The following is a 115,343-nucleotide window of genomic DNA, read 5'->3' on the forward strand; positions in this document are numbered from 1 at the left end:
GATCATGATTCCTATCTTGAAGGTCGTAAATGTACTTGGAGTAAATAATTCCTTCCTGGGTTTGATTATTACGAATCTAGGGATCAGCGTTCCAATGGCAATCTTCCTTTTCCACGGCTTTATAAAATCCGTTCCTCTTGAAATTGAAGAGGCGGCAACAGTTGATGGATGTAATCCAATTACCGTATTCTTCCGCATAGTACTTCCTTTGCTGAAGCCAATGGTAATGACAACGATCGTGCTTAATGCACTTGGGATATGGAATGACTATCTGCTGCCATCTTTGATTCTTCAGGCACCAGAACTTCGTACCATTCCGCTGGCGACCTTCTCCTTCTTTGGTCAATACACCAAACAATGGGATATGGCGCTTCCGGCTCTCGTAATCGGGATTGCTCCAATTATCATCTTCTATCTGTTCATGCAGCGTTACATTGTTGAGGGAATAGCGGCTGGCTCGGTGAAAGGTTAACACCGAGCCCTCCGTTCCAAATATTTTAATAGTAGTCCACTATCTTAAGGGGGAAAATATAATGAATAAGAAACGTTCAGCAATTGCTCTTTCGGCAGTCATGGCGATGAGTTTAGCATTAACAGCATGTGGTGGAGGCAATAACGCTTCTAGTAACTCACAAAATGGAAGCGCTGGCACAGATAAGGGTGAAGTAAAGACCGTTAAGATCTTTCAATTCAAAACTGAAATCGTTGAAGGTCTTAATGAGCTTAAGGTTGAATTTGAAAAAGAATACCCTAACATCAAGCTGGATATTCAAACCGTTGGTGGTGGTGCCGATTATGCTGCAGCACTGAAGACTAAGTTTGCTTCCGGCGACGCACCTGACATTTTCTCAAATGGTGGATATGCTGAAATGGAGCTTTGGGGAGATAAGATGGAAGATCTGTCCGATCAACCTTGGGTGAAAGATCTGATTCCTATGGCAGCAGAGCCAATGACTAAAGATGGTAAAGTATACGGTATGCCAATGAACCTTGAAGGAATTGGTTTTGTATATAACAAAGACTTGTTTGAAAAAGCAGGCATCACTGAAACGCCAAAAACATTGTCACAACTAGAAGAAGCAGCTAAAAAATTGCAAGCGATCGGTGTAACTCCTTTTGGTAATGCATATCAAGAATGGTGGCTCCTTGGTAACCAAGGGATCAGCGTAGCCTTTGCACAACAAGATGATGTAAATGGCTTCATTAAGAGCTTGAATGATGGTACGGGTACAATCGTAGGTAATAAAGTGTTTGAAGATTGGAGCAACCTGCTCAACTTGACTTTGAAATACGGACAAAAAAATCCTTTGACTACAGATGCTAACACCCACTTGGCTATGTTTGCTAAAGGTGAAACTGCAATGATGCAAGAAGGTAACTGGGCACAAACCCTTGTTGACAACATCACACCTGACATGAACATCGGTATGTTCCCAATGCCAATCAATGAAGATGCTGAGAAAAACGACAAAATGACAGTAGGTATTCCTGCTAACCTTGTTATCAACAAAGATTCCGGATCTAAAGAAGAAGCTAAAACATTCTTGAACTGGTTGGTAACTTCTGATATGGGTAAAGAGTACATCGTTAAAAAATGGAAATTCATCCCTGCTTTGTCCACCATCGAGGCAACTCCTGAAGATATCGGTAAGCTTGGATCTGACGTATGGAACTATGTAAAAGAAGACAAAGTATATGGTTTGCAATCCTCTAAATTCCCTGATGGTGTAACTCAAGAATTTGCTAGTGTTATTCAACAGATGATTGCTGGCAAAGTGGATGTGAATGGCTGGATGACTGGCATGCAAGCAGCTTGGGACAAGCTTAAGAAATAAGTAAAGCTCGTTCATAAAGATAAAATGGACTAGTGGTTAACAAAGGCGTTCTCCGTATACCTCATCATTATGAGACGGGGAGCGCCTTTTATTTGGATGATAACAAGATAGGGGAGAGGGCGCCGATGAAACAATATGATCTTGTTCAGATGGGTGTGGACTATTACCCGGAGCATTGGGATGAATCCATGTGGGAATCGGATATCAGATTAATGAAGGAAACAGGTGTCAAGGTAGTTCGAGTTGCCGAGTTTGCATGGAGCCGGTTAGAGATAGCGGAGGGCAATTACCAATTCGGGTGGCTGGACCGCGCGCTGGATCTTTTTCATAAGTATGAACTGCAGGTCGTGATTGGTACACCGACGGCTACACCTCCTAGATGGTTAACCACGAAATTTACGGACGTACTGCCGGTATTTGCGAAGAGAACTTTCACCCGGGGGTTCGCGGACACCGCTGCTATAATAGTTCGTCTTTGCGCGAATACGGAAACCGTATTACTCAGCGTCTTGCGGAGCATTATAGTGAACATCCAGCTGTTATTGGCTGGCAGACGGATAATGAATTCGGCATGTTAGATTGTCATTGTGATGCCTGTAATATAGCGTTTCGTACTTGGGTAAAAGCCAAATATGTCACACTCGATCGGGTGAATGCAGAATGGGGAACGGTTGTGTGGAGTGGGGAATACAGCGATTGGAATGAGCTTACGGTTCCACTGGGCGGATCGCCCCATCAGAATCCATCGTTTCTACTGGATTATCAACGGTTTCAGTGGGATTCAGTGGTAGCTTTTCAGAAGATGCAAATTAATATTTTGCGTACGGTTTGTCCGCAGCATTTTATTACTCATAACTTTCATAGTTATCCGCAGCGTTTGGATATGTATGCAGTTGGTGCTGATCTGGATGTCGCTGCATTTGACTATTATCCGAATACTTCGCCAACCAAGCAAGGGACAACGCCGTATAGCGGGGCGCTTTCACTAGACGTAACCCGTGGCATTAAACGTCAAAATTTCTGGATCATGGAGCAGCTGAGCGGCTCACCGGGTTGTTGGATGCCGATGTGGAGAACGCCGTATCCTGGGATGATTCGTGCTTATGCCTGGCAGACGATTGCAAGAGGCGCGGATACCGTCGTTCATTTCCGCTGGCGTAGTGCAGTTGCAGGGGCAGAACAATTCTGGCACGGACTTATTGATCACAGCAATGTCCCTGGACGCAGATTTGCGGAGTTCACTCAGTTATGCCGGGAAGTTAATACGCTTGGGGAGAAGCTGAATGGAACGATGTTAAAGAATGAAGTGGCGATTCTTCATTCTCATGAAGAGAAAGCAGCACTGGATATTCAACCTCAGGCCGAGGGATTTGATTATTATGAGAACATTAAACAGATTCATCGTGCCGTGACGAAGCTCGGCATGGGCTGCGATGTGATAGACCTTAGGCAGCCACTGGACGGATATAAAGTAGTGATTGCTCCGAATTTATATTTGCTGGATGAGGAGATCGTACGTAGTTTGGAGGATTTTGCACTGACTGGCGGAACCTTGCTTGTTACCAACCGAAGTGGCGTCAAAAATACTAATAACATCGCAGTCATGCAGCCATTGCCGGGACTGCTTAGCTATTGCACAGGGGTTGAGGTGCTGGAGTATGATCCGATTGGTGCTGAGGCCCATAAGGTCGTTGATGCTGAGGGTAACCAATATGAATGCACACAGTGGTGCGATATCCTAAGACCTGTTGTGGCATGGCCGATTGCTTGGTATGGCGATGATTTCTATAGTGGAACGCCGGCTGTAACCGTGAACGCCTTCGGAAAAGGTCAGGTTTATTATTTTGGGACTCATATGGAAGAGAGATTCTGGTCCGTATTATTGGACCGCCTATCTAAGCAGCAGGGGCTGTTTAGATTTGAGGGATTACCGGATGGAGTACAGGCCTCTGTGCGATCAGGTGATCATGGCAGCTTCTTATTCTTGCTTAATTTGAGCCGGGAGCCGGTGACGGTCCCGTTGCCACGGGAGTATAGCAGTCTGCTGCATCACTCACTTCGTTCAGGAGAGCTGCAGCTTGAGCCGTATGGTGTAGAAATTCTGGAGATGTAGGGATTCTAAGTAACCGTTGATGGGAAGGGCATTCTTATCTCCTTCGGTGTATGATCGAATCCTTGTGCTTGTGCTTGCACTCTGTGCAATAGAATTCCTTTTTGGGTGGGGGGGATTTGAGATCTGTTGCAGATTGTGCAATCAGATTGGTGGGAAACGTCCGTTTTGATGGGTTTCACCAGATTCTAATGCACGAAGTGCAATAGAATGCTCGAAATGAGATGGAAAAGGGCATTCTAATGTATGAAGTGCAATAGAATACACTTTTTGACGGGGACTGCAGCTGTCGAGACAAGCCAGTTGGTACGATACGGAATAGCTGAACTGGAAGGAATGGAGAGTTGGTACGATACAGAATAGCTGTACTTTCTACACTTATTTTGTGCTCTCGGGCTATGAAATGGATTTAGTTGTATTTAGTGCAGCTATAATGCGAAGTATCGCGGTTCACAGCCAAATGCTGAGAATATAACTGCACAGAATACACTGATATGGATATTTTCTGCTGAACAGGCTGATTTAAGTGTACAAAATGCAGTTACTCTGACGTACATGCCCATACTAATGAGATTCACACAGCGATAAGCTCTGTCATACGCAACCTTATGCAGCATTTCACTACGCAGAAGGCGATTAAGCTGTATACCTTAGAGTATTAGTGAAGTCGTCTAAACTGCTCCGGTGTAGTCCCAGACTGCTTTCGAAAGGTGGCTACATAATGGCTGACATCACGAAAACCGACTCTCTGCGAGATGACTTTTACTGTGAGATCAGGCTGGCTGACGAGCATTTCTTTGCTTTTGCGGATACGTAACCGTACGAAATAGGCATAAGGAGATAGCCCAAAGGTTTGTATGAATAGATTGTTGAGATAACGCCCAGATACTCCGAGCTGATCGGCCAAATCGTCAAGTCCGAGATCAGGATCACCAAAATGGCTGTCCATCCATTTCAGCAGCGGCTGCAGCTTATCCACATTGCGGGAAATCGTCGTGTTGTTATGTAATTGCCCATATTTGCTTAAAGTAAGTAGAAAGCGATAAGCATCAGTGGAGGCGTTCAGACCAAACATGTCCTGTGAGGCATCATATTGATCCAGTATTTCTCTTAGCAATTTAGAGAGAGGTGCCTCTTTTTCCCAGCGGTAAAAAGAATTCATATTCATCCCCAGCGTCTCCAAAATAGACCCTGCGGAGCTGCCGCCAAACGTTAAATAAGAGGTACTCCAGTTAGCAGCCGATGCTTCATAGCGATGTGGGGTATAAGGAAGAAGTAATACACCGCTGCCTGCGGGAAGGGAAAAGGTTTTATTGTCAAAATGAATCACCCCTTCACCGGACGCCGTTTGGAGCCAATGATAGGTTTCATAGCCATCTAAACGTGATACTTTTTCCTGTTGATGATTGTGACCGATGCTGTCTAATGTGATAGGTAGATGTTGTCCGCCCTCATGGGGGAACACAATTCTACGATGCACGATTCCCTTCAATGACTTCATCTCCTCCTAGTTCTATATTCTTATATGATGGAAAGATTATTTTATATTTATAGGGTGAGGTTAACCGATTACAATATATATATAATTATACTATAAAGGATGTGCGAAGTGTGATTAACGATAAATTACCTAAGATTTGGTACGGTGGAGATTACAATCCAGAGCAATGGGATGCGCCTGTATGGGCAGAGGATGAGCGTATGTTTAAGCTGGCAGGAATTGATGTTGCCACAATTAATGTATTTTCCTGGGCGCTGATTCAGCCTTCCGAAGACACTTATGATTTCTCATCACTAGATGAATTAATGGATAGACTATATAAAAATGGTACTTACGTATGTCTGGCAACAGGTACAGGAGCGCACCCAGCTTGGATGGCTCATCGTTATTCTGAAGTGACTCGTGTTGATGTGAAGGGCAGAAAACGCAAGTTCGGCGGGCGTCACAACTCGAATCCAAACAGTCCGGTTTACCGCAAGTTTGCAGCGAAGCTGGCAGGAAAGCTGGCTGAACGTTATAAAGATCATCCGGCACTGGTAGCTTGGCATGTTTCGAATGAGTTCAGTAACTATGATTACTCTGATTTATCTGAAGCGGCGTTCCGTGTCTGGTTGAAGGATCGTTATGGTTCTCTGGATGCATTAAACAAAGCGTGGAATACACGTTTTTGGGGCCACACCTTCTATGATTGGGAAGAAATTGTCCTGCCTAGTGAGCTGAGTGAAGAATGGGACGGCAACCGTACCAACTTCCAAGGCATTTCATTAGACTTCCGGAGATTTATGTCACATAGCTTGCTGGAATGCTACAAAATTGAGAGCGATGCAATTAAGGAGTACAGTCCTAACGTACCTGTTACCACTAACTTGATGGGCTTTTATGATGAACTGGACTATTTTGAGTGGGCTAAACATATGGACGTCATTTCTTGGGACAACTATCCTTCACTGGATACACCGGTCAGCTTCACAGCCATGACGCATGATCTCATGCGTGGACTTAAGAATGGACAACCGTTCATGCTGATGGAGCAAACACCTAGCCAGCAGAACTGGCAGCCATACAACTCGTTGAAACGTCCAGGCGTTATGCGCTTGTGGAGCTATCAGGCTGTAGCGCGTGGTGCAGACACTGTTCTGTTCTTCCAACTGCGTCGTTCGATTGGTGCATGTGAGAAGTATCATGGAGCTGTTATTGAGCATGTGGGACATGAGCATACGCGTGTATTCCGTGAATGCGCTGAGCTAGGGAAAGAGCTGGGACAGCTTGGGGATCAACTATTGGATGCGCGTAGTGCAGCAAAAATAGGGATTATGTATGACTGGGAAAATCGCTGGGCGATCAACCTTTCCAGCGGACCATCCGTTGCTTTGGATTATGTAAATGAGATTCATAAATATTATGATGCACTCTATCAGCAAAATATCGAAGCCGATATGATCGGTGTCGAAGAGAATCTGTTCAAATATGAAATTGTAATCGCACCTGTGATGTATATGGTTAAGCCAGGTTTTGCTGAGAAGGTTGAGGCCTTTGTAAAAGCAGGCGGCACATTCATTACAACTTATTTCAGCGGTATTGTTAATGAGAACGATCTCGTAACCGTAGGCGGCTACCCTGGGGAACTGCGTAAGGTACTTGGTATCTGGGCAGAGGAAATTGATGCACTGCTGCCAGGGATGAGTAACGAGATTGTGATGGACAAAGCATGGGGCAATTTGAGTGGTTCTTACAAATGTGATCTGCTCTGCGATCTGATTCATGCCGAGGGTGCTGAGGTTTTGGCAGAGTACGGATCTGATTTCTATAAAGGAATGCCTGCTTTGACTGTGAATACCTTTGGTGAAGGTAAAGCTTACTACGTGGCTACCAGCCCAGAAGCTGAATTCCTGAAGGGATTCTTAGCCAACCTGTGTGCCGAAAAGAACATTCAGCCGCTAGTAACTGCACCGGAAGGTATCGAATCTGTGCAACGTGTGAAGGAAGGTGTATCCTACCTATTCTTGCTGAACCACACCACTGGTGATTTGAGTGCGGATATTGGTGCTGCTGAGCGTACGGATCTTCTGACTGGCAATAAGGTTAGCGGTTCTGCAGTTGTGCCAGCCCGTGGAGTATTAATTTTGTCGGATAAGAAATAATTTGATGTATATAAAAGATCTCCGGGGAACCAGCTTGTCCCCGGAGATCTTTTTTGTGTGTACAGCATTTCATTAGCTGCTGCTCGTGCTGCCATCTGGAGCGGCTCCTCCGGGATTACCATTACTTAAAGTAATGCTCTCCGCCACGGTGGAATCTGATTTAAGCGTATATTGGATGATATCATCGGCTTTCAGCTCTGATAAGGTGATCGCATTTTCTTGACGCGTGCCATTATCGAAGGTAACCGCTACGATTTTCGTGTCCGCATCAATCGTAATGTCTGTAGTTTCATCGGAGAAGCTTTGCTGCATTCTGCCTCCCTGGCCACGACCTTGTCCACCACCTTCCGGCATTTCCCCCTGTGGCATCCCACCCTCCGGCGCAGCGCCATTTCCTGTACTTTGCTCGCCATCAGGTCTTTCCGGTGGCGTGCCGCCTTGGCCGTTTTGCTCGCCACCTTCCCCAGCACCTTGTGGTGTTGTAGGCATATCAGATGTATAAATGGTAAGCGTAGTATCGCTGACACTCTTAATCTTGCCGAAATTCATGGACATATTAGGCCCGCCATTCTGCTGATTCCCGTTAGCTTGTGTCTGCTGAGCTGATGAACCCGTGTCTGCTTGGTCATTTGCAGCAGTTGTTTCTTCAGTATCGGAATTCGCGCTGCAGCCAGCCAATAATAGTGAAGCGAGTAGGCTTCCGGATATTAGAATAGGGACTAACTTTCTCATTTTTTATTCCTCCTTAGTAGGTTAAAGATAGATTAGAAGAAATATAACAAATGGTTCTGAAAGATTGCTTAATATTAGCTGAAAGTTTGCCTAAAGAAATGAAGGATGCAAATGTTATATAATGAACCAATATATAGAGTTAAAGGATAAGCCAACATTCAGGAAAGAGGCAGCACATGAAGACTTTACTAGTAACGGGGTATCGTGCGCACGAGCTCGGTATTTTTGACAATAAGCATCAAGGGATTCCTTATATCAAAAAGGCACTCGCTAATCGTTTAAAACCATTGATCGAAGAAGGCGTGGAATGGGTGATAACACCCGGACAATATGGTGTGGATCTTTGGGCTTGTGAGGTGGTAAGTGAACTCAAGACTCAATATCCTGAATTAAAATTAGGAATCATTACAGCGCATACCGGACAGGAAGAGAAGTGGAAGGAAGAGAAGCAGAACGAGTATCGACGTATTATTGCGGGTGCGGATTTTTTTGGCGCAGTCAGTAATGCTCCTTATGACGGCAGCTGGCAGTTTCGGGCCAGAGATGATTTGTTGTTCCGCAAAAGTGACGGAATATTGCTCTTTTATGATGAGGATGCGGCGGAGGGGAGTCCGAAGTTTTTTAAAGAGCGGGCGCTAAAGCTGCTTGCTGAAGGGGAGTATGAGTTGTTTCTAATTCACTCCGATGAAATTCAAAATATTGCCGATGAAGAGAATCAGCGTGACTATGAGTAAGCATTCGTAGAGTATAGAAAATGAAAAAGCCCGTAAATAGTGGATGAGACAATCACTGTTTACGGGCTTTTAGAGATAAGCGGTGTTCAGATAAAGCTTTTTAGCGAAGGAGCTTTTCGTACCTTGTAATGCTGCTCATAAGCATACGCGAGCTTGATGAGGGTAGGCTCCTGATAAGCTTTCGCTGAGAAAGTTACTCCGAAGGGAGCGCCGGCTGAAGTATATCCGGAAGGCACAACGATGGACGGATAACCTGCTCTGGAGGTAATTCTGGCCCCGAAATCGGCGGGGAACAGCAGGGCATCCAGATTATATTCCTTCATGGTGGCGTCGATGCCTTCTTCCTTACATAGCTTCAGGTCAGTTGCGCGGTGTCGCAAATAGTTGGGTTCGGTTTGTGTGCCGGAAGTGGTATATTCCGCATCTATTAACGTAGCTTGACCATATCTCAAGGTCTCCACAGGATGTGCATGATTAAAATCAATAATATCCTTTAAGGTTCGCATCGGTGCCTCAGGTCCCAAACGAGATAAATAAGCGTTTAGTGCTGTTTTGAATTCATTCAATACCACTGAAGAATAACTTATTTCGCGGGCGGTCTTAATATCCGCAGGATCAATGATGGTTGCTCCAAGCTCTCTCATCCTGTCTACGGAAGCGTTGAACAGTGCAAGTTGTTCATCTGTTAGCTCCTCGAAATAATAATCACGCGGGATACCTATACGGGCACCTTGCAAGCCGTTCTCGTCTAGGAATATAGTGTAATCTTCGTGGATTTTACCTACATTTGTTCCCATGGCTGCATCGTGATTATCGTTGCCCAGCATTGCATTTAGCAGCAGGACGGCATCGCGAACCGTTCTGGCCATTGGGCCAGCAGTGTCTTGCGTGTTGGAGAGCGGAAGGATTCCCGACCGACTGAGCAGTCCAACGGTTGGCTTAATGCCAATAATGGAGCCCAAGTTACCAGGGTTAAGGATTGATCCTGAGGTTTCTGTGCCCACAGAGACTGTACAGAAGTTGCAGGCTACAGCTACTGCTGAGCCAGCACTGGAGCCGCCTGTGGGTGTAGATATATTGTAGGGGTTAAGGACTTGCCCGCCGCGGGAGCTATAACCGGAGGGCATACCGTTCGTCATAAAATTGGCGAACTCAGTCATATTGGCCTTCCCCATAATGATTGCTCCGGCTTCACGCAGTTTGGTAACTACAAACGCATCTTCTCCGGCAAAAGAATTTGCCAAAGCCAGCGAACCCGCGCTAGTATGCATTTTATCCCCAGTGTTGATGTTATCCTTCAATAACACAGGTATGCCGTGCAAGGGGCCGCGGGAGCCTTTAATCGCACGTTCCACATCCAGAGATTCTGCGATAAATAATGCATCCGGGTTAATCTCTAGCACAGAGTTAATCGTCAGGCCGTTTTTGTCATGATCAGCTATGCGTTCATAATACATGAGAACTAGTTGTTTTGACGTGATATCTCCGGATTCTAATGCAGCTTGGATCTCCGGTATAGTGGCTTCTACGATTTCAAAACTCATGTGCGTTCACGCTTCTTTCCATATAGGATATAGCTTCCTCTTCATCTAACCATAATTTGGGTTTGGTGGGTAGTTTTCTTTTTAGATTTACATTTTGAATTGTCTTTTGGTATATTCAGGTTTGAAATGTAGATTTTAATCTTATAAATTGGGAGCTAACAGAACATGAATAAGAACGGCTATTTTTCAAAAATCATCATCCTTATCTTTGTGATGCTAACGTTTACTTTTTGTGCTTCCATTCCAACATATGCTGAAGACAAGGATATTCAATGTTTTTTGGATGGTAAGCTATTGCATTTTGAGGTACGCCCTATAGTGAAAGAGGGAGTTACATATGTACCGATGCGGGCGATTTTTGAAGCTCAAGGTGCAGTTATTGAATGGAATAATACCGCAAAGACGATTTCAGCCGTAAGAGGGGATATTCACGTTTTTTATATGATTAAGGAAGGAAAAGTATTTGTTAACGGCAAGGAGAATGCACAAGTAATGAAGGCGGTCAGCCTTCAAAATAATACACTCGTTCCCCTGAGATTTATTAGCGAAGTTTTGGGTAGCCAGGTCTCATGGGATGAAGGAGCGCATTCTGTTTACATTACGTCACCAGTTGTTGAAGAAAAAGTCGTTCCGCCAGTGAATAGAACAATTACATTGGGAGCCCAAGAAGTTTCAAAAACACTGACGGATGAAAGAAATCGATTTGATATCATAGTAAAACATTATGGAATCAAAAATAATCAGCTGTATAGCTTGATCGAGTTCTCTAATATGGACAATAAAGAGATTTCTATAAATTTAATGTCCGGCGATAAAAAGTTAATAAGAACGATCACAAAAGAAAAAGACCCCATGCCCATTCAAAAGCTAGAAAATTGTTCGGAAGCCACCAACAAAGTAATAATCGATAATATTGGTGGGAAAATATATAATATCCCGGAGATTTCATTGAACCAGGCTTGTGTCAGCTCAAACCAAGCTCAACAAGATGCTTTTGAAGAATGGCGGAAAAATAATTCAGGCTTCTCTGTAGTAGGCAGTAACCTCGTGTCCGTCCGTAGATATGTTCAAGATTCATCGGGTGGTCTGCAAAATTTTGTAATACCGGCAAATCGTACCGAGCAACTGATATTAGTAGCACCGGTTGGAGGAGAAGCTAGATTAGCTGTGGAGGGAAGTTATTCCGTTAGCGGCATTATAAATAAAACTATAGCGTTTAAATTAGATTATGAAGTGGTTTCTGAGCTTGATTTAGGAATTTATAGCTTTTTTTATACTCAACCTGTTTATTAAGGACGCCTTACCATTGAAAAAGAGGTGCCCGAATCGCCACGCAAAATGGCTGTTAGGGCACCTCCTTTTATTTTTTGTCAGATCGAAGTTATTATTACCCCTGCGCTGTAAATCCCTCTTCGGCTAAATATTCTTTAGCTTCTTCAAGCGTTTCAAAGGCCATTTCCAGATTGAGGTCGGCATAGACATACCATAAATCATCCTCAAGCTTAAGTGTCAGCGTGTGCCCCTCATCATTAGACCAGATTGAATCGGCAGCAGCTGCAGGCTTTTTCTTTCTTTTACTGACTACAGGGGCTTCTGGAATGTAAATAGACAGTGAGGTGATAGAGGCATCCAGCAGACTCCGCAGCTCGGATTCCGAGTAATCGCGAATGTTCACAAAGCCCTTATCATCTGTTTCATAGCCGCGCAGTAATCCTGCGAACACATAACCATTCCCATTTGGATGCAGGTGGTAAACAACGGTTTTCTTATCATGCTGGCTTTCCTCGTAGTGATAGTTCACGCGCCCAAGGGATACATTTTTACGCTCCAGTTGGGGGTAAGAGTCGAGAATCGCTAATTTTTGTTCAAAAGTAAGCATATACAGCCTCCGGTTTTCGGTGTGATTGTGCACATGATTATACCATGACGATGGCCCGCAGACTATTTTTTAGTGATCAAGCGGCAGAGACAGCACGAAGATACAGCCTTCCTCGGAGTACTTCTCAAGCACAAGGCTCCCATTCATAGATTCCGCCAGCAGACGGCTGAAGGTGAGACCGAGTCCCAGACCACGTAATGTGCTCTGTTTGTCGCTACCTCGGAAAAAAGCCTCGAAGATATGCTCACTATGATTCGATGAGATGCCAAGGCCATTATCTTGGACACGGATTTCGGCCAACCCATGGCTATGCTGTTCAAGCAATTCTACCGTAAGCTGTACTTTTCGATCTGGAGCTTTTGCTTGTACACTATTATTAAGCAAATTAACGATAATTTGTTGAATCCGAAGCGAGTCTCCACGCAAAAACAAGGGATTTCTCGGCATATGGAGCACAGGCTCAGCAACTGTTTCCTCTTGTGTCAGCTTCCATTGATACACGATTTCTGATAACAGTGGCACGGCATCCAGTCGGTCGTGACGGACAGAAACCATTCCTGCAGTCAGTGCGTTGTAATCCAGAAGATCCGCCACCATCCGCTGTAATCGTCCAGCTTCCTGCAAGGCAATATCTAGAAATTCCACAGCCTCATCGTCTTCGACAACCCCTTCACGAACGGCATGGATTAGACCCTTTATAGAGGTTACTGGTGTCTTTAATTCATGGGATACTCCGGCTAACATAATAGCACGGGAATGCTCAAATTGTTGTAACTTGCCCGCCATCTCTTCAAAAGACAACATCAACTCATGAATTTCTCGTTCCTTCGCATTCTTATCAAGTACGATATCATATCGACCATGGCTGATTTGTGCCGCCGCGGCCGCAACCTTCTGAATCGGTTTTGCCAGTTTACGCGACAGGAGGTAAATGGTTAGCCAACTTAATATGATTAGAAATAGCAGCAAAACGGAGAAGAAAATGATTTCCTCCTGCGGAATATGCCGCAGCGATTTCTTGGATTGAAGGACAATCACCTGTCCCAGTGTTTCGTTATCTGAACTAATTGGGGCAACTGCGGCTTTGAATTCCGGACTACGTGAATCGTTCAAGCTATCATTAAGTTTATGCCTCATTTCATCGTCAGTTAGAGGCGGCATAGAGAACAACATCTGGCCTTGTTGGTCCGTAATAATTACACACATCTCTACAGTTAGCTTGAAGAAACGTTTTCGATCTTCAATGAGCTTTCCAAGATTTTGGCTGATCTCGATTGAACCCTCATGATTTACGCTCCTGTCGGCAATCTCCTGTGCTAATAATCCGGTGGTCTGCATCCGGTTGCTCATAGCTTCTTGTTGGATCCACCAGAACGTCGTTAGCGCAGTTAGCAGGAGACCGACACTGATGATGAGCAAGTAACGAACCGTCCAGTAGGAGAGGATGGAGGTACGTTTGGGGCTGCTTTTCTTTAAGTTGTCCATAATTGATATCCAGTGCCTCTCAAGGTACGGATCTCCCCTTCATCTACTGGCCAGTGCGACAGCGCTTGGCGAAGTCTTTTAATAGACAAATCCACTGCTCGGTCACTTCCTTCGTAATCCATCTCCCAGACATGCTCTATTAATTGTTCGCGAGTACATATTTGATTTGGCCTTTCAGCTAAAAATAACATGACCGACATATCGCGTGGACTAAGGTTCAGCTCAGCCCCGTTCAAAAAGACAGCACGCGCTGTAAAGTCGATAAACAAACTGCCATAATGCCGTTTTTGGTTGCCATCAGACCACTGCGAAGGACGGCGTAATACAGCCTTCACGCGTGCCACCACTTCCTCTGGAATAAAGGGCTTAGACATGTAATCATCCGCACCGCCGTCGAGACCGGCTAGTCGGTCATTGATCCCGTCTCTTGCTGTGAGCATGATCACGGGGCAGCTGCTTTTTTCACGGATGAGCTTGAGGAGTTCAAAGCCGTTCATGTTTGGCAGCATGATGTCGAGTAATACTAATGATGGAGGTGATATAGCAAAAGACTCCAGTGCAGCGCGTCCATCGGCTACACGGGTGACATGAAAGCCTGCTTTTTTCAGATAAGCACTGAGGACCCTGGAGATAGCTTCCTCATCTTCAACAATTAGAATGGATTTCATCAGGTGGTTGGGCCTCCAGTCTATAAAATTACGACAATTTTAACACATCATAGCTCGTTCTGCTCTGACTTCTTCCCGACATATTGCTTTGTTAGAATGAGGGACGAGCTTAAAAATATACAGAATATTTGAATATTGGAGGGAACAGGATGAAGAGAAAAAGAATAGCCTTGATCGCGGCCGGAGTTATTATCGTAGGAGTAGTCACGGGTTATACATTGCTGGATAAATCACTGGGCAATAATGTTGAGATCGAGTCCGTGATTCCAGGGCAAGCCACCACAGCAGGTAATGGAGAGAGCACAAATAACACTGGAGCATCAGCAGGTGCGACGGTTACAGCCGAACAATTAAACGGTGACTGGACAGTTGCAGACGCTTCTAAAGTATATTGGTCAGTAACAACCTCTAAAGAAACAGTCAACTTCGTGGATAACAAAGTTCAAGGTACCTGGAAAGTTAATATAGAAGATTCTACTTCGATGGCTGGGGAAGGAAGCGTGGATATGAGTGCTCTGGACTCTGGCAATGGTCAAAGAGATGAGCATGTAAAAGGAGAAGACTTCCTTTCCGTCACGGAATTTCCACAATCTACGTTTGTAGTGAAATCATTCTCGGAGCTGCCGGCGGAATGGACCGAAGGAGCAACTGTGCCGGTTGAAATGCAAGGTACGCTTACAGTGAAGGGTGTGGAAAAGGATGTCACCTTCCAGTCTCAAGCCGCGTATAGCGGGGGACAGCTGATGCTGTCGGGAACGACAACAGTAGCTTTTTCTGATTTTGGTTTAAGCAATCCACACACCGTTGTACTGGATACGGAGAACAATCTTGAGGTTCGCTTGGAGCTTGTGTTAACAAAATAGCAGTCTTCCCGTAAGAAAGACTTTACTGTGAAATTTATAGAGAGACTGTACGAAAGAGACTTTCCCGGGCCTAATGGCTTTTGGGAGAGTCTCTTTGGTTTGGAATGAAATGTATGTTTTAATAGAAGTATCTGTCTACTAATTGCAATAAAGGAGGTGTTCCTTGTGATCCGGGTGGCGGCAGCGATTATACATAATGAAGCAGGACAGATTCTTATTGCTCGGCGCAGGCAAGGTAAATCACAGGCAGGTCTGTGGGAATTTCCTGGCGGCAAAATAGAGCAGGATGAAAGCATCGCAGATTGTCTGCAAAGAGAGCTTCAGGAGGAGATGGGGATAACAATCCTTCCCTATGAAAGCTTTGGCGTGAACGAGCACAACTATGGAAGCGTCGAGATCAGACTGTTTGCTTGGAAAGCCCGATATCAGAGAGGTGTAATTGATCTTGTCGATCATGACGAATATCAGTGGGTGCTTCCGGCTGAACTGGATCAGTTTACATTTGCTCCTGCAGATCTTCCTTTTGTAGAACGTCTAGTGATGGAATCGAAGTCAGGTTGAAGGAGATAGAATACATAGCAGAAGAAAGGAGGAACTCAAATACCTGTATATCAAAAGCTAGTGCGTGACGGAATCCCCAACTTAATCACTGCTCAAGGTGAAAAATATAGAGTAAGGACACTAGAGCCTAAAGAATACATAACTGAACTACGTAAAAAATTGAAAGAAGAGTCCGAGGAGTATTTTCAGGCAGCTAGTGATGAAGAAGCTCTTGAGGAGCTTGCCGATATGCTGGAAGTGATCCAAGCTCTGACGGAAATCCATGGGAGCAATAGCGTGGAGCTGGAGAAGCTACGTGCGGAGAAGGCTGAACGTCGTGGTGGATTTAAGGATCGGATATTTTTAATTGAAGTGGAAGGAGAATAGAGGGTTAGATCCTATCTTCATGCTCAAGGAGGTTATAGCGTTGTTCAAAACCAAACTGACGATGATCTTAAGCAGTGTGGTAGCCTTGATTCCTGTAGCTATTTATCTATTTTTATATTCCAAAATGCCGGATATGGTCCCGATCCATTACGACGGGAACATGGCTGATAGATTTGTAAGTAAGTCTAGTCTGGAGGTTATTTTACAAAGCGGGCTTGGATGTTTGGGATTTATAATCATGAAACTGTTGCAGTTCCTTGTGCAAAAAGCGTTTGCTCAGAGCTCTAACGAGCATTCAGAGGCTTTGAACAGGATATGGAATATCGCTATTTTGGTGGTGACAGTTGTGTTCGCAGGCATTAGTTCCTATACATTCATTAGAATGGTCTGATAGAATCAAACAGTAGAACCAGTAGGATGAGGAGGACAATATAATGGATAAAGACAACGCTTACAAGGTAAGATGGGGAATTCTCAGTACAGGCTGGATTGCCCATCAGTTTGTTACTGATTTAGTTCATGCCAGCAATGGTGTGGCATATGCCGTGGGTTCACGATCTCAGGAAAGTGCGAATAAATTTGCACAAGATCATGGAGTGCCGAATGCTTACGCAACCTATGAGGAATTAGTAAATGACCCGAATGTAGATGCGGTTTATATCGGAACGCCACATCCTTTTCATAAAGAAAATGCATTATTGGCACTGCGTGCAGGCAAAGCTGTCCTGTGTGAGAAGCCTTTTACTGTGAATAGCGAAGAATTGGAAGAAGTAATGGCCTATGCGCGAGAACATAAGCTGTTCCTGATGGAGGCGATGTGGAGTCGCTATATTCCGGCGATTGTTAAGGTTAGAGAATGGATCGCAGAGGGTAGAATCGGTGAAGTTCGCTTGGTGAAGGCGGATTTAGGATTTCGCACCGACTGGAATCCGGAAAGCAGATTGCTGAATCCAAAGCTCGGCGGAGGCGCACTGCTGGATGTAGGGATTTATCCGGTTTCTTTTGCCTCGATGGTGTTTGGGCCTCATCCTGAATCTATAACCAGTACTGTGCATATTGGTGAGACTGGAGTGGACGAGCATTTCTCTATGCTGCTGTCTTACGGTAATGGAAAAACTGCTTCATTGAACGGCGGTATTCGTCTTAATATGCTGGAGGAAGCACATGTATTTGGGACAGAAGGCCGCATTATTGTAGAAGGAACGTTAGTGAACCCGAAATCTGCTTCGCTCTATATTGGAGATGAGAAGGTAGAGAGCTTTGTGGATGATCGAGCTTCTATCGGGTATTGCTTTGAAGCAGAGGAAGTAGGACGTTGTCTCCAGGCGGGACTTACAGAGAGTTCGGTGATGTCACTCGATGAGTCTTTAGCAATTCTGAAACTGCTGGATCAAATACGTGCGCAGTGGGGCCTTAAGTATCCTGGAGAATAATTTTCAAAATAAAACAACACCCCTCGGTTTACATGCTACTAAGGTAGCTCCGAGGGGTGTTTGCTATATCGAACGATAGGTGGAAGCCTAGTTCTGACTATTGGCGTTTTTGCCTGCTAGGACCCAGCCTGCAACTTCAACGGTACGCTTCGCTTGATGAAAAACAGCGTCACGGATCCGATCCTGATCTTCAATCATTTTACCGTCTCCATCTACACTGACGCTTGTTCCGTAGGGGTTGCCTCCCGCACCGAATGTGACTGGATCGGTATAACCTGGTGCTGCGACAATCGCTCCCCAGTGATACATCGATGTGTAGAGTGCTAAAATCGTAGCTTCCTGTCCACCATGTGGATTCTGTGCTGAGCTCATGGCACTGACGACTTTGTTTACCGTTAGTCCTTTGCCCCAAATGCCTCCGGTTGTATCAAGGAACTGTTTCATTTGAGAAGCAATGTTGCCGAACCGGGTAGGAGAACTGAAAATAATCGCATCTGCCTCCACAATATCGTCGGGTGTTGCTACGGGGATATCTTTGGTTTTCTCCGCTAGGGCTTTCATAGCCGGATTGGCGGCAATTTTGTCCTCGGGAACCAGCTCCTGTACCTTCAGAAGTTTTACCTCAGCCCCCGCCTTCTCGGCGCTTTCTGCGGCCCACTGTGCCAGCTGGTAGTTAGTTCCTGTGGCACTGTAGTAGATGACGGCTAATTTGATTTTAGACATGGTGTTGTCATTCCCTTCGAGTGTAGTTCCATACTATTAATTACCCCATTGAAGCATTTATAACCCAAATTACTAATTGTAAGATGAACTGGACAGACAGCTGTCCACTTTCCTTGTGTATACTAAGCTCAATCACAGGAAATGAGGGAGAATTATGGATACTTATTTTGTACAAAAACCGAAAATGACCGTGGCTGGAGTTAGCATACGCACGACTAATGAAGTGGAAATGGGACCTGATGGGCGCTTGTCGCAGCTGTGGGAAACGTATTTTCAGAGTAATATTGCGGGGCAGATAGATACGGCTCAGCCTGAGTATATCTATGCTTTGTATACAGATTATGAGAGTGATGCGTCGGGTGCGTATACCGTTGTAATTGGGCATGAAGTCGCTGTGGAGAGTCATGTAGAGGGTAGCGGCCTCATGTATGCGGCTGTTCCGGAGAGCAAATACATGGTGTTTACGACGAAAAAAGGGCCGGTATTCGAAGTAGTCGCGCAAGCGTGGGGGGAGATTTGGGCGTATTTTGAGGCGTCTACGGAGGTAAGAACCTATACGGGCGATTTTGAAATTTACGATTCTCGGAATTTTGATCCTGCTAACACGCAGGTTGAGATTTATATTGCGATTAAGTAGATCCGGTGAGGGATTTTTCAGCTAAATGAAATGTTTCGTGGGAATTTAGGGGCTGCCGAGAGGGAGCTCCCTTTTTCGCGCCGATGAGCTGAATACCTCGGGAGAAGGGTTACTCAACGATTGAAACGAATATATAAGGAATGAGCAAGGACTCTTCGTTCTATGGCAGATGTGCTGTTAACCAGTGAACGGTAGAAAATTTTGTATCCTGCGCTGTGTTTGGCCGAGATGGTGCAAGAGAAGGGTAAAAAGAAGTTGAACAACCCGCCAAACAGCCAACACACAAACCACAAAGAAATGGAGAACACCAAATGGGAAAACAGTTCGCGGCTATGCTACCTGCACATGAGGAGTTTATTCTTAGCCAGCATCTTTTTTTTGTAGGGTCAGCGCCCCTTTCTGAAGAAGGGCATGTTAACCTTTCGCCTAAGGGCCATGATTGCTTTCGGATTTTGTCTCCTAATCAGGTGGCTTATCTTGATATGACCGGTAGTGGCAATGAGACCAGCGCACACCTGATGGAAAATGGAAGAGTGACGGTTATGTTTTGTGCGTTTCAAGGACCGCCTAACATTCTGAGACTGTATGGAACAGGGGCGGTAATTTTGCCTGGATCATTGGAATGGGAAACGCTGTACCCTATGTTTACACCTCTGCCGGGTGCTAGACAGATCATTTTAATTGATGTTCATAAAGTACAGACTTCCTGTGGATTTTCGGTCCCATTCATGAGTTATGATGGTGAGCGAGATACGTTACAACGTTGGTCTATCCAAAAAGGGGAAGCAGGTCTAAAAGAATATAGACAAGAGAAGAACAGCACTAGTATAGACGGACTACCAACACCCCTTGGACATAAAAAATGAGCGGACATGGCCGCTCCAAGGTTTATGCATCTTTTAAAATAACCTTACTAATCTTAGGTTACTCCTTTAATTCACTATAGCCGATTACTGTTCCATGGGCTTGCTCTCCCAGGCAATACATCTACGTCACAAGTTGTAGGGACTCTTATTCGTCACGACGAGCGATCCCACAATTTGACTAAGCAGTTATCTCATATGTTCTACTGTCCAAAACTCATACTACCCACGGATTCCACCACAAATACAGGCACATATTGCTCTCCCATGTCCGTTCCAACAAGCTGATAACCGTTCTGATATTGACCACTAACTAACGCGTTACCTGTAACGGAACCCAATTCTCCTTGAAGCAAAATATAAACTCCATTTGAGTAAGCAAGCATATTACCGAAGTTATCTACGACGATTTCACAGTGAAAAGATACCTTTTCAAAAGGATGAAGCGCTACATCGGAAGCTGAAATTACAGCATACTCCTGAACAATCTCAGCAAATTGATAGCTGCTGTCTACTTTACGGTAACGTGCCGTCTGTCCGTCCACACCGTCTCCAAGATCCGCGTTAGGTACGAGTATGGAATCATCAGACTGTAGTTCGTAGCTATCGCCAGACATTGAGAACAACTGGGAAATACCATCCGATTTCATTTCATATGCTGTAAAAAGGGTACGTCCACCTTTGACCTCGGATTCAGCCAGAACTACGGGGGCACCAGAACCTGAAGAGGCAGCAAGCTGATCATTAAAAGTAAGACTGCGAAGGCTCTCGAAATTTGGTAAAATATTTCCAGTTAAAGTAATGACACTTTCGTCGTTATTCATTGCTGCATAATAGAGTACACCATTGCTATCTGTTCCAGCCACAATGACCTTTGTACCATGTAGTCCCTTGCCGGAGATGACGTTCCCATATTTGTCTTGCTCTTCACCGCCCGGAAGGAGGCGCACAGGTTCGGCGATATTCCAAGCCAACCTTGTAGCGGCAATGATGGAAGAAGTATCCTCTAGCGGAGCAAGATCGCCGTATAGCTGGATAGCTTCAGCATATTGACCTTTACTGGTCATGCGTTTGGCATTTTTCAGTAGTTTAGCTTTACTAGTATCGACTAAGGTTAGTACTTTAGATGAGGTGATATTCGCAGATCCCGCAAAATTACGATAGGCTACAGCATGCCCAGCAAAAGCGGTTATGTTATTGGCCTCTAGGTCTTTGTTCAGGATGATCTTTCCGCTGCTTTCTGTCTGTAGAAGTACCCATGGAGCATCGTAACTATGCTGGCTGTAAGCATTCATCATAGAGAGGGCGCTCTCCAGCATGCCTGAAAAGTTTCCTGTGCCTGCTAAGTTTTTTAATTTAGCTGTATCATGGCTTTTGAACTTGGAGGCTAGCAACTCATTCTTGGAAGCGGCGCTTCCGTAATAAGCATCGGGAATCAGCAATAGATTCCATTTAAAAGTGTCCTCTTCACTCGTATTTCCACTCTGACTCTGAGTAAGCTCGGCAAGAAATTGCTCCTTAAACTCACGAAAGTAGGTTGTGAACTGGTCAGAAATGCCTGAAGCGGTTGATAACTGGCGATAATAGGATTCATAAGGTCCACTGGGCTTCATATATGTAGCTTTTAAGCTGAGGAGAGTATCATAACTTTTCATGAATCCGGTAAAATCCTTAGTCGCTGCTTGTGCTTTAGCGGATGATACCAAGGCATTCAAACCTTGGCGGATGGCCGTAATGGGTGACAGCTCATCAAGCCGCTTCGCAACCTTCTCTTCCATATAAAGAATGGAATGGTTTGCTGCCGCTAAGCGATACTGATTCTCGGCACTAATCAGATCGCCAGCAGCATAGAGACGGTCGGCTTCCTTGGTTATTTGTATTTTATCAGCGATGAGAAAAGCCTTCTGTCCAAGCAATACAAACATGCTTATACACAAAATGATCATAAAGTTTCGCAGGGTTATTAATTGTTTGAACGTCATATAGAGTAGCCTCTTTTTTCGAAATATAAGAAAGCATAGTTTCACATCATTCTTTATCCTTATATTTCTACGAGAAACGATTGTCATCCATAACAGATGCCAATACCGTTTCTTCTTGAAATATAAGAATGTCTATTGAACTTCCGGGTCCCAGCGGTATTTGGCTTCACGAATGTCCGCTACTCTTTGGTCCAAGCCGTTCCATGGTTCATGGGGATTCGCAGCAATGAGTTTGGACAACCGCATAAAGCGGTCTTTAGGTAGATCTTGCACGTATCGGCCGATCATACTGGAGTAGAGCAGGGCATAACGCTTCATTCTTACTGCGGCTCCGGCAACTCCCGTAAGGATGGTCATACCATTATCCATATGACGGATTTCTTCTTCATAGTTCTTTACGTATCGCAGTGTACGATCTTTGATCAGATCAGGGCGGACTTTAGCGATCTCGCCGATATATTCGGCCAGCAGCGGCTCGAAATCCTTCAGAAGAAGCTGTTCCAGTTCTAAATCCATGTCCTTGCGAAGCAAAAAACCATGCAGCAAGGCGATCCGTTGCCGTGCGATCCGGTCACCACGGAGCAGGATGGAGAGTTCACGCAGCTTCTCGTAGGCAAGGACATCATCCTCACGGAGTACGGAGACAGCCTCCTGGCGGTTGATCTCTAGCCCCTCTTTGATGATGCCGATTCCTCGGCCAAGCAGCTCGTTAAGAGAACGAAGATTCTCGTTCTGCCGTACTTTTCGCTGCGTATAGTACAATAGTCCAGCGAAGAGAACCCCTCCGGCACCACACAGGATCATCTGCTCTATGCTATTTCCAAAATAGACGGATGCTAATGTGAGCAGTAAGATGAATAGGAGGCGTGTATGCATTTTTCTTCCTGCAATGGATGCGGCTTGCTGCTCTACCGTAATAAGTGAGGCTCTGCCGCATTTGGTGCATCGATCTTCACCGAGAGCAGTGTATTGCCCGCAGTGGCGACAAATACGCAGCTTGTCATAAGCGTAACGAGGGGCCTTGAAAGGCCGAAAGGTAACTGGTCTTTTCTTATTCACGGCCTTTATCGCCTCCGTTCAAAGCGGCCAGTAGGCGGTCATTAATATCATCACGTGTTAGTGGTTTACGCTGGCGTGAAGCATAGATGGAAATCTGAATTACGGCAATTAGGAACGTAATCCCAAGAATGACGTATGAAATCATGGAACAGTCCTTTCTCATGGACGCCTCGCAGTCTGGATGGCGCATAGAATGATCATTCTATACATCATTGCTACTTTGGTCCGGCGGTCCTAAAGTTGAAGTTTACAAGGTTTAATTATATCATAATGGCATACTATTTACAGATTTTAGCGACAGTGCTGAACCTGTCATATGTGCCTAATATAACACAAGAGGAGCCCTATTTATGCTTCGTAAATATCAAAGTAACAGAATAACTAAGACGCTTTTACAACGTATCTTCCCGGCATTACTGCTGGCTCTATGTCTTGCTGCTTCACCTTTTGCAGCTGTTCAGGCCTATGCGGCAACGTCGGCGCAATCTCACATTGATGCTGTGCTTCTTATCGATGTCAGCAACTCCATGAAGACTAGTGACAAGAACAAGGTCGCGAATGAAGCGATGAAAATGTTCATAGATATGCTATCTACCCAAGGTGATAAAGTAGGTATTGTTGCCTATACCGACAAAGTGCAGCGGGAGAAAGCTCTGCTGCAAATTAGTTCAGAGACAGATAAGCAGGATTTGAAGGATTTTATTGACGGACTGGACCGCGGAGCGTATACCGACATTGCTGTCGGTGTAGAAGAGGCTGTGAAGGTGCTCCAGAATGGCAGCGATCCGAATCATGAGCCAATCATCGTAATGCTAGCGGATGGCAATAACGATTTCAACAAATCAACAGGCCGGACGCAGAGCGAATCGGATAAAGAACTGAATGCCGCTGTGGAGGTTGCCAAGAAGAATGGCTATCCCATTTATACGATTGGGCTTAATGCAGACGGTAAACTGAATAAACAGAAACTCGCCGATCTGTCCAATGAGACAGGTGGTAAAGCATTTTCGACAGACTCCGCGGATGATCTTCCGCAAATACTCAGTGAGATTTTTGCTAGTCATCTGAAGCTGAAGGTAGTTCCTGTGCAGTCGATCACTGCAAATGGGGATTATCAGGATGTGACCGTCAACGTGCCTAACGGCAGTGTTTTGGAAGCTAATATCTCAATTATGTCGTCTCAGCCTGTGACCGCTAAGCTAACGGATCCATCAGGAAATGCTGTCGCCATCCCGTCCAAGGACGTTGTACTGTCCAAGTCTTCCACTTATAGCTTGATCAAGCTATTGTCACCGCAGGAAGGAGATTGGAAGCTTCAGGTCAAAGGTGTGCCAAAGGATAAAATTGATATTAATCTAGTTTTTAACTATGATTTGGAGCTTAAGATCGATGCGTTGCCATCAGCCACCTATAAAAAAGGTGATAAAATTGATATTACCTCCCACCTGTTCAGCAATGGTACTCAGGTAACACTCAGTAATTTGTATCAAGATATGAAGGCGGTACTGCTTGCTACAGATATCGATACAGGTGATGTACAGGAAATCGAACTGGATAACTCCGGGGATGTTTTTAAGGGCACCTTCGAGGTAAAAGAAAGCCATGACTATGAGCTGAAGGTTCGTGCAGAGGAAAGCAGTTTCTATCGTGAAAGTGCTCCTGTAAAGATCAGCGCGAAGACAGGTGGCACTGCTACTACAAGTCCTTCGACAGGGACTGGCACAGAAGAACCTTTGAAAGAAGCTTCGTCCAAAACCTTGTATTACATTATAGGCGGAATTCTTCTGGTGTTGGCTGCCGCTGCTGCATGGTATGTGCTGAATAAAAAATCGGCACGCGGTTTTGTTGGACAGCTGGTAGTCGAGGTTAAAGACGGCAATACGGGTGAGAAGACCTACCCACAATATAAGAAGCTTGCTGGATTCAGAGGCAAATTTACCCTTCATCAGCTGCTGCAATTAGCGCCTGAGCTGAAGGAAAGCGAGAGTATTATTTTCACACCAGCTAAGAACGACCGATTGCTGCTACGCAGCGGAGAAGGTGTTACTGTAGAGAGATCCGGACGTGCTGCGGATGCCTCACGTGGTTTGGAGCTGAAGAGTGGTGACCGCGTTTCAGTATCCCTACACACGGTAGATAAGACGATTTATCTCGAATATTTAGTATAGCAGGCATCAAATGCCAAAGAAGTGGTTTTGCAAGAGATCTGAAGTACAGCTTCCGCAAAACTTTTAGGAGGATAAGCATATGAAACCAGTAGTAAGAGAGCATATACAGCAATTGGATGTATCACTAGGCGGCGGGATTGTCAGTGATAAGATCAGGGTGGATACGATTGATAATCCGATCCTGATTATTGGACTAGGCGGCACGGGCATTGATGCCCTGCTGCGTCTTAAATATCAGATTAACCGCCGCTTTAAGCTGCCGGAAGATCCGATATCCAAGAAGAAACGGGACAAGCCGGATAATGTAGAGTTCCTAGCTTTTGAGACGAATGAACAGGACCGCGGAAAAAAATACAAAGGGATCGGGCTCGATCCTCAGAATGAATTTGTATTACTAGCGAATGCTGAGATCGGCGGATTGCTGCAGAACCGCAGTATTCTTGACTCGTATATTACGGACTGGCTGTCGCCTGAGCTGAGCATTACGGATGGTATGAACGGTGCCGCTGGTGTGCGCCAGGCCGGACGTCTGCTCTTGTTCACCAAGATTAATCAGGTGGTAGGCGCGATTGATAAGAAAATTAAGACGTTATCCGTAGGCACTAACAAAAAGCTGATGGTCTTCCTTTTGACAGGACTGTCAGGGGGTACCGGTAGTGGAGCTTTCCTTGATATTGCGTATATCGTACGCGGTATTATTGAACGTGATTATGGATCAGCCGGTATTGACCGTGTGAACACGCTGGGTTATCTCTTTACACCGGACGTGAACCTGTCTAATAAAAGTCTAAGTGAGCATACGCGTGAATATATTCGCAAGAACGGTTATGCAGCGCTAAAAGAGCTGGATTACTGGATGAATGTAGACAGTCGTGGCGAGCGATTCCAGCAGCAATACGGTAATATTTTGACGGTAAATTCACCGCTGCCTCCGTTTAATCTATGCCATTTGATCTCTGCAACGAATACCGAAGGTAAACTGCTAGAGAATGCGTACGACTACTGTATGAACGTAACGGCGGAGAACATCACGAACTTTATGGCAAGTGAAGAAAAACAGTCTGGTGAAGAATTCGCCATTCATGACTATATCAGTAATATCCGCACCAACATTGCGCAGATGAATAAGACTTATCCAGCTAACTATGAGTACAACATTATCGGTGCCTCGTCTGCGGTGCTTCCGATTGAGGAAATGACGACTTATCTGGCCTTCCGCTTGTTTGATAAAATGGAAAAAATGTTCCAGCAGGCGCCTGGTCAAGAGGATGTAGAAAAATTCGCGCGCAAGCTTGGGATAGATCTAGACAGTATGATTAAGACGTTTGAATCGCGTGTGCCTGAGCCATTGCCAGGTTACGAGAACAGTGAACGCTTGAGCCATGCCAACGTAGTTAAGAATCAGGTTGTGAGCATGGATACAGAGCTGGAGCAGAACTTCTTGGCTCGTGCCCGTGAAGAATATATCAAATCGAAAAAACAATTGCCTGGCGAAATAGTAGGACGTTTCAGTGAAGAGCTGGAGCGCATCTTCCTGCACCCAGAGCAAGGGCCTTTCTACGTTTCCCGTTTGCTGTACACCGAGAAGGGCTTCTGTATTTTGAAGCTGATTCAGTCTTATATTGAGGCGTTACGTGAGAGCTTGCTGCGTTTGCCACGCGATATTGAAACGGCACAGGACAGTGCGGATGAGAAGCTGAGCGATGCTCGCAGCGCTTTTGTATCCAAAGAGAAGAAGAAAAATGCCTATATTGACGCTAAAATCAATGAGTATTGGTTGCATGCCGATGTAGAACGCACAGAGCAAATGATTCAATTCTATGAGGACTTATATGAGCTCTTAAATGATGAAAATAATCGGATTTATGGTGTGTTTACAGAGATTCTTAGTGCGCTTAGCTCGATTTTTGCCAAGAATGGAGACATCCTTATCAATGGTGAAGAGCAGGCAGATTATAAAGGAAACAAAACTTATTATTGGAACATTGTTAACGTGCCGGATATTTCGGCGACGATCTCCAAAATCATGGATCAGAAGGACGGCGACGATCTGATTCGTGACTTCACCCGTGAAATGCTGAAGCATTCCGGACGTTGGGTCAAGGAACAGGAGATAGATATCGTTCGTTCGATTTCGGAGTTCCTAAGCGATAAGTTCGGGGATTTGATCACCCGTTCGATGGAAGACTTCCTTGTGATGAAATTCGGTCATGAAGAGCCGCTAGATAAATTCGTAGAGCGAATTATCGCAGGTAAGTTGGACGAAGAGGCTGTGCCTACCTTCCACCTTAGCAATAGCTCAGGCAGCTTGCATTTCCCATCATGGGGCTTCGTTTCCGTGCCTGTTAAAGCACCTGGCATTCTGAAGGGGATTCGTAATTATCAGAATAATGCGCTGGGTAAATCGCAATTTACGATCAAAGAAAGCCAAGTGAAAAACCGTATTTTCTGGCTTAACACCCGTAATGGTGTGCCACTCTTCGTATACACGCCGCTGCGGGTGTTTGAAGAGAACTATGAGCGGACCATTCTCGATAAGGAAGGGATCGGCCGCCATCTGGTGATGACCGATAAGAACAACTGGACGTACCTGCCTTCTCCGATTCCGGAAAAATCATGGGGTGACACCTATGTTAATGCCCGTGTCCGTGATTATAACGCCCGTGTGCGTGCAGACTTTGCAAAAGCGTTGGCAAGCGGCGTGATTATCGAAAAAGGTGTAGACGAGAATACAAGCAACAGATATTCTGTTGTGTTCACGAAACCATTTGATATGGATGCTCTTTTGAGCGGATTTGATTTGCAGTTGAATTCTTCACGTCCGAATCTCGGCGAAGTGAAGAAGGCGGCTGATGAACTTAAGAATCTGCGTGAGAAGGGCTTGGAGCGGGAAAGCATTAAAGATATCTTTGGCAGCATTAACAAAGAAATGGCGCAGGAGAATCTTATACGTTCACCACAGCTGATTTCTCGTGTTCGCGCGGAGCTAGCCAAATACGCTGAACTGACTGCCAAAGCTGCTGAGCTTGAAGGTCTGCTGCATCAATATCTGGATGAAGATAAGTGGATGGACCAATTCATCGAGGCGCTCTATACGGACAGCATTATCAAGAAGGGCGCTCTCTATGTTTATGATCGTGATGAAGAAGAGGATGCTTGGGAGCCGTTTGCCAACTTGATGAAAGAGCGCAGCTACGTGGAATATGCCGTGTATCGCCATTTCCGGGAGCTGGATGAGAAGAGCCGCAGCGTTCTGCTGCGTAAGGCAGCTCGTCGTGCAAGTGAAATGACTGCTGCGGAGGATGTTACTCCATTGCTCTATAAGCTGGAAGGATTGTATGTATCGTTCCTGGAAGCACGCGACAGCTTGGAGTACGAACGGGTAGAGTATGAGAGCGGCGATGAAATGTACAGCTTCTACAAGAGCATGACAAGTAAGCTGGGCAGTATCCGCAGAAAGTTGAAATAATCCTATGATCAAAACACAGGTATTATCTTATGGTGAACAATATGCGGCACAGGAAGAGGCAAGGCGCAGCATGGGGGATGGACGCAGCAGCATCCATTACCCTGCCCTGTTTCTGTTCGTAGGCGACAAGGTTGCTCCGGCTATCGGTCCGGTGCTGGATAGCTGCGAACGGAAATGGGATAACGCCGGCGGTGTTATGGCATTACATGCTGTCTCAGGTGCGAAGAGCGAGGGAACAGACAGAAGCAAAAGTGGATCTGATGCGGGAGGAAGAGACCGGGTGCTGGCCATGGCCTTGCCGGATATGGCAGGGTCAGATCCACGGACTGTGCGTCATGAGCTTTACCGCAAGTTTCATGAGGATACACGTTATCTTGCTGAAATGAATAAAGTTGTCCGGCGGCTGAGCAACAGTATAGCGGATTATGGACGGCTATATTCATCTTTTGACGTGATTCATCTTTCAATCATTACGCGGGTCGATGACCCGCTTAATGTATTGTTGCCGGAAATTACACTGCTGGCTCGTGCAATACTCAGCCAGTCCTTTAAGTCGGTTCAGACGGATCTCTACGCTCTAATCAATGAGCGGGAGCAAGGGGATAATTTTGGATATTCCAGCTCGGTAGGGCTGGCTTTTCTGCGTGAATTGGACAGAATGCAAGCAACGGACTATACGTTTAATGCACCGCTGCTTGTAACCGAAGATGGTCTGTCGATTCCGGTTGGCCATGGTCCTTCTGCATTATTTGACCTTGTGTATTTGCTCTCTGATAAGAATGAGCGCGGCATGATGTCTGCTCACGGCATGGATGATAACTATGAGATCATCTCCCATATCAGTCTACTTAAGAATCGTGTCCGTCCGACTTCTGATCAGGCAACCGGACACGGTGGCTATAACAATATGACTTTCAAAAGCGGTATCAGAGGCAGTACAGGAAGACAAGGGTATGCTTCTGCGGGCTTTTCTGGAGTAAGAAGACCTAATGTTCAGATTGCATTGGCAGTGCTGTATCACGCTTTCCGGCGCCTTGCAGCGGATATGCGTGAGGGGAGTCCGTGGACTATGCGTGAGCGTCAATCCCTATTAGGACTGGATCCTGACAGTTTGCGGGAGCATGCGACGCAGCTAGTTCCGGAGAAAGACGGCCTTAGTGAAATGACGGGGCTAATGAGCCACGGACGTCCGTCCTACAATGAGCTGAAGCAGTTATCACTACGTGAAGCTGAACAGCAGCTGTTCGGTGACGGGGGAGAAGCTTATTTCCGCAATAATTTTGTCGCAGAGTCTAACCGGAGAGTAGAAGGTATTCATCCGCTTCGTGGATGGCGTACTATATTGGCGGCACAGGAAACAGCTACGCCAGCAATAACATTCTATCAGCTTGCGGAGTGGACAGCTGATCGCGATGAGGGTGGCAGTGTGCTGCATGCTTTACGTCAGCATATGACTGGACTGCGTTCAGCAATGGTCTCCGCACAGGATGAGCTTGAAGATCTTTATGCGGAAAGTGTGGAGCGCCAGCCGTTCCAGCGAGTGCCGCTTTTTGACAAACGAACGGTCCGTAACTTCATTCATTATTTATTCTCAGCGGTTTATGGTAAAAGATATGAGCTGTTATGTATGGAAAGTGAGCTTGCGCTATGCAGTCGTTTGGAATCTGCGCTTGAGCAGCTTCATGTGGAAAGTGTGGCTCGTGTGAAAGCTATGGAGACGCTCGAAGAAGAGCTGCGTATTACTGTGATGGACAGCATTGGGCGAACGAACGAAACCACTGGCCAGAACGTGATGGAATACTACCGAGTCGTCACAGAAGAAGTGATGAAAGAGATCGAAACTCGGCGTGGCCCAGGGATTTTCTTCAGTGAGAAGTATATGGGCAGCATTTCTAAGCTCTTAGAGCAAGGCAAAGAAGCGGTAGCGGAGCGCTTGATTAGCATTTGCCAACGGGAAATATTAGCGGCAGATCCGTTTGCCCTATCTTTCGAGGAAGAGCTTTTGCGGCGTGCGAATGTTGCGGCTGCTTATGAGAACCGTCAGGTTCTATCGAAGGAAGAGTTGTTCAAGCGTCTGTATCATAATCTGGAGGATGGCGCGACGATCAATGTTCGTCTGTTCGAATACACGCAAGAGCATCGTCATGAGGAAAAATATTTCTTCGGAGACAGCGCATCTGAATTTCTGCGTTACGCATTTGGTGTGGATGAGACGACTCGCATTTACCGCTTAGGCTTCGTGCATGAGCAGCGTAGAAGTGGTGTTGAGAAGCTAAATCTGATGGGCGGTTTCCATTTAGAGGATCTGCTCTATTACCGTAATGGTAAGGTTTATTATGAAACATACGCTCAGAATGGCTATCAGCTTCATGGATTGAGTGAGGATCAGCTTCCCGAAATGCGCTGATGGCGTAATAGATAGTAGTCTCATTTTGAGTTTCTTATTGTACTTTGTGCAATAGAATCATCGGATATAGCCTTTAATTAGAATTCTATTGTATTTAGTACATTAGATTTAAGAAGAATTCTGGAATAGGGACATTTCTCCTTATTTCCAATGCACATTATGCAATAGAATTGAAATAGATGTGATTTCTGTTCCATTCTATTGCACAAAGTGCAATCTGGGGGATGATAACACATCCGGGTAGCCCGTTTATCAGGCGGCATAACCCCCGAACAATGTTAAAACCATAGGAGTACAATTCAGGTTTCTCCCGGAAAGGAAGTATAAAGATGCAGCGAAAAATCAATCTGCTCCTGCTCTTCTTCAGTCTGATCGGCGGCGGGGTCGCCTTTCTTTTTGGAGAGTGGCTGCTAAGCTGGTACAATGATATGCCTTCCATCTTGCTCGTAGGCATTTATTTTGCCATAGTTGCGCTCGGTATCGGTATCGGTTGCCTGCTAGCGGAGATGATCTCGCCTCGGTTAAACGGAGCCTCATGGAAGCAGCGCTACCTAGGTCTATCCTGGAAGCTGCTGCCTATAATGCTTGTACTTGCACTTGGGATAGGTGCATTAACGGAGTTTGTTTATGAGCTGAATTTTGGCGGTGTGAAGCCGATTAAGAATGTAGTTATGGCTATCGATGACTCTGGCAGTATGGCGCAGAGTGATCCTGATAACAGCCGTTATTCAGCCGCTAAGGCGTTAATTGCGAGAATGGACAATGACAATCAGGTAGCGGTGGTGACATTTAACCACGAAGCAGTAGTCGTCCAGCCGTTAACACCACTCTCAGATTCGCAGAATCGTGAGAAGGTGCTGACTGCAATTGATAATTTGAAGCCAACTGAGGGTGGCACGAACATTAGCGGTGCGATTTCGGAAGCACTTAAAGAGATAGACAGTGACGGCAAAAAAAATCAGGGCGCTATGGTCATTTTGCTGTCGGATGGTGTGAGCAATTTCGATACTTCACGAGAATTGCAGACCTATATAGATCGTGGAATTGCTGTAAATACCATTGGTCTGGGGATGCAGGATCCTGCGGGTACCCAGTTGCTGCAGGATATTGCGAAAATAACAGGCGGTCACTATTATGATGTGACAGATACGGCCCTTTTGGGTGATGTATTCCAGCAAATCTATGATCGTTTGGGAGATCGTACATTGCTTACGGTGCGCAGTGATGCTACAGCAGATAGTCCATACTATGCTGCAGTTCGTATTTTGTCGCTGATGCTAATCGGTGCTGGACTTGGACTCGGACTTGGCATTATGTTTGATAATCGTCATTTAGCAAAAAGCTTCGGGATTGGCGGCGTAATCTCAGGGTTGTTCGCAGGACTTGTTCTGGAATTCGGACTTAGCGGTCATAATTTCACTGATGGACTTATTCGCCTCCTAGCTGTTCTTATATTGGCTGCAATCATCTCATTATTTACAGGCGTCATTCCGGTAGGAGAAGGACGTATTTACCGTAATAAAAGAAATAATGCAGCGTCAACTCCAACGTCAGAAAGCTTTCCTGGCCGACGGAGAGATCGGAACAGCAAAGGATTCTAGTAGTTGAAAGGGGCTTACAGTAATGAGGTACGCCGAGGATAATGTTTCCGCTCTGGTAATAACGGATGTGACATCTCAAGTGGATGACCGGTTCTGTACGCTGAGATGGCGCTGGCCGGACGGCGTGCAGGCAGTGTACATCCACAAGACCTCCGCAGAAGAGGCTTCCATGGGAACAGGAGATATTCCGCCGGTCGGAATGAAGCTCTATACTCGTGAGGAATACAAGTCTAACAATGGATACCGTGACCGATTGGATGAGATCGGCCTAGTCTCCTATACCATATTTGCTCGCCTTGCTGAGAACGGAGAGACACTGCTGGTGAGGCAAAGTGACGGTGCGAACCGTGTGGTGGTCAGTGCAGGCAAAGCCAGAATTTATTATTCCATTCAACAAAAAAAAGGATTATTCGGAAAACAAAAGACCGTACATATGGCAATTACGGCAGAAGTTCCAGTAGCCCGGGATGTCCTCTGTTATGTCAAGAAACGGGGAGGACATCCCGCAGGGAAAGAGGATGGTATTCTCTTTCCCTTTGTACAGGATTTCGCCCCTGGACGAAACGTACTCCCGCCAATCGAGATCGGCAAGGATGATTTTGTACGCATCTTTTTTACCGATGGTCCTAAGTATGGGCTTTATTACGAGTTGGTGCCGGAGTAAGATATCAGTCTACGCGTACAAGCGAATGTTGGACATTGCCTGTCCGTAGCAAGATACGCAGATACAACTTTTGGGAGGATGAGTAGATGTCTTTTTTTAGCCGTTTTATGAAAAAGAATCAGCCGGAGCCAAGGCCGCTTTTTTACGATATAGTGTGTCCTTATTGCTTCACCAAGTTCTCTCCGGAGGATGTGGTCTTTCGGGCTATGCATAGCCGAGAGGACGATGAGAATTACGCGCTGGGCGAGGATGACGCCTTAAATAAATACCGTGAGCGCTTTGGGCTCGATACGGTGGATGACATAGAAGCGATCATTAATCCGGCGGATATTCCGGAAGAATACCATCATTATACCGATCATGTGTTAACAGGGCTTACGGATCGCTATGGAGTGCTCACACGCAGACGGCTTTGTCCTTCCTGTCATAACGAGCTGCCTGTGACTGCAGGCAAAGTTCCTAGTAACATTATCTCGATTATCGGTGCTTCCCAAGTCGGGAAGTCGGTGTATATGACCGCTCTGATTCATACCTTGCAGCATACGACAGCAGGTCATTTTGATGCCGCTTGTATGCCGCTTAATGCAGAGATTAGCCGCAAGTTCCGCACGCTATATGAAGAACCGCTTTTTGAGCGTGGGGATCTGCTTGCTTCTACACAAAAGGAAAAAATGCAAGAGCCGTTTATTTTTCAATTCGTCTTTAAGGATGAAGAGAAGCCGCCGCTGACACTCGTGTTCTTCGATGTAGCAGGTGAGGGCATGGTGGATCAGGATTATCTGGGACTACATGGTCAGCATATCAAGAACTCTGCCGGTATTCTGTTTATGGTCGATCCGCTGCAAATCCGTTCGATCCGTGAGAAGATTCATATTAATATCGGCGATCGTCCGGGAGAATGGGTCTCGCAATATGACGAGCCGCGTGACGTTGTGTTGACAATGTTTGGTGATTTTATCGCCTATCAGGAAAAGAGCAAAACAGACATTCCAACAGCAGTCGTTCTTGCAAAAAGTGATATGCTGCATTCGCTGAAGGATGAGGATGGCGATTACATCAAGTCTAACAGTAATGTATTCAATAACTATGTTCATCGCAAAACATTGAATATGGATGAGTTCCATAATATCGACGGAGAGATTCGCAGATTTATCGGTAAAGTGGACAGACCTTTTAAAGATACGATGGATGTTTACTTCTCAAATACGGGTTATTTTGCGGTATCTGCTCTGGGCAGTAATCCTGTAAATCAGAAGATTGAGGGTGTGGTAAGCCCGATTCGCGTAGACGAGCCATTTATTTGGCTGCTGCATAATCTGAAGTATATTGAAGGGAGCGACGGCCCGTGAATGCATTCTCAGGGTCTAAGATCGCCCAACAGATGTACACCCGCGAACGCCGCGGATTGTTTCGTTCCACAGAAGGCTTTGATACGGTAGCGAAGTCGGACAGTCTAGATAATAATTTTATCAAAAAAACACTGCATCCCTTCTGCCTCTATGATGCTCCGGCTGAGCTGGCCGCGCGCGGAGAGAAGGATGAGTCTGTATATCCTAGTGCGCTGCACCTGTTCCATGCAGAGAATGGCGACACAGTCATTGGGATGAGTCGTTATCAAGCAACGGATTTTACGGGCCAACGCAGCGCTTTTTTCGCACATAACTTTGTAGTTCCTGCCTCACGATCAGAAGAGATTGTTCAGAACTACGGAGATTGGCTACATGCTGATTTCGCAAGAAGCTATGACGGAGAGCTGGGCGGAACCTTGCCGGAGCTGTCTGATATTCCAGTTATACGTACGGATCGTCGCCCTGATCCTATAGCGGGCTTACGCTTGTTAGGAATTAATGAAGGGATATTTAAGGCATTGCTGCAAGCGGTGATGCTCTCTGTGGCAGGTAAGAAAAAAATCTATATCGGCCTTAATGTATCTATCACGGAGTTGTCCGCACGTGCGGTGGAGCTTACAGAGATTTTATATAGCGTGCTGCCGTATGAATTCCGCCGTAGATTAGGCGTGATTACGTATGCCAATGAACCGCAAAGCCGTAAATATATTCATCTTAGCTTTGTGGAAAAAGGTTCGCTTCGTCCCGGTGATCGCAATATCGAGAAGGATTTTACATTTGATTTGGTTTCAGGTCGGATGGGGAATGTGGATTTTGGTGAGTCTCGTCAGCCGTATGCTGATTTGGTTTGGAAGCTGTTACTTCTAAATCCAGGGGATCTTGACGATTTCGTAAGTTTTGCTGATCAGATCCTGCGTGGAGAAAGTCCTGAGCATAAGCTATCGCTCGCTTTTTATAATGAGTTAGCTGTATTTTATGAGATTGAGCAGGGGAATGAGCATTTATATACAGAGAATAAGAGCACGGTGCTAAGCGGATTGCTCTCTTACCTTAAGGCGGAGGGTGCTATTCATTCCAGAATCAGACTGAACGATATTTTCTTGGAGCGGTTCGACCGAGAATTTGATTTAGTCCGGCAAAGGAATGTTCCAGAGCCTGCTATTATGGAGTGCTTTAAAGATTATTTTATGCTCAAGGATCATAATTACAAAGTCAGAATCGTTGATTATTTCATTAATGGAATGCTTCATAGCGTGGAAGCGGGACGCAAAGATGTTCTTAATGCAGCTTACGGGATCATTGAAAGTAATGAAGAGCTAAGTGCTGCGTTTTTTCAACGGGTAATGTCTGAATCGTATTTCCGCAAGCAGTTATTAGAGCCTTATATGGAGTCAAGACTAATTGCTGCATCTAAATCTGTGGACATTCTGAATTTTGTACTCCATTGGGGCCGTTTTCTGCCAGCTGCGTTAGAGCAACCTTTTGCTCAGGATGCAGTAAGGGATTACTTGCTGGAAAAGCTACAACTGGAGACGGATCCGGTTGCTGCGGTGGCGGAAATTCATAGCACTGTAGATAAAGCGGAGAAAGATCGACGTAGAGGGACAGGCGTATCTCCTAAAGTACTCTCGCTCATGCAGGATCTTGCAGCATCTGCAGACAGATTCTTGCTGAATCGGCTATCTCTTACTGAAATGACGCAGGAGGACTTATTAGAGGTTGTTTTCTTACGTTATGGCAATGTTGTGGATTGGCAGCCGCCACTAGATAGAATTAGCAAGCAGAAAGAAAATGCACTCCGCGCTGCTTATCGCTGGTTTGGTGAAGAGAAGCCGAATGAAGAGATATTTGCAGGCTTGTCTCCGAAGGAGCTGGATGATGTACAGCTGCTCGGTCGCCGTTTACTAAAGGAAGCTCGGGTGTTAGAACCGTTTGAACGTCTTCCACTAGCTTTCTACTACACGAGTCAACGCGAGGGTGGTCCGCTGGATTATGACGCATTGCTGGAGTTAGTTAAGCATAAAGCTGGTAACGACAAGGATGTGATCTATCGATTCTTTGCATGGTCTCAAGGAAATTCTTTATTTACGATATCGAATAAAAAGCTTCACCCGGGATACCGCCGGGCGATTCTAAAGTATTTCCAGAGCAGTGACCGCGAGGCATTCAAGAATCGTGAATTTCGTAAAAGCTATGTCGCTACAGCTCGGCCTGCTCTACAAAATGTCTACAATGAGGCTCGCTCCCAGCTGGCTTCCCCGCTGGCGCGCTGGATCAGCCGCAGCCGATTTCGACTCCTGATCTCCGGTTCCATCACTGGCATTCTGGTGATTATCGCAATTATCGTATTCAGTATGCTGCGTCCGGAAGATCCAAAGACGGCCCTGCCTGGGACAACCCCTGCACCGACACCTGTTCAGAGTGCAGGCAGTATGCTTCCTCCGGCTTCCGTATACCTGAAGGATCTAGGTACCGAAGGAGATAAAGGAAGCAGTGTATTGGTGTTCACGTTTGCCAACGCGGATGATTGTGTGCAATTTAATCCGACGGAGATTAGTTTAATGACTTCATCCGATGTAGTGGATAAGAGCTTTAAGGTTGCTGCTAGCAATGGGACTTGTTCAGTGCCGTCAACGGATGGAGACTTATCTGGCGATACGAACGCCGCTGATAAGACTGCGGGGACGGCGGAAGGCGTAGATGCTACTAATACTGCAGACGAGGCCTCTCCATCTCCTACACCTTCCTCTGATGCAGAGGGCAGCACAGTTGTGCCGTCCGCGACAGCTATTACAGAAGGTGAGCAACCTTCCTATCAGGTGGAGGTTACTATGGAGCCGGGTGCGACAATCGTCGAGCATAGTATGATCAAGGCTGGTAGATTTACGTTGATCGTAGATCCCGCTCCAAAGGATACAACGGGTGTTAACTCAAGTGCTGAACCTTCGGCAACTGCAAGTCCGGAAGGAACAGCCGAATAAAGTAATTTCTGATCAGCAGGACGATACCGAAAGGTTTGGTTCTGCTGTTCTTTTTTTGTTGCTCATACAAAGCTTTTCTATAGACATGCTGAGTATTAATAGATATGATTATGAAAATAAGATAATACATATTGGAAAAGGTGCAGACTCCCCTAAATCAGAGTCTGCTTAAAAGGGAAGTCCGGTGTAAAATTCCGGCGCGGTCCCGCCACTGTAAATGCGGAGCGTCTCTTCTATGAACCACTGTCAGCAGTTAGGACGGGAAGGTGAAGAGCGGCAATGAAGCATTAGCCAGGAGACCTGCCTTTTTCGTGAGCGTTTCTATTCTTCGTGGGGTAAGAATGTGGAACATATACAGATAGACTGTGTGGTCGTAGAGGTTCATGCGCCCCAGCCTCGATTTGTTATCTTCCCGGGCCGCCCTTCATAGGGGCGGTCTTTATGTTGTGCGCTCTTATTTTGTGTAGTATCCATTCCTTTAAAGAAAGAGGCTGAACAATGAAGAAAATATTCTCCTCCAGGTTTTTTGTACTTGGACTGGCCGTATTCATGGTCATATCGATTCTTGGAACATCTCTTGCTCCGGCAGGAACCATCTTTGCGGAGGCGGGCGTTAGCTCCGGGCAGGAAGCATCTGGCGATTCTGCTGCTAATGTAGAACGGATTAATGTTGCGGATGCGACCTATACGGCTGCGGAATTTATTTTAAAGGGTGGCGTGCAGTCGGATTGGCAAGCGATTGGACTGGCTCAAGCGGGATACAAGTTGCCAGTAAGTTATCGAGCAGCTCTTGAGAAAAAGGTGAATGATGCAGAGGGGAATTTCGCGAGCGTAACGGATTACGCGAGAATCGTACTCGCAGTAAGAGCAATAGGAGCCGATCCTACCAGCTTTGCTGGAAGCGGAACAAGTCCTGGTTATAACTTAATAGAGAAGATCTATAATCATGACAAAATCAGTGGACAGACGCTTAATAATCCGGTTTATGCTTTGCTCGCACTGGACTCAGGGAAATATAATATTCCTAAAGATGCGAAATGGACAACGGATAAGCTTCTTGCTGAGATTCTTTCCAAGCAAAATCAAGACGGTGGATTTGCCTTAACTACAGGCGCCAGTGAGCCCGATATGACAGCAATAGCTTTGACCGCTCTAGCGGCACATAAGATTAATCCGGAAGCTTACACAGCGGGACTACAAGCCGTATCTTGGTTATCCAAAGCTCAGGATAGCCATGGAGGTTACGGAGATAGTGCTGAAAGTGCAGCACAAGCTATTCTAGGTCTCACATCCTTTGGTGTAGATCCAAGTGGGTTAGAATATACCAAGAATAAAGTGAGTTTGATCGGTAATCTACTGAGCTACCGTCTCGCTGACGGCAGCTTCGCTCATAGCCGTGGCGGAAGCAGCAATATTCTAGCTACAGAACAGGGCCTTCAGGCGCTTGTAGCCTACAATCTACTCCATAAAGGCAGCAACAGTAAACTGTACGATTTTTCTAAGTCATCCGTTCAGAATGTACTAATCTATGCACCGATTACTGTAGAGGGTCCTGAGAGTACTTTAGCACAGGGATATGGATATGCCGGCAACGTATTAGGTGCACTAGAAAAGCTGGCTCTTCAGACGAAATTGCCAATCACGAATCCTTCCGGCGCTTATGTCACTGGAATTGGAAGTATTCTGGCTGGAACCTATGGCGGTTACGATGGATGGATGTATGTTGTATCCCGTAATGGTCAATGGATTAATCCAGATGTTGGAATGAACGATTTTGTGCTTAAAGATTCAGATCAGGTTCTGGTTTATTATGCCGGAGATGATACTAAACTTGTTGATTCGGTAACGGTGTCCAAGCCAAGCCTCAAAGAGGGCGATTCTTTTACTGTAGTAGTGACTAGTAAGACATGGAAATGGGACGCTGTAACGAATACGTCCTCTCCGGTAATCGCCAAAGCTTCTGGCGTTCAGGTCCAAATTGGAAATCGCATCGTAACAACAAACGCAAAAGGTGAAGCGTTATTCTCAGGGAATGTTCCAGCAGGTGACTACAAGCTGAATGTAACAGGCTATCGTGAAGGAAAAGCACCATCGATTGCTAAATATACTCAAGATCTAAAGGTGATTCCAAAGAATGTAACGGCTTCACTTACCGTTGAAGGTCCGCAAGGGCTGATCGGTGAGGGGACTTTAAAGGCTTCCAATGCGCTTGAAGCACTGCAGCAATTGGGGGCGTCTAAGGATTTTAAAGTAGATATCACGAAATCGTCGTATGGTAATTTTGTATCTGGCATTCATGGCATTACGCAAGGTCTTTATGACGGTTGGTGGAGCTTCGTTGTATGGCGCAGCGGAGAATGGATCTATCCTAGTGTGGGCATGGACAGCTTTGAATTACAGGAATCCGACCGTGTTCTTGTCTATTATGCCGGAGAAACCACACAGGTTGTTGATACTGCTGTTGTATCTCCCGCACAGCCGAAGCCGGGTGAAGCTTTCACAGTAACAGTTTCTCAGAAAAAGTGGGTGTGGAATAAGGATACCTTTACTTCCGATCCAGTGACTTCTCCAGCCGCTGGCGTGCAGGTCTTGATCAGTGATCAGAAGGCGATCACAAATGCTAAGGGTGTAGCTGCATTTGACCAAGGTCTACCAGCGAATGCCTATACGATCGTTGTAACCGGGTATGCTAAAGATAGTGTGCCTAGTGTGGCGCGTTATACTCAGTCACTAAACATTGCTTCAGATGTTATTGCTCCCGCTAAAGCTACGGCCACCCTGTCAGTCATTGGGGGTAGCAAGAAGGGAACGATCCTTAACAATACTACAGTAGCTCTAAAAGAAGGTGAGACAGCTTATAGCTTACTGATTAGTCAATTAGGGGATAAGGTAGTATCATCCGGAAACGCTGGTAGTAAATATGTGAAATCTATAGATGGTTTGGCCGAATTTGATGGCGGACCTAGCAGTGGATGGAAGTACAAGACGAATAGAGATGCTGATCCAAGTATAAGTGCAGACAGCTACATTTTAGAGAACGGTGATACGGTATATTGGTACTATTCATCGGGTGAATAAGTACGTCTGATTATTCGTAAGACGGGCACTGCGATTCGGAGTATTAGCGGATCGAGTGTCCGTTTTTATTTTCGTTCGTTGCAATATTTGACAACAGACACTTTTTTTCGACAATTTCATTCATAATTTTATTTAAAATCATCAAACAATTCACTTCTTTAACCGATAAAAATAGATAGTGAGTTAGATTATGTGAAGGCGGAATGTAGATGAAGAATATGAAAGTGAAGTTTAAGATTGGGATTCTTTTAGTATTTTCTGTAGTCATGTTGAACATCGTGGGGATAACTGGCTTTACCACCATGGACAAAATGACCCAAAAAACAAAAGAGACGTACAATGAAAACTTGTTGCCAATTTCTTACGTGGGGCAAATGCGTACAAATAATCGGGCCATTGAAGCCTTTCTTTTGGAGCGTTTGATTAGCGTTGATGCAAACAAGAACAAAGACTTGTTAGAGAGCATTAAGGGAAAAGTTCAGGAAAATAATGATCTATTGAACAAGCTGAAGACCGTCCAGTACAATGATAGTGCCATTTTGAGCAAAATAAAGGAATATGAGTCCTCCCTAACAGACTATCGTGCACAAAGGGACAGTATTATTCAGATTGCCGATAGCAAAGGTAGAGAAGAGGCCTTTCAAGTATTCACGGGGGATTTTAGTATTTCTCGTGAGAAAATGATCAATATGCTTAAAGGAATAAGCGATTCGTTGCTAAAGGGAGCTGGAGAATATAACTTAGAGTCCACTGCTACCGCTGAAAGAATGAAGACTAAAAGTATAGTATTGATATCGTTCTCTTGGATTATTTGTATCGTGCTTAGTGTTGCAATCATTCGACTGATTACGAAACCGCTTAAGGAACTGCAAGGTTTAATGAAGCGGGCGGAAAATGGAGATTTAACTGTCATAGCAACGTATACCGCTAAGGATGAAATCGGCCAAATTAATAGCTCATTTAACAATATGCTGGAGAGCTTACGAAAGATGATGCAAGGTATCGCGGAGAGTGCAGAGCTGTTATCAGCCTCATCGCAAGAGATGAGCGCTAGTGCTGAGCAGACCTCGCTGGCTTCGCAAATGATCGCCGAATCTTCAGGTGAGATTGCAGCGGGCTTTGATGAACAGACGGAAAGCATTAATCGTACCTCTCAGTCTATACAAGCTATGACCAATAATATTTCGGCCGTAGAAAGTAGCAGTTTTGAAATGTCCGACCTTATGGGAGTTGCTTCTGGTTCAACAGATCGAGGGGTAATCGCCGTAGATAACATCATTGAACAGATGAAGGAAATCGACTCCAGCGTAACTCAAAGCCAAGAGATTATTAGCAACCTTGGGGAGCTGTCTCAGGATATAAATACAATTATTACAACGATTAACGGAATTGCAACACAGACAAACTTGCTGGCGCTTAATGCTTCTATCGAGGCAGCGAGAGCTGGAGAACATGGACGTGGCTTTGCTGTAGTTGCTGGAGAAATTCGGGGACTTGCAGAAGCGACGCGAAACAGTTCACTGAAAGTAACAGATATTATTACGCATATTCAAAAGCAAACTGAAAAAGCAGTAGAATCCATGGCTTCAGGCTCTGATCTAGTCTCTAACGGCGTAGTTCAAAGTCAGTTCGTATCTCAAGCGTTTCATGAGATTCAAAGTTCCATTAAAGAGGCTACGCTGCAGACGGAAGAGATTAGAGAGGCGGTTGCGCATGTCTCCTTAGAGTCACAAGGTGTAGCGGCAGCAATGGAACAGGTCAATGCTATATCCAATAGAGGGGCAGTGGGTGTTCAGGACACCAGTGCAGCTAGTCAGCAGCAACTGTCTGCTATGGAGGAAATGTCCGCATCAGCTCAGTATTTAGCGGTGCTGGCGGAAGATCTGCAGAAGACTTTAGCGCGATTTAGATTATAACGCGAAATGAAAAAAAGGACGTCCCAGAGCCATTTAGGCTTTGGAGACGTCCTTTTGTGTGTTATTGAATGGAATTAAGCATACCAGCCCCATACGAAGATGAAGAGCGTACCAAAGATCGTAACTAAGCCAACGAATAAGGCATAGGCGATATTGATATAAAGTTCTTTCTTGGTATCCGCTGATTCTCCAATATGCATGAACAGGAAGAGCTGCAGGGAAGCCTGAATGAGGGCTGTAACAAGCAGGATAGCCATGTTTGCAGTATTGGATAGATCCAGATAGATTACGGCAAGTGCAGCCACAGAAAGGACAAGAGAGGCTAAGAAACCCATCACATGGCGAATTGGAAACAGTTGCTTCATCATGCTACATCAGTCCTTTCAGATAGACGAAGCTGAAAATAAAGATCCAGACAACGTCCAAGAAATGCCAGTACAGCGAGAAGATAAAGGATTTATTGGCCGTAGCCGGATTAATACCTTGACGCTTCAACTGGATTAGAATAGCCGCACCCCACAGGAACCCGAACGATACGTGAGCTCCGTGTGTTCCCAGCAGTACAAAGAGACTGGATAGGAAACCACTGGTTTGAAGTGTAGCCCCTTCGTGAACATAAGTGACAAACTCCGTGATTTCAATACCAAGGAAGCCGAGACCCATTAACAGGGTTAGTCCGAAGAAGACCATCATGGCTTTTTGGTAGCCATGCCGCATGGCATGTACTGCAAGACCGATTGTAAACGAGCTTGTCAAGAGCAGCAATGTTTCGATCATCACTGGACCAATTTCAAAGAGGTCCGGCCCGCTAGGGCCGCTAGCGAAGCGGTCTACCATTACAAAGTAAACAGTGAACAACGTAGCGAACAGTGCAATCTCTGCTCCTAGAAAGACCCAGAAGCCAAAGATTTTATTACTATTCTCCTCTGTTGAGTACTCAAGCGGCTTAGACGCATCTATTTTCATACTGTCTCACCCCGCAATTTCTTTTCAGTAGCAATAACTTCTTCTGCTGGGATGTAGAATCCGTGATCCCGATCAAAGGACATAGCAGCTAGAACGATGAGGATACCAACTCCGGAGATAATGGCTGGAATCCAGAGACTGAATACCAGAGAGAATCCTGCAACGAAGAAGATAACACCCAGAATAAATGGTTTTCCTGTATTGCTTGGCATATGGATCTTAGTAATCTTGTCTTCGTATAGAGGTACTTTATCTTGTTTAGAGAACCAGTAGGCATCGCGTGTTTTTACGGTTGGAACCACTGCGAAGTTGTAAGCTGGAATCGGACTTTTCGTTGCCCACTCCAGTGTACGTGCATCCCATGGATCTCCATTTGTATCTCTTGGTTCATAACGTGTACTCCAGTAGATGTTATACACCAGAATTACAAATCCGACTGTAAGACCTATCGCCCCTATGAACGAGACCATACTGAGCGGACCAAATCCGGTATCCGCAGAATAAGTGTATTGTCGACGTGTCATTCCCTTAAGTCCGAGAAGGAACAGTGGGAAGAACGATACGTTAAAGGAAATAATAATCCACCAGAAGGCATGTTTACCAAGACGTTCGTTTAGACGGAAGCCGAATACTTTAGGGAACCAGTAGTGGAAACCTGCGATTACGGCGAATACAGCACCTGGAATGAGAACGTAGTGGAAATGCGCTACCAGGAACATTGTATTATGGTACTGATAATCGGCGCTGGCCATAGCCAGCATGACACCTGTTACCCCACCGATCGTAAAGATCGGGATAAAGGCGAGCGAATACAGCATCGGCGTCGTAAATGATATTCGCCCTTTTCGTAAGGTGAATAGCCAGTTAAATATTTTCACACCTGTTGGAACAGCAATGGCCATGGTAGTAATCGAGAAGAAACTGTTAACCATAGCGCCTTGACCCATTGTATAGAAATGGTGAGCCCATACTAAGAAGGACAAGAGGGAGATGATCAACATACTAAAGACCATGGATGTATATCCATACAGGTTCTTTTTGGAGAAGGTGGCGATAATTTCACTATAAATACCGAAGGCAGGTAGTACAACGATATATACTTCTGGATGCCCCCATACCCAGAAAAGGTTGGCCCATAACATATCCATACCGCCGTTGGCCATCGTGAAGAATTGAGAGCCGAATAACCGGTCGAACATCATCAAAGCGAGCGCTACCGTAAGCACTGGGAATGCGAATACGATAATTACGTTCGTGATTAGTACAGACCATGTAAACATTGGCATTTTCATCAGCTTCATGCCAGGAGCACGCATCTTCAGAATCGTTACAATAAAGTTAACGCCTGTGATGAGTGTACCGATACCTGATATTTGCAGCGCGAGTGAGTAGTAGTTGTTACCCACCGTTGGACTGAACTCTATACTTGCCAGCGGGAAGTACGCAGACCAACCAGCATCTGGTGATCCCCCGATAACAAAAGAGATGTTAAGCAGCATTGCTCCGAAGAAGAAGAGCCAGAAGCTGACGGCGTTAAGACGTGGGAAGGCAACGTCTCTGGCACCGATTTGTAGCGGTACGATAACGTTCATCAGACCGATAATAAACGGCATGGCCATAAAGAGGATCATGATCAAGCCGTGTGTTGTAAATACCTCGTTGTAATGCTGTGCGTCAAGAAATTTCATGTCTGGGGCTGCGGTTTGTAGCTTCATCATAATAGCGTCAACGCCGCCGCGGAAAAGCATTAGTAGCGCAGCGAGGATATACATAACCCCGATACGTTTGTGGTCAACGGTAGTTAACCATTCGCGCCATAAATATCCCCATTTTTTAAAATAGGTTAGGCCGACGATAATCCCGATTGTAGCCAGAACAATACTTGCCATTGCCCCGTAAATCAGGGGTTCGCCGTGGACCTTAAATTTATCCCAATCCATTAGGAATCGCTCCTTTCAAGTTGCTCAATTAACATTGACTAATGTCCGTCATGTGTAGTGCTTTGTTCATCCAGTTCTGGATTAGGTTCACTGTTGAATTCCGTCTCGCTAGATGGTGCAGGAGTCGGGTGAATTTCTTTATTATCCTGGTGTTCCGTCGTTCCATTATCCATATCCATTTCGGTGCCATTATTACTCATATGGTCGCCATGATCTCCCGGAGGAGGGCTAAAGGATAAGTGAGTATTGGTGTACGTTTTACGTCCGACATATTCCATTTTCAAAAGATTTTTGAATTCATCTTCGGTCAATGGACCTGCTGTTTCTTTAACGTCTTTTACCCATTCCTGATAGTCCTTATCAGTCATCGCAAGGGCTTCAAACTCCATGTGGGCAAAACCCTTACCATTAAAGTTCGCATTTCTTCCGGTATAAGAACCTACAGTATCTGCTGAAAGATGCAGTGTTGTAAGCATGTCACTCATCGCATATTTCTGTCCTCCCAATTGTGGGATCCAGAGACTTGAGATCGTACCGAAAGAGTACAATCTGAACTCGACAGCACGGTGAACTGGAATGTTCACGTAGTTTACAGTTTCAATACCTTCCTCTGGATAGCTGAAGTGCCATTTCCAGTTGGAGGAGGAAGCATAGATTACAAGCGGTTTCTGATCTTTATAATCCGCTGCAACGTTTTCTACATCTACTGTGGTTTTGACAGTGACCACGGAGAGGAATGCCACGATAATAATCGGAATCGTAATCCAGATGGCCTCCAGCCATTTGTTTCCTTCCTCGTGAGGAGGAATATAATCTTCGTTACTTTTCTTAGCGCGGTATTTCAATAGTACGAAGACATATAAAATGTAGACAACTGCTAGAACACCGAGCATCACAACAATGGAGAGGATGATCGTGTCAGACAGAGTTCTCGCAGCCGGCCCCTTCGGATTCAGAACAGCGATTGAACTGCATCCTGGCAAGAGTAAAATTAGGCTGAGAAATAAAGCGTATAACGGTCCCTTTTTCTTCATGCTTAAGCTCCTTCCTTCAATACTTCTATTAATTAACCCTCATCATTACCTTCATATATAGTAAGAATTAATGAGAAAGAAAGCAAAAGACTTATTTTGCCATTTTAGCCACAATAGTCCTTAAAAATGGCGATCAAGTTAAATATGTGTGATCAATTTGTTACAAGTTCCTAATGATATGATAAAGATCACTGTAGCCACGGCGTTTGCTGGTTATTTAAATCCGTTCAAACTTTGTTCAATAATTTACTAAAGTTGCTAATTTGGACACATCTATTTTGCGCAAAAGGACTGGAATTTAACCATTTTTGTTGGTGTGTTAGGAATTAGTTAGAATACGTCATTTGCGAAAAATGTCGAAATATCTGTGAGTGTCAAAAAGGGTAACAAATTATTATGTATTAAGTTACAATCTCTCAAATTTCTCTCTATTAATCTATGGTAATGTTATAGATAAATATACGAGATGGGAGATTTTTTGAGATGTTTAAAAAGAAAGTGTGGCTATTATTTATAGTATTGTTCGTATGTACTGGTTTGGTACGAGAAATAGATTCAGTAGATGCTGCTGGTGCAGGGTCCCTGAAATTAGGTGTAAATGATAAATTAACTGACATTGATGCAGTGTCGATAAAAGATACATATTTTGTTCCGTTACGTGATTTGTCTGTGGAACTGAATCTTCATCTAATCGCTCAGGGCGATGGAATTAATGTTAAGGGAAATAATGGATCTATCAAACTGCTGAATGATCACGCAACAGCTCTTCTTCCTAATGGAAAGACAATCGCCCTGAATACATTTATTAAAAATGGAAGAACTATGGTTCCGGTGAAGATGACAACTTATCTTGGATTCTCAATTTCGTTTAAACCAGCTCAATCTTTATTAAGAGTTCATAATTCCGGGGCTAAATTAGACGACGCTGCATTTGTGAATCAACATAAAAAAGCTTTGCAACAAAATGTAACTACAGGCACGAACGGTAAAGTTGTTTATCTTAGCTTTGATGATGGCCCATCCGCCACAACCTCTCAACTACTGGATATCTTAGCTAAGTATGATGCGAAAGCTACGTTCTTCATGCTAGGAAATAACATGAACGCACATACGTCTCAAGTGAAACGCTTAGTGAAGGAAGGACATGCACCTGGTTTACACGGTATGACACATGTGAAAGATAAATTTTATGCTTCTCCTGCTTCTGCGTTGAAAGAGATGAATGACGATAATGCCATTCTGAAGAAGATTACGGGTCAAAGTACAACATTGATTCGCACACCTTATGGTAGTAAACCTTATTTAACCAAATCTTATAGAGATAAGATACTAACACAAGGGTATCATCTGTGGGATTGGAACGTTGACTCTGAGGATTGGAGATTTAAGAATGATAGTAACTCCATCTATAATACGGTTATGAGAGAGGTTCATAATCTGAAGAAGAGCAGCCCAGTGGTTCTAATGCATGATCAAAAGGCTACACTTAAAGTTCTTCCACGCATCCTAGAGACGCTGAAGAAAGAAGGCTATGCGTTTCATATTATTACTTCGGATATGGAACCTAACAACTTCTGGAATGATAAACGTTAATTCTGGATACTAAGATCAAATGATTCCTACCGTTGAGGCGACAGATCTAATCTGTCGTCTCTTTTTGTTGTCTGAATCTTTGTAGATTTGACACATGTAGGCTTCTCTAATCTATCGACGTAGTTAATCTGTCGTGTTATCATGATACTCTGATAACGTATTAGCGAACTAAAGCGCACGCAGTTGTGTCAACGATGGGGGATAAAAGAGATGAAGAAAAATGCATTGCTAATCTTATTTATGATCATGGTAATTGGAGCTTTATCAGGCTGCTCATCTTCTGGGAGTAAGGATGGAAAGCTGGTGATCGGGATTGATGATAAGTTCGCTCCGATGGGCTTTAGAGATGAGAACAATGAAATTGTTGGGTTTGATATCGACTACGCCAGAGCTGCAGCTGAAAAAATGGGTAAAGAAATTACTTTTCAGCCTATTGACTGGTCCGCTAAGGAGTCAGAACTGAATAGTGGTCGTATTGATATGATTTGGAATGGCTATACCATCACAGATGAACGCAAGGAAAAGGTATTATTCACGAAGCCTTATCTTGAGAATAGTCAGGTAGTAGTCGTATTAGCGGATTCCTCTATTTCAAAGCTTGAGGATTTGGCTGGTAAAGAGGTAGGGCTTCAAAGTCTATCCTCCGCTTCCGATGCTTTAAATGCTAATCCGATTAAAGACCAAATTGCTAATCTATCGGAATTTCCGGATAACGTGCTAGCGCTCACTGACTTGAAGACTAAGCGTCTAGACGGTGTTGTGATTGATGAAGTTGTAGCTAGATATTATATGTCAAAAGAGCCGAATACCTTTAAGCTGTTAGATGAATCGCTTGCTCCTGAGCAGTACGGTATTGGAATAAAGAAAGGCAATGAAGCCCTGCTAGAAGAACTTCAAAAGGCTTTGGATGAAATGAACAACGATGGAACGGCTGAGAAGATCTCTACAAAGTGGTTTGGTGAAAATAAGGTATTGAAATAGAAGGTCAATATACAGAGTTTATTGGAGAAATGAAAATGGATTATATTATACAAATTTCCGGGCCAATGTTAGAAGGCGCACGTACAACTGTTTTATTGTTCCTTATTGTTATTTTAGTGTCGATTCCGCTCGGGTTCCTAGTCACTTTGATGGCGAAGAGTGTGATCAAACCCTTGGCATGGATTGCACATACTTATATTTATGTCATGCGGGGAACCCCTCTTTTACTGCAATTGTTATTTTTTTGCTTTGGCTTACCACAGATTCCGGTGATTGGTCAGTATCTGGTCATGGACCGCTTCGTTGCGGCGAGTCTTGGATTTATTCTTAACTATGGAGCATATTTTGCAGAGATCTTCCGTGGGGGCATGCTCTCCATTGATAAAGGGCAGCATGAAGCAGCTAAGGTGCTCGGGCTGAGTAAATGGCAAACGCTGCGTAAGGTAATTCTGGCACAAATGTTCAGAGTAGCTTTGCCAGCTGTGGCCAACGAATCAATTTCATTAGTAAAAGATACGGCACTACTGTATGCCGTTGCTGTACCTGAGCTACTGAACTATGCCAAAACAGCAGTTAATCGAGACTTTACAGTAACTCCCTTTGTAGTAGCGGGAGTGATTTACTTACTGATGACGCTGGTGCTTACTTTATTCTTCAAAGCACTGGAGAAACGTTTTAAATTCGAGTAGAAGGACTGTCCGAATATGAGTAGCATGATAGAAGTAAGGGATTTACAGAAATCCTTCGGCAATTTGGATGTATTGAAGAAGGTTAATTTCAATATCGAGGCGGGTGAAGCTATTGCTGTTATCGGGCCTTCGGGTTCAGGTAAGAGTACGATGCTACGGAGTTTAGTACATCTAGAGGAAGTTACAGGCGGAAGCATCTCGATCCAAGGCAAGCCGCTCGTTGAGAATGGGAAATACGCTAGTGGAGCAAATATTCGTGAAATCACGGCGTCCATGGGAATGGTGTTTCAGCACTTTAACTTATTTCCACACCTAACGGTGCGGGGCAACCTAGAGCTAGCTCCAAGGATGCTGAAGCGGGAGAGCGTGAAGGAGATTACGGCTAGAAGCAAGGACTTGCTCTCTAAGGTAGGTCTTGTTGAAAAAGCGGATGTGTATCCTGCTAATCTCTCCGGTGGACAGAAGCAGAGGGTTGCCATTGCGAGAGCGTTAATGCTGAATCCGGATATTTTATTATTTGATGAACCCACCTCCGCGCTTGATCCCGAGCTTACAGGTGAGGTGCTACGTGTTATCCGTCAGCTTGCTGAGGAGAAGATGACGATGATTGTTGTCACTCATGAGATGAACTTTGCTCGTGACGTAGCGGATCGTGTGATATTCATGGATAACGGTGAGATAACGGAGTCTGGAACACCGGAGCATATTTTTGACAATCCGCAGCAGGAGCGAACCCGGGTTTTTCTGAGCCAAGAATCGAGGGTGTGAATACCTCAGCTGATAAATTGTCTATTTATGAGAAAAAATCCCCGCAGTGGTTATATAACTGCGGGGATTTTTTGCGTTGACATAAAGAACAAACTGTACTAATAATAGTAGTACAGTTAATACACGTCATAATGGGTTTATTGTAAGATAGTGGGAGGAGGAAGATTATGTTCGAATTGGATGTTCGCAGTCGCAAGCCGATTTATGAGCAGCTGACCGACAAGGTCAAGGAGATGATTTTACATGGTATTTTGCAGACTGATGAACAACTGCCCTCGGTAAGGACATTATCCCAACAGCTAACCGTGAATCCCAATACGATTCAGAAGGCTTATCGTGAATTGGAGCGTGAAGGGTATATCTATTCATTGCAGGGGAAAGGCAGTTTTGTAGCCCCGATGAAAAAGGAACAAAATGAGGCCAAAAAAGCTGAAGTCCGAGATGCGCTCCTCAGACTGATGGCGGAAGCGGTATACCTTGGATTCACCGCAGCTGAGATTAGTTCATTGTACGAACAAGTGGGGAAGCAGAGAGAAGGAGGGAAGAGCGATGATTGAGATTCGAGGAGTCAGCAAGTTATTTCAAGGCGAGAAGGCAGTCGACGATATCTCTTTAACAGTACATAAAGGAACCATATATGGGCTGCTCGGGTCTAATGGCGCGGGTAAAACTACGCTGCTGAAGACTTTGGCGGGTATTTACTCTCCAGATAAAGGGACTGTGAAGGTGGATGGTGAAGTGGTGTTCGAACACCCGAAGTCTAAGCAACGGATTATTTTTATGCCGGATTCTCCGTACTTTTTCCCACAATCTACAATGCTACAAATGGCAGCCTTTTATCGCTCGATCTATCCGAGTTGGAATCAGAAGCGTTTTGAAGATTTGGGAACTGTATTTCAGCTCGATAAGAAGCGTAAGCTTAGTCGTTTCTCCAAAGGAATGCAGCGGCAAGCGTCATTCTGGTTATGTTTAAGCTGTATGCCGGATGTGCTTATTATGGATGAACCGATTGACGGGTTAGATCCGGTCATGCGGCGTCAGATCAAAAATCTGCTGTTTCAGGAGGTAGCTGAACGCGAGCTGACAGTAATCATATCTTCGCATAACCTTCGTGAGATTGAGGACCTGTGCGATCATGTCGGAATTATGCACGGCGGGAAAATGCTGATTGAGAAGGATCTCGATGATCTTAAGGCGGATACACATAAGATTCAAGTGGCATTCCGAGATGAACGGCATGAAATTCCGTTAGCAGCGAAGCTGCAAATTCTGCATCAAGAGCGCCGGGGAAGTGTGAACCTATTCATTGTAAAAGGGGACCGTGAACGGATCAAAGCGGCTTTTCAGGTATACGAGCCATACGTATTCGATTTGCTTCCATTGACGTTAGAAGAGATCTTTATTTATGAAATGGGGGATGTCGGATATGACGCGCAGCCGTTACTACTTTAATAGCAGTGTTTTTCGTCAAAACTTCCGTCAGCACGGCTGGATAGGGATTATATATGCACTTGGCTTATTGTTCGCACTTCCATTGCAGCTCTTCATGAGCAACAATCCAAATGCAAAGCCGCAGGAAATTGAGCATTTATTTCGAATCGCTGGTAGTGTGCAAGCATTGTTCATTATTACGATTCCTGTTGCGGCTGGACTATTCTTATTTAGATACCTTCAGGCGAAATCACCCTCAGATCTTTGGCATAGCTTGCCTTTACGCAGAGAGCATTTATTTACAGCTCATCTGACAAGTGGACTTACCTTACTGTTGCTACCGGTTTGGTTAACTGCTGGGGTGGTTGCGGTTGTTAAGTCATGGAGTGGGAATTTTTATATTTTTCAAGGCGCAGATATTTGGCAATGGTGTATCACAGTTAGTATTCTGACTTTGTTTCTCTTCTGCTTTAGTGTTTTTGTGGGAATATGCACAGGTCAATCTATTCTTCAGGGAATTATCATTTATATTTTGCTTATTCTGCCTGCTGTACTGATCTCATTAATCAATAGTCATTTAGCCATGTATCTTTATGGTTATGCGAATGCAAATGTAAACTTACGTGATTCTAGTTTGCAGATGTGGTCTCCCTTTGTTCATATTGTATATTATTATACCGGCAAACCATTCACCAATACAGAATTATGGGTTTATGGTGTATTGTCACTTTTGTTTATTGGATTATCCTATCTTTTATACCGTAAACGTAATACGGAAAAAGCTGGTCAGGCTATCGCTTTTGGATATTTCAACCCGCTGTTTAAAGCAGGGGTTATGTTATGTGCCATGCTTATTTCCGGTAATTATTTTGCACAAATGAAGCAACAGCAAATGGGCTGGGTGATTAGTGGATATGCCATTGGAGCCATTATTGGTTATATTGCTGCAGAAATGATTATTCGGAAAACTTGGCAGATTATGACGCGTAAAGTGGTAGCCGAGTTTGCAGTTTATGCAGTAATGTTAGGGCTGCTTGTGTATATCCCAGTATCAAGTGTTACCGGGTATGAAGCTAGAGTGCCTTCTAGTGATAAGATTAGCGGTGTTTATATGGGATCTAACTATCGGATGTATACCCCAACGGATGATTTATACACTACACCCTATATGGGGCAGGACCCATTTTCCAATAATAAAGATTATATAGAAGCTGTCCGTAAACTTCATCAAGCGGTAGTTGCAGTACGCCCAGAGCTTAATTCACAACAATACGTTTATGAATATTTTACTCTGGCCTATCAATTGGAGAACGGTGACAAGCTAGTGAGGGAATACTGGATTCCTGACAAGGGATTCGAAGCAGAACTTAAGACGATTAAGGAGACCGAGGACTTCAAGGAAGAAAAGTATAATTTAACTCTGTTAGATAGAGATCTGGATTATATGTGGATTACCAACAGGAATAAGAAGGTGGCGGTCTCTGATCCTTCACAAATTTCAGAGCTAAAGACGATTATTAAACGTGAAATTTTGAATATGTCCTACGAAGTACAGATAGACAAGGACAGAAAACCTGATGTGGCTAATATCCAAACAGAGGTAAAGGTAAAAGAGGAAAGTAATCAGCCAACTTCAAGTTATGGTTATTATTATCCGTGGAAGTCATCTTTTCATGAGTTAGAGAAATGGATGATTGATAAAGGATATGCGGATAAAATCCGGACAACCGCTGAAGATATACAATCGGCAGAGATAATAAAAGATGACTTTATGGATAAGCAAACACCTAAGAATCCTACCAGTCCTGAACAAAGAGTAGTGCTTGCACGTGAAAAGAATCGTACAGTTGTTACGAAGGATAAGACGCTATTAACGGATATTTTAGATCATCGTTTCAATTATGGAGTTGAGAATGGCAACTACATTGTGAAGCTGCTGTATAAAGAGGGTTATAGTGATTTCGTTATGTTAAAAGCGTCCGATATGACGCCTGAATTGAAGGCATTACTGAAATAAGGTAAGGGATAGTGGTAAGTAGAAGACTACAGAGAAAAGACTACTGGTTGACAGAAACTGGATAGTTAGATTATGCTTTTGGAGATATGTTAGGTAATAAATGGAACTGAGTGTATACAAAATGATCAGGGGGTAAGGACAGATGAATGAGAATAAGAATAATCAGCTTTCGTTTTCGTATAATTTTTTTTCATATGTTCGTCCATCTCTCACCTTGGCTTACAGGTCAACCTCAGAACCAGTGTATTCATTTCCGGATAAATAACATTTCATTATTACTCGGTAAATATAACTGTAATCAGGTTGAAGCCCGACCATGGACGATGGAGTCCGTGGTCTTTTTTGCATATTCAGAAGTTAAAAGGGAGGAATTAAGATGAAGGGGATTCATCAATCGGTCATTCAGCAGCTTCGGACTATCGAATCTGAAGAAAATGTTCGCATTCTGTATGCGTGTGAATCGGGTAGCCGGGCCTGGGGGTTTCCATCCAAGGATAGTGATTATGATGTTAGATTCCTATACATACGGAGACCTGAGGCGTATTTATCCATTTTTGAGCACAGAGATGTAATAGAGCGGCCGATCAGTGAGATGCTTGATATTAACGGTTGGGACTTGAAGAAGGGGCTTAATCTATTTCGTAAATCTAATCCGCCTCTGTTGGAATGGTTAGAGTCTCCTATCCGCTATGAAGAGAAATACGCTGTAGCCGAAAAGATCCGTGCGCTCTCACCACAAAGCTTTTCGCCAAAATCATGTATTTACCACTATTTGAACATGGCGCGGGGAAATTACCGGGATTATCTGCAAGGCAGTGAGGTTAAGATTAAGAAATATTTTTACGTATTAAGACCACTCTTAGCATGCGCTTGGATTGAAAAATATAACGAAGTGCCACCACTCGATTTTAACATTCTTGTACAGGATCTGATTCCACATGGTTCTGAATTACAGGAAACCGTTCAGAACCTGTTATCTCGCAAAATGTCAGGTGAGGAACTAAATCTGGAGCTGCGCTTGGATGTAATCAATACTTATTTGGAGGAGAGAATTGCTCATTACGAGGCGGTTGCTTCTGCTTTTGAACAGAGCGTAGGTGTTATGGATGAAGCGTTAGATGTCTTGTTCCGATCAGCACTGATAGAGGTCTGGGGGGAAACGGGGCAGTGGAGCTGGTAAATCAGAATTTCAATAATTGTTAATTAAGGAGAGGTGAAGTTTATGCATTTAATCATCAAGGCGGCAGGTGCAGGTTGTTAAGGCAATGATTGCGGAGAAAAAACATATGGGCAGACCGACGCTAGGCACGATTTATACACGTACAGGCCGAGCTTTTTTTGATAGGGATACTGAATCGGAAGTGTTACGCAGGCTGAACGAAGATCTTGTACAGGCGAATTATTTTGCGAACAATAACACCGATTTGGTGCTCCTAGACGCGGAGATCGTACCGTGGAACTTGAAAGCACGTGAGCTGATTTCCTCCCAATATGCCCATGTCGCTGAAGCTGCTTTGCTGGATCGGGAATATCTATTGGAAAAGCTGCGTGAGGCTGAAAGATCAGGGCGAGATGTTACCTCGTGGATAATGGAAATGGAGGAGAAGCTCCGGAATGCGGCTGTAGAAGAATAGAAATGAGTTGTGAATAGAGGTGGTAATATAATGTTGAGCAACGCTACAGAAGTGTCGTTAAGCAAATTTATGACTAAATTGCTCCGGCATACTCCAGAGCAGTATGGCCTTATTTTGGACCCTGAGGATGGTTCCTGTACGTTAGACGAATTGCTGTCCGTGCTTGTGAAGTCTCCTAGATGGTCTGAGGTAACTGCGGGAGATATTCGGCAAGTGGTTGCAGGCTGTGAGAAGCAACGGTTTGAAATTGAAGGTGAACGAATCAAAGCGCGGTATGGGCATAGCCATACGAAAATCATTTATGAGCCGGGGACTCCTCCACCTACGCTATATCACGGTACCCACTCTGGTGCGCTTCCTGTCATTATGGAGGAAGGACTCCGACCAATGGGACGGCAGTATGTTCATTTGTCCGAGGGGACACATTTTGCCAGTCTGGCTGGAAGTCGTAGAGGGAAATTGATTTTGCTGACTGTTGATACGATTAGCGCTGGTCAAATGGGTGTAACCTTTTATTATGCAGGTAATGAGGTCTGGCTGGCGGCACCAGTTCCGCCTTCCTGTCTTAGTATTTACACCCAATAGGGAAATAAGAGCGTTGTTTTGGTAGGAGGTAAAATCACATGGATCAAATTCCAGATCATTTAGATCACGGACTACAGATCGTATTTATAGGTTTTAACCCGAGTATCCGCTCAGGTGAAGTGGGGCATCACTACGCAAATCCGCGTAATAATTTCTGGAGAATCTTGCATCAGTCGGGACTTACGCCTGGGTTGTACGACGCTTCTGAGGACGGGGAGCTGCTTAAGCTGGGTTATGGTTTTACGAACATTGTTGCTAGGCCTACACGCGGAATCGATGATATTACTCGTGAGGAATATAATGAGGGTCGCGAATTGCTTCGCTCCAAGCTGGAGTTATATCGCCCACAGGTGGCTTGCTTCGTTGGAAAAGGTGTATATACAGAGTTTAGCCGGAGAAAAAAAGTCGATTGGGGATTCCAGGGAGATGTGTCTCCTACGGTAGATGGTGTACGTGAATTCGTCGCCCCCTCTTCCAGTGGATTGGTTAGAATGCCGATGGATGAGATCATTCGCATTTACAGTAGATTGGCTGAGTTTACGCAAGAAAGTGACATCTGAGATGATGTGATGTGTTTGGATGCGTAGGCAGGGAGTTAAATTTGGGATATGAGTAGATACACTGAGTAGAACATTGATTAGTGAACTAAGTGGAGGTTCGATTAGTGGAATCATTGAATTGAGAATTTGCGAGTGTAGCTAACGGACTCAGGTGTCGTTATTGGAAGGGAATCGTCGACGAATAACGCTTCCTGGGTCAGACAGCCCCAAGGTTAGTTAGATCGGCGTACGCACCACAGCCCAACTTAGATCCCGAGGACCATAATAATCCGGATTCTTCAAGTAGCTTCAAACAAGAAACGAGCAAGTCTCCATACTGGAAACTTGCTTGTTTTTATTACTTCAATGGCCTTCTTGATGATACTTTGTTTATAACGATATTCCTTCGCCAACAATACATCAAGTCTCGATCAACAACAGAATGATAGAGGATAAAGATAGACAAACGCTGATCAAGCATAACACGGCAACGACTTGCTTCTGGCTTAGACCTGCACGGAGCAGGCGGTAATGAGCCTGGGTAGCATCAGCCTGATAAATAGACTTGCCTTGGATAAAGCGCTTGACGACGACGAAAATATTGTCGAAGATCGGAACGCCCAGCGCCAGAATCGGGATGAATAGCGACAGGGCTGTGGCTTGCTTAAACGCGCCGTCGAGTGCTATTACCGCAAGAATAAAACCGAGGAAGGTTGCCCCGGCGTCGCCCATAAAGATTTTGGCAGGCGGTTTATTATAGCGTAGATAAGCAATGGTAACGCCGACGAGTGCAATCGCCATAATCGCAGAAGAGGATTGCCCCTTAGTTAATGCGACAATAAATAGTGTTATAGCTGAAATAGCCGTCAAAGCACCAGCCAAACCATCCATGCCGTCCGAGAAATTAATGACAGTGGTTACGCCAAAGATCCAGATAATCGTCAGCAGAAACTGTAATACTACGGGTAGAACGATATAATCCTCTGAGAAGGGGTTGTAGAAGCCTGTAAATGCGTTGCCAGAAAGATATACAAGGACAGCAGCACTAACCTGAACAATCATTTTTGGCAGTGCCGGGAAATCTTTACCCTTTGTTTTGTACCAGTCATCTATGGTACCTATGGTTAGCAGCAGCACGCCTCCTGCAAACAGTGCGACAGTCTCCATGGAGAATTCACGGGCAAATACCAGATAAGTGATAAAGAATCCGATGAATATGGCGTAACTGGCCGTTAGCGGTATAGGTTCTCTATGGATTTTACGCTCAACGTCTTGACGAGGCTTGTCCACAAAATCAAGCCGGAAAGCCAGTCTGCCGAGCGGCGGAATTAGAAAGTATACGATAGAAAAAGACATTAGAAACGATAAAACGTATAATATGACGCTCACCACCGTTTTCTTTTTAAAATAACACAGTTCGCTTAAAACTACCTTAAAAAAGTAAATTTTTGTCGTCTGACTGATAAGTTGACTTGATTGTATCACTGTAGTACCTTTTTGAGAAAAGAGTTTTGGGGGATATTGTATGAAATACGACGTTATTTTATTCGATGCTGATGATACACTGTTTGATTACGGAATGGCAGAAAGCCACGCACTATCTAACGCATTCTTACACTTCGGTTTGCCAACAGGTGCTGAGGACTATGCTGCAAGTTATCAGGAGATCAACCATGCGCTGTGGCGGGATTTGGAGCAAGGGAAGATTAGTTCGGCGGCATTACGTGTGGAACGGTTCAATCGGTTATTTGCTGCAAATGCGCTGGAGCTGAATCCTGAGGCTTTTAGTGAAGCCTATCTACGTTTCTTAGGCGAGGGAACTTTTCTGATTCAGGGAGCGATTGAGCTGTGCGGGGAACTTGCGGACTGCCGATTAGCAATCATCACGAACGGAATTAAAGAAGTGCAAACCTCCAGAATTCAAGGTTCGCCGCTTAGTGAAACATTTGAGCAGATCATTATTTCTGAGGAGGCTGGCTGTCAGAAGCCGGAGACAGGGATTTTTGATTATGCTTTTGCTAAATTGGGGATTTCGGATAAGGAAAAAGTGCTGATTGTTGGTGACTCCTTAACCTCTGATATCCAAGGCGGAATCAATTATGGGATCGATACTTGCTGGTTTAACCCGTTGGGTAAAGAGAACACGTCGGCTGTTCAACCGAAATATGAAATTCGAGATCTGTCGGAGCTATTAGACATTGTAGGGAAGACAGCTATTCTTTAATGAAAAATAAGGTGTGAGCGCATATGCGACTCACACCTTTTGTTAAATGAACTGAAGAATCTTACTGCCGAGTATTCAGCGGTTTAAGATAAGCTTCGATTTGCTCGCGTTTGGATTCAAGAAAAGGTGGCAAAGCAAGGGATTCGCCAAGACTTTCCATCGGTTCATCAGTAGCAAAACCAGGTCCGTCAGTAGCCAGTTCAAAAAGAATACCGTTAGGCTCACGGAAATAAAGGGAGCGGAAGTAGAAACGATCCACGAATCCGGAGTTAGGAAGCTGAGCTGTGCGTATATGTTCGACCCATTGCTTCAATTCCTCCTCATTATCCACGCGGAATGCGACATGGTGCACACCACCTCGTCCTAAATGCTCCTGATCTAGATCATTACGTTCCTCCAGGTGAACTTCTGCGCCCGAACCGCCTTCTCCAGTCTCGAATACGAGCACATCTGGCTGGCCCGCTACGCTTGAAGGATAAGTGCCTTTGCGGCGGAAGCCAAGCAATTGCTCCAGTACAACCGCTGTATGCTCTGCACTTTCAACAGTAAGATGTGCGGGACCTAGACCGATAATCCCGTACTCAGCAGGTACTGGGCTTTTGCCCCAAGGCGTTCCGCCGGCTACACCGTAATCAGTTTCGTCAGATACGAGAATGAAACGTTGCCCTTCGTGATCGCGGAAGGATAAAGTCTGGCGACCGCCGAGTGTTTGAATCGTTCCGTGCTCTACGTTAAGCTCAGTGAAGCGTTGCTCCCAATAGGTAAGTGCGGCATCGCTCGGTACTCGAAGAGAGAGAGCGGAGATGCTGTTATTACCTTCACGGTTGCGGCCCGCCATCGGGAGTTCAAAGAAAGTTAATTCGGTTCCGGGATTACCCTTCTCATCACCATAGAATAAATGGTACACTGAAATATCATCCTGATTTACTGTCTTTTTAATGAGACGCAGTCCAAGGACTTCGGTGTAGAACTTGAAGTTTTCCTGCGCTTTGCCTGTAATTGCGGATACGTGGTGCAGTCCTTTTAATGTTAAAGTCATGTGAAATTACCTCCGTGTAAATGCTGAATGTGAGCAAGTTATATTGTGATCGTTCTATAATTAGTGAATATTATTAAGTTACTATAATTTTAATAGTAAATCAAAACAATTGCAAGTTTATATTTATGAATCGCAAAATCTATTCCATACATAAGGAGAGCGTACAATGCACACAACAACTAGCTTGATGAAACAATTGCAGGAGCTGAATCTTGATCCACACGGAACCATTCTGGTCCACTCTTCATTAAAAAGCGTTGGCGAAGTAGATGGAGGTGCGAACACAGTACTGGATGTACTCAGTGAATATATGAAGGACGGACTGCTCGTATTGCCAACACATACATGGGCTTATATTAATGCGGATAATCCGCGGTTCTCAGTTCTAGATTCCCCATCTTGTGTAGGTATATTACCGGAACTGTTTCGTAAACGTCCTGATGTCATTCGCTCTTGGCATCCGACACATTCTGTAGCGGCTTTAGGTGCAGATGCTGAGCAGTTCACTAGGGGGGATGAACGCTGGGATACGCCGTGTGCCCGTGGCTCAGCATGGGGCAAGCTGCTTGATCGGAAGGCGGAAATTGTACTGCTGGGCGTTGATCTGCGGCGGAATACGTTCATTCATGGCATTGAAGAGTGGGTCGATATTCCAGGCAGAATGACGGATAGCCATGAGGAGCTATACACGGTGACACCGGATGGAGATGAAATCATGGTGCCTTCCCGCAGACATTGTGGTCTCTCGTGGTCGGAGCATTTTTGGAAAGTGGAACGCGAGCTTGAGGAAGGTGGTGCCATGCGAAAGGGGAAATTTGGGGATGCGCTGGTTAGGGTATGCGGGACGGTAGAAACTACGAATATTCTGAGTCAGATGTTGAAGGGAAATCCGGATCTTTTCTCGGATAATGAACCGCTGCATGGTGAAACCAAACCAGATCCGCTTCCAAAGACTAGACGTGAACAGCCTTAGAATGGCCATAAAGCATTTTTTCAAACTGGACAATCTGGAAGCCGCTATCAATGTATGGTATATTAATCTCACTAAAACATAGTAAGGAGATTGGAAATGGAAAAAACTTTGGTTTTTGGACACAAAAATCCGGATACGGATACCATTTGTTCTGCAATTGCTTATGCTGCACTCAAAAAGGAATTGGGTTGGGATGCTGAGGCCGTTCGTCTGGGTGACGTTAGTGGTGAAACGCAATTTGCGCTTGATCATTTCGGAGCCGCTGCTCCTCGTCTGGTAGAGAACGTAGCTGGTGAAGCCAATCAGGTTATTCTTGTTGACCATAACGAACGCCAACAAAGTGCGAATGACATTGATCAAGTACGTGTGGTTGAAGTTATCGACCATCACCGGATCGCAAACTTTGAAACTGCACATCCGTTGTACTATCGTGCTGAGCCAGTAGGCTGTACAGCTACTATTCTTAACAAGTTGTATAAAGAAAACGGAGTTGCTATCCCTAAAGAAATCGCTGGATTGATGCTGTCTGCCATCATTTCCGATTCCTTGTTGTTTAAATCACCGACATGCACAGCGGAAGATGTAGCAGCAGCACGCGAGCTTGCTGAAATCGCTGGTGTAGATGCAGAAAGCTACGGTCTTGATATGTTGAAGGCTGGCGCAGACCTTAGCGACAAGAGTATCGCTCAACTGATTTCCTTGGATGCAAAGGAATTTAAAATGGGCGAATACAAAGTAGAAATCGCACAAGTAAACGCGGTGGATGTTAATGATGTTCTCTCCAAGCAAGCCGAACTGGAAACTGCACTTACTTCCATTATTGCTGAAAAAGAATTGGATCTGTTCCTGTTCGTAGTTACAGATATCCTCAATAACGATTCCGTAGGTCTGGCTCTGGGCCGTGTTGCAGGAGCAGTAGAACAGGCGTACAACGTGAAGCTTGATGACAATAAGGCACTTCTCAAAGGTGTAGTATCCCGCAAATCACAAATCGTACCTGTTCTTACAGAAACCATTGCTAAGCTGTAACGCATGCTGACCCTTGCACTCTATTCTGTGCAGTAGCATTCATATAAGAGCCGTGTCACCCATTAGAAATTATGAGGGTGACGCGGTTCTTTTTGTTTTACGACGCATTCTGCTACAATACTTTGAGAGGTAAGAGTAATCACCAACATGTGGAATATAACAAAAAGACAGGGGATATTAAGAATGGAATTGTTTGCAGCATTGGAGCGGGACGATTACGAAGAACTGTTGTTTTGTCAGGATAAAGCATCAGGGTTAAAGGCTATCATTGCCATTCATGACACAACACTAGGGCCCGCACTGGGTGGTACACGGATGTGGACCTACGCTACAGAAGAGGATGCAATTGTTGACGCACTTCGATTAGCAAAAGGAATGACATACAAAAATGCAGTATCGGGTCTGAACTTAGGCGGTGGGAAGACAGTAATCATAGGAGACCCCAAGAAGGATAAGAACGAAGCGATGTTCCGTGCTTTCGGAAGATACATACAGGGCTTGAATGGACGCTATATAACTGCCGAAGATGTTGGCACAACAGAAGAAGATATGAACATAATCTATCAGGAGACAGATTATGTTACAGGTACATCACCTACATACGGCTCCTCGGGCAATCCGTCACCAGCTACGGCTTATGGCGTATACCAAGGGATGAAGGCAGCGGCCAAAGCGGCATTTGGCAATGATTCACTCGAAGGGAAGACTGTCGCTGTTCAAGGCGTTGGAAATGTAGCTTTTTCACTCTGTAAGCATCTTCATGAAGAGGGCGCTCAGCTTATTGTAACCGATATTCATAAAGAAGCTGTGGGGCGCGCAGTAGAGGCTTATGGTGCTAAAGCCGTCGATCCCGCAGATATTATCAGTACAGATTGTGATATTTATGCTCCATGCGCACTCGGTGCAACGATCAATGATGAGTCTCTTCGGGTAATTAAGGCGAAGGTGATCGCAGGTGCGGCCAACAATCAGTTAAAAGAGGCCTATCACGGCGATACTCTTCACGAAATGGGCATTGTGTATGCTCCTGACTATGTGATTAATGCCGGTGGCGTTATTAATATCGCGGATGAGTTGAACGGTTATAATAAGGAGCGTGCGTTTAAGCAGGTTTCGAAAATTTACGATAACATCACCCGCGTACTGGAAATCTCACGTCTAAATGGAATTCCAACTTCTGTCGCGGCTAATCAGCTTGCAGAGGAACGGATATCCTTATTAAGAAATACTCGTAGTACCTTCCTGCGTAACGGCCAACATGCTCTTAGCAGAAGATCACTACGGGGATAGGTCGCATAGGTACTTAAATTAGTCTTTCACATAAACGCGCCATCGTCGTCCCTAAAGGACGATAAGCTTATATTTTCAAAAAAACTCGGTAGTCCCTCCGAATCACATTCCGGATGGGAGCATACCGAGTTTTTTTAAATATAAGAATTTATAAGTTTCACGCTATATATTATCCTTATATTTTTTCTCGTTATTGTACCTTTTGTGGTTCCGGGTAAGTGACGCCCAGTGTGTCGACAGTTACTTTCTTCATCACCGGTGGCTCTTCCGGACGATCTGAACTGTCTGTTTTTAAACCAACAATAGCTTTAACCACGTCCATGCCTTCGGTAACTTTACCAAAAGCAGCATAGCTTCCATCTAAACTAGGATATGCTGCATCCATAATAAAGAACTGGGAACCGGCAGAATCTGGAGCCTGCGATCTTGCCATGGACAGAACCCCCTCCGTATGCAACAGGTTATTAGTAAACCCGTTTCCGGAGAATTCTCCAGCTATACTATACCCTGGGCCACCCATACCTGTACCATCAGGGTCACCGCCCTGAATCATGAAGTCAGGAATCACTCTATGGAATATGGTGCCGTCATAAAATCCTTTTTGAATCAGTGAGATGAAATTGTTCACAGTGTTAGGGGCAACTTCAGGATAAAGCTCGGCTTTGATGATGCCACCGTTATCCATCTCAATGGTCACTATGGGGTGGCTTGCTGTAGCTGAAGGAAGTCCTTCGTTAGCCCCGGAATTTGTCTCAGTGCTTGTGTTATTTCCTGCTGCTCCGCTGCTGCTTCCATTATTACTGCTGGCATTGTTATGGGTAGGCTTATTCCCGCAACCCGCTGCAATAACCATCACCAGGCATAACATGACCATTAGGATAGCAGATCTTGCTCTTGTAGACTTCACTAATCAATCTCTCCTTTTTCTTGAATAATCTCGTAGGTACTTCTCATAATAACCTCTTTGTCCCTTTACATGCAAAGGTCAGTTGTGACTTGTGGGATTGGCACATTCTTAAAAGAGGTTTACAATAATAGGAATGTTTCCGCGAGAACATCAAGAAAGGAAGTGTAGATCATGCGCTTTTCATGGAAACGGAACTTAATCGTGCTTTGGGTGGGTGTCTTTTTTTGTAGTACGGCGTATTCGATCTCTATTCCGTTCCTCTCTATTTTTTTGAGTGACGAGCTTGGGGTTACGAATCATTTGGAAATTTGGTCTGGGGTTAGTTTTGGCATAACCTTTCTAGCCAGCGCTTTAATTTCTCCCTACTGGGGTTCCCTCGCCGACAAATACGGTCGGAAGCCGATGCTTATTCGCTCGGGCTTTAGTTTGGCAGCCTTATATCTGATTAATTACTTCGTGCATGATCCTTATGTCTTTCTAATCGTGCGCGTACTGCAAGGGCTGCTCGCTGGATTTGTTCCCGCTGCGATTGCCATGGTGGCCACGAACACTCCTGAAGATAAGACAGGTTACGCGCTGAGTATTATGTCTACGGCCGGAGCAACGGGGAGTATCATTGGTCCGTTGATCGGCGGTTTAGTGAGTTTTTACACTAGCAATCGGGTTGCTTTTTTATTCTCAGCAGGTATTGTGCTTGTTTCGGCACTGATCGCTACTTTTTTTGCTAAAGAGGAGAACTTTGATCGATCTGCTCCGAGATCCCATGTAAGTGATGATATCAAGGAAGCGAGAAGTAATCGAGCATTTATGACTTTGCTATTGCTGGCGGGGATTAGCACCTTTTCAGTTATGATTCTGGAGCCGCTTATTCCGATACATTTGCTAGACATGGGAATCGCCAAAAGCAGAGCCTCGCTTAGCTCAGGAATTGTATTCTCTGCTGTGGGTATTGCTACTGTACTAATGGCTCCGCAGTGGGGTAGAATCGGAAGCCGTAAGGGCTTTGGTTTGATCTTGTTCATTGGTTTAATTGGTGGAGGTATCGGTAATATTCTGCAGTTCTTTGTTACAGGATATGTGGAATTCGCGGTTCTTCGTTTTGCCTATGGCTTGTTTTATGCCGGTGTACTTCCATCTGTAAATGCAATGATTGTACAAGTGATTGAACCCGGATTTCGTGGACGTGCTTTTGGTCTCAATCAAGCAGCATCTCAACTCGCGACAATGGCCGGGCCTATTATAGGCGGTTTACTTGGGGCATTTATCCAGATTCGTTGGGTGTTTGTAATCAATGGGGTGATGCTGCTTGTAGCAGCGGTATTGGTGAAGACCCGCAAGCTGGATGCTCAAATCGCAGCGGCACGTTCAGCAGAATAACCATAGTGCTACAATAGTAACCCTTACTGAGGTTAGCACTTGTATTGAAAAACAAATAAAACCGCCGGATTCTAGCCCGGCGGTTTTGTTTATTCTAATCTCCATGTGATCCGTTTAAGACATCGGTTCCGGGCATGCCGTCCACTGGTGGTGAAGCAGGATCGATGATGGATCCAGGATACACCTCATCTGCATCAGGAATATCCTCCAGTGGCGGATCCTCCTCTTCCATCTCTAGTAGCTCCTCGTCCTCAGCATCATCCATATCCCTGCTTGTTAGTCCTGCCGTTTCAGCAGCCAGGAATGCATCGGATTCCAGTAAGTCATTTCTTTCGAGTGTTTCCTCAGGTTGGTTTAAACCAATATCCGCCGCCAAATATTTATCGCCAACCAACACGGGGTCGGCATCTTCATTGACAACATCATCTACATCAATATCTGCTTGTATATAACGCTCATATACAAAATCGGCTTCAGTTTTATTAGGTGTATCTTCCATAGCCGTTCACTCCCTCAGTAGGATAAGATTTGGACTTCTCTTATGTATCTTTACCCGAATGCCTATGATCGAATCGTTTTACAAATAATCAGGGAATTAACGCTGATAAATAACGTCTTTTTTCGAGAAAATTTACAAGAATAGGCAGGAATAGTGCGAACGTTGTCGAAATTAAGAATCATATATGATCATTTAAACAACTAATGAATTACTGAGGTGCTACGATGAAGTTGCCAAAACCAAAGATAGCGGCTACTTTGCTATTATTTCTATTGCTAACAGCAATAGTGCCTTACGGTGCGGCGATAGTGAGTGCTGGATCATCAGACTCTGCGCTGCCGGGTTGGGAAATTAGATTTGGAAATACTGAAGTAGAGACTGTCGAAGAAGCTGTAGCAGCTTCAGATGATGAATGGATTCGCGTAACGCCTCAAGATAATAAACCAGAGACACCAAGAGGTGTATCCTCAGCGTGGCTCCGGTTTTCTTTGCCGCAATTAAGTGACAAATCCGCATTGTTCATTAATAAGATATATGGAAATAGCGTTAAGGCTTATCTGAATAACGCTTTAGTATACGATTCTGAGGATAAGTATAATTTTAATGGCAGTAAAATTCTAATTCCTCTATCCAAAGAAGATGGAGGACAAAAACTATACATATGGACCCAGGGAGGAAGCAAGGATTTAGGGATTGAAGGTGAAATAAGAGTAGATCGTTACAGTACGTTGTTGTCCATTTATGTGAAGCAGGGCTTACTGGATATCATCATTGGGACGACGTTTATCTTTGTAGCTATTGTGCTCTTGATTTGCTTCCTATTCATGAGAAAAGGATTTTTTACAGACGGATTTTTGCTGGTGCTAATTCTTTTATCCATTGGAGTAATAGTGGTTACGTATTCTTCGTTCTTGCCGATCGTCCTCGATGATTATGGGAAAATCGTGCTTGTTTTTTTTGATTTAGCTTTGTATACCTTATTGCCATCCTTAACATTTTATTTTGAGAAAATTTTCGGTTCAGGGAAAAAACAAATCGTCACCCGATTCCGTAAATTTCAAATGGTTTATTCTATATTCTGTTTTTCTCTAATGGTCGTTAATATCCTTCTGTCGTATCAGCTGGAAGACTTTTATAGATTTATGACAACAAACGTTCTAGGCATCTTTATGATTTTGCAATTTATTTTATTGGTAAGCTTGGCGTTTATTCATACTTATCGGGGCAATGCAGAGGCCATTGTTTTCACTACAGGGTTTACTATATTTTCCTTTATATCTCTTACTGAATTGGTCGTGTACTACATATCCGGAGAATCCTATCAATTATATTGGTGGAAGTGGGGGTTGATGTTTTTCGTATTATCTTTAATCGTCATTCTAGGGAGAAGGTTTACGAGAAACCATGAACAACTCGTTGAATATTCTCGTAGGCTTGAGAAGTTCAATAATGATTTGCAGCGCTCCGAGAAGATGGAGATTATTAGTGAATTAGCGGCTTCTGTAGCGCATGAGGTACGAAATCCCTTACAGGTGACCCGTGGTTTCCTTCAGATCCTAGGGGAACGGTCAGATCATAAGGAGAGGGAATATATGCAGATGGCCATCGCAGAACTGGATAGAGCCACGGTTATTATTTCAGACTTCCTTACCTTTGCTAAGCCGGGCTTGGAGACTATTGAAAGGCTTGATGTATCCGAAGAGTTACGCCATGTTTCTGGTATTCTCTCTCCGCTTGCCAATTTGCAAGGGGGAGTGATTGAACTCAACCTACAGTCAGATCTCTGCGTAATTGGGTCATCTGCCAAATTCAAACAAGCCTTTATTAATATTATAAAAAATAGCATCGAAGCTTTGCAGGATAATGGACTGATTAGAGTTACAGCCTGGGAATTCGGAGCTCATGTAATGATCAGTGTACGTGATAACGGGGAAGGGATGAATGGCAGTGAACTAGCCCGATTGGGTGAGCCTTATTACTCTAATAAAACAAAAGGAACAGGGCTTGGACTTATGGTCACCTTCCGAATTATTGAAGCGATGGAAGGGACAACGGAGTTTCAAAGTGAGAAGGGAGAAGGAACGGAGATTATCATTAAGTTACCAAAGTATAGAAAAATTTAGGAGAAATTTATGATTATTCCGTTTTTTAGGAGGAAAGGGTAGTGTAGTGAGCGAAGTAGTACACACAGAATATTGTTTCTGAAACTTCCTTCTGAGGTGCCTATATGCGCTTGATGGTTAGAATACTCCACATTGTTATCACCCTTTCATTCCTCTTGATAGGTTTTGATTCTATTATTGTATCGGCGGCAAACCCATATTCATCTCAAGAAATTACAAAGTGGCAAATGAAATGGGGGCCTGAAACAGGAAATACAGAAAAAGAGGTTCCGTGGAGTGAAGGCCAGCAAAGCTGGATGAACGTAGATTCTAAGAAGGGAATCCCGGATTTACCTTCAGGGGTATCCTCATCTTGGACCCGTATTGCCTTACCTGATCTTACATATGTATCTCCTTCGGTGTATATCGATACTATATATGCTCTTGATGTGAAGGTTTATGTGGAGGACCGTTTGATCTTCGAGGAAGATCGTAATTATATCAAGGATAATTATTCTTTGCTGTTGCCTTTAAGTAAAGAAGATAACGGGAAAACACTATATATCTGGACAGCAACGATGCAAGACAGAATCGGAATTAAAGACAGTGTTGTGATTGGTGAACACAGTCAATTAATAAATAAATATATTGAGAATGGACTAAGCGATGTGATTCTGGGCTGCGCTTTTTTTCTGGTGGCCATCGTTCTATTTATAAGTGCCTTTTACATAAACAAAGAATATTTCTCCAGTGTTGCCTCATTAGCAGTGGTTATAGCGTCTACAGGCATCCTTTCATTAACCTACTCCCCCTTCATTTATACCTTTTACAGTAAATTGGGACCAATCAGCAATGTATGCTTGGACTTAGCCCTTTTTTCACTTTTACCGGCCCTCACCTTTTTATTTGAAAAGTTATTCGGTAGCGGTAAGTTCAGTATCATTCAAAAATTTCGTAAATTTCAAGTCCTTTACTCCTCTTTTTGTTTTATATGTCTTTTTATCAATCTCCTATCGAATAATCGTTATATTGAGTTCTATTATTTTGTTTCTACCACTATTATAGGGTTCATCTTCATTCTCCAATTCATCCTATTAATCGTATGTGTGGTGATGTTCTCACTTAAAGGAAATAAAGATGCTGATGTTTTTGCTATTGGATTTGGGATCGCTGCGTTTACAGTAGTTGCAGAGCTACTATGGTATTACATCCAAAAAGGGAACTATGATTTGTTCTTGTGGAAGTGGGGGCTTGTTGTTTTCATTATTTCCTTGATCGTAATTCTGGAGCGAAGATTGGCCTATAGTCATCAACAGGTTGTTAATTATTCTAGAGAATTAGAGCGTTTCAACAATGAATTGGAGCGTTCAGAAAAAATGGAGATCATTAGCGAGCTTGCTGCATCCGTAGCCCATGAAGTGCGAAACCCACTACAAGTAACTCGAGGCTTCCTTCAGCTGATTAGCGAGAAGTCCGTTAACGAAGAACAAATTTATATGTCAATGGCCTTAAGCGAACTTGATCGCGCATCTAATATAATTACCGATTTCTTGACCTTTGCTAAACCGGAATTTGAGACGATCTCTAGCCTGAATTTATATGATGAATTTAAGCATATTGAGAGCATTATGCAGCCTCTTTGTCACATCAATGGAGGAAAGATGATTCTGGATGTATCCGGTCCATTATGGGTAAAAGGTAATTCCTCGAAGTTTAAACAGGCGTTCATCAACATTATCAAGAACAGCATTGAATCTTTCAGGGAGGAAGGGTTCATTTATATGTCGGTGTACGGCGAAGATGATAAAGTGATCATTCATATCAAAGACAATGGGGAGGGAATGGACGCTGATGTTCTGCACCGACTTGGAGAACCGTATTTCACTAAGAAAAATAAAGGGACAGGATTAGGCTTGATGGTTACCTTTCGTATCATAGAAGCTATGCATGGCGAAGTAAGATTTACAAGCAAAAAAGGAGTAGGAACCGAATCCATCACCATACTGCCATTGGCAGAAGCTCCGGATGATTCCTACTCCCTATGAGGTTAATCTTGCTGTCTTACCAAGAACCGCGTGGTGCTGCGGTTGCTTTCAATACATCTGATGATGGACTTGGTGGGATTACAAGATAGAATTCATTTGAACCTTCTTCAACGGCTTTCAAGGTAACGCTGTCGGGAATGATTACGCCTAGCGCTTCTTGGAGAGCTGCTTTTGGATCTGCGAGTAGTCTTTGCTTGAAACTTGGATCTTCCCATGCCTTTTGAATGACTTGATTTCTAAGAACTGCTTCTGACATAATAATCACCCTTTCCAAAATGTATATATTTACCTTAAATAATATAACATAGCAATTGTGCTAATACTATTCTTTTTTCTACAAAATAATAGAATTATTGTATATTTTTTGAAAGATAATAAAATAAGCCTCCACCTTGTAATAGTTGCTTTTCTGCTTCAATTGAATCAGAGATCTGTTGTAAGTTCGTCACTAGCATAGAATGAAATGCAAGAAGATGAGGTACATCTAAGCTGGAAGCTATCACTTTATGATGTGTATCCTGCGCTAATTCGGTATAGGTATGTAATCCGCATGCAGTGAATAGGAAAAATTCGACCTCATTCGATGTGAGTGAGGTTTCTTTATCAGTGGATAGATTACTCCGTGTAAGTGAGAGTATACAATTATAGCTGCCTTCTGCTAAATCTTCTTTCCAGTCTTCATAGTCGTCAAGCATTTGTAGGGTAAGTAGAACGGAGTCGATCATTTCCTCAGTCTGCGGTACAAGAGAATCCTTACCAGATAGAAGAAGGGCACCAGTGCTGGATAATTTGAGCGGACTGGCTTTATAAGAGATTTTGATTCGATCGCTAAGAAAATAATCGCTGGCGGATTCATTAGTAACACTGTCTGCCCATTGAGCAATATAACGATTAAATGAAGTCCAGAAAGAGGAGTCATTCGGAAATAAACCTCTGTAGATATTCAAAAATTCAACATAGAGCATGTTCGCCAAAGGTAGTCCTTCGTATGTAGAGGATTCTTTGCTATCCATCAGGTCATCTTGTATGAAAAAATATAGCATAAAGAAGACATTGCCCATCGACATTTGACGGGTAATTTCTGCTGAGAGTCCGCAGCCTTTCTGGAGCCAAAAGGGTAATAAATAACATATGTAATTTTTGTGGCTTTCCGCATTAAATACGTTAAAATGTTCAAGATAGGACATGCCTTGTGAATTTAGAGGCGCTGGAAATTCGGAGATGATCTTTTTGCTCTCTTGAAATACTAAGCGGAGTTCTTCTTCGTAATCATTTAGCCAATCCATTGCATCCCTCCTCTAATGAAATTACAAAAATCTGGTTCTTTCGCCCTGATTATATCCTTCTCTTTATTCCATTACAACTAAAATTTAGGAGGTTTTAGGACAAATGGAGTGCTATACTTTGGGTCAAATGCTTATGACGATTCGAATGGGGCAAAAGGCTGAAACGCCAGACGGCCGCATTGTGATGCGTACCTCTGCGGGTCTTATTTGGAGAAACGGGATCTTGAATGGTAAAACAGTAGAAATCAAGGATTATTTGTTCTCTGATTTGTGGCAAATCTATGAGGATGAGGAGAGCATGAAAGAGGGAATTGGCAGAGAAAAACATGAGGAGCGGGAGCGGGAGATGCTTGAGAATCAATATGAAGAGCTGCGCTTAGCGAGTAGAAAACGCTAGATTTAACGTTAAACTCGCCAAGCGCAGCTAGGATGAAGAAATTACTTCGATTTCAATGCTTCGTATTGACCTCTTAGACGTAGAAGTCTCCAAATACTTTGATCCAAGCCACCGAGTCGGTTGCGCTCGGTCCACAATAGACGATATTGATGAAGAAGAACATTCAAATCATTGATTTGCTCCGTAATCAGGTTAGGGTCAATCGAATCTGGTGAGGATGCCAGCTGCAGTTTGATTCTGCCAAGCTGCACAGCGTGTTTCACAAAATGGATTCCGTTACTCAGTTCCTTTAGGACAAGATCAGCATCATCACATTGTAGATCAAGTCCCGAGAGACGTGCCTCGATAGAGAGCATGTATTCTTCGAGATTGTTGAAATGTTCTTCGGTAAGTTTCTCTACAATTAACAAATTGTCGAGATTAGTGCGAAGAAGCAGGGACATTTCCGTATCATTTGAACGAATAATCTCGGATTCAAGCTGATAGTAATTGCCGAGATCAAGGAGTAGTTGACCAATACCCTCGGAGCGATCGGCAAAGATGAATGTATTTAGGTACTTTGCAGTGTTCACTTTTAGATTGTTATCTACATTCCAGGCAAGTGCAGCACCGTAAACATATCCAGTATAGCTGATTGGGAGATGCTGCCAGTGTCCGTGATCCCCCCAATCGGTAATGAGATAGCCGATGGCACCGTTATTCTTGCCATGAATAGCAGCGCTACGCAGATTGGCAAACATATTGTCGCTACGCCCTGTAATGGAGTTCCATGAGCTGGTGCCTGGGCAGACATAGAAAGGAATACCTGCTTCACGGAATTTGAGGGTATCCGACTCGAAAGGATGTTCCGCACTATATCCCCATTCCATTGCAATAATGTCTTTAGGAAGATGAGGAATCAGCTCGGGATGCTGGATAATAATATCACCCCAGAATTGCATCGTTTTGCCGCGTTTCGTAACGAGTTCATAAATCTTCTGAAGAAAAGATAAATAGATCTGACCTTTGCCTTGTGATTCAGCTAGCGCTTTGCTTTTGCCAAGACCTAGCTCATACGTCTCATCGCAGCCTACATTAAACTGATTAGAGGTAAAGTAAGGAAGCAGATCATTGAACATTTTTTCTAGCAGAGGGAGTACGGCAGGGTCTTCGGTGTCAAACGTACCGGGATGCATAAATAACCCTTCTGGATATACATCTGCCATGTACAATTCCTTAGGAAGCATGAATCCCTCTGGAATTTCCGCCAAAGCATTGAATTCAGGACGGGAAAGCCAGCCTTCCATATGTCCAAAGCTGTTCTGGTTTGGAACAAGCTCAATATATCGCGCCTTACAATAGGCATCTAGAAGCAAGATTTCCTCGCCAGTAATCGGAGTTTCAAGCTCCCACACTTGAGGGAAAGATTCATACGCGAACGGAGCACCTTCTATATATAGCTGAACTTGGTTCATCTTCAGATCGGCCATAAGGTCAATGATTCGGTACAAGGTTTCTTGCTTCGGAATTTTATTGCGGCTGATATCAATGGTAATCCCGCGAGCTCCAAAATCAGGTTCATCGTGAATATGCAGATGAGGAATAGATCTTCCGCTTTGCTCAATAATTTGTTTCAGGGTTGCTACGGCGTAGAAAGCCCCGACAGGTGAGCTATAGGAGACAACGATACCGCTTTGATCAATAACAATCTCATATGCCTGCTCTGATAAGGATGGCACATAGCTAAAGATACAAGCGGATACTACCGTTGGGCGTATGCCAATGGTTAAAGTTAAATGAAGATTTAAGGCTTGTTTAATCACAGCTTGCAGCTTTTGTGCAGCCGGCATTGCACCTTGTTCTCCCGTACTAGGAAGCACGATGCTTCCGCTTATTGGGAAACGGAATGAACCTTCGGACAATGTGATTTCACGCGGATTAGGTACAAGCAGTAGTGTAGAATGATTAAGCATAGCGTGGACACCTCTTATTCATGTAGAATATGATCAACTTCACAATAACCTTATCACTACTAAACAAGGGGAGGAATGTCTATAATGTCCAAGCACATGGATTATATGATCAGTCCATATCCAATACGAATTATTGATCCGAAGGTTGAGTCCTCCAAGCTGAAGCTTAAAAATATAAGAGTAGGACAAGCCGGTCATTTGCCGGGAAGAACGTTATTCCGGTCGGGCGTAATCTTTGAACACTGGGCAATTGTTTACATAGTATCAGGTGGCGGCACCTATATGGAAACTTCGGGGAAAGAACAGCAGGTGCGTGAAGGCAGCTTATTCTTTTTTCGCCCAGGATACAGTTACAATTTCGGTCCACCATCTGGAGGGAGCTGGGATGAGTATTATATTAACTTTAATGGGACACGTGTATCGGAATGGCTGGAGTCGGGTCTAATTGCTGGCGGGAATGTGTTCCAAGCAAATTCGATCATGGGTCTTTCGACCTTATTTGAAGAAGTGCTAGAGCGTATGGAGAGTGGAGAACCTGCAGATGCGGATCGGGCCGCATTACTCGTTGAAAGAATGCTATTGGAGTGTTCATTTATAATAGAAGAAAAAAGTTGGAATGCCCAGGCAGATTATATGCGTCAAATCCGTGAGGACCTGAATTTATGCATTTATGGTGAAATGGACCTAGAACAAATCGCGGCTAAACATCATATTTCGATGTCTACACTTCGTCGTCTTGTTCGTCGTAGTAGCGGTTATCCGCTTCATGAATATATTCACCGTCTTAAAATGGCAGAGGCTAAAAAGCTGCTTCTCAACACCTCATTACAAGTGAAAGAAATCTCTGATATGCTTCATTATAATGATCCGTTCTATTTTTCACGTTTATTTAAAAAATATATGGGGATCGCGCCGCAGCTTTGCCGAAGCAACATATAAAACGACATGACTCTACTAGAGTCCCATTGACAATTATTTTAATTTGTATAATGGTGTCGTTTTATAAGTTATGTTGAAAATAATGGATGTATTTTACATATATATGTTAGTTCTTATTAACTATAACGGAATAAATACCAGAATTTAGGAATAAATCCTTCTAAAAAATAATAAATTTTTTGTAACTATTTTTCAAATGGAAGCGCAAACATGGAGAATGTCAACTTGTTATTGTGATTTTTCTCATGTATGATGCTTTTATCGAACACAGTACAATCTCGCATTTTCCAAAAAACTGGAGAATAGGGTGGTGGGATGAGAATCAAGCCAACTGCAGAAGACAAACTGATTGCGTATTACAGGTACTTCTCTTTGTCCCTCACATCGCTCATGTATCTTCTAGATCAAACGGGACCTTCCGTAATTTATAAATGCCTTGTTATTGCCATACTCTTTCTGTTTGCACAAACGTTCTCATTTTGTTATCGGAGGTTACGAAGCAGGCCAAAGACTCTCGTCCTGGCTGTTAGTGTAGAGATGGTGGGAATTATTGCATTGACCTTGTTTACCGGTGGATACGAGAGTTCGTTTAGGCTCTATGTGCTAAACCCTGTATTGATTGCTGCGGGCTCATTGTCCATTTATTTTGGATGGTCGCTGCTCTTAAGTTACATCAGTATTTTCGCGGTGCTTTGTTATTTTGTTATCAATTCTGCGAACAAAACTTTTCTGGAAATTGTATTTGTAAATGGGAATCTGTTTCTAACACTGGTACTTACGGTTATAATAATGCAGATCGTTAATCGGATGAAGCGGCAACGTGAAGAATCGAATGCTCGCACGAAAGAGACGATGGAGCATATCAAATCGCTGTACCATATCGTGGAAACCTCAAGCCAACATGATTTCATGAATATCGGTCAAGTGATCACCGATTATGTTGTTAAGCTAACGAAGCTAGACAAGGCTTTGTTTTGGTTCGCCAAGAAAAGCGGAGAACCAGCTCCGCAGAGCAGGCAGACCGGCTGGCAGCAGGAAGAGGAACAGTTCCTATTCTCAGAGCTGGGAAAACATGAGCATGAATGGAGATTGCAGCGAGAGCCTATTTTTAGAAATCTTCCGGGATTAGGAGATTTCCTGCTGATGCCTGTACGGATGAGCACCCGTTTTGTAGGGATGATTGGACTCAGGCTGGAGTCTGCAGAGGGGCTGGAAGGCCGCAGATGGTATATTCAACAATTGATATTCTTATCTGAGCTAAGTGCGAATATTCTTGAAAGGCATGAGCTTGGTGTGATCGAGAACCGGTTGATCATCACGAACGAACAGAACCGGATTGCGGATGAAATGCATGACAGTGTATCGCAGAGCCTTTTTGGCATTGTGTATGCGACGCATTCGCTAAAGGAATCGTGGAAGAGAATGTCAGATCATGAGCTAGAAGAACAAATTGAGCTTATTCATGACTCTGCTACCAAGGTTGCTAAAGAACTGCGGATCACGATCTACAGTCTTAGCTCCAAGAAGAGCGGCGGGCCTACATGGTTGGGCATGGTAAGATCACATTTGAAGAGCTTATCCAGATTAAATGATGTTGATATTGATTTAAAAATAACGGGAGATGATTTTAGTCTCCCTTATCCTTACCACAAGGCGCTTTTTCGGATTATCTCCGAAGCCACTGGAAATGCCATCAGGCATGGCGCTGCCAGTCGAGTGGATGTAGAGCTATCTCTGAAGCCGACTTGGATCCGATTATTGATTTGTGACAATGGTGTTGGTTTTGATACTGATTTGTTATGGATTGAATCCGAAGATAGTGTAAGCGGGCTAGGCATGAAGAATATGCAATATTTGACCCAGTCGCTCGGTGGCGACTTTCAGTTGTCCAGTAATGAAAGTTCAGGAACAAGAATTATAATTTCAATTCCTGTCGGTATAGCTGAATTAAAGAATGCATAAACTTTAGGCGGGAGGTCGTTTCTGTGAAAATCGTCATTGTTGATGATCATCCTTTAGTTAGAAGAGGACTGGCATCTGTCATTTCCATGCAACCGAATGTGCAGTTTGCGGGTGAGGCAACGAATGGTCAAGAAGCGCTTCTTGTGATTGAGGAGACGCAGCCTGATCTCGTACTGATTGATCTAAAGCTAGCAGATGAATCGGGGTTGGATGTCATCAAGACAGCACGTGCTCGTGGTATCGTTAGTAAGTTCATTCTGTTGACGTCATCTGCGAGCAGAGAAGATTTCCTGAAGGCTGAAGAGGTGCTGGTAGATGGATATGTACTGAAAGAGGCGCTGCCGGAGGAGTTACTATTTGCTATTCAATTAGTGCACAAAGGCAGGAAGTATTACGATCCTGGTCTGATGGAAGATAAAATGCGCATGAGCGGAAGCAGCCCAACGGATGAATTGACACCCAAAGAAAAGGAAGTTCTGATCGAGTTGGGACAGGGCGCTTGCAACAGAGAAATTGCCTCACGCCTTTTCATTAGCGAATTTACGGTGAAGAAGCATGTCAGTCAGATTTTAGCAAAATTACAGGTGGCTGATCGTACACAGGCAGCGCTTTATGCAAATGCTGTCGGTTTAACCAAATATGAAATGTCTTATGAGTGAAAATTGAAATAATTCATAAGTATTGTACATGAACACGGACAGGATGTCCGTGTTTTTTTGTGCGTCAAAATTTAAATTAGCCCTAAACATGGTACTAAAGTATACCATCACCCCCTCTTACGGTGTAAAACAACTTACTCCAAAGTGAACAGGAAAGTAATGATATGACCCATGTGGCGAATGATGTGGATTGATAGAATTAAAGCAACAACTGAAACTTTCATGAATTATTTCAGAATGTAATTTATGCGGAAGGAGGGTTACTGTGGAAAAGACGATTCTGGATTACATTAACCTGATTAAAAAAAGGTTTTGGCTCATCATGGTGTTCGTTTTGATCTCCTGTGCTACGACTTACTATGTTAGTAAAAACTTCGTTGAACCCGTCTATTCCGCTTCCGGACAGTTGCTTGTCAACAACATTGCCAAGGCTCCCGAGAGCAACAATCTTAACGATTTGAGCTTTAGCCTGAATTTAATTGAGAGTTACAAGGAAATTATGAAATCACCGACCATCATGAAAAGCGTAATAGAAAATCACCCGGAGTTTGGTCTGACGGCTGATGAACTAAGCCAGAAGCTTGAGATTAAAACTTCAGAGAAGAGTCAGGTGATCAACCTAAATGTACAGGATGAAAACTACACGAAAGCTGCCGGGATTGTAAATGCGGTTTCGCAGACATTCATTCGTGTATTGCCATCGCTGATGAGGGTAGACAATGTTACCTTGCTGACACCGGCCGATCCGACTGATGTTCCAGGGCCCTCGAACGGCGGGTTTGCGATGAATCTGATTATAAGCTTTGTTGTATCGCTTATGGCTGCTCTAGGAATTATTTTGCTGATGGAAACACTTAACGGCACATTAAGGTCTGAAAAGGAAGCGGAATATGACCTTGGTCTTCCGGTAATTGCTTCGATCGCAACCATTCGTAAACGCGATTTGGGTAAGGCGGCAGGCGGCAACACAAGAGTGAAGGAGGGTGCTTATGTTGCGGCTAAATAAGGGTCTGGTTACAGACGTTAATCCATCCTCGCATATCTCGGAATCGTTCCGATCGCTACGCACATATATACGCCACCTTGGACTAGCACAGGATAGCGGAGGAAAAGTGCTGCTCTTTACGTCAGCAGAAGCTGGAGCAGGCAAGACAACGATTTTGTCGAATCTGGCGGTGTCTTTCGTCCAGGATGGGAAGAAGGTAGCGGTGGTGGACTGCAATTTGCGACATCCCGGTCTTCATACAGTGTTTGAAGTAGAGGGTAGTGACGGGCTTGCGGCTTATTTAAGTGGGCAAGAGGAAGCGGATAACATCGCTGTCCTCGGAAATCTGGCCAATCTTTCGGTCATCCCGGCGGGTAAGACTCAGGTTAGTCCGCCGGATTTGCTAGGTAACCCTAAAATGACCGCTTTGCTCGAGGAACTAAAAGAAAACTACGATCTGATCCTACTGGATTCACCTTCGGCTGTCGATTTCAGTGATGCTCGTATATTGGCACCACAAGCGGACGGCGTAATCCTAGTGGCCAGATACGGAAAGTCCAAACGGGAATCGATTCGCAAAGCGAAGACGCTGCTTGAACAGACCGGCTCTAATCTAATCGGAATTGCCATGAACCAGGCGAAGTAAATGTTTATGCTTTCGAAGTGAGTTTTGCTCGAAGTGAAATCATTGAAGCTAATGCTTACAAAACTTAAGTTTATGCTTTCGAAGTGAGTTTTGTACGAAGTGAAATCATTGAAGCTAATGCTTACAAAACTTTTAGGAGGTAAAGTGCGATGAAAAAAGTGAAAAAAGTAATCATACCCGCGGCAGGACTAGGTACGCGCTTTCTTCCTGCAACGAAAGCCATGCCTAAAGAAATGCTTCCGATTATCAATAAACCAACGATTCAATACATTGTGGAGGAAGCTATTGCTTCCGGTATCGAAGATATCATCATTGTTACTGGTAAAGGTAAAAGAGCCATTGAGGATCATTTTGACAATGCGTTTGAGCTGGAGTCTAGGCTTCTGGAAGATGGAAAGCTGGATCTGCTTAAAGAGGTTCAGCGTTCAGCCAAAGTAGAAATTCACTATATCCGCCAGAAAGAACCAAAGGGTCTGGGTCATGCCGTATGGTGTGCAAGACGATTTATCGGAGATGAGCCATTCGGTGTCATGTTAGGCGATGATATCGTCACAGGAGCCGTACCTTGCCTTAAGCAGCTGATCGATCAATATGAAGAAACACAAAACTCGGTTATCGGAGTTCAAGAGATTCCTGATGAATTCACGAATCGTTACGGTATTATTGAACCGGATTTGCAGGACGGTAAATTGTATCGGGTTAACAATTTTGTAGAGAAGCCGCCACTTGGTACGGCACCTTCCAATCTGGCGATCATGGGCCGGTATGTGTTTACTCCGAAGATCTTTAAGTATCTCGATTTGATGGAAGAAGGCGCTGGCGGAGAGATCCAGTTGACAGATGCTATTCAGAAGCTGAATCAGAGCGAACGGGTATATGCCTATAATTTTGACGGAACAAGATATGATGTCGGCGAGCGGCTTGGATATATTTTGACCACACTTGAATTTGCACTGCAGAGCGAAGATTTGCGCTATCCGGTAATGGACGCAATGTCGGAATGGCTGAATAAAATGGGACAAACCAGCTTGAGTAGTTAAGTTGAGTTCGCAAAATTTTAGATGAGGAGGATGAGCATGCAAAAACTGCCGGAAGACTACGAGGCGGTCCTGCCGAAACTTTACATGCTGCATACCGATGAGAGAAGGAAAGAAGCGGAATCCTATCTGATAATGAAACGGATGATCGATATCTTTTTTTCCGCTCTTGGTCTTCTCGTGTTAATGCCATTATTTGTTGTCGTGGCGATTCTGATCAAGCTGGAAGATCCGAAGGGTAAAGTGTTCTTTCGGCAAAACCGGGTTGGCAAGAATGAAAAGCAGTTCCCTATGTATAAGTTCAGATCCATGGTTAGCAACGCTGAGGAGTTAAAGGAAAACCTGATGGCCTATAACGAAGTGAGCGGTGCAATGTTCAAGATTAAGAACGATCCTCGGATCACACAGATCGGGAGATTTTTGCGCAAGACGAGCATCGATGAGCTACCTCAGCTGTGGAATGTGCTGATAGGGCAAATGAGCCTGGTTGGTCCTCGTCCTCCACTGCCAGAAGAAGTGGCTCAATATACGGATTATGACAAACAGCGTTTGACGGTTACACCAGGCTGTACCGGGTATTGGCAAGTAAATGCCCGAAACAGTGTGGGCTTCGACGAAATGGTTCAGCTGGACTTAACCTACATTCATATTCGGAGCACCATGCTGGATCTAAAAATCATTGTTAAAACTGGGCTGATGTTACTCGGTTCAAAAGATGCTTATTAATAATGTGGAAATTAGGTGAATGCCGATGCGTGAATACGGAGACGTTCCTAAGCTTTCCATTATCATCTGTACCTACAACAGAGCACCTTTATTGATCAAGACGCTTCAGTCACTTTTAAAGTTGGATTACTTAGAGCAGGCGGAGATCATTGTTGTGGATAACTGTTCCAAGGATGATACTGAAGCGTGCGTCAAAAAGTTCATAAGAACCCATGGAGCTGATGTGGATATCCGCTACATGATGGAACCTATACAGGGGCTTTCAGCGGCTAGGAATACAGGGATTCTGGCTTCCAAATCCCAGTTGATCGCCTTCCTAGATGATGATGCGATACCTTGCCGGAGTTGGATTACAACGATTGTCAGTACTTTTGAGAGTAAACCGGAGGTTATGGCTATGGGAGGCAAAATCTCTCCTATCTTCGAAAGTAAACGTCCGGATTGGTTGATTAAGCCCTTCGAACTTCCATATACCATTGTTGACTTAGGCAGCCGGATTAAGGAATATCCCAAGCAGCTTCACCCTTGTGGAGCCAATATGGCAATGCGGAAGCTTGTTTTCGACATCAGTCTTTTTCCTTTAGACCTAGGAAGGAAGGGAGATTCTCTCCTCTCTGGGGAAGAGACCTGGTTATTCGGACAGATTCAAAAAGAAGGGCATTCCATTCTTTATCATCCGGAAATGGCCGTTGATCATTTTGTTCCAGCGGCTCGTTTGACGGAAGATTGGATCATGAGGCGGTATTATAGCCAAGGAATCTCAAATGCTATGAAAAGCGAAGGAATAAAAGGCAAGCTGCTTCTAATGGGAAAAACAGCTGCTAAGCTCGTGTATATCCTGGCTGATTCTATTCTTTCACGAAGCAAAGGGAGAAGACTTTTGAACAAATGCAGGCTGGAGAGTATTCGTGGAACGCTTCATATGATTCTGGGTCGGGAGAGGCATTCCGCAGCGGGGTGAGGGATTAACATGACTAATTTTGAGTGGGGCTCCAAATTAAATGTTTTGCCATACGGGATGCTCTATCTCATGTCGGCCCTGTTCTTTGGAACGGCGGTCATCTACCAGCCGATGATTGCGATAGCTGCCGTGCTTCTGATTATTTTGCTGGGAATCTCGATTTCACGGCCGGAGTGGATCAGTTATTTCGTTTTAATAACGACGGCAATATCGATTAACTTTTTATATGATGGCAGCATGTTCGGAATGGAAATACTGTCACTTTATAAATTGGTTATCGTGATGCTGCTTGTTCCTTGTATTCTGGTCAATGGTTTGCGGTTTCGTCTGAGTCACCCCTTGTGGGCAATGGTGGCGCTTCTAGTGATTACCTTTGGATCTTCGATTTGGCTGCCAGAAATGACCTCATCCATTGCTGTTAAAGCTTTTATCGGTCTATCTATTCCATTCGTATTTTTATTAATTAACTGGAAAAAGAATGTAGCCGAGCTGCAAATCAAAATTATCTGTATGCTTCCCCTTGTTAGCGTAGTGGTTGGTTTGTTGCTGCAGCTTGCGCATGTTCATAATTTTCTCAACATCGAGTATACAGGCGCTGTACGGATTCAGGGAGCTAATATTCCTGCGCATCTAGCGATGCTGGCCTTTATGGGAGTAGCGATTCCATTTATAGAGGTGAAGAGGAATCCGCAGCAAGCACGCTTTTTCTATATCATGTTAGTTCTAAATTTCTTTATCTTGATTGGAACAGGAACAAGAGGGCCTATATTGGCACTTGGACTTACCGTTCTCTATTACTTCTATGATATTCTTCGTCAATATTTGAAGGGCAGAACCTATCTGCTAATTCCGTTGTTGGGTGCATTTTTCCTGATTATGGTCGCCGTCTTCTGGCAGCTCGATAATTTTGAGAAACGTTCCTTTGAGAGACAGACAGATACGGCTGTTGATTTATCAGGAAGGTCGGAGGCATGGGAGTATTTCTTAAATAAGGCTGCGGATTCTCCTTGGTCTGGCAGAGGGCTTGGAGCAGTTACGGTAGCAAATGATGGAACGTTGTACAAGGGTTTTGTAGTTCCGCACAACGAGTATATCCGCTTTTACTTCGATGGGGGATATATTGGCGCTATTCTGTTGATGTTCTCTTTATTGGCTGTATTTATTCTGGTGTACAGAGCATTGGCTCCGCCGATCAAACCTTATTATCTGTTATTTATTGCAGCGTTTTTAATCTACTCATTCTCCGATAACACGCTGTCGACGGTCCAATTTATTATTCCGTTCTGTTGGTACCTGAACTGCCTGTATCGATCTTCACAGCCAACCGATTCCCCACAAAAAGAAGTGATACGATGAATCAAGTGAATATGTTCGATGTCAATTTTGATAATTATGATTTTATGGATCTGCTTGATTACATTGATAAAACCATTCAGGAGAGGAATCAGTCTTATATCCTCACTTGCAATGTAGACCATGTGATCAAGCTTCGTAAGGATAAAGAATTTCAAACGGTGTATTCGAAGGCAGGCGCAGTTGTTGCTGACGGAATGCCACTGATCTGGGCATCCAAAATGCTAGGCAAGCCGCTTAAGCAAAAGGTATCCGGAGCGGATCTATTTAATCGATTGGGCAACGCCTTTGAGCAAAGGAAGTATCGGCTGTTCTTCTTAGGCTCAGCTGAAGGCGTGGCGGAACGGGCAGCGATGAATTTGAAAACAGCGCATCCCGGAATAAATGTGGTTGGCTGTTATTCTCCATCCTATGGATTCGAGCACAATGAGGAGGAGAATGAACGCATTATAGAGATGCTGACTGAGTGCCAGCCAGATATCGTGTTTGTTGGTGTAGGAGCGCCTAAGCAGGAAAAGTGGATTTATCGCCACTATACCTCTTATCAAGCTCCGATATCGATCGGAGTGGGAGCGACCTTTGATTTTCTATCAGGCTCAGTGAAACGAGCGCCTAGCTTCATGCAAAAAACAGGGTTCGAATGGTTCTGGCGGCTTAGCCAGGAGCCGGGTCGGCTCTGGAAAAGATATCTTGTAGATGATGCACAATTTCTACTTTTATTACTTAAGGAACTGCGCAAGCGGGATAAGGTGAAGGAAGGAGGCTTGGAATGAGTGTATTTACGCCCCCATCTGTTAGGTTTATCAAGGCAGCTGGTATAACAGGGGGAACTGTTGCTGTAGGTGTCTCTCTTCCGCTGATCATCGGCTTCTCCAGTGCGCTGCTGAGTTCATCGAACAGTCTGCAGGGAGCCATTCTCTCAGCCATCCTATTCCCAGCCTTCTTGTTAGCCATACTTAGACCCAAAATGCTGGTTGCGTATACCTTGCTAATCTGGGCAGTTGCTCCAGAGCTACGCCGCATTGCTGACTGGTCAGAAGGAGTGTATCACTCTGTATCCTTGCTAAGTTTAGCCCCCTTGTTAACCGGTGTAACCTTGATTATTCCGCTGCTGAAGGAGATTCACAATATTCAAAAAGCCTCCACGCGGATCATGTTACTGTTCGCAGTTGCGCTGGGTTATGGAGCTTTAATCGGCTTGGCCAAGAATGGTATGGGTTCAGTTTATGACTTAGCGAATTATATTGTGCCACTGCTGCTATTGCCGTACTTTGCCGTCACAAAGTTCAAGCCGAGGGATATCGATCGATTGCTTAAGGCTTTTTCCAATATTGCCGTCCTAGTTGCCATTTACGGGATCGTTCAGTATTTGACGGTGCCACCCTGGGATGTGTTCTGGATGAAACATGCGGACATGATGTCCATCGGAAATCCATATCCATTGGAAATTCGAGTGTTCTCCACACTCAACTCACCGGGTCCGGCTGCAACATTCTTAGCATTTGCTTTAGTTCCAATGATACTGGAGAAAAAATGGCGGGGAACATTGCGCTGGATTGGTGTTCTGCTGGTTGTAATTTGCCTTCTGACTACCTTAGTACGCGCGGCATGGCTGATACTTCTGGTGATGTTGCTCATGTACATTGGAACCTCTCCTTCTAAGGGAAAATGGAAAACCTTGATCCAATTAGTTTTTGTGGCTGCTGCGTTGTTCTGGGTGGTACCGAAATTGCCTGGTGCCGAAGGACTGGTTGCTCGGGTAGAGACACTTTCTTCTGTTCAGGAAGATCACTCTTATAATGAACGACTAAGTTTATGGCAAAACATGCTGCCGATGGTCGCCGCCAATCCAGTAGGTCAGGGAATTGGTAGTGTAGGTCAAGGGACTAAGCTTGGTAACGACGGTGAGCTTGGAGAGTATGGAATTATGGATAACGGAGTTATCGCCTTACTGCTAACCTTTGGTGTTCTGGGTGCTATTTTCTTCTTCGGAGCTTTAGGCGCAGTTGTCAAACAGATATTCGCTAGAGTAATCAGAAGGGACCAATTGCAGCCATACGCCCGACTTGCGTTAGCTACTTGGACCGGTGCGATAGTCAGTCTGGTGTCAGATAATGGGTTTCCCGGACTCAAGGGATACTTAATCTGGATGCTAATCGGTCTTGGCCTCAGCGCAAGGGAGATTACTCAGAGTAGAAGGAAGGGAACGCCGTATGCAGCAGTTGAATGCAAAGTCTCTCCCCACTAGAACAATCTGGTCATCCTTTAGAATGTTCACAAAGAGTAAGGACAACAGCTCGGCAGCCGTAAAAACTATGTTTGTCAGTGTCATGATCCTACTGATTAACATGTTAACGGGTGTACTGACCGCCCGTTATCTTGGGCCGACAGGGCGTGGGGAACAGACGGCAATGATTAACTGGTCACAGTTTCTGGCGTTTAGCATGAGCTTTGGGATTCCGTCAGCTCTGATCTATAACGCTAAGAAAAACCCGGATGATGCCGGAGTGCTTTATCGTATGGCATTGCTGCTTGGTATCATTTTTGGGGTCATAGCGATGATTATTGGTATCGTGGTCTTGCCTTACTGGCTGAAATCCTTCAGTCCGGAGGTCGTGACCTTTGCTCAGTGTTCTATGATTCTGTGTCCGATTATAGTGATCTCTCAAATTAACAATGCAGCTTTTCAATTCAGAGGAGAATACAAGAGGTTTAATTGGATTCGCTATCTAGTCCCATTGCTTACACTGATAATGATTGGGATATTGATCGCGCTGGATCAGATGAATCCTTTTACAACTGCAGTTGCCTATCTCCTTCCGGGAGCGCCGCTGTTTATCGGAATGACGATTTCCTTGCTTCGCACCTATAAGGTGAAGATGAGAGGGGCCTTTCAGAATTTAAAAAGATTATTCACTTACGGGCTGGGTTCTTACGGCAATGACTTGCTTGGCAATTTCTCCACCTATATCGATCAGATCGTAATTGCCGGTTTGTTACGACCTGCTGATCTGGGGCTGTATGTAGTGGCTGTGAGTCTATCGCGAATGGTTAATTTTTTCTCAAGCTCGATTACGGTCGTGTTGTTTCCTAAGGCTTCTGAGCTGTCAAAAGAACAGGCAGTTGAGTTAACATTCAAAGCCTTCCGAATAAGTACGACCTTCACCATGTTTGGCGGAGTAGTCCTGATGCTCTTAGCCCCTTTAGTGATTCCGCTGATGTACGGCAAAGACTTCAATGCGGCATTAACGGTGTTTCGCTTGTTGCTCCTTGAAGTGACCATTAGCGGAGGGACGATCATTCTGGCGCAGGCCTTTATGGCGCTAGGCAAGCCGAAAATTGTTTCGATGCTTCAAGGTTTCGGCTTACTCTTGGTTATCCCAATGTTGTTCCTGCTCATCCCTAAATTTGGCTTACTCGGAGCAGGGATAGCGATGTTGTCATCATCAATCCTGCGATTCTTCTTCATTGTTCTCAATATAAAGTACACCTTAAAAGTTAAACTTCCACGGTTACTCATTACCAGGGAGGATATCCAGTGGATGAAGACGACGATGAATTCTTACATTCGCAAGAAACCGATGGATATGAATGGATAATGCGAAAGACAAAGGAGGAAACCTTCATGGATTCAGTAAAAAGCGTGGTAGGCGGCCAAGGCGATTATCCAATATCGGCTGTCATTATCGCTCAGGATGACGAAGTTCGAATATCTAAGGCCATACAATCCTGCAGGTTATTCGCCGACGAAGTGGTTGTGATTGACGGAGGCAGCAAGGACGGGACAGTACAGCTTTCTGAAAGCTTAAATTGTCGAGTATATGTCAACCCATGGCCCGGATATGCGAAACAGAGGGAGTTCGGAGTAGAACGCGCGGTTCATGATTGGGTCTTCCTTATTGATACTGACGAAGTGGTGAGCGACGAGTTGGCCGCAAGTATTCTTGAACTGAAACCGGGGCTTATCGATCAATCGGTTGCCTATTCTATCTATCGGATCGGCGACTTTATGGGCAGATGGCTGGATCGTGGCGAATATCTAGTGCGCCTTTACAACCGTAAAGCTTATGGCATTCGAAACAGCTTGGTGCACGAAATGCCCGAGGTCTCTGAAGAGCGAACTATGCGTTTGACAGGAACGCTCTGGCATTATGGGTACCGCAGTATTAACGATCATGTGGCACGTTTCAATAAGTACACTGACTTGGAAGCTGAAAGTGCGTATGCCAAGGGCAAACGATTTCGGGTCAGTCATCTGCTGGTAAGACCGCCAGCCCGTTTCCTGCAAAAGTATTTCTTACACGGGTTGTTCAAGAAGGGAATGTCAGGTTTCGGTGTATCCGTATTCTGGGTCATGTATGAATTCATGGTCGGCTTCAAGCATTACGAATTAATTAGATCGGGAAAGCTGACTCAGCACAATGCGAAGAAGAGTCAGACTGAGAAGGAGAATAAAGGAGAGAGAAGCTATGCCGTACAGTGACGGATTGAACATTATGACGACTGGTCTTAGCTGGCCGTCGCTACAGCCGGGTGGGCTTAACACGTATTTCAAATCCGTTTGCGAGCAACTCTCCTCACGTAATCGGGTGCATGCGTTGATTTGCAGTCAAGAAACGCCTGCTACACCCGAGGAATTGATTATTCACAATGCCGGAGATCCAAAGGATGGGATCTGGAAACGTAAGGATGCTTTCCAGCGTAAAGCGGCCGATCTGATGGGAGAGGGCAGTGGCCGTATAGATATTTTATACACTCACTTCGCTCCTTACGGTATTGGTCCAGCACTGGAAGCAAAAAAACGTGGGATTCCTGTAGTGATGACTTTTCATGGTCCATGGAATGAAGAAATGAAAATCGAAGGCCAAGGCATTAAGCACCGGGTCAAGACAACTATCGCCAAATCCATTGAACATAGAGCTTATAAGCTAGCGGATAAGTTCATCGTGCTTAGTGAGACGTTCCGCGATATTCTCCATAAGCTGCACGGAGTGCCTCTACACAAAATTATAGTGATACCAGGAGCAGCTAATGTGGAACGTTTTATTCCCGCTACGAATCGATTGGCGATTCGCCGAAGCTTAAATTTACCTGAGGGAGCAACAACCGTGCTGACTGTCCGGCGGTTGGTCAATCGGATGGGACTACTCCAGCTGCTTGAAGCTTGGAAGCAAGTTGCGGAGCGTTTCCCGAATGCGATGTTGCTGATTGGTGGCAAAGGGCCGCTGCGGGGGGAACTTGAAGAAAAGATCGCCGACTATGGCTTAAGCAACAAGGTAAGACTGCTAGGCTACATTCCCGATCATGAATTAGCCTCTTATTATCAGGCAGCGGACATGTTCGTGGTTCCCTCTCAGGCATTGGAGGGCTTTGGTTTGATTACCGTTGAAGCCTTATCTTCAGGATTGCCAGTGATGGCTACGCCGATTGGCGGCAATAAGGAAATCCTGCAAGGCTTCCGGCCGGAATTGCTATTTAAGAGTTCAAGTAGTGACCACATGGCCGAAGGCATGATCCATATGCTCAGCAATCGAAAGCTGCTTCCGAGCCGGGATGAATGTAGAGAGCATGTACTGGAGAGATATACCTGGGAGCATGTTACGGATCAAGTAGAATCCGTGTTCCTGCAAGCCTTAGGAGAGGAGGTGACCACGTAATGCTTAGAGTGGCCTATATAGATCACACTGCTAAATGGAGTGGTGGAGAAGTTGCCCTATTTAACATCCTTACCCATATTGGAGAACAGATTGATCCACTTGTAATCCTGGCCGAGGATGGTGCGCTGGCTGAACGGCTACGTGAAAAGGGAATGGATGTCCGTATTATTCCGCTAGATGAGAGCATCAGAAGTCGTGGTAGAAATGCAGTCAACTTGGGAGCACCTGCTGCAGCCTTCAAGCTATTGGCTTACGGTCGTAAGCTTGCTCCGCTCTTAAAAGCGGAGAAGGTAGATTGCGTGCACACCAATTCTCTGAAATCTGCATTATACGGAGCCATCGCTGCAAAAATAGCAGGTGTTCCATTGATTTGGCACATCCGGGACCATATTGGAGCTCCTTATTTAAAGCCTGTTGTTGCTAAAGGAATTCGTTTACTGTCGCGTCTGCTCCCAAATGGAGTCATCGCGAATTCACATTCTACGCTGAATGCTTTGGAGCTGCCGCGTTCGAAGAAAACGCTGGTCGTATACTCCGCATTCGCTAAAGCGATTGGTAATGGGATCGGCATGCGGGATCAGAAGGAATTTAACGTATTGCTAGTTGGTCGATTGGCGCATTGGAAGGGCCAGCATATTGTGCTGGAAGCCGCAAAAAGCTTTAAGAACGAACCTCGCGTGAAGTTCTGGCTGGCCGGAGACGCTCTGTTTGGAGAAGAGGCTTATAAGCAGGAATTGCTTCAAAAGATAAAAAACGACGAGCTTACTAATGTAAGCATGCTAGGGCATGTGGATGATATTCAAGGCCTTATGAATACCGCTGATTTACTGATTCATACTTCGGTAACTCCTGAGCCTTTTGGCCAAGTGATCGTTGAAGGAATGGCAGCAGGATTACCGGTGATTGCCTCCAATGAAGGCGGGCCGGTAGAAATTGTAGTTCCAGGTGAGACAGGATTACTGATAGAGCCTGGAGACGCGGCGATACTGGCAGACTCCATTAAATGGATGCTGGATCACCCAGAAGAAAGACGGCGGATGGCGGACAATGGGATGAAACGAGTGAAAGAGCAGTTTGTTATCGAGAATACGGTCAAGGACATCGTTGACTACTATAAAGGTTTGTTGGCGAGCACCTGACAGATGAGATGACACGGTAATTCTGAAGATGATGCTCCATAAAACTTTGAGGATGATTCACATGAAAATTGCGATAGCGCACGATTACTTAATCCAAATGGGCGGCGCGGAAAGAGTGGTGGAAGTCTTTCATCACATGTATCCCGAGGCTCCAATCTACACAACGGTTTTTAACGGAAGCCGCCTTACTGACAATCTCAAAGATGCGGATATACGTGCCTCCTGGCTGCAAAAGATACCGGGGGTAAAGACCAATTTTAAAGGGGTGCTGCCACTTTACCCAATGGCCATCCGTGATTTGGACTTTCGCGGTTTCGATATCGTCCTGAGTTCGAGCAGTGCTTTTATGAAAAGTATTCAAGTTCCTAAACATACGTTTCATCTTTGTTACTGCCATACGCCTATGCGCTTTGCATGGGATTATGACACCTACATGGAACGTCAGTCGAATTCCGGGTTGTTCAAGAAAATGCTTAAGGTATACATGCAGCAGCTCAAATCGTGGGACCAGCGGACTTCTAAAAATGTGAATCAGTTCGTAGCCAATTCTTCAGTAGTGAAGACTAGGATTCAGAACTATTATCACCGGGATGCAGATGTCATATTTCCACCGATTAATACAGCTCGTTTCACAAGCTCTTCTAGCATTGGTGACTATTATTTAATAGTATCTCGACTTGTTTCTTACAAGCGGATTGATTTAGCTGTAGAGGCTTTTAACCGTAACGGTCTTAAGCTGTACATCGTAGGGGATGGACCAGATCGTAAACGTCTCGAAGGCATGGCTAAGGACAATGTATCGTTTTTAGGCCGGCTAGAAGATGAGCAAGTAACCGGAATGATGGCACAGTGTAGAGCATTTATTTTTCCGGGAGAAGAGGACTTTGGAATCACACCGCTGGAAGCGAACGCTGCGGGAAGACCGGTCATTGCTTATCAAGCAGGTGGTGCACTAGATACTATTATTCCTTATGTAAATGGTGTGTTCTTTCAGCATCAAGAAGTGGAGGATCTACTAAAGGCTATTTACGAGGTAGAGTCCTACGCTTGGGATATCGATCAAATTATGGAGCATGCACGTAAATTCGATGAGCAGGCGTTTATGGTTAAGTTCAAGCAGTATGTTGAGCAGGCCTACGTCAATTTTCTAAAAGGAGGATGATTGTATGAAGCTGACAGTAATCGGTACTGGGTATGTGGGTCTTGTATCTGGCGTGTGCTTTGCACTGAGCGGACATCATGTCATCTGTGTGGATAAGGACGAGGAAAAGATTAAGAAGCTGAAACGGATGGAATCACCCATCTATGAGCCGGGAATTGAGGAACTGATTGAACTGAATCTTCGTGAGGAACGATTATCCTTTTCTGCGGATCTGCAGGATTCGGTGCGTCGTTCAAATATTATCATCCTTGCAGTAGGTACGCCATCGTTGCCTAATGGTGAAGCAGACTTAACCTACATTGAGAATGCAGCTGTTGAAATCGCTAAAGCGATGGAAGGGCACAAAATTATAATGACAAAATCTACAGTTCCCGTAGGAACAAATGAGAAAATCTCCAACATGCTTTCTAAGTCTACCCATCATACTTTTGATATCGTGTCTGCTCCCGAGTTTTTACGTGAAGGGTCAGCGATTCGCGATACCCTCCATCCCGATAGAATTGTCATTGGTCTCGATAATCCAGAGCTGGAACCAACTATGCGCGAGCTTCATAAGGGTTTCACAGAAAATGTATTTGTAACAGATATACGCAGTGCTGAAATGATCAAATATGCTTCGAATGCATTTTTGGCCACGAAGATTTCCTTTATTAACGAGATCGCCAATATTTGCGAAAAAGTGGGAGCTGATGTAACCGAAGTAGCACAAGGAATGGGTATGGACCAAAGAATCGGGTCATCCTTCCTGCAGGCTGGCATCGGTTATGGAGGCTCCTGTTTCCCGAAAGACACTAATGCGCTCATTCAAATTGCGGGCAACGTCGATTACGAATTCAAATTATTGAAATCTGTAGTCGAAGTGAACAAAGGACAACGGTTTATGATCATCTCCAAGCTGCATGAATCACTTGGCAGTCTGCGCGGTTCGACGATTGGGATCTGGGGGCTTGCTTTCAAGCCTAACACTGATGATGTCCGCGAAGCTCCCGCCAGAGAGATTGTAGAGGCGCTGGTGGCTGAAGGGGCTACGGTTAAACTGTATGATCCAATCGCAGCTACAAATTTCAGGCAGCAATATGATCATCCGCAGCTTCGTTGGTGCAATCTGCCAGAGGAAGCGGCTGAGGGCAGCGATGCCGTATGCCTGCTTACCGATTGGAGCCTACTCAAGGACATTGATCTGCATCAGCTGGCGAAAAGCATGCGTAATGGGGTGCTGATCGATGGACGCAATGTGTATTCCAAGGAGCAAATCGAGGGTACCGGCCTCGTTTATCATTCTGTCGGCCGCCCGCAGATGGGTGGATTGAGCGGTTATTCTGCTAGTGTGGCTGGAGCGGTTTAATCTGAGTTATATTGATTGAACTTGTGATTTTTCTATTTAAGGATGAGGCGTGACTCCAGAGAATGTTTGGACTTCCAGCCGCTGTTGTCTGCAGATTTCCTGATTTTAACCGCTAATAGCGGTAGAAATCCGCAGACAAAGGCGGACGCTATCGCTCCTCCAGTTCCAAAATTCTCCTCCGCCACTTCGTTCCCTTATCTTAAGTTTCTAAGTAATTTATAAAGTTAGAGTACTCTGATTATATACCGCAGTAGCAGTAGCAGTAGCATTTGTAGTTGTCATTGTCTCTGTCTCTGTCTTTGTCCCGTGGTGGCAACTAGTCTTGCTCTTGCCGTTGTTCTTGCAGTTGCTGCTGCTGCCTCCCCCGGAGCAGAAGCCAATCTTTAGAAAAACGTGCTTGCTTCCGGCTGGCACAGCCCGGTGCAGCACGGATTGGAATTAAGAAGCAGTTGGTTAGGTAAAGAACGGAAAGGGAATTTGGAACTGTAGAAGCGTTAGCGTTCGCCCGAAAGATTTCCGTAGGAAAGCTAGCTTCGAAAGCATATGCTATCCTCGGATTTCTACCGCGAGAAGCGGTTCAATCAGGAAATCTGAGGATAACAGCGATCGGAAGTCCAAAATCCCTTGGAGTGGTTTCTACCTAACAAAGACATAGCTTTTAATACAATCCATTCTAGCCACCACCAAACGGAAGCCAAACGTTTTGATAACAATTCAAATATGCTCGATTTCCATAATTCAAGGAGGGTTCATCTATGAAAATGGTACTTCTATCAGGCGGTTCAGGTAAACGGTTATGGCCGTTGTCCAACGACTCACGTTCAAAGCAATTTCTAAAGGTACTTGAAAGCCCTCAAGGTGAACCGGAGTCGATGGTACAACGTGTCTGGAGACAGCTGGAGGAAGCGGGGATGGCAGAATCATCTTATCTGGCCACCGGCCGCGGCCAAGTAGAAATGATACAAAGCCAACTGGGAAGTCATGTGCCGATTATCGTTGAACCGGAGCGTCGGGATACTTTTCCGGCTATCGCCTTAACAGCTACCTATCTTTATTCGGTTGCAGGTGTTTCTCCAGCGGAGACGGTAGCGATTTTGCCTGTTGACCCTTATGTAGAAGCATCCTTTTTCGATACCATAGCTATGCTTGAAGGGACTATGTTAGAAAGTGGAGCAAATCTGGCTCTAATGGGTGTTGTTCCTGAACACGCCTCAGAGAAATACGGATATATCATTCCTACCACAGAAGAGGCGGGGGAGAACGGTTTTATGAAGGTGAGTCACTTTCAAGAGAAACCAGACCGCATACAAGCAGAACAGCTTATCGAGCAAAATGCATTGTGGAATTGCGGAGTATTTGCCTTCCGTCTAGGGTACTTGTTAGATATTTTGCAGCGTAAAGGGTTGCCTTTAGGATACGAAGAATTGCAGAAGCAATATAAGCTATTGTCTTCCATCAGCTTTGATTATGAAGTGGTGGAGAAAGAAGAACATATTGTGGTACAGCCGTATGATGGATTCTGGAAGGATCTTGGAACGTGGAATACGCTAACAGAGGAAATGAGCAGCAAGCATGTAGGCAAGGGTTTTGTGACAGCGGATTCTGAGGGGACTTGCTTGATAAATGAGCTGGATATTCCGATTACGGTAATTGGTGCGAAGGATCTGATCATCGCGGCTAGCCCGGATGGGATTCTAGTTACCCATAAAGCCGAGAGTCCACGGATTAAAGAAGTGCTGAAGACCTTTGAACAGAGACCTATGTACGAGGAACGCCGCTGGGGCCATTACAAAGTTATTGATTATGTGAAATATGACGAGGGCAATGAAGTGCTGACTAAACGGATTTTTATATCCGAGGGGAATAATATCAGCTATCAGTTACATCGCAAGCGTAGTGAAATTTGGACAATCGTCAGCGGCGAAGCAAGTATTGTGCTGAATGAGAAAAAACATAATGTGAAGGCTGGAGACGTGGTACGTATACCGGAAGGAACGAAGCACGCAATCCTTGCTTTGACGGATGTTGAGTTTATAGAGGTACAGACGGGTTCTGAATTAGTAGAAGAAGATAATATTCGTATTACTTTAGACTGGAATGATATAGAACTACAACAATTCATTTCATAGGTCTAACCTATCTATTTAACCAATTCGGAATTTCTTAAAACAGGTAAATTGACTCAATTATCAAAAAAAGTCATAAAAACACTAAATATATCATTAATTGTCGTCGATACTTACGGTAAGAGAGATTATTTCTCTTAAATTGAAAAGGCAAACCTATCGAAAGGTAGGGACGCAAAGCTATAGGGCCTTCGAAAGAGTGGCAGCCTGGCTACCGAAAGGGAGATTATTTTGAAAGCTTACCGTACGTATCGATTGTTTGGTGCATTTCTGTCACTCGTCCTGTTTCTGACTGCACTTCCGCTTACTGTTGGAATTTCGCCGTCTGTTGTCATAGCTGCTTCAAATTCTGGAACGCCAGTTACCCCGGGAGCCTCACCTGAAGCCGTAAAGCTGCTTAACTATTTTTACTCAATTTCAGGAAAAGGAATCCTTGCTGGCCAACATGACTATTTAGAAAGTCCAGATGAAATTAACAATATGCTGAAGGGAACCAGCGGACAGTATGCAGCTCTTCACGGTTATGAAATGGGTGCGATCAGTGGTCAGTCTGAAGGAACAATGTCCTGGCAGCGTCAAAATGTGGTAAACAGCGCCATCAACTGGAACAAAGCGGGCGGGATCGTAGCTATGACTTTTCATGCTAACCTGCCGGGCACCTCTTATGACTGGGATAATGTAAAAAAAACGCTTAGCCAAAGTGAGTTCGATAGTTACGTTACACCGGGTACCAAGCAATATAACAGTCTGATTGCTGAACTTGATAAGGTGGCAGTATCTCTAAAAAGCTTGCGAGATGCGAACGTCCCGGTACTTTGGAGACCCTATCATGAAATGAACGGGAACTGGTTCTGGTGGGGGAAGAAAAATAACTTTTCTAAACTTTGGAATATTATGTATGACCGTTTTGTTAACGTTCATAAATTAAATAATTTGTTATGGGTATGGAGTCCGAATGCTCCCAATGTTTGGTCAGATCCGTATGCGTTGACTTATCCAGGAGCTGATAAAGTAGATATCCTGGCAGCAGACATATACGAAAATGATTACCAGCAAAAATACTATGATAGCTTGTTGAGTCTAGCCGCGGGCAAACCGATTGCGATCGGGGAAAATGGTGAAATGCCTAATCTGGAGAAGCTTCAACAATCACAAAGTAAATGGACTTATATGATGAGCTGGGGAAAAATGCTTTATGAGAATAACAGTGCAGATACAATCAAAACTTTTATGAATAGCAGCTATACCCTGACTAGAGATAAATTAAATAATAGCTTGGTACCCACACCTAGCGCCGCACCGGCACCTCCCGAAGAAGAGGGAGAGGCAGCAATTCCTCTCGCGAAGGGGCTTGCAGGAGAGTATTACAACAACATGCAGCTATCGGGAGCAGCAGCTCTTATTAGAACCGATGCAATAATCGATTTCAATTGGCGGCAAGGATCGCCGGATGCCGCCCTCGGGATTGATCGTTTTTCCATACGTTGGAGCGGTAAAGTTAAGCCCTTATATGATGAACAATATACATTTTACACTACATCAGATGATGGCATCCGTGTCTGGGTGAATGGGGAATCTGTGATTGATAGTTGGACGAAGCAAAGTGGCACTGAGCGTAAGGGCAATATTACGCTGAAGGCTGGTCAGCTATATGATATCAAGGTGGAGTATTACGAAAATGAAGGCGATGCGAGAGTCCGCTTGATGTGGGAAAGTGCTAGTCAAGTTAAAGAGACAGTTCCAGCAAGTGCGCTTTTTCTTCCGGATGTCTCCTGATTGATGAAAATTAAAGGTCGATCCTTAGTAGCTCTGCGTTATTGCAGAGCTACTAAGCTATAGTCCTCATTAGGTCAGAAGACGATTGTCCGATAACAGGTATGTTTATTTATTACCTGTGGAGGCAGTACAGCTACCGAAAGGAGGATTTATTTGCGTAAATATTATAAGCAAAACAGATTGTTGTTTACTATATTACCGGTGTTTATTATTTTTTCCTTGCTGCCTTGGGGAGAGGTTAAGAGTCTTCCGAAGGCTATGAGTGTTTCTTCCTCTCTTCCCCCGGCTATACCAAGCAATCCATCAGCTTCTGAAGAAGCCAAGCAACTGTTGAGTAATTTGGTGAATCTACGTGGCAAAGGTATCCTGTCTGGTCAGCATGATTATCTAGAAAGTCCAGATGAACTGGTTCATAAGCTGAAGAATACTTCGGGACAAAATGCCGTTCTACATGGTTATGAATTGGGAGCGATTAATAATCAATCCAAAAGGACAATCGCCGAACAGCGGCAAGCAGTAATTGACAGTGCAATGGAGTGGAATCAAACGGGTGGCATTGTAGCCATGACATTCCATCAGAGTTTGCCAGGAACTTCTCCAGAATGGTCCAATGTAAACAGAAGTCTCAGTCAAGAAAAGTTTAATGCTTATGTTACGCCTGGGACGGCTCAGTATAAGAGTCTAATCTCTGATCTAGATGAGATCGCTGGATATTTAGAACAACTGCGTGATGCTGGAGTTCCAGTCTTATGGCGACCTTATCATGAAATGAATGGCGGTTGGTTTTGGTGGGGGAAAAAGGACAATTTTTCAGCGCTTTGGAATATTGTCTATGATCGTTTTGTAAACACACACAAACTGAATAATCTACTTTGGGTGTGGAATCCAAACGCGCCGAATGAATGGGCAGATTCTTATGCCGCCTATTATCCCGGTGCAGATAAAGTCGATGTTCTGGCTGCGGATATCTACAATAATGATTATAAGCAGTCCTACTATGAGGACCTGCTCACACTTGCTGAAGATAAACCTATCGGAATCGGGGAGAGTGGACAGCTGCCGAACCCGGATGTATTAACCAACAAACAAAATAAATGGGTTTATATGATGACCTGGGGCAAATTGCTGACAGAAAATAATACGCCACAATCCATCAAAAGCTTCATGAATAACTCGTTTACAGTATCGAGAGAGGATTATGTTCTCACAACAGAAGTCCCTTCGATAGCACCGGTAACCCCAACGGGTTTAACTGGAGAATACTATAACAATACTGATTTAGAGGGAGAACCGGTGCTTATCCGCGATGACCGTAAGATTGATTTTAATTGGCATGGTGGGTCACCTGCATCAGAGATAAATGAAGATCACTTTTCTGTACGCTGGAAAGGGAAACTCAAACCCAAATTCAGTGAAAAATATATGATTTCGGCATCCTCTGATGATGGAGTCCGTGTCTGGATTGACGGAAAGCTGATTATCGACAATTGGAAAAATCAAAGTGCAACCCTTCATAAAGGAAGTATCCCGCTCACAGCCGGAACGCTTTATGATATCCAAATTGAATATTATGAGAATGAAGGGGATGCCAATCTTCGCTTGCTATGGGAGAGTTCCAGCCAGAAGCAGCAGGTGATTCCACAAGGGGCATTGTACCTTCCTTAATCTAATGAAATGATAGGGCAAGACATTCCGAAAGAAAGAGAGGACCTATGGATGGGAATAACGAGGAGAATATCTAATAGAAAAAATAAGATATCGGCAAACAAACCATTACTGTTATTATTAAAATTCGCCGCATTAACCGTCTTGTTTCTGTTGTCTGTCTCAGTTTTCGGAACGAATAGAACGAACGATTATAAGGTAGGTGCCAATATACCGAGACTGTCTACAGGAAGTGATCTTGCAGCAGAAATACCGGATGGTACTGTGATCTGGAATCTGGGACAACATGATGGCTCAGCAGCTGAATTCGCTGCGAGTGGCACTTCCGGCAGCAAGAAGGAATTTAATGTTACTTCTTCAGTGCTCAAATCATCGGCTCTTCAGAGCTTGCCTGCAGGTTTGAATGGAAAGACCCAGCCGGAATTAACGATCACATATCAGCTAAATAAGATCCCGGAGAACGGGGTCTTATTTAGCGTAGGTATTCTAGACGCTTATAAATCTGTGCCGCAAATGAGTGTGTTTTCCAATCATCAATTGTCGGGCATCATTCAAATTGCGGGCGTTGCTGGCACAGAAAGTAAATATAGCTTTCAAAAGACCTATGAATTATATATCCCCAAGGAGCAATTAAAGATAGGATCGAACGAATTGAAGCTGCAAACGGTTCGCTGTTTATATTGCAGTGACAAAGAAGACGAATATTCCTGGTGGACATGGGATAATCTCCGTTTAGAGTCTCTTAACGCTCCAATTTCCGAGCCTATTCATGGCAGCTATACTCTGACCGGAACAGTAGTGAATAATAAGCAGTTTTATTTTGATGAAGGTGCAGTTACGCACTTGCCTTATGTTATCAAATGGCTAGGTATGGCTTATAGCGGTAATGTGATGCGTACTAGCTGTGCTAGTGATGTGGGGAGATCCTGCTCAAATATGATGGAATATTACAAGGTATTGCAGGATTACAACATGCAGGCGGTTGCTCTGTATTTGCATACTGGTGATATCAAGCTTAAGACAGATGGATCGTTGCCTGCTGATGCGGAGAAAAAGCTGACAGATTATTTTGAACAATATAGTCCCTATTTTCAATACTATGAGGTAGATAATGAGCCAGGGCTATTCAATCGTTCTAAGGCAGTAAATTTGGCGATTGCGGACTGGCTAAATAAAAAGGGCAAGCAAATCGCGCCCCATTTACAAACTGTTGCTCCGGGCTGGGCGTATTGGCCGGGCTACAGTGAGGACTCCTGCGGAAATCAGAAGGGAACTGAGAAGGCATGTGGAGATCCGGATGGATGGGAACGTGATCCAGAGCAGCGTATGGAGTTGGAGAAGGTTACGGATTTGACCAATGGACACTCGTACGGCGACTCTTATATTTTTAGTAACGGGGGAAGCTTTACTGAGAATTTGAAGACTTTCGCTGGCGCAGACAATGGACTCGGCAAAAAAATGCTGACCACTGAATTTGGTACCTCGGACAGTCATGTGGACGCCTATCAATACGGGGCAACGGAGCCGACAGCGGCGGTATTCGATCGGATCATGCGTGCACATATCGGTTATGCGGATATGTTTGTGCAGCATGCTGCTTTTTTTAAGGATTTCAGTTTATTCAAATACGGGTTTAATTTAGAAGAACATGATCCGGCGACCACAGAGATTTATTATACAAAAGAAAATGAGGATTCACGTGTCAGCATCATGAGAAGGCTTAGTCTTGCTTATGCTACGCATGGAGCTCCATTAACTTATCAAGTTGCAAATAAAGATGTGTTAGCCGACAAGCTGGTTTATGTTCGGGCCGTGGATACTTCCACGTTGAAGCCTCTTGCGGGAAGCGGAGCGACCTCGAATAAGGTACTGGTTAATTTCGTTAACTTTGAGTCTACTCCGCAGACCGTGAGTGTAAATGTGACTATGCCTAAAAACGTTATATATGAAGGGGAACGCTTTGGAAACGGGGATACGTATGAAAAAGCAAGAAGTTATGTGACAGGGAAAAAGGCTACTCCCACGTTAACCTTTACGGAGAAACTTGCTCCGGGAGAGGCTGTACAGTATATTTTGCAGCCTTCCTCTGAAGTAAAACCGTCGGCGCCTAAGGGATTCAAAGCCGCGGCAACAAAAGGTTTATCTGTGAAATTAAATTGGCTGGAGGCACCGGGAGCAAGCTACGAGCTGCTTCGTGCTGAAGGTAGCGGTGGGGAAATGAAGGTAGCAGCCACTGATGTGAAGCTTACAGAATATACGGATCATAATTTACGTGAAGGGACGTTATATACCTACGCGGTAAGGGTATCTGGCTCCAATTTACTGTCCGATAAAGTTCAGATTACAGCCACCGGACTGATTCCTCTGGATCGTACGAAATGGAAGGTAACCTCAAATGTGAATACGGCAGCCTCAGCTCCGAGTCTTGCCATCGATGGGGATCGGCGCACGCGCTGGGATACGGGGAAACATCAGGTTTCCGGAGAGTATTTTCAGATTGATCTGGGTGAAGCACATGAAATTGAAAGAATAGATTTGGATAGCACGCTTTCACCTTTTGATTATCCAAGAGACTATGTGGTCTATATTTCTGACGATGCTCAGAACTGGAACAAACTTACCTCTGGAAAAGGCACGAAAGAGCTTACTAAGATATCCTTCTCTAAAGTGAAGACGAGGTATATCAAGATTGTACAGAACGGAGCTGGCGGGAATTATTGGTCCATTCAAGAGCTTCAGGTGTATTCCAGAGAATAAGGGTACCATTTGAATTTATGTAATCATTTATAGCGCATACTAAATAACCTCTGCGAGACAATTCTCTCACAGAGGTTATTTTTATGCTTTAAATTGCTTCTAAATAAAATGGAGACCTGACATATAAGGTAAGGGAATTGCCTCTGACTCCCCTGAGGAATCAGAGGTGTGAAGCGGACTTGCTGGATCAAAGAGCAGCGATATCAGCTCCTTGTCGTCCTGCACGGACGACAAGTCGTGACCCTTGCGGCAGCCTTCGATCTGCCGCAAAAGCGCTGCCCGGTCTGCGATGCAGACCGTCCCGCTGTTCGCGCCGGCGCTTGAGGAGGCGCCGGCCTCACGCAGGAGCGCGAGCAAGCCGCGCTCCTGCCACGGCACTGGCACCTGCAGCGCGCCTACGCCGCCGCACAGTGCCGCCTTAGCCAGCAGCGCCGCTACCGCGCTCGGCTGGCCGGCCCATTCCACCGCCGTCGCCGTGCTCGGCGCGGGCACATCTGCCGCCGCTGGCACAGCCACCGCGGCGAACCCCTCGATGCTGCCGTCCCGAACGGCTACGAGTGTACGCTGGGCTAAGCCCAGCACACCCGCGTAAGCCTCGGTCCCCAGCAGCAGCGCCAGTTCACCCGGACTATACACATGTCCGGTTTCGCGTTCATTCAGCAGCCGGTTGACGGCGAAGAAGTCGCCCGGCTGCATCGGCCGCAGCGTCCATTCTTCCCCTGCTGCGGCTGCAAGTGCCTTAGCCGAGCCTTCGTTCAGCTCGGCAAATTGCGTACCTCCGAACGGTACGCATCCTGCTCGGGTGTACAGTGAGCGATCACCCGAGACAAAAATCAGCGATGCGTCCGCTTCCGCAGCATGGGCCTGGCATTTCTCCAGTAGCTGACCGGCTAGTCCTTGTCCTCGAAATGCAGGGGCGGTGCAGACCGCACCTATGGAGAATACATTCAAAATAGCATCACCAGTTTTGATCGTAGAGGGTACGAGTCCCATGAAAGCTGCAACCGTTCCGTCCTCGGTAATAGCCGCATACGAATGACTGAGCCCCGGGCGGAAAATAAGTGGAAACAGTTCTTTCATTGAAATGGCACCCGGTTCACGAAAGATGGAATCTGCAAGCAGAGCTGCTTGATCCAGCTCCGCAGGTTTAATTAATCTCAATTGCATAACATTCAGCCTCCTATATGTACACACGATGGGGAGAAAGCATTTACATAAAGTATAAGGCCAGGGGAATGAAATCTCCAATCTTGTTTATATTATTCAATGTCTCAAAAGGATATGGATAAGGGTAATAAAGTACATAAATAAGGAAGCTTCTAATATTTTAAGCTAGAAGTGAAAGGGAAGTGAATAATCGGTGTCCCAACTTGCAGATAATATTATATTATTACTGGCTGCGCTCCTGCTTGTAGGCGTATTTTCCACTAAGTTCTCCACTAAATTTGGAATGCCGGCTTTAGTGCTGTTCCTTGCTGCGGGGATGGTGCTGAGCCAATTTATTTTTTTTAACAATGCTTCCTTAACACAAATGGCCGGGATCTTCGCATTGGTTGTCATTCTATTCGAGGGGGGGATGCAGACGAATATTAAGGATATTAAGCCTGTTATTCGTCCAGCATTATCCTTATCAACGGTAGGCGTAATAATGACGACAGTCATCGTAGGAGTATTCGCCAAGCTAATTCTCGATGTGTCATGGGCAGAAAGCTTTCTGTTTGGAGCGATCGTTGGATCGACAGATGCGGCTGCAGTCTTCTCGGTTCTTGGCGGTAAGAACATTGATAAACGTTTGACCTCTACGCTAGAAGCGGAATCAGGAAGTAACGATCCAATGGCGGTTTTCTTAACCGTATCGCTGATCGAATGGATACAGCATCCGGATATCGCGATATGGGGGCTTGTGTTGTCTTTTATATGGGAGATGGGAATTGGCTTAGTACTGGGTTTTGTGCTGGGTAAGATCGCAGTTTACTGCATCAATCGAATTAATCTGGATTCAACAGGTCTTTATCCGGTAATGGCTATTGGTTTTGCTGTTCTGACCTATGGTTTATCTGCATGGGTACACAGCAGCGGATTGCTGGCTGTTTATGTTATGGGCCTTACTCTTGGCAATTCCGAGCTCATGTATCACCGTACCATTATGAATTTTAGTCACGGCTTTGCTTGGATGATGCAAATATTCATGTTCATCCTGCTGGGCTTGTTAGTATTTCCTCAGGAACTGGCGGAAGTGGCTTGGCAAGGCATCTTGTTATCCGTCATTCTGATGGTTGTAGCAAGGCCAATCGGTGTATTTATAAGCCTGCATTTTTCCAAATTCTCAATTCGTGAAAAGACATTGATTTCTTGGGCCGGACTGCGTGGAGCCGTTCCGATTGTGTTAGCGACTTATCCGCTGCTGGCTGATCTGCCACACGGACGACTATTCTTTAATGTTGTATTCTTTGTCGTGCTGACCTCGGCGGTGATTCAGGGAACTAGTATTTCACCGCTAGCTTCCCGATTGAAGCTTGTGGGGCAAGAAGATTCAGATCAGCCTTCACTCATGGAGCTGGTTGCTCTTGGCAAGACAGACTCGGAGTTCAATCATATTGGAATTAATCCTAATATGCCGATTGCTGGACAGAAAATTTCAGAAATAGGTCTGCCAGACGATATCTTATTTACGGCAATTATCCGCAACAAAAAGATTGTCACCCCTCATGGCAGTACTGTTATTGAGCCTGGGGATACTGTGTATGTACTAAGTCCAAAGAGCAAACGCGATGAGATGAGGGCTTTCTTCCGCAGTAGAAAAGGAAAGACCGCGGAGGAGGATGTTTCTTTAATCTAAAGAAGAGGGCCTTTTTTCCAAAGTGTGACACACATAATAGGCCTAATAACATAAGTTGTGCTAGAATCGGCACAATATATATAATCTCCAGAATAGTTGCAAAACGCAAAAGAGTGTGTTAAATTGTATATAGATTTAGAACGAGTCTAAATACAATTATAATAAATGAACCATAGGAGGTTTTATTAATGACAACACAACTAAAGAGCCATACTGAACTGCAAGCTGCATTGAACCGCCAAACCGCAAACTGGTTCCTGCTCGGAGTAAAGCTTCATCATTATCACTGGTATGTTAGCGGATCACAATTCTTTACACTGCATGAGAAGTTTGAAGAGTTATACAATGAAGCTGCAGGTTATGCGGATGATTTGGCTGAGCGTTTGCTTTCTATTGGTGGACAACCAGCCTCCACGATGAAGCAATATCTTGAACTGTCCGACCTACAAGAAGCACGCGGTGGCGAAGATGCTAAGGGTATGGTGCTCGAGCTCGTTAGAGACTTTAAGACGGTTGCTAAAGAACTGCAAGAAGCAATTGCAGCTGCAGAAGAACTAGGTGATCAACCAACTGCGGATCTGTTGATTGGCATCAGAAGCAGCATTGAGAAACATGCTTGGATGCTGAATGCTTTTATCGGTTAAGACAATCTCCTTATAAGGGATAGAACATACAAAGAGCGCCTGCGTATCGTTAACGCATGGCGCTCTTTCTTTTGAATACTTCTATTTAATAAATACTCCACCAAATGGCACGGCTTCGCGCAGGAATCGTTTAATAATACCATCATCGTTATTATCTCTTTCAAATCGGCGATTCTGGCGCCCAGCTTGAAAAAGCACAGGTCCATGGCCCGTCATCTTCCAGTGATAACTCATATGCTGGCTAGCTAAATGGTTGCCGTAAACGGTAAGCTCCAGCTTCGCGTTCTCAGGATAGGCAATTATGCTGCCTGCATCCACATAGAGTGGATTGTACGGATGAAGCTCAGCTTCACAAACCGTTCCTTCAGTCAGTATGCCAATGATACCATTACCCGTAAATTTAACCTTCACAATATCTCTTGTAACGAGCACATTCTTCATACTCAGTACCCGTGTATTCATCGTAACTCCTTCACTGTAGAAGAAGAGATGTTTAAAGTCGTACAACAAATCGCTCTTACCATCAAGATGTAGAATCTTTACCCGATAACCCGGTGGAAGGGCGGCGACAAAATGGCAAGGACCAGACATATCTGAACGAATTAACTTTTGCTTGCGATAGATGCCCTTCACATCCATAAATCTGTCTGCTCGTCCAGTGGCAGGCCCTTGATAAGCGATAATTTGCTGTGGGTGCAGCACATGAACCTCTTCCTTCTCCACGAGAGTGAAGGCTACGGCTTGTCCGCTCCCGCTGTCGCTTTCATCTTGGACATCGATGTTCATATTTCATCTCCCTCATGCTGTAGGCGTTATCTTTACTAAATGTTCAAGATTAGCGCAGACGGTCTCCTTTTCTAGAACGGTGAAGCATGCTGAAACGGATAATACGGATGAGTATAAAATACCCTAGAATCAGACCGATCCCCGTAAAAATAGTCACTTTAATTTTATGAAAATATTCTTCGCGTGCGGTCCGGTCATTTTGCAATGCATCAACCATCTGCGTCAGTTGGCGATTCTGTTCCTGCAGGGCTTCGTTCTGTGTACGGTAGGCTTCCATTTCCTGCATGGTATTCGAAAGCTTATCTTTAGCTTGCTGTAGCTCTTCTGCTGTCTGCTGAAATCCTTCTTTCAATTCATTGACTTCGTTTGGAAGCTCAGAGAAACTTTTGAATCCATTATAGATATCACTGAATATATTGGCTTTTGCTACTGGGGCTGGAAGAGCTATGGAAACGGTCAGCAGAAGCAGGAGCGAACATAACAGCTGTAGATATTTACGGTATTTATGTTGTTTCATCTATATAATCACCACCTGATTTAGGCTTTTTATTTCTTTTATTTTAACACAGCTTGACAGCTTCTGACAGCGTACGCTAAGCGTGAATGGTGTATCTAGTGTCAGTAATATTTGCCTGCTAGATACGATGTTGCACTTCCTTATAGAGCTCTATTTGGCGGAGTCTTCATGATTGAGAAGAGGGACTATTTATCGTATACTTTGGACGGGAAGGGGCTGCTGCGAAATGAATAAATGGCTTAAGACAATGTTATTTTTGGTCGGATCTGCTTTTTTGACGAGGTTGATTCCGTTCTCATCTTTGTTTCGGAATTTAGACACGATGATACATGAATTTGGTCATGCGCTTGTGACTTTACTGTTGTCAGGCAGTGTGCTGCGGATTGAACTATACGCGGACCATAGCGGTGTCACTTATTCAGCTATTCAAGATGGAGGCAGAGCGATTTTGGTATCGCTGTCCGGTTATTTGCTGGCATCCTTATTCGCATTGCTGCTCTTCTATCTCTATAGTAAAGGACGGCATGATTGGGGCCTTATCTTGGCTACTACGGTTGCATTGATAATGCTGTTAATGTACGTTCGGGGAAGCTTCGGAATGACGTGGTTGAGTGGGTTTATTGCGCTGAACGTTTTAATGCTGGTGGTTTGGAAAAAGGCCAGCAAATTCTATTATCTGTTATTAGCTTTTTTGACCTTGGAAGAGTCTGTAATGGGGAGTTTATTTTTGGTATACGCGGCCGCTGTATCTCCTTCTCGCGCGGGAGATGCCAGTAATCTGGCAAGGATGACATCGGTGCCGGCCATATTTTGGGCAATCCTATTTTTTATGTTTTCTCTGCTTTGCGCCAAATGGGCGCTGGGCCTATTTTTTAAGCGGGAACGAGTGCAGCCTAAACTTCAGAGCCGTTAAAGATAAAAAGCTTAAAATTTTCGTCATAAACAGACAAAAGGGGTTATTTTTGTGAGAGTCAGTCTACTTAGTATGTAGAATGGCTCTTTTTTTGTCGATAATATAGAACCGAACATACATTCCATGACATGGAGTTGTCCGCCATTATTGGTACATTAATAGAAGACCCAAAAAAAGAAAGAGGTGGAAAATATGATGGAAAGTATTCATCCTACATTTACGTGGGGTCAAGATCGTATTTTTGCAGGTGGCAATCGCGATGCTGTTTTGCTTGTCGAATGGAAAGGAAATATGCCTTCAGAACATAGCCGACCTACGAGCCATAAGGTGGTAGCACGTGATATTGAACTACAAGTTTGGCTTGAGCCGCATCTAACTTTTAAGCGCTGTTATGGATGTGAGATGGAGGCTGGAGAAGGTCATTCTCTCTTGCTTAAACTTGGCAAAATAAAAACAGGACAACGCAAATTCATAGGGCTGGAGTTCAGTACCTCTAGTTCTGTAGCCGGTAAATATGAGGCGCTCTCCCTACAATGGAAGTATAAAAAGCCAACTGTAGAGCGTGTTCGTGAACTCCCTGTGAAGGTGCTTGAGCTGGAGTACGCGCATCATACCCGCATTCTGAGCGATACTTGCTGCTTTTATGTTGAGAAGCATCTGGAATTGCTAAAGACGTCTGAAACAGTTGAGGAGGCTGCTGCGTTACGAAATAAAGGACAGTATAGTGAAGCTCAGGAGAAGCTCAATCGTCATGCGGATAAGCTATTGCTGCTCGCGGTACGCTCTGGAGATCCTTTGCTGCTGAAAGAGGCCGAAATGTTGTATAAACAAATAGGTTTCGAGCATCAGCTTCGTAGTAAAGCCGTTGGTGGAATTTAATATAGGACACGCTGATAGGGGATGCACATAGACGAAAAAAGACCTATACATAAATTGGATTTTTAAGCGGATTCGGCGGAAAATATTCAGAAGAATTGTAATATAAAATGTGGTAACATAGTAAAAAAGTTCTATCACAAATTTACTTTTTTTCATAAAATAATGGGTCTATTTAACCATAAATCAAGGGGAACTGAATATGACAGACCGATTAATCCGACTGATGCGCATTATTACACTTGTTCAAGCCAAGCCAGGGATATTAGCCCGTGAATTGGCGGAACGCTGCGGCAACAGCGAGAGAACGATATACCGGGATATGGACGCGCTTAGCGCCATGCATATTCCCATAACCCACCTGGGGCATGGAAAAGGTTATGCTTTTATTGGGAATTTTGCACTCTATCCCTTGGATTGGTCGGAAGAAGAAGCAACCGCATTTTCGCAATTACGCTATATTATGGAAGATATAAAACCGGTACTACCTATAGATTTTGAAAGCGCATATGAAAAAGTAGTCGCAGCTGAATATAAACGGAAGGCGGAGAGAGAAGAAACAATAGAACGTGCAAGAAGAGAAGTAGGGGTGGGGTGGGCTGAAAGGCACAGTTCGCAGATGGAACAACACTCTTTTCTTACTCCGATCCTGGAAGCTTTATTAAAGCAAAAGAGTATACAAGCGAATTATAGTGAAAATGCATTAGAAGAGAAAGGGATCACCATTGATCCTTATTGTCTGGTCCCGCTGGAAAGTCGTTTTCATCTCATAGGATTTTGTCATCGCCAGGGTGTTATTCGTACATATCATATCAACGATTTTTCTAATGTGAAGCCATTAAATCGTTTTTTTTCGAAGGAAGCATTTGATGTGCAGGCCTTTATGAAGCAGAAATGGTCACTCGATCGGGATAGTTTACAGGTAGAATTCAAAGTGAAATTCTCGGAACGGATAATGGAAGGAATTAAGAAGGACGAATTGCCTTTTAAGCCAAGTAAAGTGGATCGTCAAGCTAGATGCTTTCACTTTAAGGTTTCAGTGGAACAAGATATAGGATTTGTCCGCTGGATTAAGAGATTTGAAGAGGAAGCGGAAATCATTGAACCGTACTATTATCGTGAAGTAATCAGGCAGCAGTTGGAAAAATGGAGTTCGCACTATAAATAGTGATACGCTCATTTGACCTTCGTTCAATTCGAAAGATGGGGTGCTTGTGCAACCATTTAAATGGTTGCCGGAGGCATCCTTTTTTTGCGAGTAGGTCGAAGATGTAATCCTTTATAACTCTCTAATCATAACAATATATAACTAAACATAACTAAACACAACTCAATCTATAGAAAATCGAAAAAACGTATGCTAGAATAGCATCTACATATATACATATGAAAATGGGAGGAATGGAAATGTTTAAGAAATGGTCAATCCGGATCTTTGGTGCATTAGCAATTTTTTTGGTTGTGAATTTATCTGCGGGCGCAGTGGTAGAGGTAGAGGCAGCCGTCAAGAAGACAGAGATTATTGTATCGGCTGCAGCCAGCTTGCAGGATAGTTTAGATAAAATGGCGCTTCTCTATGAGAAGAAGCATCCCGATATTGATTTGGTCTTTAATTATGCTGCATCCGGCACATTACAGAAGCAGATTGAACAAGGTGCTCCGGCTGATCTATTCTTCTCTGCCGGGGATAAACAGATGAATGCGTTAGTGGATGCTGGACTGATCTCTGACCATAAGGTGCTGCTTAAGAATCAGTTGGTTCTGGTCGTCCCTTCGAATTCAAAAGCTTCATTAAATACGATCACTCAACTTACAGACAAATCGTTTAAGAAGATAGCGGTAGGACAGCCTGAATCTGTACCCGCAGGCCAATACGCTCAGCAATCGTTAACTGCGAAGAAGGTATGGGATACGCTGCAGAACAAGCTTGTATTCGCGAAGGATGTCCGTCAGGTTCTTTCTTACGTCGAAACGGGGAATGTCGATGCAGGCTTTGTCTATAAGACAGATGCATTGACTTCAAAGAAGACGAAGATTGCTCTTACCGTGGGTCCGCATGTTCACAAAGCCATTAATTATCCGGCAGGTATCGTGAAGAATTCGAAGAATCAGAAGGAAGCTAAGGAATTTTACAGTTATCTTCAGAGCAAGGAAGCCAGTGATATTTTTACAAGCTATGGCTTCTTGCTTCCTTAATATGAAATCATGAGTAGAAGCGGGGTGAATAAGGATGGAAATAAACTGGACTGATTTCTTCGCCCCGGTATGGCTTTCCGTTAAAATATCAGTAATTACCAGTATTATTGTGTTCATTCTGGCAACAGCTGCAGCGAAGGCTATGGCAGGTCGGAAATTCCCAGGTTATAGCTTGGTTGAGACTGTAATGCTACTCCCTCTCGTATTGCCGCCGACCGTTGTAGGATTTGTTCTGTTAGTCGTTTTAGGTCGACGCAGCTGGATTGGCAGATGGTATGAACAGATGACGGAGCATACGATTCTCTTCACATGGGGGGCTGCGGTTATCGCCGCGGTTGTTGTAGCCTTTCCTCTCGTCTACCGCACGGCGAAGGCGGGCTTTGAAGGCGTGGAAGCGGATCTTGAAGATGCGGCGCGTGCACAGGGAGCGAGTGAACTTCAGGTACTGCGATATGTCACATTGCCCCTTGCAGGTCGCTCACTAGCTGCAGGGTATGTGCTGGGTTTTGCTAGAGGGCTAGGAGAGTTCGGTGCTACGATCATGGTAGCTGGTAATATTCCTGGCCGTACGCAGACTGTTCCTACAGCGATCTATGTCGCGGTGGATGGCGGCAACATGACGCTTGCTTGGATGTGGGTGTGCTCTATCATTGTTATGTCTGCTGTGATGTTGATGTTTGTGAACCGGCGTACTTAATTTGCGGCGTGAGAAGCCGCTCCGCGAACTGTTACTCCATCAATCATTAGAAAAATAAAGGAGCTATTCTCCGGTAATTTGGAGAATAGCTCCTTTGTACTTTCAATGGATGTCCCTTTTTATCAAGTCTCGTAAATAATCGTCCCTGTTTCCGTGAGATCGTATCCGTGAATGGACGCAAGCTCACTTTGAAAGGCTGGCGAGCGCAAAATATCAATCACGGCGGTGATCCACTGCTCATGCTCCGGTTTCTTTAGCATTACGAGATCATAACACTCTTGAATCAAGGGGATGAAATCAATGCCATCGACAATTTTAGCAGCTTTTTCGGTACCGATGGCCACATCGGCTTCTCCTCGTGCCACTTTACCAGCGACCGCTAAATGGCTATTCTCTTCCTGCTCATATCCGGATAGGCTTGCAGCAGGAATGCCGTGCAATCGAAGTTGTTCATCCAATAACACGCGTGCGCCTGCGCCTCGTTCTCTATTGATCAGTGTAAGTCCATCCTGTTGGAGATGAGACCACTCATGGAGACCTCTAGGGTTTCCCTTTTGAACATATAATCCTGCACTTCGAGTCAACAGACGGACTACAACATAAGGGAAGCCCACAAGTATTTTACGGATATAGGGAAGGTTATATTCTCCAGTATCGCCGTCGAGCAGATGGGTACTGACGATGTCCGATTCTCCATGATACATGGCAATTAAACTATCGAGACTGCCCGCGTAGGAACGAAGTGGACGCTCAGTAGGCAAGGAACGTTCCAAATATGTGGCTAGAATATCGAGTGACATATCCTGACCCGTAATCACGAGGCTCTGTCCTGCAGCTTTACTGTTAACGTGGCCAGAATGTGAGGCAACTTGAGTTAGATTCGCCCCAGCAAAAGTCAGTGGTAATGTCGATGGCGCAATGCCACTCCGGGTATTTTGTTTGTAAGCTTCTAAATCGGATTGATCGACTCGCATCTGTTTTCCTACACGGTAGGAGGGAAGCTCCCCTTTTTTGATCAGGTCATATACTTTTAATTTAGAGATCTTCAGTAAGCGGGCAATTTCCTCAGCCGTATAGGATGTATTATCAGACATGATAAAAGCCTCCAGAACTTCATAATAGGACAAGACTACCTTATTTTGAAGTCCTGTGCAATTAGGCTATTGTGGTTTACCTGCCTGCTGTGTGTTGGATAATTTGATCAATTCTGATACGGTGACAAATCGATAACCTTGCTTTTCTAATTCCGGTAAAATAATTTTAAGCGCTTCTCTGGTCTGAGATTGACCATGTACATGGTCATGAAACAGAACGATGTCGCCATTATGTGCATTTCGAATAACCTTATTCGCGATACTCTGAACCCCAGGGCGATTCCAGTCGCGTGTATCCTGATGCCAGGACCATAAAATAGGCTTTAATCCCATATTATTCGAAATATCAACTAGTGTCTCATCATACATTCCACCTGGAGGTCTGAACAAAGAGCTATGCTTTCCAGAGACCTTTATAATTTCTTCCTCAGTTAATTTCAGCTCTCGCTCGAACTGGGCTTTATTAATAGGTTTTCTAAAATAAACGTGATTGTAGGTATGGTTAGCTAATTCATGCCCTTCAGAAATGACTCGTTTCGCCACATCTGGATATGTTGCAATTCTTTTTCCAATAGCAAAAAAGGTGCATTTTGCATGATATTGACTCAATACCTTTAATATTTGATCGGTTTCAGAAGGGTCAGGACCGTCATCAAACGTCAATGCAATCACTTTTTGGTTAGTATGTACTTCCCAAATCATGTCTCCTCTTTTTTCGTAGTAGTCGCGGTTTTTACTTGGGCTACCTAGAGCAGAGTTCGTGAAGCATAACAAGAGAGAGAGGGTAGTCATCATAATTTTGCTGCTAGTTTTCATGAATTCACCTGTTTTTTTTATTTTAGAATGCTCCTTTGAATGGTCAAAATATTCATAGTTTCAGTTTTGTAAAGACAATCAGCCTTTTTTCATGTTCTTTCTTCTTTCTGCTATATCTGCCTGTGCAAGTAATAAGATTCATTCTAGCTTCAGTAGACTTTCCGAAAATTCGTTCCAAGGGTGCTTCAGCAGTATTGAAGATTTCTACAGAATCTACAATATAAGTTAGTTTTCGTCCGTCTGAATTAGAGACGGTAATTTCATCGCCATGCTTGAGCTTTTTGAGTTTGAAAAAGACTGCTGGACCTATATAACTGTCCACATGTCCGTCTATAATTACATTGCCCTTTGCACCTGGCAAAATTCCTGGGTATAGAATTCCGGCAATATTGGTGTCTGTGGGGACGTCCATTTGTCCATCAGAGAGCAAAGTAACCGGTTCTATTTTGGCGCTTACCTTAATCGCTGGAATGTTTAGCTGAGTAGGCATAATAGGTTTGGGTAATGATGGTTTAATATTAATATCATTCTTTTGAATAGCTTTAGTAGGAGTTATTATCATTTCTTGTTGCTTTGTTTGCAACGGCTTAGTTTCTGGACTGCTTTCCTGTGAGTGTGAGTCATTACAACTGGCAGTGGTTATAGTGATGACAATTAAGATTAATGAATATATCCATTTTTTCATGTTTAAGAAAAGAAAGAGGGGATTCCCCCTCTTTCATCCTCCCTATTCAGTTTGTTCGCTAGCACCGCCGTGGCCTGTTTTTGGCATTTTAGTTGCTTTCATTTGAATGCTTTTAGTTTTAATGCTTTTAGCTTTTAAGCTCTTAGCCTTCATGCTCTTTGCATGAATTCCTTTAGTGGAGTGACTCTTCATATTCATTTTCTTTTCATGCATTTTATGTTCTTTTTCTTTCTTTATTTTCTCAGCATGTACTTTTTTCTCATGTTTCGTTTCGACTGGTGCAGCGGAAGCCGCAGAAGCAACGGATAGCATTAAGCAAGTGGATAAAAGAGCTACGGACAATTTCTTCATAATCATTTAGTGGATTCCTCCTAGATGTTTTTTCCCTACGAAGATTAATATCTCCATTTCAGTTGCTTTTAGATTGGTGGATTACTTCCATTGGAGTTTGGGATTGGCATAGCAATTGGATTTTGATGTGAAAATTGTTATGAAAATGCCTTATAATGAAGTTCAATATACAGACATTTGGTTAGGGGTGGGAATATGACACTTATTGAGAAAAGAGAACACCGGCAGTATCCGGAAATTACCCGCCTAGAAACGTCGAGAGCTGCTTATGAGCGTGATTACTCACGCTTGATTCATTCGCCTACTTTTCGTAGGCTGCAAGGCAAATCTCAAGTGTTCGGGGCTGGCACGGGTGATTATTACCGGACACGCCTAACTCATTCACTTGAAGTCGCACAAATTGCTCGAGAGGCAGCGAAAAGTCTGCTTAGATCTTACCCAGAGGTGGAGACAAGTAAGGCGGAGAATCCGGGGCTTGTTATAGATCCAGAGGTCGTAGAATGCGCGGCCATAGCACACGACTTTGGTCATCCGCCCTTCGGACATAAAGGGGAAGAGGTGCTGGATAACATACTGGAGCAGCTAATTGAAAAAAAGACGAATGAGGCTGCACAACAAGCTGGTGCAACGGGTGCTGATAAGTTGTTCATTCATGAGCAGATGAAGCAGCGCTATGAACATTTTGAAGGCAACGCTCATAACTTTCGATTGATTATGTTTCTAGAGAAGCGTGAGAACATTGATGGACTAAATCTGTCAGATGCCGTGCTCCTCGGAGTTAACAAATATCCTTTTCCCGGCACCTCGCTAAAAAAGGGGATGTACCTTCATGAGTGGGCATATATTTCGGAGATTCGCAAAGAGTGGGGAATCCCGGCAGGGAAGAAAACGTTGGAGGCTCAGCTGATGGACCTTTGCGACGATATCGCCTATTCTGCACATGATTTGGAGGATGGAATTAAGGCTGGAAAGATTGAAGTGCATGAACACTTTATGCATGATTCCTATATTCAACGACTAATCGTGGAGAAGATCACAACGTTAGAGGATTTCTTTTGGAAGGGTTGGGAGGAGGAAGGTATTCGCGCTAAGGTTGAAGAGGTGCTTAGTTCATTTCTTAGAGTATGGATGGAAAAGATGCCAACTTGCGAGAATGACTATTCCAGAACTCGGCGTGAAGTTAAGGCTTATTGGGTCAGCACGTTTGTTGCAAGTTTAGGTGTGATTCCTGATGGAGACTGGAAGAAGGTCACCTTTATAAAGGAAGGAAAAGAAGATGAGGATATGCTGCGGACGGTAAGCGTGCTGAAAAGCTTTGCTTGGGTTACGATGATTCGTGATCTACGTGTGCAGCGGCTACAGAAGCGTAGTGAGTGGATTTTACGCCGTTTATGGGGAGCTTTTCTTGATCCGCAGACGTCCAAAGCCATTATTCCCTCTGATTGGCTGCAACGCTTCGAGAAAGATCAGAAACAAGCCAATCCCATCTGGACTTGGGAACATATGGTGATTGATTATATTGCAGGGATGACGGATGCCTTTGCTGAGAAAATATATAATGAGCTATATGGATTGAAAGTCGGATCGATTTATGATTTGGATTAAATAAAGGTGAAGATTAAAGCTGGTCTCCAATGAATTGGAGACCAGCTTTTTTTATCTTTTAGTGAACCGTATATATTTTGTTATTTTTTTGTTAGTGATTATTTAAATGTAAAAATGCCAATTAACCCGCTTAACGACTCTTTTTTCTAACAATACTATTATTTTTGTGAATAAGTTATTGTTAATATAGGTATTTGGTGCTAATATAATAACTAAATTGTTATTGGAAATTAATTGGGAGGTTGATAAAGAAGTCGAGTTTTGTACTTGAACAAAATGAAAACCTTTACAAAACAGGAGGTAAATTGAATGAAGAGGTTCAAAAAAAGCTTAATTCTATTTCTTACAGCAATAATGCTTGTTACAATGGCTGCACCTGCGTT

General features: G+C 44.4%; 100 protein-coding genes and 2 riboswitches (2 of these 102 running past the window's edge). Of the genes, 72 read left to right on the forward strand and 28 right to left on the reverse strand.

Annotated features, from left to right (window positions below):
• The 4 genes from NST74_RS04325 to NST74_RS04340 form a co-directional block, all read left to right on the forward strand.
• Positions 1-472, forward strand: partial view of a carbohydrate ABC transporter permease gene (locus tag NST74_RS04325; RefSeq protein WP_042124320.1) — the 3' portion only. 362 nt of this gene lie to the left of the window's left edge; only the last 472 of its 834 coding nucleotides appear in the window; its start codon lies off the left edge, out of view; its stop codon occupies positions 470-472.
• Between the two features lie 61 nt (positions 473-533).
• The gene (locus NST74_RS04330; RefSeq protein ID WP_042124322.1) at positions 534-1,835 is read left to right on the forward strand and encodes an ABC transporter substrate-binding protein; all 1,302 of its coding nucleotides are present in this window, start codon (positions 534-536) and stop codon (positions 1,833-1,835) included.
• A gap of 125 nt (positions 1,836-1,960) precedes the next feature.
• Positions 1,961-2,413 carry a beta-galactosidase gene (locus tag NST74_RS04335; protein ID WP_341110536.1) on the forward strand — a complete coding sequence of 151 codons (453 nt, stop codon included), beginning with the start codon at positions 1,961-1,963 and terminating at the stop codon, positions 2,411-2,413.
• The gene (locus NST74_RS04340) at positions 2,311-3,948 is read left to right on the forward strand and encodes a beta-galactosidase (protein ID WP_341110537.1); all 1,638 of its coding nucleotides are present in this window, start codon (positions 2,311-2,313) and stop codon (positions 3,946-3,948) included. Before NST74_RS04335 ends, NST74_RS04340 begins: the two co-directional genes overlap by 103 nt.
• A gap of 655 nt (positions 3,949-4,603) precedes the next feature.
• On the opposite strand, the gene NST74_RS04345 is transcribed toward NST74_RS04340, so the two are convergent.
• Complete coding sequence (locus NST74_RS04345; protein WP_341110538.1) at positions 4,604-5,446, reverse strand: AraC family transcriptional regulator; 843 nt, start codon at positions 5,444-5,446, stop codon at positions 4,604-4,606.
• 110 nt (positions 5,447-5,556) lie between these two features.
• Between NST74_RS04345 and NST74_RS04350 the strand changes: the two genes are divergently transcribed.
• Positions 5,557-7,587, forward strand: a complete 2,031-nt coding sequence (locus NST74_RS04350; RefSeq protein ID WP_341110539.1) for a beta-galactosidase — start codon at positions 5,557-5,559, stop codon at positions 7,585-7,587.
• Between the two features lie 72 nt (positions 7,588-7,659).
• Here the strand turns inward: NST74_RS04350 and NST74_RS04355 are convergent, their stop codons facing one another.
• Complete coding sequence (locus NST74_RS04355; RefSeq protein WP_341110540.1) at positions 7,660-8,319, reverse strand: hypothetical protein; 660 nt, start codon at positions 8,317-8,319, stop codon at positions 7,660-7,662.
• 176 nt (positions 8,320-8,495) lie between these two features.
• Between NST74_RS04355 and NST74_RS04360 the strand changes: the two genes are divergently transcribed.
• Complete coding sequence (locus NST74_RS04360; protein ID WP_341110541.1) at positions 8,496-9,053, forward strand: DUF1273 domain-containing protein; 558 nt, start codon at positions 8,496-8,498, stop codon at positions 9,051-9,053.
• A gap of 86 nt (positions 9,054-9,139) precedes the next feature.
• Here the strand turns inward: NST74_RS04360 and NST74_RS04365 are convergent, their stop codons facing one another.
• Entirely contained in the window at positions 9,140-10,597 is a 1,458-nt protein-coding gene (locus tag NST74_RS04365; RefSeq protein ID WP_341110544.1) for an amidase family protein, read from the reverse strand.
• A 165-nt stretch (positions 10,598-10,762) separates the two neighbouring features.
• Here NST74_RS04365 and NST74_RS04370 point away from each other — a divergent pair, with 165 nt between their 5' ends.
• Positions 10,763-11,890: a copper amine oxidase N-terminal domain-containing protein gene (locus NST74_RS04370; protein ID WP_341110546.1), complete on the forward strand. Its 1,128-nt coding sequence runs from the start codon at positions 10,763-10,765 to the stop codon at positions 11,888-11,890.
• Positions 11,891-11,984: 94 nt separating this feature from the next.
• On the opposite strand, the gene NST74_RS04375 is transcribed toward NST74_RS04370, so the two are convergent.
• The 3 genes from NST74_RS04375 to NST74_RS04385 all read right to left on the reverse strand — a co-directional run bounded on the left by NST74_RS04375 (position 11,985) and on the right by NST74_RS04385 (position 14,629).
• The gene (locus NST74_RS04375) at positions 11,985-12,476 is read right to left on the reverse strand and encodes a hypothetical protein (RefSeq protein WP_341110549.1); all 492 of its coding nucleotides are present in this window, start codon (positions 12,474-12,476) and stop codon (positions 11,985-11,987) included.
• Positions 12,477-12,545: 69 nt separating this feature from the next.
• On the reverse strand, positions 12,546-13,961 hold the full coding sequence (locus NST74_RS04380; RefSeq protein WP_341110551.1) for a HAMP domain-containing sensor histidine kinase: 1,416 nt from the start codon (positions 13,959-13,961) through the stop codon (positions 12,546-12,548).
• Positions 13,949-14,629 carry a response regulator transcription factor gene (locus tag NST74_RS04385; RefSeq protein WP_341110553.1) on the reverse strand — a complete coding sequence of 227 codons (681 nt, stop codon included), beginning with the start codon at positions 14,627-14,629 and terminating at the stop codon, positions 13,949-13,951. The genes NST74_RS04380 and NST74_RS04385 overlap by 13 nt, the downstream gene beginning before the upstream one ends.
• Positions 14,630-14,778: 149 nt before the next feature.
• On the opposite strand from NST74_RS04385, the gene NST74_RS04390 reads away from it, so the two are divergent.
• The 5 genes from NST74_RS04390 (at position 14,779) to NST74_RS04410 (ending at position 17,852) form a co-directional block, all read left to right on the forward strand.
• A complete protein-coding gene (locus tag NST74_RS04390; RefSeq protein WP_042124340.1) occupies positions 14,779-15,492 on the forward strand; it encodes a YceI family protein in 714 nt (237 codons plus the stop codon).
• Between the two features lie 165 nt (positions 15,493-15,657).
• A complete protein-coding gene (gene mutT, locus NST74_RS04395) occupies positions 15,658-16,053 on the forward strand; it encodes an 8-oxo-dGTP diphosphatase MutT (RefSeq protein WP_341110558.1) in 396 nt (131 codons plus the stop codon).
• A gap of 39 nt (positions 16,054-16,092) precedes the next feature.
• Positions 16,093-16,419: a nucleoside triphosphate pyrophosphohydrolase gene (locus NST74_RS04400; protein WP_341115827.1), complete on the forward strand. Its 327-nt coding sequence runs from the start codon at positions 16,093-16,095 to the stop codon at positions 16,417-16,419.
• A 40-nt stretch (positions 16,420-16,459) separates the two neighbouring features.
• Positions 16,460-16,810: a DUF1648 domain-containing protein gene (locus NST74_RS04405; RefSeq protein ID WP_341110561.1), complete on the forward strand. Its 351-nt coding sequence runs from the start codon at positions 16,460-16,462 to the stop codon at positions 16,808-16,810.
• A 43-nt stretch (positions 16,811-16,853) separates the two neighbouring features.
• Entirely contained in the window at positions 16,854-17,852 is a 999-nt protein-coding gene (locus tag NST74_RS04410; protein WP_341110564.1) for a Gfo/Idh/MocA family protein, read from the forward strand.
• 87 nt (positions 17,853-17,939) lie between these two features.
• Here the strand turns inward: NST74_RS04410 and wrbA are convergent, their stop codons facing one another.
• Complete coding sequence (wrbA, locus tag NST74_RS04415) at positions 17,940-18,575, reverse strand: NAD(P)H:quinone oxidoreductase type IV (RefSeq protein ID WP_042124350.1); 636 nt, start codon at positions 18,573-18,575, stop codon at positions 17,940-17,942.
• A gap of 154 nt (positions 18,576-18,729) precedes the next feature.
• On the opposite strand from wrbA, the gene NST74_RS04420 reads away from it, so the two are divergent.
• Together NST74_RS04420 and NST74_RS04425 are read left to right on the forward strand one after the other, a co-directional pair.
• Positions 18,730-19,212 carry a GyrI-like domain-containing protein gene (locus tag NST74_RS04420; RefSeq protein ID WP_341110569.1) on the forward strand — a complete coding sequence of 161 codons (483 nt, stop codon included), beginning with the start codon at positions 18,730-18,732 and terminating at the stop codon, positions 19,210-19,212.
• A gap of 311 nt (positions 19,213-19,523) precedes the next feature.
• Entirely contained in the window at positions 19,524-20,078 is a 555-nt protein-coding gene (locus NST74_RS04425) for a pyridoxamine 5'-phosphate oxidase family protein (protein WP_341110570.1), read from the forward strand.
• A gap of 200 nt (positions 20,079-20,278) precedes the next feature.
• On the opposite strand, the gene NST74_RS04430 is transcribed toward NST74_RS04425, so the two are convergent.
• The 3 genes from NST74_RS04430 to NST74_RS04440 all read right to left on the reverse strand — a co-directional run bounded on the left by NST74_RS04430 (position 20,279) and on the right by NST74_RS04440 (position 23,279).
• Positions 20,279-22,057: a hypothetical protein gene (locus NST74_RS04430; RefSeq protein WP_341110572.1), complete on the reverse strand. Its 1,779-nt coding sequence runs from the start codon at positions 22,055-22,057 to the stop codon at positions 20,279-20,281.
• A gap of 132 nt (positions 22,058-22,189) precedes the next feature.
• Positions 22,190-23,116: a hypothetical protein gene (locus tag NST74_RS04435; protein ID WP_341110574.1), complete on the reverse strand. Its 927-nt coding sequence runs from the start codon at positions 23,114-23,116 to the stop codon at positions 22,190-22,192.
• A complete protein-coding gene (locus NST74_RS04440; protein ID WP_231574047.1) occupies positions 23,109-23,279 on the reverse strand; it encodes a hypothetical protein in 171 nt (56 codons plus the stop codon). Before NST74_RS04440 ends, NST74_RS04435 begins: the two co-directional genes overlap by 8 nt.
• 187 nt (positions 23,280-23,466) lie before the next feature.
• On the opposite strand from NST74_RS04440, the gene NST74_RS04445 reads away from it, so the two are divergent.
• From NST74_RS04445 to NST74_RS04485, 9 genes are all read left to right on the forward strand, one after another.
• Positions 23,467-25,284 carry a vWA domain-containing protein gene (locus tag NST74_RS04445; protein ID WP_341110577.1) on the forward strand — a complete coding sequence of 606 codons (1,818 nt, stop codon included), beginning with the start codon at positions 23,467-23,469 and terminating at the stop codon, positions 25,282-25,284.
• A 79-nt stretch (positions 25,285-25,363) separates the two neighbouring features.
• Complete coding sequence (locus NST74_RS04450) at positions 25,364-28,753, forward strand: tubulin-like doman-containing protein (protein WP_341110579.1); 3,390 nt, start codon at positions 25,364-25,366, stop codon at positions 28,751-28,753.
• A gap of 4 nt (positions 28,754-28,757) precedes the next feature.
• A complete protein-coding gene (locus tag NST74_RS04455) occupies positions 28,758-31,160 on the forward strand; it encodes a transcription initiation factor TFIID (RefSeq protein ID WP_341110581.1) in 2,403 nt (800 codons plus the stop codon).
• A 329-nt stretch (positions 31,161-31,489) separates the two neighbouring features.
• Positions 31,490-32,761 carry a vWA domain-containing protein gene (locus tag NST74_RS04460; protein WP_341110584.1) on the forward strand — a complete coding sequence of 424 codons (1,272 nt, stop codon included), beginning with the start codon at positions 31,490-31,492 and terminating at the stop codon, positions 32,759-32,761.
• Positions 32,762-32,783: 22 nt separating this feature from the next.
• Positions 32,784-33,425 (forward strand): beta-mannanase, encoded by a 642-nt coding sequence (locus NST74_RS04465; protein WP_341110588.1) that lies wholly within the window; start codon positions 32,784-32,786, stop codon positions 33,423-33,425.
• An 86-nt stretch (positions 33,426-33,511) separates the two neighbouring features.
• Positions 33,512-34,774 carry a TRAFAC clade GTPase domain-containing protein gene (locus NST74_RS04470; protein ID WP_341110590.1) on the forward strand — a complete coding sequence of 421 codons (1,263 nt, stop codon included), beginning with the start codon at positions 33,512-33,514 and terminating at the stop codon, positions 34,772-34,774.
• Complete coding sequence (locus NST74_RS04475) at positions 34,771-37,755, forward strand: GAP1-N2 domain-containing protein (protein ID WP_341110592.1); 2,985 nt, start codon at positions 34,771-34,773, stop codon at positions 37,753-37,755. Before NST74_RS04470 ends, NST74_RS04475 begins: the two co-directional genes overlap by 4 nt.
• Before the next feature lie 121 nt (positions 37,756-37,876).
• Positions 37,877-38,077: riboswitch (cobalamin riboswitch) on the forward strand.
• 176 nt (positions 38,078-38,253) lie between these two features.
• Positions 38,254-40,833, forward strand: coding sequence for a DUF4430 domain-containing protein (locus NST74_RS04480; protein WP_341110594.1), 2,580 nt, complete (start codon positions 38,254-38,256; stop codon positions 40,831-40,833).
• Positions 40,834-41,042: 209 nt separating this feature from the next.
• Positions 41,043-42,749, forward strand: a complete 1,707-nt coding sequence (locus tag NST74_RS04485; protein WP_341110596.1) for a methyl-accepting chemotaxis protein — start codon at positions 41,043-41,045, stop codon at positions 42,747-42,749.
• Between the two features lie 74 nt (positions 42,750-42,823).
• Here the strand turns inward: NST74_RS04485 and qoxD are convergent, their stop codons facing one another.
• From qoxD to qoxA, 4 genes are read right to left on the reverse strand one after another with little or no spacing between them, the layout of a single operon-like run.
• A complete protein-coding gene (qoxD, locus tag NST74_RS04490; RefSeq protein ID WP_036680878.1) occupies positions 42,824-43,114 on the reverse strand; it encodes a cytochrome aa3 quinol oxidase subunit IV in 291 nt (96 codons plus the stop codon).
• Positions 43,115-43,118: 4 nt separating this feature from the next.
• On the reverse strand, positions 43,119-43,715 hold the full coding sequence (gene qoxC, locus NST74_RS04495) for a cytochrome aa3 quinol oxidase subunit III (RefSeq protein WP_042124373.1): 597 nt from the start codon (positions 43,713-43,715) through the stop codon (positions 43,119-43,121).
• Entirely contained in the window at positions 43,712-45,655 is a 1,944-nt protein-coding gene (gene qoxB / locus NST74_RS04500) for a cytochrome aa3 quinol oxidase subunit I (protein WP_042124376.1), read from the reverse strand. The genes qoxC and qoxB overlap by 4 nt, the downstream gene beginning before the upstream one ends.
• A gap of 38 nt (positions 45,656-45,693) precedes the next feature.
• Positions 45,694-46,689, reverse strand: a complete 996-nt coding sequence (gene qoxA, locus NST74_RS04505; RefSeq protein WP_042124378.1) for a cytochrome aa3 quinol oxidase subunit II — start codon at positions 46,687-46,689, stop codon at positions 45,694-45,696.
• Between the two features lie 483 nt (positions 46,690-47,172).
• On the opposite strand from qoxA, the gene NST74_RS04510 reads away from it, so the two are divergent.
• The 11 genes from NST74_RS04510 (at position 47,173) to NST74_RS04560 (ending at position 56,947) form a co-directional block, all read left to right on the forward strand.
• Complete coding sequence (locus NST74_RS04510; RefSeq protein ID WP_341110599.1) at positions 47,173-48,282, forward strand: polysaccharide deacetylase; 1,110 nt, start codon at positions 47,173-47,175, stop codon at positions 48,280-48,282.
• A gap of 210 nt (positions 48,283-48,492) precedes the next feature.
• Positions 48,493-49,263, forward strand: coding sequence for an amino acid ABC transporter substrate-binding protein (locus tag NST74_RS04515; protein ID WP_042124381.1), 771 nt, complete (start codon positions 48,493-48,495; stop codon positions 49,261-49,263).
• A 29-nt stretch (positions 49,264-49,292) separates the two neighbouring features.
• Positions 49,293-49,952, forward strand: a complete 660-nt coding sequence (locus NST74_RS04520; protein ID WP_042124383.1) for an amino acid ABC transporter permease — start codon at positions 49,293-49,295, stop codon at positions 49,950-49,952.
• A 15-nt stretch (positions 49,953-49,967) separates the two neighbouring features.
• A complete protein-coding gene (locus NST74_RS04525) occupies positions 49,968-50,720 on the forward strand; it encodes an amino acid ABC transporter ATP-binding protein (RefSeq protein ID WP_341110602.1) in 753 nt (250 codons plus the stop codon).
• Between the two features lie 167 nt (positions 50,721-50,887).
• The gene (locus tag NST74_RS04530; protein WP_076119847.1) at positions 50,888-51,277 is read left to right on the forward strand and encodes a GntR family transcriptional regulator; all 390 of its coding nucleotides are present in this window, start codon (positions 50,888-50,890) and stop codon (positions 51,275-51,277) included.
• Entirely contained in the window at positions 51,270-52,172 is a 903-nt protein-coding gene (locus tag NST74_RS04535) for an ABC transporter ATP-binding protein (RefSeq protein WP_341110604.1), read from the forward strand. The genes NST74_RS04530 and NST74_RS04535 overlap by 8 nt, the downstream gene beginning before the upstream one ends.
• The gene (locus NST74_RS04540) at positions 52,147-54,168 is read left to right on the forward strand and encodes a hypothetical protein (protein ID WP_341110606.1); all 2,022 of its coding nucleotides are present in this window, start codon (positions 52,147-52,149) and stop codon (positions 54,166-54,168) included. Before NST74_RS04535 ends, NST74_RS04540 begins: the two co-directional genes overlap by 26 nt.
• Before the next feature lie 376 nt (positions 54,169-54,544).
• Complete coding sequence (locus NST74_RS04545) at positions 54,545-55,348, forward strand: nucleotidyltransferase domain-containing protein (RefSeq protein ID WP_341110608.1); 804 nt, start codon at positions 54,545-54,547, stop codon at positions 55,346-55,348.
• A 67-nt stretch (positions 55,349-55,415) separates the two neighbouring features.
• Positions 55,416-55,802 (forward strand): hypothetical protein, encoded by a 387-nt coding sequence (locus NST74_RS04550; RefSeq protein ID WP_341110611.1) that lies wholly within the window; start codon positions 55,416-55,418, stop codon positions 55,800-55,802.
• Positions 55,803-55,832: 30 nt separating this feature from the next.
• On the forward strand, positions 55,833-56,387 hold the full coding sequence (locus NST74_RS04555; protein WP_341110613.1) for an RNA 2'-phosphotransferase: 555 nt from the start codon (positions 55,833-55,835) through the stop codon (positions 56,385-56,387).
• A 38-nt stretch (positions 56,388-56,425) separates the two neighbouring features.
• A complete protein-coding gene (locus NST74_RS04560; protein WP_341110616.1) occupies positions 56,426-56,947 on the forward strand; it encodes a mismatch-specific DNA-glycosylase in 522 nt (173 codons plus the stop codon).
• Between the two features lie 399 nt (positions 56,948-57,346).
• Here the strand turns inward: NST74_RS04560 and NST74_RS04565 are convergent, their stop codons facing one another.
• Positions 57,347-58,282, reverse strand: a complete 936-nt coding sequence (locus NST74_RS04565) for an MraY family glycosyltransferase (RefSeq protein WP_341110617.1) — start codon at positions 58,280-58,282, stop codon at positions 57,347-57,349.
• 169 nt (positions 58,283-58,451) lie between these two features.
• On the opposite strand from NST74_RS04565, the gene NST74_RS04570 reads away from it, so the two are divergent.
• Complete coding sequence (locus NST74_RS04570) at positions 58,452-59,150, forward strand: YjjG family noncanonical pyrimidine nucleotidase (RefSeq protein ID WP_341110619.1); 699 nt, start codon at positions 58,452-58,454, stop codon at positions 59,148-59,150.
• A 61-nt stretch (positions 59,151-59,211) separates the two neighbouring features.
• On the opposite strand, the gene NST74_RS04575 is transcribed toward NST74_RS04570, so the two are convergent.
• A complete protein-coding gene (locus NST74_RS04575; RefSeq protein WP_341110620.1) occupies positions 59,212-60,189 on the reverse strand; it encodes a ring-cleaving dioxygenase in 978 nt (325 codons plus the stop codon).
• A 166-nt stretch (positions 60,190-60,355) separates the two neighbouring features.
• Here NST74_RS04575 and NST74_RS04580 point away from each other — a divergent pair, with 166 nt between their 5' ends.
• The 3 genes from NST74_RS04580 to NST74_RS04590 all read left to right on the forward strand — a co-directional run bounded on the left by NST74_RS04580 (position 60,356) and on the right by NST74_RS04590 (position 63,481).
• Positions 60,356-61,162: an AAC(3) family N-acetyltransferase gene (locus tag NST74_RS04580; RefSeq protein WP_341110621.1), complete on the forward strand. Its 807-nt coding sequence runs from the start codon at positions 60,356-60,358 to the stop codon at positions 61,160-61,162.
• 96 nt (positions 61,163-61,258) lie between these two features.
• Complete coding sequence (locus NST74_RS04585; RefSeq protein WP_341110623.1) at positions 61,259-62,191, forward strand: manganese-dependent inorganic pyrophosphatase; 933 nt, start codon at positions 61,259-61,261, stop codon at positions 62,189-62,191.
• 183 nt (positions 62,192-62,374) lie between these two features.
• A complete protein-coding gene (locus NST74_RS04590; RefSeq protein WP_341110626.1) occupies positions 62,375-63,481 on the forward strand; it encodes a Glu/Leu/Phe/Val family dehydrogenase in 1,107 nt (368 codons plus the stop codon).
• A 190-nt stretch (positions 63,482-63,671) separates the two neighbouring features.
• Here the strand turns inward: NST74_RS04590 and NST74_RS04595 are convergent, their stop codons facing one another.
• Positions 63,672-64,355, reverse strand: a complete 684-nt coding sequence (locus tag NST74_RS04595) for a peptidylprolyl isomerase (protein WP_341115828.1) — start codon at positions 64,353-64,355, stop codon at positions 63,672-63,674.
• A gap of 204 nt (positions 64,356-64,559) precedes the next feature.
• Here NST74_RS04595 and NST74_RS04600 point away from each other — a divergent pair, with 204 nt between their 5' ends.
• The gene (locus NST74_RS04600; RefSeq protein WP_341110628.1) at positions 64,560-65,765 is read left to right on the forward strand and encodes an MFS transporter; all 1,206 of its coding nucleotides are present in this window, start codon (positions 64,560-64,562) and stop codon (positions 65,763-65,765) included.
• A gap of 94 nt (positions 65,766-65,859) precedes the next feature.
• Here the strand turns inward: NST74_RS04600 and NST74_RS04605 are convergent, their stop codons facing one another.
• Positions 65,860-66,264, reverse strand: coding sequence for a hypothetical protein (locus tag NST74_RS04605; RefSeq protein ID WP_042124412.1), 405 nt, complete (start codon positions 66,262-66,264; stop codon positions 65,860-65,862).
• Positions 66,265-66,488: 224 nt separating this feature from the next.
• Here NST74_RS04605 and NST74_RS04610 point away from each other — a divergent pair, with 224 nt between their 5' ends.
• Positions 66,489-68,387, forward strand: a complete 1,899-nt coding sequence (locus NST74_RS04610; RefSeq protein ID WP_341110633.1) for an ATP-binding protein — start codon at positions 66,489-66,491, stop codon at positions 68,385-68,387.
• A gap of 227 nt (positions 68,388-68,614) precedes the next feature.
• Positions 68,615-70,411 (forward strand): ATP-binding protein, encoded by a 1,797-nt coding sequence (locus NST74_RS04615; protein ID WP_341110635.1) that lies wholly within the window; start codon positions 68,615-68,617, stop codon positions 70,409-70,411.
• A 16-nt stretch (positions 70,412-70,427) separates the two neighbouring features.
• Here the strand turns inward: NST74_RS04615 and NST74_RS04620 are convergent, their stop codons facing one another.
• Both NST74_RS04620 and NST74_RS04625 read right to left on the reverse strand, forming a co-directional pair.
• Positions 70,428-70,667: an NHLP leader peptide family RiPP precursor gene (locus NST74_RS04620; RefSeq protein ID WP_170880314.1), complete on the reverse strand. Its 240-nt coding sequence runs from the start codon at positions 70,665-70,667 to the stop codon at positions 70,428-70,430.
• Positions 70,668-70,761: 94 nt separating this feature from the next.
• Positions 70,762-71,697, reverse strand: a complete 936-nt coding sequence (locus NST74_RS04625; RefSeq protein WP_341110638.1) for a hypothetical protein — start codon at positions 71,695-71,697, stop codon at positions 70,762-70,764.
• A 103-nt stretch (positions 71,698-71,800) separates the two neighbouring features.
• On the opposite strand from NST74_RS04625, the gene NST74_RS04630 reads away from it, so the two are divergent.
• Complete coding sequence (locus NST74_RS04630; RefSeq protein WP_341110639.1) at positions 71,801-72,094, forward strand: hypothetical protein; 294 nt, start codon at positions 71,801-71,803, stop codon at positions 72,092-72,094.
• Positions 72,095-72,135: 41 nt separating this feature from the next.
• Here the strand turns inward: NST74_RS04630 and NST74_RS04635 are convergent, their stop codons facing one another.
• A complete protein-coding gene (locus tag NST74_RS04635; RefSeq protein ID WP_341110644.1) occupies positions 72,136-74,046 on the reverse strand; it encodes a glycoside hydrolase family 20 zincin-like fold domain-containing protein in 1,911 nt (636 codons plus the stop codon).
• A gap of 84 nt (positions 74,047-74,130) precedes the next feature.
• Here NST74_RS04635 and NST74_RS04640 point away from each other — a divergent pair, with 84 nt between their 5' ends.
• The 21 genes from NST74_RS04640 (at position 74,131) to NST74_RS04740 (ending at position 100,941) form a co-directional block, all read left to right on the forward strand.
• Complete coding sequence (locus NST74_RS04640) at positions 74,131-74,985, forward strand: helix-turn-helix domain-containing protein (RefSeq protein WP_341110646.1); 855 nt, start codon at positions 74,131-74,133, stop codon at positions 74,983-74,985.
• Between the two features lie 315 nt (positions 74,986-75,300).
• Complete coding sequence (locus NST74_RS04645; RefSeq protein ID WP_341110648.1) at positions 75,301-76,947, forward strand: sensor histidine kinase; 1,647 nt, start codon at positions 75,301-75,303, stop codon at positions 76,945-76,947.
• A 23-nt stretch (positions 76,948-76,970) separates the two neighbouring features.
• A complete protein-coding gene (locus NST74_RS04650; protein ID WP_036676623.1) occupies positions 76,971-77,606 on the forward strand; it encodes a response regulator in 636 nt (211 codons plus the stop codon).
• A 265-nt stretch (positions 77,607-77,871) separates the two neighbouring features.
• A complete protein-coding gene (locus NST74_RS04655) occupies positions 77,872-78,612 on the forward strand; it encodes a YveK family protein (RefSeq protein WP_341110651.1) in 741 nt (246 codons plus the stop codon).
• Positions 78,596-79,237: a CpsD/CapB family tyrosine-protein kinase gene (locus tag NST74_RS04660; RefSeq protein ID WP_341110654.1), complete on the forward strand. Its 642-nt coding sequence runs from the start codon at positions 78,596-78,598 to the stop codon at positions 79,235-79,237. Before NST74_RS04655 ends, NST74_RS04660 begins: the two co-directional genes overlap by 17 nt.
• Positions 79,238-79,386: 149 nt before the next feature.
• Positions 79,387-80,277, forward strand: coding sequence for a UTP--glucose-1-phosphate uridylyltransferase GalU (galU, locus tag NST74_RS04665; protein ID WP_036676615.1), 891 nt, complete (start codon positions 79,387-79,389; stop codon positions 80,275-80,277).
• A gap of 30 nt (positions 80,278-80,307) precedes the next feature.
• Positions 80,308-81,000, forward strand: a complete 693-nt coding sequence (locus NST74_RS04670; protein WP_341110656.1) for a sugar transferase — start codon at positions 80,308-80,310, stop codon at positions 80,998-81,000.
• 25 nt (positions 81,001-81,025) lie between these two features.
• Positions 81,026-81,961: a glycosyltransferase gene (locus NST74_RS04675; protein ID WP_341110657.1), complete on the forward strand. Its 936-nt coding sequence runs from the start codon at positions 81,026-81,028 to the stop codon at positions 81,959-81,961.
• Between the two features lie 9 nt (positions 81,962-81,970).
• Complete coding sequence (locus NST74_RS04680; protein WP_042124434.1) at positions 81,971-83,317, forward strand: O-antigen ligase family protein; 1,347 nt, start codon at positions 81,971-81,973, stop codon at positions 83,315-83,317.
• Positions 83,314-84,087 carry a WecB/TagA/CpsF family glycosyltransferase gene (locus NST74_RS04685; RefSeq protein ID WP_042124436.1) on the forward strand — a complete coding sequence of 258 codons (774 nt, stop codon included), beginning with the start codon at positions 83,314-83,316 and terminating at the stop codon, positions 84,085-84,087. Before NST74_RS04680 ends, NST74_RS04685 begins: the two co-directional genes overlap by 4 nt.
• Complete coding sequence (locus NST74_RS04690; protein WP_341110659.1) at positions 84,084-85,562, forward strand: O-antigen ligase family protein; 1,479 nt, start codon at positions 84,084-84,086, stop codon at positions 85,560-85,562. The genes NST74_RS04685 and NST74_RS04690 overlap by 4 nt, the downstream gene beginning before the upstream one ends.
• Complete coding sequence (locus NST74_RS04695) at positions 85,528-86,913, forward strand: lipopolysaccharide biosynthesis protein (RefSeq protein ID WP_341110662.1); 1,386 nt, start codon at positions 85,528-85,530, stop codon at positions 86,911-86,913. Before NST74_RS04690 ends, NST74_RS04695 begins: the two co-directional genes overlap by 35 nt.
• Positions 86,914-86,939: 26 nt before the next feature.
• On the forward strand, positions 86,940-87,797 hold the full coding sequence (locus tag NST74_RS04700; protein WP_341110664.1) for a glycosyltransferase family 2 protein: 858 nt from the start codon (positions 86,940-86,942) through the stop codon (positions 87,795-87,797).
• Positions 87,784-88,971: a glycosyltransferase family 4 protein gene (locus NST74_RS04705; RefSeq protein WP_341110665.1), complete on the forward strand. Its 1,188-nt coding sequence runs from the start codon at positions 87,784-87,786 to the stop codon at positions 88,969-88,971. Before NST74_RS04700 ends, NST74_RS04705 begins: the two co-directional genes overlap by 14 nt.
• Positions 88,971-90,110 (forward strand): glycosyltransferase family 4 protein, encoded by a 1,140-nt coding sequence (locus NST74_RS04710; protein WP_076119869.1) that lies wholly within the window; start codon positions 88,971-88,973, stop codon positions 90,108-90,110. The genes NST74_RS04705 and NST74_RS04710 overlap by 1 nt, the downstream gene beginning before the upstream one ends.
• A gap of 61 nt (positions 90,111-90,171) precedes the next feature.
• Positions 90,172-91,272, forward strand: coding sequence for a glycosyltransferase (locus NST74_RS04715; RefSeq protein ID WP_042124446.1), 1,101 nt, complete (start codon positions 90,172-90,174; stop codon positions 91,270-91,272).
• A 4-nt stretch (positions 91,273-91,276) separates the two neighbouring features.
• Entirely contained in the window at positions 91,277-92,617 is a 1,341-nt protein-coding gene (locus NST74_RS04720; protein WP_341110669.1) for a UDP-glucose dehydrogenase family protein, read from the forward strand.
• A gap of 755 nt (positions 92,618-93,372) precedes the next feature.
• Positions 93,373-94,746: a sugar phosphate nucleotidyltransferase gene (locus NST74_RS04725; RefSeq protein WP_076129262.1), complete on the forward strand. Its 1,374-nt coding sequence runs from the start codon at positions 93,373-93,375 to the stop codon at positions 94,744-94,746.
• Positions 94,747-94,882: 136 nt separating this feature from the next.
• Positions 94,883-94,962: riboswitch (cyclic di-GMP riboswitch) on the forward strand.
• A 12-nt stretch (positions 94,963-94,974) separates the two neighbouring features.
• Entirely contained in the window at positions 94,975-96,519 is a 1,545-nt protein-coding gene (locus NST74_RS04730; RefSeq protein WP_081389889.1) for a glycosyl hydrolase, read from the forward strand.
• A gap of 153 nt (positions 96,520-96,672) precedes the next feature.
• Positions 96,673-98,184: a glycosyl hydrolase gene (locus NST74_RS04735; RefSeq protein ID WP_341110671.1), complete on the forward strand. Its 1,512-nt coding sequence runs from the start codon at positions 96,673-96,675 to the stop codon at positions 98,182-98,184.
• A 51-nt stretch (positions 98,185-98,235) separates the two neighbouring features.
• A complete protein-coding gene (locus NST74_RS04740) occupies positions 98,236-100,941 on the forward strand; it encodes a discoidin domain-containing protein (RefSeq protein WP_341110672.1) in 2,706 nt (901 codons plus the stop codon).
• Between the two features lie 99 nt (positions 100,942-101,040).
• Here NST74_RS04740 and NST74_RS04745 read toward each other — a convergent pair whose 3' ends face one another.
• Positions 101,041-102,108 carry a GNAT family N-acetyltransferase gene (locus NST74_RS04745; protein WP_341110673.1) on the reverse strand — a complete coding sequence of 356 codons (1,068 nt, stop codon included), beginning with the start codon at positions 102,106-102,108 and terminating at the stop codon, positions 101,041-101,043.
• 193 nt (positions 102,109-102,301) lie between these two features.
• Between NST74_RS04745 and NST74_RS04750 the strand changes: the two genes are divergently transcribed.
• Complete coding sequence (locus tag NST74_RS04750) at positions 102,302-103,780, forward strand: potassium/proton antiporter (RefSeq protein WP_341110676.1); 1,479 nt, start codon at positions 102,302-102,304, stop codon at positions 103,778-103,780.
• A gap of 188 nt (positions 103,781-103,968) precedes the next feature.
• A complete protein-coding gene (locus tag NST74_RS04755; protein ID WP_042124459.1) occupies positions 103,969-104,424 on the forward strand; it encodes a Dps family protein in 456 nt (151 codons plus the stop codon).
• An 81-nt stretch (positions 104,425-104,505) separates the two neighbouring features.
• Here NST74_RS04755 and NST74_RS04760 read toward each other — a convergent pair whose 3' ends face one another.
• Positions 104,506-105,210: an AIM24 family protein gene (locus tag NST74_RS04760; protein ID WP_341110678.1), complete on the reverse strand. Its 705-nt coding sequence runs from the start codon at positions 105,208-105,210 to the stop codon at positions 104,506-104,508.
• 49 nt (positions 105,211-105,259) lie between these two features.
• A complete protein-coding gene (locus NST74_RS04765) occupies positions 105,260-105,727 on the reverse strand; it encodes a hypothetical protein (RefSeq protein WP_341110679.1) in 468 nt (155 codons plus the stop codon).
• Positions 105,728-105,953: 226 nt separating this feature from the next.
• On the opposite strand from NST74_RS04765, the gene NST74_RS04770 reads away from it, so the two are divergent.
• From NST74_RS04770 to modB, 5 genes are all read left to right on the forward strand, one after another.
• A complete protein-coding gene (locus tag NST74_RS04770; protein WP_076119875.1) occupies positions 105,954-106,640 on the forward strand; it encodes a M50 family metallopeptidase in 687 nt (228 codons plus the stop codon).
• A gap of 192 nt (positions 106,641-106,832) precedes the next feature.
• Positions 106,833-107,519, forward strand: a complete 687-nt coding sequence (locus NST74_RS04775; RefSeq protein WP_341110681.1) for a hypothetical protein — start codon at positions 106,833-106,835, stop codon at positions 107,517-107,519.
• A gap of 199 nt (positions 107,520-107,718) precedes the next feature.
• On the forward strand, positions 107,719-108,684 hold the full coding sequence (locus NST74_RS04780; RefSeq protein WP_076119877.1) for a helix-turn-helix transcriptional regulator: 966 nt from the start codon (positions 107,719-107,721) through the stop codon (positions 108,682-108,684).
• A 239-nt stretch (positions 108,685-108,923) separates the two neighbouring features.
• A complete protein-coding gene (modA, locus tag NST74_RS04785) occupies positions 108,924-109,712 on the forward strand; it encodes a molybdate ABC transporter substrate-binding protein (RefSeq protein WP_341110684.1) in 789 nt (262 codons plus the stop codon).
• Between the two features lie 34 nt (positions 109,713-109,746).
• Entirely contained in the window at positions 109,747-110,409 is a 663-nt protein-coding gene (modB, locus tag NST74_RS04790) for a molybdate ABC transporter permease subunit (RefSeq protein WP_341110685.1), read from the forward strand.
• 122 nt (positions 110,410-110,531) lie between these two features.
• On the opposite strand, the gene NST74_RS04795 is transcribed toward modB, so the two are convergent.
• The 4 genes from NST74_RS04795 to NST74_RS04810 all read right to left on the reverse strand — a co-directional run bounded on the left by NST74_RS04795 (position 110,532) and on the right by NST74_RS04810 (position 113,361).
• Positions 110,532-111,503 (reverse strand): helix-turn-helix transcriptional regulator, encoded by a 972-nt coding sequence (locus NST74_RS04795; RefSeq protein ID WP_341110686.1) that lies wholly within the window; start codon positions 111,501-111,503, stop codon positions 110,532-110,534.
• Between the two features lie 66 nt (positions 111,504-111,569).
• Positions 111,570-112,319 carry a polysaccharide deacetylase family protein gene (locus NST74_RS04800; RefSeq protein ID WP_052414462.1) on the reverse strand — a complete coding sequence of 250 codons (750 nt, stop codon included), beginning with the start codon at positions 112,317-112,319 and terminating at the stop codon, positions 111,570-111,572.
• Between the two features lie 52 nt (positions 112,320-112,371).
• Positions 112,372-113,004 (reverse strand): class F sortase, encoded by a 633-nt coding sequence (locus NST74_RS04805; protein WP_341110687.1) that lies wholly within the window; start codon positions 113,002-113,004, stop codon positions 112,372-112,374.
• A gap of 42 nt (positions 113,005-113,046) precedes the next feature.
• Positions 113,047-113,361: a hypothetical protein gene (locus NST74_RS04810; protein ID WP_052414463.1), complete on the reverse strand. Its 315-nt coding sequence runs from the start codon at positions 113,359-113,361 to the stop codon at positions 113,047-113,049.
• Between the two features lie 189 nt (positions 113,362-113,550).
• On the opposite strand from NST74_RS04810, the gene NST74_RS04815 reads away from it, so the two are divergent.
• Together NST74_RS04815 and NST74_RS04820 are read left to right on the forward strand one after the other, a co-directional pair.
• Complete coding sequence (locus NST74_RS04815) at positions 113,551-114,960, forward strand: deoxyguanosinetriphosphate triphosphohydrolase family protein (RefSeq protein WP_341110688.1); 1,410 nt, start codon at positions 113,551-113,553, stop codon at positions 114,958-114,960.
• A gap of 309 nt (positions 114,961-115,269) precedes the next feature.
• Positions 115,270-115,343, forward strand: partial view of a glycosyl hydrolase gene (locus tag NST74_RS04820; RefSeq protein ID WP_341110690.1) — the 5' portion only. 4,705 nt of this gene lie beyond the right edge of the window; the window shows 74 of its 4,779 coding nt (coding positions 1-74); the start codon lies at positions 115,270-115,272; its stop codon lies beyond the right edge, outside the window.

Origin of the sequence: Paenibacillus sp. FSL F4-0125 (assembly GCF_038008565.1) — a bacterium.
Lineage (GTDB): Bacteria > Bacillota > Bacilli > Paenibacillales > Paenibacillaceae > Paenibacillus_AQ.

Coding starts and splice junctions, on each gene's coding strand:
- NST74_RS04335 (WP_341110536.1), top strand. CDS start 1,961: ATGAAACAATATGATCTTGTTCAGATGGGTGTGGACTATTACCCGGAG.
- NST74_RS04570 (WP_341110619.1), top strand. CDS start 58,452: ATGAAATACGACGTTATTTTATTCGATGCTGATGATACACTGTTTGAT.
- NST74_RS04685 (WP_042124436.1), top strand. CDS start 83,314: ATGAATCAAGTGAATATGTTCGATGTCAATTTTGATAATTATGATTTT.
- NST74_RS04580 (WP_341110621.1), top strand. CDS start 60,356: ATGCACACAACAACTAGCTTGATGAAACAATTGCAGGAGCTGAATCTT.
- NST74_RS04805 (WP_341110687.1), bottom strand. CDS start 113,004: ATGAAAAAATGGATATATTCATTAATCTTAATTGTCATCACTATAACC.
- NST74_RS04590 (WP_341110626.1), top strand. CDS start 62,375: ATGGAATTGTTTGCAGCATTGGAGCGGGACGATTACGAAGAACTGTTG.
- NST74_RS04575 (WP_341110620.1), bottom strand. CDS start 60,189: ATGACTTTAACATTAAAAGGACTGCACCACGTATCCGCAATTACAGGC.
- NST74_RS04695 (WP_341110662.1), top strand. CDS start 85,528: ATGCAGCAGTTGAATGCAAAGTCTCTCCCCACTAGAACAATCTGGTCA.
- NST74_RS04380 (WP_341110551.1), bottom strand. CDS start 13,961: ATGGACAACTTAAAGAAAAGCAGCCCCAAACGTACCTCCATCCTCTCC.
- NST74_RS04605 (WP_042124412.1), bottom strand. CDS start 66,264: ATGGAAGATACACCTAATAAAACTGAAGCCGATTTTGTATATGAGCGT.
- NST74_RS04670 (WP_341110656.1), top strand. CDS start 80,308: ATGAGCATGCAAAAACTGCCGGAAGACTACGAGGCGGTCCTGCCGAAA.
- NST74_RS04545 (WP_341110608.1), top strand. CDS start 54,545: ATGAAGGGGATTCATCAATCGGTCATTCAGCAGCTTCGGACTATCGAA.
- NST74_RS04375 (WP_341110549.1), bottom strand. CDS start 12,476: ATGCTTACTTTTGAACAAAAATTAGCGATTCTCGACTCTTACCCCCAA.
- NST74_RS04660 (WP_341110654.1), top strand. CDS start 78,596: ATGTTGCGGCTAAATAAGGGTCTGGTTACAGACGTTAATCCATCCTCG.
- NST74_RS04680 (WP_042124434.1), top strand. CDS start 81,971: ATGACTAATTTTGAGTGGGGCTCCAAATTAAATGTTTTGCCATACGGG.
- NST74_RS04510 (WP_341110599.1), top strand. CDS start 47,173: ATGTTTAAAAAGAAAGTGTGGCTATTATTTATAGTATTGTTCGTATGT.
- NST74_RS04410 (WP_341110564.1), top strand. CDS start 16,854: ATGGATAAAGACAACGCTTACAAGGTAAGATGGGGAATTCTCAGTACA.
- NST74_RS04815 (WP_341110688.1), top strand. CDS start 113,551: ATGACACTTATTGAGAAAAGAGAACACCGGCAGTATCCGGAAATTACC.
- NST74_RS04365 (WP_341110544.1), bottom strand. CDS start 10,597: ATGAGTTTTGAAATCGTAGAAGCCACTATACCGGAGATCCAAGCTGCA.
- NST74_RS04610 (WP_341110633.1), top strand. CDS start 66,489: ATGAAGTTGCCAAAACCAAAGATAGCGGCTACTTTGCTATTATTTCTA.
- NST74_RS04645 (WP_341110648.1), top strand. CDS start 75,301: ATGAGAATCAAGCCAACTGCAGAAGACAAACTGATTGCGTATTACAGG.
- NST74_RS04770 (WP_076119875.1), top strand. CDS start 105,954: ATGAATAAATGGCTTAAGACAATGTTATTTTTGGTCGGATCTGCTTTT.
- qoxA (WP_042124378.1), bottom strand. CDS start 46,689: ATGAAGAAAAAGGGACCGTTATACGCTTTATTTCTCAGCCTAATTTTA.
- NST74_RS04560 (WP_341110616.1), top strand. CDS start 56,426: ATGGATCAAATTCCAGATCATTTAGATCACGGACTACAGATCGTATTT.
- NST74_RS04585 (WP_341110623.1), top strand. CDS start 61,259: ATGGAAAAAACTTTGGTTTTTGGACACAAAAATCCGGATACGGATACC.
- NST74_RS04330 (WP_042124322.1), top strand. CDS start 534: ATGAATAAGAAACGTTCAGCAATTGCTCTTTCGGCAGTCATGGCGATG.
- qoxB (WP_042124376.1), bottom strand. CDS start 45,655: ATGGATTGGGATAAATTTAAGGTCCACGGCGAACCCCTGATTTACGGG.
- NST74_RS04615 (WP_341110635.1), top strand. CDS start 68,615: ATGAAATGGGGGCCTGAAACAGGAAATACAGAAAAAGAGGTTCCGTGG.
- NST74_RS04555 (WP_341110613.1), top strand. CDS start 55,833: ATGTTGAGCAACGCTACAGAAGTGTCGTTAAGCAAATTTATGACTAAA.
- NST74_RS04740 (WP_341110672.1), top strand. CDS start 98,236: ATGGGAATAACGAGGAGAATATCTAATAGAAAAAATAAGATATCGGCA.
- NST74_RS04480 (WP_341110594.1), top strand. CDS start 38,254: ATGAAGAAAATATTCTCCTCCAGGTTTTTTGTACTTGGACTGGCCGTA.
- NST74_RS04620 (WP_170880314.1), bottom strand. CDS start 70,667: ATGTCAGAAGCAGTTCTTAGAAATCAAGTCATTCAAAAGGCATGGGAA.
- NST74_RS04755 (WP_042124459.1), top strand. CDS start 103,969: ATGACAACACAACTAAAGAGCCATACTGAACTGCAAGCTGCATTGAAC.
- NST74_RS04445 (WP_341110577.1), top strand. CDS start 23,467: ATGCTTCGTAAATATCAAAGTAACAGAATAACTAAGACGCTTTTACAA.
- NST74_RS04525 (WP_341110602.1), top strand. CDS start 49,968: ATGAGTAGCATGATAGAAGTAAGGGATTTACAGAAATCCTTCGGCAAT.
- NST74_RS04390 (WP_042124340.1), top strand. CDS start 14,779: ATGAAGAGAAAAAGAATAGCCTTGATCGCGGCCGGAGTTATTATCGTA.
- NST74_RS04780 (WP_076119877.1), top strand. CDS start 107,719: ATGACAGACCGATTAATCCGACTGATGCGCATTATTACACTTGTTCAA.
- NST74_RS04760 (WP_341110678.1), bottom strand. CDS start 105,210: ATGAACATCGATGTCCAAGATGAAAGCGACAGCGGGAGCGGACAAGCC.
- qoxC (WP_042124373.1), bottom strand. CDS start 43,715: ATGAAAATAGATGCGTCTAAGCCGCTTGAGTACTCAACAGAGGAGAAT.
- NST74_RS04385 (WP_341110553.1), bottom strand. CDS start 14,629: ATGAAATCCATTCTAATTGTTGAAGATGAGGAAGCTATCTCCAGGGTC.
- NST74_RS04640 (WP_341110646.1), top strand. CDS start 74,131: ATGTCCAAGCACATGGATTATATGATCAGTCCATATCCAATACGAATT.
- NST74_RS04710 (WP_076119869.1), top strand. CDS start 88,971: ATGCTTAGAGTGGCCTATATAGATCACACTGCTAAATGGAGTGGTGGA.
- modA (WP_341110684.1), top strand. CDS start 108,924: ATGTTTAAGAAATGGTCAATCCGGATCTTTGGTGCATTAGCAATTTTT.
- NST74_RS04800 (WP_052414462.1), bottom strand. CDS start 112,319: ATGAAAACTAGCAGCAAAATTATGATGACTACCCTCTCTCTCTTGTTA.
- NST74_RS04810 (WP_052414463.1), bottom strand. CDS start 113,361: ATGATTATGAAGAAATTGTCCGTAGCTCTTTTATCCACTTGCTTAATG.
- NST74_RS04595 (WP_341115828.1), bottom strand. CDS start 64,355: ATGGTCATGTTATGCCTGGTGATGGTTATTGCAGCGGGTTGCGGGAAT.
- NST74_RS04515 (WP_042124381.1), top strand. CDS start 48,493: ATGAAGAAAAATGCATTGCTAATCTTATTTATGATCATGGTAATTGGA.
- NST74_RS04355 (WP_341110540.1), bottom strand. CDS start 8,319: ATGAGAAAGTTAGTCCCTATTCTAATATCCGGAAGCCTACTCGCTTCA.
- NST74_RS04795 (WP_341110686.1), bottom strand. CDS start 111,503: ATGTCTGATAATACATCCTATACGGCTGAGGAAATTGCCCGCTTACTG.
- NST74_RS04635 (WP_341110644.1), bottom strand. CDS start 74,046: ATGCTTAATCATTCTACACTACTGCTTGTACCTAATCCGCGTGAAATC.
- NST74_RS04690 (WP_341110659.1), top strand. CDS start 84,084: ATGAGTGTATTTACGCCCCCATCTGTTAGGTTTATCAAGGCAGCTGGT.
- NST74_RS04705 (WP_341110665.1), top strand. CDS start 87,784: ATGCCGTACAGTGACGGATTGAACATTATGACGACTGGTCTTAGCTGG.
- NST74_RS04720 (WP_341110669.1), top strand. CDS start 91,277: ATGAAGCTGACAGTAATCGGTACTGGGTATGTGGGTCTTGTATCTGGC.
- NST74_RS04540 (WP_341110606.1), top strand. CDS start 52,147: ATGACGCGCAGCCGTTACTACTTTAATAGCAGTGTTTTTCGTCAAAAC.
- NST74_RS04425 (WP_341110570.1), top strand. CDS start 19,524: ATGGGAAAACAGTTCGCGGCTATGCTACCTGCACATGAGGAGTTTATT.
- NST74_RS04520 (WP_042124383.1), top strand. CDS start 49,293: ATGAAAATGGATTATATTATACAAATTTCCGGGCCAATGTTAGAAGGC.
- NST74_RS04485 (WP_341110596.1), top strand. CDS start 41,043: ATGAAGAATATGAAAGTGAAGTTTAAGATTGGGATTCTTTTAGTATTT.
- wrbA (WP_042124350.1), bottom strand. CDS start 18,575: ATGTCTAAAATCAAATTAGCCGTCATCTACTACAGTGCCACAGGAACT.
- NST74_RS04700 (WP_341110664.1), top strand. CDS start 86,940: ATGGATTCAGTAAAAAGCGTGGTAGGCGGCCAAGGCGATTATCCAATA.
- NST74_RS04600 (WP_341110628.1), top strand. CDS start 64,560: ATGCGCTTTTCATGGAAACGGAACTTAATCGTGCTTTGGGTGGGTGTC.
- qoxD (WP_036680878.1), bottom strand. CDS start 43,114: ATGAAGCAACTGTTTCCAATTCGCCATGTGATGGGTTTCTTAGCCTCT.
- NST74_RS04775 (WP_341110681.1), top strand. CDS start 106,833: ATGATGGAAAGTATTCATCCTACATTTACGTGGGGTCAAGATCGTATT.
- galU (WP_036676615.1), top strand. CDS start 79,387: ATGAAAAAAGTGAAAAAAGTAATCATACCCGCGGCAGGACTAGGTACG.
- NST74_RS04470 (WP_341110590.1), top strand. CDS start 33,512: ATGTCTTTTTTTAGCCGTTTTATGAAAAAGAATCAGCCGGAGCCAAGG.
- NST74_RS04630 (WP_341110639.1), top strand. CDS start 71,801: ATGGAGTGCTATACTTTGGGTCAAATGCTTATGACGATTCGAATGGGG.
- NST74_RS04360 (WP_341110541.1), top strand. CDS start 8,496: ATGAAGACTTTACTAGTAACGGGGTATCGTGCGCACGAGCTCGGTATT.
- NST74_RS04345 (WP_341110538.1), bottom strand. CDS start 5,446: ATGAAGTCATTGAAGGGAATCGTGCATCGTAGAATTGTGTTCCCCCAT.
- NST74_RS04715 (WP_042124446.1), top strand. CDS start 90,172: ATGAAAATTGCGATAGCGCACGATTACTTAATCCAAATGGGCGGCGCG.
- NST74_RS04440 (WP_231574047.1), bottom strand. CDS start 23,279: ATGAGAAAGGACTGTTCCATGATTTCATACGTCATTCTTGGGATTACG.
- NST74_RS04465 (WP_341110588.1), top strand. CDS start 32,784: ATGAGGTACGCCGAGGATAATGTTTCCGCTCTGGTAATAACGGATGTG.
- NST74_RS04565 (WP_341110617.1), bottom strand. CDS start 58,282: ATGTCTTTTTCTATCGTATACTTTCTAATTCCGCCGCTCGGCAGACTG.
- NST74_RS04370 (WP_341110546.1), top strand. CDS start 10,763: ATGAATAAGAACGGCTATTTTTCAAAAATCATCATCCTTATCTTTGTG.
- NST74_RS04530 (WP_076119847.1), top strand. CDS start 50,888: ATGTTCGAATTGGATGTTCGCAGTCGCAAGCCGATTTATGAGCAGCTG.
- NST74_RS04675 (WP_341110657.1), top strand. CDS start 81,026: ATGCGTGAATACGGAGACGTTCCTAAGCTTTCCATTATCATCTGTACC.
- NST74_RS04450 (WP_341110579.1), top strand. CDS start 25,364: ATGAAACCAGTAGTAAGAGAGCATATACAGCAATTGGATGTATCACTA.
- NST74_RS04745 (WP_341110673.1), bottom strand. CDS start 102,108: ATGCAATTGAGATTAATTAAACCTGCGGAGCTGGATCAAGCAGCTCTG.
- NST74_RS04535 (WP_341110604.1), top strand. CDS start 51,270: ATGATTGAGATTCGAGGAGTCAGCAAGTTATTTCAAGGCGAGAAGGCA.
- NST74_RS04725 (WP_076129262.1), top strand. CDS start 93,373: ATGAAAATGGTACTTCTATCAGGCGGTTCAGGTAAACGGTTATGGCCG.
- NST74_RS04455 (WP_341110581.1), top strand. CDS start 28,758: ATGATCAAAACACAGGTATTATCTTATGGTGAACAATATGCGGCACAG.
- NST74_RS04765 (WP_341110679.1), bottom strand. CDS start 105,727: ATGAAACAACATAAATACCGTAAATATCTACAGCTGTTATGTTCGCTC.
- modB (WP_341110685.1), top strand. CDS start 109,747: ATGGAAATAAACTGGACTGATTTCTTCGCCCCGGTATGGCTTTCCGTT.
- NST74_RS04430 (WP_341110572.1), bottom strand. CDS start 22,057: ATGACGTTCAAACAATTAATAACCCTGCGAAACTTTATGATCATTTTG.
- NST74_RS04625 (WP_341110638.1), bottom strand. CDS start 71,697: ATGGATTGGCTAAATGATTACGAAGAAGAACTCCGCTTAGTATTTCAA.
- NST74_RS04420 (WP_341110569.1), top strand. CDS start 18,730: ATGGATACTTATTTTGTACAAAAACCGAAAATGACCGTGGCTGGAGTT.
- NST74_RS04460 (WP_341110584.1), top strand. CDS start 31,490: ATGCAGCGAAAAATCAATCTGCTCCTGCTCTTCTTCAGTCTGATCGGC.